The sequence below is a fragment of the Streptomyces sp. 3214.6 genome (assembly GCF_900129855.1).
GTDB lineage: Bacteria > Actinomycetota > Actinomycetes > Streptomycetales > Streptomycetaceae > Streptomyces > Streptomyces soliscabiei.
Map to the genome: position 1 here is coordinate 4,742,628 of NZ_LT670819.1, position 113,638 is coordinate 4,856,265.

A 113,638-nucleotide genomic window follows, 5' to 3' on the forward strand; every position below is an offset into this window, starting at 1 on the left:
TCGTCCCTCGCCGCTCGGCGGTGCGGCGGCCGAAGCGCAGCAGCAGCATCACCAGGGCCTGGGTGAGCAGGTTCTCCGTGAACCAGCCGGAGTGGAACACCGCCGCGTCGTCCCCCGGGCCCGGCCCGTGCAGGGCGAGCGCGAGAACGCCGAAGGTGGCCAGGTCGGCGACGGCGTTGAGTACGCCGAACCCGGTGATGAAGCGGAGCAGGTCGCGCGGGCACAGCACGGTCGGGTGGCGCAGCACCGACGGGTGGGGCCGGTCGTGCGCGAAGGCGAGCTGGGCCGCGTCGAAGCACAGGTTCTGGGTCAGCACCTGGGCCGGGAGCATCGGCAGGAACGGCAGCAGCAGGCCCGCGGAGAGCATGGCGATGACGTTGCCGAGGTTCGAGGAGAGCGTGATCCGCAGGTACGTGGCGATGTTCCCGCCGGCATGCCGGCCGGCGGCGATGGCGTGGGCGATCGCGGTGAGGTCCTTCGCGGCGAGCACCACGTCCGCGCCCTCGCGGGTGACGTCGGCGGCGCCTTGTGGGGCGATGCCCACGTCGGCGGTGCGCAGGGCGGGCAGGTCGTTGACGCCGTCGCCGAGGAAGCCCACGGTGTGCCCGGCGGACCTCAGGGCGTGGGTGATGCGGGCCTTGTGCTCCGGGGTGCAACGGGCGAAGACGGTCGTGCTTCGGGCGAGTTCGACGAGTCCCGCGTCGGTGAGGCCGTCGATGCGTTCGGCAGTGAGCACGGCCTCCTCGGCGAGGGGGATGCCGAGGTCGCGGCAGGCACGGGCGGCGGTGCGCGGGTGGTCGCCGGTGAGGATCCTGACGGTGACGCCCTGGTCGGTGAGGACTTTCAACGCGTCGGCGGCGGTGGGCGCGAGCGCGTCCCGCAGGGTGATCACGCCGCGGAAGGTGAGGCCGCGTTCGTCGGCCGGCGTGTAGGCACGGGCGCGTGCCGGGCGCTCCGCGGTGGCGACCGCCAGGACGCGCGGGCCGCCGTCGGCCTGGCGGGCGGCGAGAACACGCAGCCGTTCGCGCTCTTCCTCGGCGAGTACGCAGCGTTCGAGGACGGCCTCGACGTCTCCCTTGACGACCAAGGTGTGTGTGCCGAGGCGACCGGGCGTACGGACGACGGCGGTGGCCAGGCGGCGGCGCGGGTCGAAGGGGACGGCCGCGACCCCGTCGTACGCCATGAGCTCGCGCTCGTCGGCCGTGTCCAGGATCGCCTCGTCGAGGGCGTCGGGGGCCGGCAGTTCGGCGAGTTGCAGGGTCCACCAGGCGTTCACGGCTGCCCAGTGCAGGACGTCGGGGTCGTCCGAGCCGTCAGGGCCGAGTGCCCGGTCGACCACCGGCCGGTCCTGGGTGAGCGTGCCGGTCTTGTCCAGACACAGCACGTCCATGGCGCCGATGTCGTGCAGCGCGGGCAACCGTTTGACGATCACCTGGTGGGTACGTGCCAGCAGCGCGGCTCCGCGGGCCAGGCACGTGGTGACGAGGACCGGCAGCATCTCCGGCGTCAGCCCGACCGCCACCGCGACCGCGAACGGCAGCGTTTCCAGGCCCCGGCCACGCAGCGCCGCGTTGGCCATGAGGACGAGCGGCGGGGTGAGCAGCATGAACCGGATCAGGATCCAGGAGATGCCGTGGACGGAACGGTCGAAGGCGCTCGTCTCCCGACCGCCGGCACCGCGGTCGTGGGCGGTGGCGAACCAGGTGCGCGCGCCGGTCGCGGTGACGATCGCGGTGGCGCTGCCGGAGGCGACACTGCTGCCCTGGAAGCAGAGCTGCGGCTGCGAGGACATGCCGTCCCCTCCCCCGCGGGGAACGTCGTCAGCGCACTTCGCGACGGGGGCCGACTCCCCCGTCAGCGCGGCCTGGTGCACCGTCAGGGCGCTCGCACGCAGCAGCCGTACATCCGCCGGGACGATGTCGCCCGGGCCCAGGCGCACGACGTCACCGGGAACCAGCTCGTCCGCGGGGATCTCGCGGGCGGTCGGCACCGAATCCTCGTCCACGCGCCGCAGCACGGTGGCCGTGGTGGCGACCAGCTCGCGCAGCCCGGCCATGGACCTGTCCGCCCGGTGTTCCCCGGACGCGCGCAGCACGCAGCTCACCACGACCAGGAGGAGGATCACCGAGGCGGTGCCCCACGCGAAGACGGCCGCCGACACCAGCCCGAGGCACCCCAGCACCGCGGTGAACGGGTCCCGCAGACTGTGGGTGAACAGCCGGGGCCAGGAGGCTTCGCGACGGGCCGCAGGCGTGTTCTCGCCGAAGCGGGCCAGACGCTCCTCGGCCTGCGCCTCGGTCAGCCCGAGCGGACTGCCGCCGAGTCGGCTCAGCGCCTCCAGCACGGTGGGCACGCCAGGCGCCGGCGGAACCTCCTCCATGCCGGGCGCCGATACGGCCGTAGGACCAGGCGCCTCGACGTGCTGCCCCGAGGCGGCGGTGGTCTCAGCCACCGATCCGGCGCAACCGGCGTACCGGCGCGGAGCCTTGGTGCGAGCGCGCGGTCAGCTGCCCGACCATCACGCGCACCACGGTGACGATGTCGGGATCATCGACGTAGTAGACCTGCCGTCGGCCCTCGCGGCGGGAGCGCACGAGGCCGGCGAGTTTCAGCTTCGCCAGATGCTGGCTGACGGCGGGCAGGGCGCCGCCGACGCGGTCGGCGAGGTGGGTGACATCGCATTCGCCTTGGGACAGGGCCCACATCATGTGCAGCCGGGCCGACGAGGCGAGGAGACCGAACGCGGCGGCCGCCTCGGTGAGAACCTCGGCGGAGGGGTCCTCGAAGCCACCGTTCATCTCCGCCACAGCGCTCTCCCGTCCCGCCCACATCACCATCGACGCACATCCGCCGACCCAGTGTAGGTGTCGGCCTCGGCTCCCTACGCCGCCCGAAGATCCGCTCGAACTCCCGCCCCACGAGTTCGACCTCCGACCGACATGCGGGGCGTAGGGCCTGCCCGCTCAAAGGGGGGTAGCGGCGTAAAGGATGAAGAACATGGTCACCGCGGAGTTCGCGGACGACATCGCCGAGACGGCCGTTCCCGCGGCCGCGCCCCACGCCGCCAGACCCACGGTGGTGAACACCGGCGGCCAGCTGCGGACGGCGGGAGCCGGGCCGAGCAGGGCGGTCACCCGGCGCGGCACCGGGCCCGGCGCGGCAAGGCCCGCAAGCGTGGGCACCGGGGTACCCCGGGACACCAGGGCCGCCTTGCCGATCGCTCGCGCCACCGTCCGGCGACTGCCCACAGCCCGCGCCGCCTCCTCGTCCGCCCACCGTTCCGCCGCGTACGACACGGCCGTCCGCAGCGGCCACAGGAACGGGTTGGCCCGTGCGGCGAGTTGGACGGTGAGCAGGAACCGGTGATGCCGGGCGGCGAGATGCGCGCGCTCATGGGCGAACAGCGCCCGGCGTTCGGCCGGTTCGAGGCAGTCCAGCAGGGCCGTGGTCACCAGTACCCGGCCCCGGCGGCCGCCGGGCAGCGCGTACGCGTACGGCGCCTCGTCGGGCAGGACGACCACCTCGGTGCCCGGCAGCCCGGCCAGCGCCCTGTGCGCCGCACGGCGCACCCGGCCGTGCCGCCACAGCGCCCCGCCGCAGGCCGCAAGCACGAGAAACAGCGCGAGGATCGCGGCCTTGCCGGCAACCTCGTCGTACGGCACCGCCGCGCGCACCTCGGGGTCCGACCAGCCGTCAGGCAGCGGATTGCCGGGCAACTGCGCAGTACCGACCACCATCACCAGCCCCAGACACACCGTGCTGCACGCCGCCATCACGGCGGCGACCCCGGTCAGCAGCCGGGCCGCGGTGCGCGGATGCAGATTCTGCTCGGCCAGGCGCGCGATCGGCCACGCCGTCAACGGCAGGACCAATGGCAGAAAGACGAACACCCCCATGAGGTCTCAGTCTTCCCCTTCACTCCGGGAACGACCCAGCAGCTCGCGCAGGAGCCGCTCGTCGTCCGGGCCCAGGCCGGTGACGAAGCTGGCCAGCACCGCTTCCCGGTCGCTCTCCGCGTCCAGCACCTTGCGCATCCGGTGCGCCGCGAGACCGGCCTGGTCCGAGGCCGACGTCCAGGCGAAGGACCGCCCCGCCCGCTCCCGGGTCACCGCGCCCTTGGCCAGCAGCCGGGTCAGGATCGTGATCACCGTCGTATAGGCGAGGTCCCCGCCGAGGCGCTCCTGCACCCATCCCGCGGTCGCCGGCCCGTCCGCCGCGCGCAGGGCCGACAGGACCAGCGCCTCCAGCTCGCCCTGCCCCCGCCGCCGGGGCCGCTGCTGGTGATCCGTCACGCCCTGTCTCCCTTCCGCTGCCGACAGGTTCCCGACGGGCCATCGTATCGACGCCCTACGGCCGCCCACCGCGCCCTGGACCGCCGCTCCGGCATCACCGATGGGTGACTCTCGCGACCGGCCCGCGCCAACAGCCCATCCTTTTCTACAGTGTTGTAGATTTCCAGTCGAGCCCCTTTCGGGCCCTGACCTGACATATCGCGAAGGAGTACACAGTGGGAGTTTCCCTGTCCAAGGGCGGCAACGTCTCGCTCAGCAAGGAGGCGCCCGGCCTGACCGACGTCCTGGTCGGCCTCGGCTGGGACGTGCGCACCACCACCGGCACCGACTACGACCTCGACGCCTCCGCGCTGCTGCTCGACGCCTCCGGCAAGGTCCCGTCCGACCAGCACTTCGTCTTCTACAACAACCTCAAGAGCCCCGACGGTTCGGTCGAGCACACCGGCGACAACCTCACCGGTGAGGGCGAGGGCGACGACGAATCGGTGAAGGTGAACCTGGCCGCCGTACCCGCCGAGATCGACAAGATCGTGTTCCCGGTGTCGATCCACGACGCCGAGAACCGCGGCCAGAGCTTCGGCCAGGTCCGCAACGCGTTCATCCGGGTCGTCAACCAGGCGAACACCCAGGAACTCGCCCGCTACGACCTGTCCGAGGACGCCTCCACCGAGACCGCGATGGTCTTCGGCGAGCTCTACCGGCACGGCACCGAGTGGAAGTTCCGCGCGGTCGGCCAGGGTTACGCCTCCGGACTGGCCGGCATCGCCTCCGACTTCGGCGTCAACGTCTGACCCGGATGACCGCTCCGCCGGGTCCGCTGTTCGGGGGCGGACCCGGTCGGTCCCCGTCGTGCGGCGTGCGGTGCGGATACTGGCGCGCAGGGCACGGCAGATTCCGGACGAGACACCTCTTTGGGGATCCGGCCCCCGGGTGAGCTGAAGGCCGCCGCGGCGGGCGCGACGCCGATCGGCTCGCCCTCCCCGAGCTCCTCGGCGTCCGCGTCGCCGACGCCGAGCGCCGCGGAGACGTCCGCCTCCTCCGCGTCCCCGCAGCCCGGAGCCACCGAGGAGAAGGACGACGACGGCGGGCTGTCGGGCGGGGCCTGGGCCGGCATCGTCGCGGGCATCCTCGTCGTGGCCGCCGCCGTGGTCTTCCTCGTGCGCCGCAAGGGCGGCGCGCCGGCCGAGTAGTCCGGTCCGGCGTACGGCAGGGCCCGCACCGTCCCCGGGTGTGCGGGCCCTCGCGCGTTCGTCCTACGTCAGTCGTGCGGCGCCCTACGTCAGTCGTGCGGCGCCTTCCCGCTCACCCGGTGGTCGGCATGGCTGAGGGCCTCCAGCACCAGGCGCCGCAGGTGGCCGTCGCTGAGGCGGTAGAAGATGTACCGGCCCTCCCGACGGGTGTCGACCAGCCCGGCGAGCCGCAGCTTGCCGAGGTGTTGGCTGACGGCCGTGCGCGACGCCTCGCAGCGTTCGGTGAGGGAACCGACGTCCGACTCGCCCTGCGCGAGCAGCCACAGCAGATGCAGCCGGGTGGCATCCGACAGCATCGCGAACACACCGGTCGCCTCGGCGAGCCGTGCGCTGTCCGGGGCACGCAGATGCACATCGGCCGCAAGTGAGATCGGCTGGCTTTCGGGCATGGGGCCAGCCTAGGGCCTGTCCGGCGGACAGGCCCTAGAGGCATCCGGCACAGGGCTGGGCCGGCGTCCGGGTGTCGTCGACTTCCTTATCGCCACGGGGCCGAGGTCGACGGCCGGGTAGCAAATTCGTCGTCCCGGTGCGCCTCGGCGTCCGCGATCCTATGGTGACACCGAGGGTGGAAACGACCTGGGGGGTCATGCCTGATGGGTGTATTGAAGTCGGGGGCCAAGCGGCTCTTGGGACGTGCTGGATTCGACATCGTGCGCAGCACCAACAACCTGGGTGGGGTCGACGACTTCATCCCGTTCGAGGCAACGATGCGGGCTGCACAGGCGGCCGGCCTGTCGGTCGGCGACTACATCGACGAGGTCAAGAACGGGACGCCTGGCGCCACCCGGTCCACCATCGATGAACTGGGCGCACTCGGCGTCTTCGCCGCCAACCCGAACACGGTGCTGGAGATCGGCCCCGGGTCCGGACGGTATCTGGAGAAGACGCTGAAGGAGTGTTCGCCAGACCGCTACGAGATCTACGAGACGGCAGCGCCCTGGGCCGACTACCTGGTGGAAACATTCGGCGTGGTCGCCCGACCGACCGAAGGAAGCAGTCTCGCCCCGACACCCGACGGCAGCATCGACCTCGTCCAGGCCCATAAGGTCTTCAACACCGTTACCTTCCTCTGCGCCTCCCGCTATTTCTTCGAGATGGCCCGGGTCACGCGACCCGGTGGTCGGATCGTCTTCGACGTGATGACAGAGACCTGCCTGGACCCGGCCGCGGTACGCGCCTGGGCGACGCAGGGCGGCGCGGGCCACGACTCCTACCCGGCCGCCATGCCTCGCCAGACATGCGTGGACCTCTTCGCGACCCTCGGCTGCAACCTGGAGGCAAGTTTCCTGGCACCCATGGGCGTCGCCTCCACGGAGGTGCTCGTCTTCGAAAAGCGGGCTTGACCCTCAGAAGACTTCCGCTTGCCGATCGGCAGGGCTGTGCGGTCGAAACGAGGTCGCGTACACATCAACTCTGCATGGCGACGACCCGTGAGTCCGGCTCGTCGGTCCCCGGGGAGCCAGGGCCGCCGGCAGCCGACGGGGGCGGGCCGGTCAGGGACCGGGCGATGACCACCGAGCCGCCGCCGTGGAGCAGCACGCTGCCGAGCACCGTCACGGTCATGGCGTACAGGGCGGTGTCGGCGTACCGCCCGTCCGGCAGAGCGTTGAACGCGAGCAGGCCGAACACGATGGAGGTGGTGCCGCGTGGTCCGAGCGCGCCGACCATGAGCCTCTCTCGCCAGGTGAACTTCGAGCCGAGGAAGGCGAGCATGACCGGAAGGATGCGCACGACGGTGAGCGCGGCGACGCAGAGCACGACGGTGCGCCAGTCGACGCCGTCATCCAGGGCGAGGACCACGGCGTTGCCGAAGAAGAACCACATGCACATCGTCGCCATCGAGTTGGTGTCCTCGATGAGCTGGAAGTCCGAGGCGTGGGGAGCCGAAGCGCCCCGTCGGCGAACCGGCGCCTGCCTGACGTAGCGGAAGGCGATCCCGCACACGAACGAGGCCACGAAGCCGTTGCCGTCCATCGCCGTGGTCACGGTGTAGGCGAGCAGCGGTGTGACCAGTACGACGACCCGCCGGGACTGCTCCGTCATCCACTCAGCGCGGTCGGCCGTGTTGATCAGCCACGCCACCAGCGCCCCCCACCACGAAGCCGGCCACCAGGGCCTTCAGCGCGAACGGCACGGCCGTGCCGAGAGCCTGCATGGGTGTGCGGGTGACGGAGTCGGTGCCGACGAGGATCAGTGCGAACAGGAAGAGGGGCGAGACGATGCCGTCGTTGTAGCCGCCCTCCACGTTGAGCACGCTACGCACCCTCGCCGGGATACGCCGGTCGCGTACCAGCGTCTCGGCCGGGGCGAAGTCGGTCGGGACGACGATGCACGCGATGAGCAGCAGCAGCGCGACCGGCAGCCCGGGCAGCAGCCACATTCCCAGCAGCATCATCGTGATCAGGCTCAGCGGCAGGGCCACCAGCAGGGCCCGCGCCGCGGACCCGGGGTCGTTGCCGAACAGCCGCCCGCCCGGGCCCGAGGTTCATCGGACACGATTCGCCAGTTTGGTGGCGCCGTTGAGCAGGTACTCCAGCGGTCCGCGGCGGAAGAAGCGGGACCAGATCGCCGCGAACAGGGTGGCCCCGACGATGAAGCAGAGCAGCAGCGCGGCGGAGGCGGACTGCGGCGGGGTGGCCGCTTCGCCGGGCAGAGCGAGGATCACCAGAATGTGGCCCACGTAGAGAGTCAGGGACATGGTGCCGACGGCGATGACCGGCGCGGCCAGCCGGCGCAGCCACGGCAGTCGGTCCAGGGCCACCGTCAGGCACAGGAGCACGGTGATCGCGATCCCCAGGCTGCCGATGAGGTCGAACGTGGAACCGCTGTGCGGCTCGGCTGCCAGTAGCCCCCATGCGTCGGGGCCACCCAGCCCACCGCCGACCGGCGAGTCGAAGGATCCGGCTGCCATGCCTGGGTCCTTCATGGCACCGGGGTCCTTCATGGCGGACATCCCCGCCATGATCTTCTGAGCGCCGCCGGTCAGCCGCAGCGCCAGCCACGAGACGCCGTACCCGAACGCGATCATCGCGGGACCGACCACGGCCAGCCGCCGCCGCACCGCACCGGAGGACAGATCCAGCCGGCCCAACGCCATGCCGGTGACCACGAACGTCATCCAGGTGATCGCCGGGTAGAGGCCGAGAAGCAGGAGGTCCAGCACGCCCACGCCGCAGAGCCGCGCGATCGGGTCCCAGGAGTCGATGCTGTGCACGATCGACTCGGTGAGCAGCGCCCGGATCACGTACGCCAGCTGCGGCGTGACGACCGCGAGCGTGACCGCGATGATCGCGAGCGTCCTGGCCCGCAGCCGCAACAGGGGCAGGGCGAGCAGGAAGTACACCGCGTAGAAGTTGAGGATCCCGGCGCCCCCGAAGTTGGTCATCGCCAACGCGCTGCCCACCACCAGCAGGATCACGGCCCGGATCACGATCCGGGCCCTCGCCTGTCGGCCGGCCAGGCCGGTCTTCGGCTCGAAGCGGCCTGCGATCAGCGTCAACGAGAACCCGGCAAGGGTGGCGAACAGAGCCGACGCCCGGCCGCTCGCCAGCTCCAGGAACCAGTCGCCGACGCCGCCCCCGGGCCTGGGAGCGGGGCCGACGTGCACGGCGAACATTCCGAACACGGCCAGTGCACGGGCGAGGTCCACCCCGACCAGCCGCGCCAACGGCGCGGGGCGTTCCGTCGCCGTGGCGGACTCAGGTGAGGGTATGGGCCGCGCTGGTGTCTTCTCGGGGTTTTCGATCTCGGTCACCGGGACAACCCTGCCGAAGCACGGACGCCGCCAACCATCCGACAGGCTACGGGAGTTGCTCCGCCGGTCGGCCCCCACCACCCCGCCGATCGGCGGGGTTCGGTCAGGGCCAGGGAACCCATCGTTGACCTGCGGCCAGGGCCTGTCCACAGTCTGTGGAGGAAGGGGGCAGACGCCACCGGCGGACGTAACTCCGGGGAGGACACCTGCCGCGCCGATCTCCGGCTCGGACAAGAAATACCTCCCCGATCACGGCAACCTTTGTGTGCGTGGCGCCGACTGGCAGGTGTCCAGGCCCCGTGCAAGGGCCCACTGCACCAGAAAGACACGTCGTTGCCAGATCAGAACCGCTCTCATCGTCGCCGTCCGGCGACCCGCCGCGTGATCGCCGCCTCCGTGGTCCTCGCCGCCGCGGGCGCCGCCGTACCGCTGGTCGCCCTGGCCGCGCGCTCGCCGGAGGCCGCCGCACCGGCCACGGTCGCCGACGCGGCGGCCGGCAGCGGCCGTTACTTCGGCACGGCAGTGGCTGCGGGCAGGCTGGGCGACTCCACGTACTCCGCCCTTCTCGACCGGGAATTCAAGATGATCACCCCGGAGAACGAGATGAAGTGGGACGCCATCGAACGCTCCCGGGGTTCGTTCACCTTCGCCGCCGCCGACTCGATCGTCAGCCACGCCTCCGCGCACGGCCAGCGCATGCGCGGCCACACCCTGGTCTGGCACTCCCAACTGCCCGGCTGGGTCAAGTCCATCACCGACGCGGGCACCCTGCGCACGGTGATGAAGAACCACATCACCACCGAGATGACCCACTACAAGGGCAAGATCTACGCCTGGGACGTGGTCAACGAGGCGTTCGCCGACGGCGACAGCGGCCAGCACCGCAGCTCGGTGTTCCAGGACGTACTGGGCAACGGCTTCATCGAGGAGGCCTTCCGCACCGCCCGGGCCGCCGACCCCGCCGCCAAGCTCTGCTACAACGACTACAACATCGAGAACTGGTCCGACGCCAAGACCCAGGGCGTCTACCGCATGGTCAAGGACTTCAAGTCCCGCGGTGTGCCCATCGACTGCGTCGGCTTCCAGAGCCACTTCGGAACCAGCGGCCCGCCGGCCAGCTTCCAGACCACCCTGTCCAACTTCGCCGCGCTCGGCGTCGACGTCCAGCTCACCGAGCTCGACATCGCCCAGGCATCTGCCACCGCGTACACCAACGCCGTCAAGGCGTGCACCAACGTGGCGCGCTGCACGGGCATCACGGTGTGGGGCATCCGCGACAGCGACTCCTGGCGCACCGGTGAGAACCCGCTGCTGTTCGACGCAGGTGGCAACAAGAAGCCCGCCTACAACGCCGTGCTCACCGCCCTGGGCGGCAGCAGCGGCGGGGGCACGCCGAGCGGCGGCACGGCGAGCGGGGGCACGGCGAGCGGGAGCACGGCGAGCGGGAGCATCAGCTCCGGCACCGTCTACACGCTGTCCAACGCGGCCGCCGGACGCGTTCTCGACGAGCCCGCGGGCCAGAACCGCAACGGCACCCCGCTCCAGGTGTGGGACGCCAGCGGCGCCTCCAACCAGCAGTGGAAGGTCGTACGGAACAGCGACGGCTCCTACACGCTGACGAACGTCGCCAGCGGCCGGGTACTGGACGAGCCGGCCAACCAGAAGGCCAACGGGACGAGGATGACCGTCTGGGACGCCAACGGCGGCGCCCAACAGCACTGGAAGGCCCGCCGGAACAGCGACGGCACCTACACGCTCACCAACGTCGCCAGCGGCCGGGCGCTGGATCTCCCCGGCGGCCGGACCGCCAACGGCACTCCCGTCCAGATCTGGGACACCAACGGTGGCGCCAACCAGCGCTGGAACTTCAAGCCGGCCGCGGCGCCGAAGAGCGACACGACCGCGGCTCCGAAGAGCGACACGTGTGCGCTTCCGTCGACGTACCGGTGGACCTCGACGGACGCGCTGGCGCAGCCGGCGAACGGGTGGGCCTCGCTGAAGGACTTCACCACCGTGACGTACAACGGCAAGCACCTGGTCTACGCGACGAACTACTCGGGATCGGACTACGGTTCCATGGTGTTCAGCCCGTTCACGAACTGGTCGGACATGGCGTCGGCCCGCCAGACCGGCATGAGCCAAAAAGCGGTGGCGCCCACACTGTTCTACTTCGCGCCCAAGAAGATCTGGGTGCTGGCGTACCAGTGGGGTCCGTGGCCCTTCAGCTACCGCACGTCCAGCGACCCCACCAACCCCAACGGCTGGTCCGCGCCGCAGCCGCTGTTCACCGGAACCATCCCCCGCACCGAGTCCGGCACCGGCCCGATCGACCAGACCCTGATCGCGGACGACAAGAACATGTATCTGTTCTTCGCCGGCGACAACGGCAAGATCTACCGGGCGACCATGCCGATCGGGAACTTCCCGGGCAGCTTCGGCTCGTCGTACACGACGGTCATGAGCGACACGGAGAAGAACCTCTTCGAGGCGCCGCAGGTCTACAAGGTCAAGGGCCAGAACCAGTACCTCATGATCGTCGAGGCGCGGGGTGCGAACGAGCGGCGCTACTTCCGCTCCTTCACCGCCACCAGCCTGAACGGTTCCTGGACCCCGCAGGCCGCCACCGAGAGCAACCCCTTCGCGGGCAAGGCCAACAGCGGCGCCACCTGGACCAACGACATCAGCCACGGTGACCTGGTCCGCGACAACCCCGACCAGACCATGACCGTCGACCCCTGCCACCTGCAGTTCCTCTACCAGGGCAAGTCCCCCACCACACCGTCGACCACCCTCTACGACCGCCTGCCGTACCGACCGGGCGTCCTCACTCTGAAGCACTGACCTGCCCGGTCCACGATGATCGCGAGGAACCCCAGCCGTACGCCGGCTGGGGTTCCCGGCGACCTGTGCATCGAGCAGATTCAGCAGGTGGAACTGCTGGAGATCCTTATGCCGGTGACGCTGTAAGCGTTCGTGAACACGGTTTCGAAATTCGGCATCAGGCAGATCGAGTTCCCGTCCTGGAGCCGTAGATACGCAACATCGTCGTTCCGGGTGTTCACGACGTGGTAGTGCGGGCGGGACCTGACCGCTTGGTAAGAACTGGTGACGTCGCGGTACTTCGCGATCGGTGTGCCCGCGTTCCAGGCATGCTCGTCCACGTAGAAGCAGACATAGGGGTACGGACAGCCGTGGGTGGGGGCCTCCGCCTGGGCTGCCGATGCGCCGGTCACGGACATGGCTGCGACGACCGCGCTCGCACCCGCGATGCCTGCCGCCTTTCGGATGACGGACTTCATCAAACCTCCAAGAGTCGAGTAGATCGTCTGACACGGCAGCTGCAGATCGTGCACGCGCGGGTGGGACGCCGTGGTCGATGCGACACCAAGAGCATCGGCGGGCACCGGAGTCCGGCGCAACGACTGCCGGCGCTTTGGCGCGGGTGGAACCATCCCAGCCCATCTGACGTGCAGCTATGCGAGTGTCTGGGATGCGGGATCGCGGGCGGGCGGCGGGCGGCGGGCGGCGGGCGGCGGGCGGCGGGCCATCGGCTCACCAGGCAGGGCGGATGGGTCCCGGCGGCGCAAGGAGTGTCAGGTCGGCGACGAGTTCGCTGAAGCGCGCCTGGCCCAGTACTTCTCGCCACGGTGCGACGGCAGTCCGGGCCGCCTGGTCGGCGGCGCGCGTAGCGGCCCAGCCGGTCTCAGTCAGTGCCAGGAGGCGGGCGCGGGCATCGTGCGGGTGTGGATGCCGCTCCACGTACCCCTTTCGGACCAGCTCCTCGACCAGTTGGGCGGCGGCCTGCTTGGTCACCCCCAGATGCTCGGCCAGGTCGGCCGTGGTGGCGCCGCCTGCAGAGATGCGGACGAAGGCGAAGCCGTGTGCGGGTCGTAGGTCCTCGAATCCCTGCTGGGACACGCTGGTGTGGATTTCCTGCACCAGCTGTCCGGAGAGTGCCAGCACGAGTGCGGAGAAGGCCACGGCGTCGTCCATGGACTTGACTATAACTCGTCAAGCCGCTTGTCTATCTAGACAAGTAACTTGTCTAGGGGAAGGCTGAAGCATGCCGTTCATCCGCAGCGACGAGGCCGTCGTGCACGAGATTCACGGTGGCCGTTTCGTTTCCTACGTCCGTCCGGACACCGGCAGCCGGGACCTCGCCGCCTGGCGCGTCGAGATACCGGCCGCAATGGTGGGGCCGACGCACACGATCAGCGACGAGGAGACCTTCTACGTCCTCTCCGGGCGCCTCCGACTCACCATCGACGGTGAGAGCGCCGAACTCCGCGCAGGCGACGCGGCAGTGGCACCTGCGGGCTCCGAACTGGCGGTCGCCAACACCACCGACCAGCCCGCCCACATGTGGGTCACCACACGTGTCGGGCTCGTCGCCAAACTGGCTGACGGCAACACCATCACACCGCCCTGGGCTCACTAGTGTGCTGGTGACCGCGCAGGTTCGCAGGGTTCTTCAGGCCGCAGTGGCAGGCGCCTGACCAGCAGCACCGACGAGCCGTCAGCGGGCCGAGGGGCCTTTGCGCTTCCCGGCCCGGGACACCATCAGCCGACGCGGCTAGGTTGAGGGCGTGGACGCTGAATCGATCACCATCCGGCTCACGCGCGATCAAGCGTTCGTGCTGTCGGACTGGCTCTACCAAGTCATGTTCCGCTCCGACGACCTTGAGGGGATCGTGCAGGACCGAGCCGTCTGGTCACCGATCTACGCGATCTCAGGAACGCTGGACAAGTCGCTGAGCGAGATCTTCATGACCGACTACGGCCCTCGGCTCGAAGAGGCCAAGGAGCGCCTTCGCGCCAACCTCTACGGCGGAGCCGACGAGTCGACGGCACCCGACGAGGACGCGACCGCCGCACCATGAGCGCGCCGATAGGGCGGGCACAGCGGGGAACAGCGGGGAATCACGGCGAATGCCAAACCCGCCGACGAGTCGTGTCCGAGGGTACGGACGAAAAAAAGTTTTCGGCTCTGGGCAACCCCGTGGGGGGTCTGTGACCACAAGGAGTCGGATCCAGCCGTTCCGGAGCCTGGATCCGCCTCACCTCTGGTGAATGGCACTCAAGGAGAACACCTCCCCATGAACGACCCCACGAACGGCGGGCGCCGCGGGCGCCATCGCCGTCGCTGGACCGCCACCGCCGTGCTGCTCGGTGCGCCCCTCGCCGTCGTGCCGTATGTCCTGTTCACGCAGGAGAACTCGCAGGCCGCGACGGTCGACGGCAATGCCTACTACCGGCTGGTTTCCGTGCGCAGCGGCAAGGTGCTGGACGTCAACGGCTTCTCCACCGCCGACGGCACCCGTATCCAGCAGTGGACCGACCAGAACACCGCCAACCAGCAGTGGAAGCTGAAGTCCACCGGGGACGGCTACTACGAGCTGGTGAACCGCAACAGCGGCAAGGTGCTGGGCGTAGCGGGCAATTCCACCGCTCAGGGGGCCGCCGCCGAGCAGCAGACCGCCAGCTCCGCCACCTCCCAGGAGTGGAAGCTCAAGGAGGTGAGCGGTTCCGACGCCGTCACCTTCACCTCCCGCAGGAGCGGCCAGGTCCTGGACGTCCTCGGAGGCTCCAAGGCCGAGGGTGCCGCGATCATCCAGTATCCGAGCAGGGGCAGCAGCAACCAGCAGTGGAAGCTGGTGAAGACGGCCGAGACCCGGGCGTCCGGGACCGGCGGCACACAGGCCACGGCCGCGACCGGACCGTATGTGTGGAAGAACGCCCAGGTGGAGGGCGGCGGTTATGTCACCGGGCTGGTGTTCAACCAGCGGGAGAAGGGCCTGCTGTACGCGCGCACCGACATGGGCGGCGCCTACCGCTGGGACACCGCGGCCGAGCAGTGGATCCCGCTGACCGACTGGCTCGGCGAGAAGGACTGGAACCTGCTGGGCATCGACGCGCTGGCCACCGACCCCGTCGACCCGGGCCGGCTCTACCTCTCGACGGGCACCTACACCAACGAGTGGGCGGGCAACGGCGCGATCCTGCGTTCCACCGACCGGGGCCGCACCTTCCAGCGCACCGATCTGCCGTTCAAGGTGGGCGGCAACGAACCCGGCCGGGGGGCGGGCGAGCGGCTCGTGATCGACCCCGCGAACCACGCCACTCTGCTGCTGGGCACCCGCAAGAACGGCCTGTGGCGCAGCACCGACTACGGCGCGACATGGAGTCAGGTCTCCTCGTTCCCCGTCAAGGGCGGGGCGAGCAGCGGCGCGGGCATCTCCTTCGTGACGTACGGGCCGGCCGGCACCAACACGGTCTACGTCGGCGTCAACGACACGTCCACGCCCCTGTACCGCTCCACCGACGGCGGCAGCAGCTGGCAGGCTGTCGCCGGGCAGCCCACCGGCCAGATGCCGCAGCACGGTGTGGTCACCGCTGACGGGTCGCTGTACCTGTCCTACAGCAACAGCATCGGCCCCATGGACGCGACGACGGGCTCGGTGTGGAAGTACACCCCGGCCGGCGGCGCGTGGAAGAACATCTCTCCCCCGCAGGGCTCCTACGGGTTCTCCGGTCTGGCCGTCGACGCGCAGAAGCCGTCCACGGTGATGGTCACCACCCTGGACCGCTGGTGGCCCGAGGACGAGATCTACCGGACCACCGACGGCGGCACGACCTGGAAGGCGCTGGCCGACAAGTCGCAGCGGGACGCCTCCGGCGCTCCGTACGTCGGTACCCACACCGGGCACTGGATGACCGCGCTGGCCATCGATCCCTTCGACTCCGGGCACGTGCTGTACGGCACCGGCAACGGCATCTGGCGCAGCAAGGACGCGAACGCCTCCGACAGCGGTGGCACCAGCCACTGGACCTCCGGGGCCCGCGGGCTGGAGGAGACCTCGCTGGCGGACGCGATCGCCCCTCCGGGCGGCGCCACCGTCATCACCTCCATGGGCGACCAGGGCGGCTTCCGCCACGACTCCCTGACCGAGGTGCCCGCCGGACGGCTGAAGAACCCGCTGATGAGCAGCAGCACCGACATCGACTTCGCCCAGTCGGCCCCCTCAGTGATGGTCCGCGTCGGCACCGGCGGCGCGCAGGACGGCGCCTACTCCACCGACGGCGGCAGCACCTGGAACGGCTTCACTGCAGAGCCAGTGGGCAGCGCGAACAGCGGCCATGTCGCGCTCTCCGCGGACGGCTCCACCATCGTCTGGACCGAAGCCGGCCAGGCCCCCTACCGCTCGACCGACAAGGGAGCGAGCTGGTCGAAGGTCAGCGGCCTGGGCACCGACGCCGTCGTCGTCGCCGACCGCTCCTCGGCCAACACCTTCTACGCACTCACGGGCGGCACGCTCCACGCCAGCACCGACGGCGGCGCGACCTTCACCCCCCGCGCCACCAACCTCCCCTCCGGCCGGCTCACCGCCGTCCCCGGCATCAACGGGGACCTGTGGATCGCCGCCGGCGACAGGGGGCTGCTGCACTCCACCGACGGCGGCCGCACCTTCACCACCCTCACCACGGTGAAGTCCGCCTCCGCCCTCGGCTTCGGCAAGGCCGCACCCGGCGCCAACTACCAGGCCCTCTACCTGATCGGCACCGTCAAGGACGTCACCGGCGTCTTCCGCTCCACCGACAAGGGCGCCACCTGGCTCCGCGTCAACGACGACGCCCACCAGTGGGGCGCCATCGGCAGCCTCGGCATCATCACCGGCGACCCCGACACCTTCGGCCGCGTCTACATCGGCACCAACGGACGCGGCCTCCAGTACGGCGACCCGTCCTGACCCCGACGCCCGAGCGGGGCCGCAGGCACAACGGCCTGCGGCCCCGCTGCTGTACGGCCGCCGTCCAAAGGCGGTGGCCGGTTAGGCCACCTGGCGGGATGTGACTGTGCCGGTCAGCGGTCCACGGGGTCCTGCGTGCTTGCATCGCGCCAGGAGGCATACGACATGGATGACGAGCGACAGCAGGACCCCCGTCCCCGACTCACCGCGTCCCGGCGGCGTGTGCTGGCCGCGGCCGCCCTCGCGCCCACCCTCACCGGGGCGCCTGCCGAGGCCCGCGCCCTGTCCGCCGGGCCGAAGCCCCGCGCCCTGGTCGAACCGGTGATGACCAAGCTGGCGGACTGGGCGGACGTGGGCGGGGCTCTCGGCCGGCCCGGTGACATGAGGCGGTTCATGTACCACACGGCCTTTCCGCGCCTGGACCTCACGGTCTTCTCCCGGGGCATCCGGATCGACCCCGCGCTCGCCCTGGGCACACACGTGTCCTTCGTGCGGTACGCGGACCACAGCACGCTTCTGATGGGCGACGCGGTGGTCACCGAGGGCGAACTGCAGCGCTTCAGTGATGTGTTGCAGCAGCACGGGATCATGCAGACCGCCATCCACAAGCATCTGCTCGCCCACCAGCCGGCTGTCTGGTGGGTTCATCTGCACGCCCACGGCCACGATCCGGTCGCCGTCGCCCGCGGGCTGCGCGCCGCGTTCGACCGCACCGGCACCCCGCCCGCCGAACCCGCGACCTCCGCGCCGCCCGTCGATCTGGACACCGCCGCGATCGACGCCGCCATGGGCGTCAAGGGCACCGCCGACGGCGAGATCTACAAGTCCACCTATGTGCGCCGCGAGACCATCGCCGACGGCCCGGTGATCCTGCCGCCGGGACTGGGTGCCACCACCTCCGTCAACTTCCAGCCGCTCGGCGGCGGAAGAGCCGCCATCAGCGGCGACCTGGTCATGATCGCCAAGGAGGTCCAGCCGGTCCTCGTGGCCCTGCGGCGCGGTGGCGTCGAACTCGTCGAAGTGCACCACCACAACCTCACCGACGAACCGCGCCTGTTCTTCGTCCACTACTGGGCCGTCGGCGACGCCGTCAGGCTCGCCAGGGCCATTCGCCGGGCCGTGGACACCACCAACGTCGTACCGATGCCCGGAGGAGCCGCCTGATGACCGCGGACGACGAGACGGTCTTCTGCCCGTTCGACTTCAGCGAAGCACTGGAGTTCGACCCCGCGCTCGCGGACCTGATGCGGCGCGACGCTCCCGCACGGATCCGGCTTCCCTACGGTGACGGGGACGCCTGGCTGGTCACCGGCTTCGACGCGGTCAAGCGGGTGACCACCGACCACCGGCTCAGCCGGGCCGCCATCATGGGCCACGACTACCCGCGGCTGACGCCGGAGCCCATCGTGTCGGCCGAATCGATCAACGTGATGGACCCGCCGCACAGCAGCCGCGTCCGCCGGCTGGCCTCGCAGGCCTTCACCCAGCAGCAGGTCGACGGGATGCGGAGCCGGATCACCCGGCTCGCGGACGCCCTGCTGGACGAGATGGAACAGGAGGGCTCGCCGGCGAACCTGGTCCAGCACCTCTCCGACCCGCTTCCGCAGCACACCATCCTGGACCTCCTCGGCGTCGAACGCGCGGAATGGCCGCGGATGCAGGAGTCCGTGCGCCGGCTGCTCGTCGTCGGCGCGGACAGCAAGGAGGCCGCGGCGAGCGCCAAGGCCGACCTGACGGCGTACTTCGCCAAGCTCGTCGAGCAGCGCCGGAACTCACCCGGCGAGGACCTCATCAGCGCGATGGCCGCGGCGCGGGACGGCGACGACCAGCTCGACGACAGGGAACTGGCGGTCATGGCGCTGACGCTGACACTCAGCGGCCAGGACACGGCGACGTGCCAGATCAGCGACATCGCGTACCTGCTTCTGACACGTCCCGAGCTGATGGAGCACCTCAGGCGCCGGCCGGAGACCCTGACCGACGTCCTGCAGGAGATGCTCCGCCACATCCCGTTCCGCAAGGGGGTCGGTATCCCCCGGGTGGCGCTCGAGGACTTCGAGCTGGACGGCGTACGGATCCGGGCGGGCGACTTCGTCCACGTGTCGTACCTGACGGCGAACCGTGACCCGGAGCGCTTCGCGGACTCGCACGTCCTCGACCCCGAGCGGCCGTACCAGCCGCACATGACCTTCGGCTGGGGCGGACACCGGTGCATCGCGGTGCCTTTGGCCATGGCGGAGCTGGAAGTGGCGGTCGGTCGCCTCTTGGAGCGCTTCCCCGGGCTGCGGCTTGCGGTGCCGCCGGAGGAAGTGCGGTGGGACACGGAGACGATCCGGCGGTTTCCGCTGGAGTTGCCAGTGGCTTGGTAGGCGACGACGGCATCCCGTCCGCTACTGGCGGTGGCGGCGGGATGCCTGCCGGGGTGGCAGAGTCAAGGTGATCTGTCGGATGAGTTGCTGAAAGCAGGCCAGGGACGCGAGGGCGGGCAGGGCGGCTCCGGCGATACCGGTGAAGGTCCGGTCGGCCTGAGCTACACACAGCATGATGGCGACGGACGAAAACAGCACGACGATGAACCATGAGTGCAGGGCTCGGCGCCGATGCAGGGCAGTGCGGAGGATGGAGAGAGACGCCACCATCCAGGGGCCGTACACGAGAAGAGGCCACTGATGGATCATTCCGCTCTTCGTACCGGACGAAATGTTCTGCAGAGGCGCGTATGCCGCCATACCGCCGAATACGCTGACCATCGCCACGATGACGGCGACGAATGCGACGATCACGAAACTGCCGGTCTGTAGCCACTTGAGCCGGATTTTTCCGGCTCGAGTCTTCCGATGCCCGACAGCTGAGCGCCGGATGGGCGGAAGCTGGGCGGTGATCTGCGCCAGGTTCTCCATCGGGCCGGTGAACTGGGCGCCGGCCGGAGGCTCGCCGCGAGGCGGCGGCACTGCGGCCGGCTGTTCCGCCGGGGCCGCCTCCTGTAGGAGATAGGCGAGTTCCTCGACCGGGTCCCAGCCCGAGACGGCGGGTCCCAGGGGAGCCCCTGTGTCGAGGGGATCGACAGGACTGCCGTGCCAGTCGGCATCCGACCCGTACAGGGTGGCGTCGGGATGCCATTCACGAACAAAAGAGGGGTCCATATAGTCGTGATTCATGGAAACCCCCTCCCGTCACGCACAGTCCGCGTGACAGCCGGACTTTTCCTGGTCGTTCCAGCGCTGGTTGAGTTCCTTCTGAGCCGCCTCCAGGAGTGCGAGGAAATCGCGCAGCAGGGATTCGGTGACCTGGGGTTCGACCCGTGTTCGGTCCTCGCGCAAGGCGCCACACGACTCAAGCACAGAGTGTGACGGACCGGTCACGTAAGTGTATTTCCTCACTTCCACCTCCCCGGTCGCAGGCAGTTTGCTCTTCCCCGTGTCGCGCTGAGGCAAGCCATAGGGCCTAGCTTTCGTCATATCCCGCTAACGCTGCGCCCTCTCCTCCAGATGCGCGGCAAATGAGTGACACCGGTGTGGGGGAAATGTTGGGGAGAACGTTTATTAATTAATGCCATTGACGCCTCACCCCGCACGTTATGAGTCGAGTAGTTTTTCTTCTCAAATCCTCTTGAACGATGCACCAAGTCACCCTCCGGCGGCCTCCCGCGCCGGTTCCCCGTTCCGCCCGGCGTCCCGAGCGGGAGGCATTTCCCCAGGTCAGAGGCGGTTTTCGCGTTCCAGCGTCCCGAAAATCTCGATGGAATGGCGGATGGGACGGATCGTGGCACAGGCTCGGGCCATCCAAGCAGGGCGCCTCGCCGGACACGGTGCTCGTCCCTGCTGGAAGATCACTTTCCTTCCGTACAGAGAAAGCAGTCCAGCCATGCGTATCGCCACCCGTTTCGCCTCCCGTGCGGCCGCCTCTTCCATGGTCGTCGCCGCCGCCCTCGCGGTCGTCGGATTCCAGGCCGCCGGGCAGGCCGCCTCCGCCGCCACCACGAAGGCGTCCTCCGTCGTCACCTGCACCACGGCGAACACCGCGCTGACCGTCACCAAGGCGGCCCGTCCGATCAACCACCTGCTGCTCAAGGCCACCAACACCGGCGCCAAGCCCTGCTACGCCTACAGCGCCCCGTTCCTGCGGGCCGGCGCCGACGCGCAGGCTCCGCTGGCGTGGGCCGACGAGACCATCCCGCAGTCCGTGCTGGTGCTCGAGCCCGGTCAGTCCGCCTACGCCGGCATCACGACGTCCTCCCCCGACGGCGAAGGCGGCGCCGTCGAGAAGACGCTGGGCGTGGTCTTCGTCGACAGGAACGGCAACTCGATCAACAAGGAGAAGACCCTGAAGCTGCCGAACGGCGGCGTCTTCTTCAACAGCGTCGCCACCGTCACCTACTGGCAGGACAACGCGGCGGACGCCCTGTCCTGGTAGCAGCGGATCGCCGACGGACCTCGCCCCTCTGAGGGCTCACGGGCTCACGGGCTCAGAGGGGGAGGACTGCGGGGAACACGCCGTGGCCCACGTCGGGTTCGGTGAGGGCGAGCCAGCCGTGGCCGCGTACACGGGTGGCGGGGCCGACCTGGCCCGGGTCGATGGGCGGCATCGGCCTGCGGAGCGCCGGTGAGACCAGAACTCGTTCTGGCACAGCGCGAAGAAACAGGAAGCCACGGATTCTCCACCGGAAACCGTGCCGCGTAGCGGCACAGCCAACGGTAGAGAAGGCCAGAATCCTCGCCCTTCAGGGCGAGGAGCATGTCAATCACACCGGTTCGGGTTGGGGTTCCGGTTGCCGCGCGAGGGCGGTCCTCGGTTCCCACGCCGTCGTGGTCCGTACATAGGCATAGACCACCGAGGCCATCGCCAGCAGCAGAAGGGGACCGTAGACCCAGGGCCGGCCGGCCAGCTGCAACGGCAGATAGCGGTACGACAGCAGGAGCGCGGTGAAGACCGTCGTGCCGTACGCGACCAGCCGGATCCCCGAGCGTTCCCAGCCGCGGTCGTACGTGCGCAGCGCTGCCTCGATCGTGAGCGCGAACACCACACCGGCGAGGAGGTCCGCGCCGTAGTGGTAGCCGAATCCCAGCGTCGCGGTCAGCGTGGCGATCAGCCAGAACGCGCCGGCGAAGCGCAGCGCCCTCGGGCCCTTCCGGGAATGGACGAAGATCGTGACAGCCCATGCCGTGTGCAGGCTGGGCATGCAGTTGCGTGGGGTGACCCCGTCGAACGGCATGGAGTGCGGTGCGGTGAGCGGCGCCGCCGTGTCCGGCCACAGATCGGCCGCCGCCCACTGCACGGAGGAGTGCGATTCCGTCCACAGGCTGATCGCCGCCCAGTGCTGGGTGCCGTCGCCGAAGGCGAAGATCGGGCCGACCACCGGGAAGATCATGTAGAAGGCCGGTCCGAGGAGCCCGATCGCCAGGAAGGTGCGCACCAGGTGGTGGGTCGGGAAGCGGCGCTCGACCGCCACGTTGCGCAGTTGGTACAGCGCGACGACGACCGCGGCGACGGGAAGCTGGCCGTAGACGAAGTCGAGGATGTTGAAGCCGGTCGCGCCGGTGGCCGTGACGATCCGGCCCATCAGCCACGACGGGTTGCCGAGCGCGTGATCGGCGGCCGCCACGTACTGGTCGAGCACCATGGGGCGGGTCTTCGAGGTGATGAGCAGCCAGGTGTCCCCGGTCTTGCGGCCGGTCATCAGCAGCAGACCCAGCCCGGCGCCCTTCAGCAGCAGTGCCCGTTCACGGCCGGTGCGGCGCGTGACGGCGAAGACCGCACAGCCGAGAGTCACCCACAGTGCCCCGTTGCCGAAGGGGTGGCCCTCGGTCACCTTGATGTCGGCCGCCCACCGGACCACCACGAAGACCAGGTCGATGCCGATCGCGGCGCCGATCGCGATGAGGCGCTGCCGCCAGGTGAACACCACCAGCATCAACGCCATGCTGGCGTACAGCAGACCGCCCGACTTGGGCGGGAACACCACCTCGCGCACCTGACTGGTGATCGGCCCGCGCACGCCGTAGTGGCGCGCGACGATCTCCAGCGCGAGGAGGAATCCGAGGCCCACCACGCCCACCGCGGTCCCCAGTATCACCCGTGGCTCACGCCACGCGGAGACCATGATTCTGCTCTTTATTCGCGAAAACAACCGCGGTGATATAGATATCAATTAATTGACCATTTTGTGAGAATTCAGCTGACCAGATCGCTATCGCGTCAGATGGCATGGCTTTCTGGTGAGGGACGGGCGGGGGTGTTCGTCGCAAGGTCGAACATGCTATCGGCAGTCGAGCCGTGCCCGTAAGGACGGGAAACAACGATCATCGGTTCACTGCGCGCGACCGCGGGCGACCGTCAGCGGGGCGGGGCGGTAGGGGACATATGCCGCGCCGTCCAGGTCGAGGGCGGTGGCGGCGCGCTGGAGCGCGGCCGGGCTCGCGGCGTCGTCCCAGCGCCCTGTGGTGACCCGGTGTTCCAGGGCGTGCAGGGCGGCCACCGTCTCGGCGGTGGTGAAGGTGCAGTGGCCCTGTCGTTCGACGTACGCCTGGCGCAGCAGCGCCCCGTCGCCGGAGGCTCGCACGCGGGTGGCGAAGCGGTGCTCCTGTTCCACGGGAACCAGGTTGTCGGCGGTGGTGTGGATGTCGAGCAACGGCACGTCCAGGCCCTGGCCCGCGGAGGAATTCCGCCGGGCGGCGCTGACGGCGGCGGGGTCGGCGGTGATCGTGGCGCCCTCGGTCAGTGTGCGCAGGTCGCCGCGCAGGTCGAGGCCGGCCGCCCGGTAGAGGGCGCGAACCCGGGGTGCGTGCGCGGAACCGGCGAGCAGGTCGGCGTAGTCGACGCCCCGGTTCCAGGAGTTGTTGCCGCCGACGGACTGCTCGACGGCGTACCGGCCGCCCTCCACGAACGTCAGGATGCCCTGCGCGAACCACGCGTACTGCTGCTCCTGCTGACCCGCCCAGTCGGTCGCGGCGGGCCGGGCCTGGCCGGGCGCCCAGGCGGGCAGGTTGAGGAAGGCGGCGGCCAGGGCGATCCTGGCCCGGCCCTGCGGGCTGCTCTGGGCGGCGGTGACCGCCTTGGTGAGCAGGTCGGCGGTGGCGGAGGCCTCGGCGGCGGTGCCGAACCGCACCAGTTTCACGTCCTGGCCGGGCAGCAGCAGGCGGGCGATCGCGTACTCGGCGTCGAGCTGGTAGTTGTCGAGGTCGGTGGCGCCCGCGACCAGGCCGCACTGGCCGAGCGCGCCGTCGATGCGCCCGCCGCCGTCCCGGGCGATCTGCGCGTTGACGAGTCCGCCCATGGACTGGCCCATGGCCAGCGTGCGCCGCGGCTTGCCGATCTTCGCGGCGACGGCGTCGAGCGTGGCGAACTGGTCCCGCTCGGCGCTGTTCAGGGCCCACATCGAGCCGTTGGGGTCGTACGACGACCCGGCCATCGCATAGCCCTCGGCGAGCAGCGCGGTGCGTACGGCGTCGGTGGGGGCGTTCCTGGCGACGGTGGGGCCGAAGCCGTGGCTGAACAGCAGCAGGGTGCCGTTCCACTGCTCGGGGACGTCCGCGATCCAGGTGGCGCCGTCGGCGAGGGTGCCGGTGAGGTGGCCGTCGACCGAGGAGTCCGCGTGGGCGGCGACCTGCGCCGGGAGCGCGGTGAGCACGGCGGACGCCAGCGTGGTCAGGGCGGCCAGGGCGATGCGCAGACGGGGGCGGGTGCGGGTGCGGGGCGATCCGGGCGTGTGGGGGGTGCTGGGAGTGTGGGGGGTGCCGGGGCTGCGGAGGCGGATGCTGGCGGGCATGGGGGGCGCTCCTCGGGCGAGTGGGGGGCGGACTCGGCCCGCGGCTTGGCCGGAGCCGATGCTCAGTGCACTGAACGACGAAGACATCCAGGAACGTAGGGCTGAATTCTTGCGACCGTCAAGAGAATGCCCAACCTCAGCCCTCGGATGTTTCCTCCCCGGAGGACTTCCTCCGCTTTCCGCGCGCGTTCACGCGTGTGAGGCTCGAGGGAGAGCCGCTGTTCACGCCCCCTGGCCGCGGCCGCCAGAACCCTTCTCGCAGTGAAGGAACCACCATCATGCGCGGAGCAGTCATCCACGCCCCCCGCGACGTGCGCTTCGAGACCCTGGACGACCCGACGATCAGCCGCCCCACCGACGCGATCATCCGCACGGTCGCCACCTGTGTGTGCGGCTCGGACCTGTGGCCCTACCGCGGCGCGGAACCCATCGGCGACCCGCACCCGATGGGCCACGAATACGTCGGCATCGTCGAGGAGGTCGGCGGCGAGGTCGACAACGTCAAGCCGGGACAGTTCGTCGTCGGCTCCTTCGCCACCTCGGACAACACCTGCGCGAACTGCCGCAACGGCTGGCAGTCCAACTGCCTGCACCGCGAGTTCATGTCCACCTGCCAGGCCGACTACGTCCGCATCCCCAACGCCCACGGCACCCTCGTCGCCACCGAGGATCACCCCTCCGGCGAACTCGTCCCCGGCCTGCTCGCCGTCTCCGACGTGATGGGCACCGGCTGGTACGCCGCCCTCGCCGCCGAGGTCAAGCCCGGCTCGACGGCCGTCGTCGTCGGCGACGGAGCGGTCGGCCTGTGCGGAGTCATCGCCGCCAAGGAACTCGGCGCCGAGCGGATCATCGTCATGTCCCGGCACGAGCCCCGGCAGAAGCTGGCCCTGGAGTTCGGCGCCACCGACATCGTCACCGAGCGCGGCGACGACGGCATCGCCCGCGTCAAGGACCTCACCGGCGGCATCGGCGCGGACTCCGTGCTGGAGTGCGTCGGCACCGCCGAGTCCATGCGGCAGGCCCTGCACTCCACCCGGCCTGGCGGCAACGTCGGCTTCGTCGGCGTACCGCACGAGGTGGCGATCGACGGCCAGGAACTGTTCTTCTCGCACGTCGGCCTGCGCGGCGGGCCCGCGCCCGTCCGCCGCTACCTGCCCGACCTCATCGACCGCGTCCTGTCCGGCCGGATCGAGCCGGGCAAGGTCTTCGACCTCACCCTGCCCCTGGACCAGGTCGCCGAGGGCTACAAGGCGATGGACGAACGCCGCGCCATCAAGACCCTGCTCAAGCCCTGACACACCGAAGGCCCAGGTCGCGGACCTGGGCCCGGTCGCGGGCGTCGCTCCCGTCAGGCGGACGGGTTGACGATCACCTCGGCGGTGTCGTTCCTCGGGTTCGGGTCGAAGCCGACGGACGCGTCGGAGTGCGGGTGGACGGTGACACGGCCCGTCGCGTCGGGCACGACCCGGTCGATGCGCAGCCGGAACGGGAAGTCGACCTTCAGGCGGGGCTTCGCCCACGTCGGCAGGGTGCAGGCGTAGTGGCCGATGGACGGGTCGTCGCCGGACGTCCAGGCGGTGTGGCAGGTCGCGGGCACGGACGTGGCGGTGGTGCCCGGCGGCAGGTAGTAGTCGATCACGGCGACCGGGTCGCCGGAGGCGACGTTGCCGACCCAGGCCGGGCCGCGGTTGACGAAGCGGAAGCCGGCGCTGACGGTGTCACCGGCCGCGCCGCTCACCTTCGTGCCGTGCACGGCGAAGTCGGCGGTGTTGTCGGCGTTGATGTGCCAGGACCTGCCGTTGTCCGAGCTGTCGAGGTCGGTGGCGCCGCCGCCGGGCTCCACGTCGTAGTCGAACCGCTCGTACAGCGCGTGGCGGGTGACGGCGAGCCGCAGCGGCTGCGGCAGTTCGACGGTGGCGCCGGGCGCGACGTCGGTGTCGAAGGAGCAGGTCACGTACGTCATCGACGGGTACTGGGTGCCGTCGTCGTTCGGCCCGGTGTAGGTGCACTGCGGGTAGCGGGTGGCGACGTCGAGGCCGTACGTCGCCCACATCTGCACGCTGAAACCGTGGGCGGTCTCGTTGCCGGTGTTGGTGATGGAGGACGGCACGGTGAGGGTGGTGCCGGGCGCGACGCCGGTGAGGTCCTGCGGGACGCCGATGCCGAGGTCCGGGCCGGAGCCGACGGTGACGAAGGTCTCCGCGGAGCCCTGCGGGGCGGTGAGCGTGCCGTCGGGGCCGCCGGTGGCCTCGGCGGAGTACTCGATCGCGCCCTGCGCCCCCACGGCGGCGCCGGCGACAGCCCGCACCTTCAGCCGCACCTGCGCGCTGTAGCGGGTGGGCACGTCCCCGGTGTCGCACACGGCGACGGTGCCGGCGTCGTTCGGCGTGCAGTTGTCGGGCCAGGACACGTCGGCGACCCCGGCGAGTCCGGACACGTCGACGGTCAGCCGGCCGCCCGTCACGGTGAAGTTGCCGTTGTCGTGGTAGAGGCCGAGCGCCAGCGACCGGTACTGCGCCGCGCCGCCGTCCGGAGCGACGGTGACCGCCTGCTCGTACGGCGCCTGGATCCACAGCTGATCGGACTGCGGCTCGTCGTCGGCGACGGCGAGCCCACTCCCGAGACCGGCGACGACCAGCGCGCCCACGGCTCCGGCACACGCACCGCGACGCAGCACACGCCCGACGGAGACAGAACTCATGACATCCCCCAGAGATGACACAGAAGAAACCCCGGCGCGATGACGGGCACCGGGCGCGACTTGGACGGGGCGTCGGGCCGAAAGGTTGTAGCCGAGAGCCGCGCGAGGAGCGGTTCTTACCGACTTCTTGATCACTCGCACGCAGGCGGCAGTGCTGTGCGGGCGGCGCCGCCGTGCGGGCGGCAGCGCTCGGTGTGGTGCTGGCTAACCTTCAGGCATGACCACCGAGTTGGCGTTGCTGTCCCAAGTCGCCTGTCGTGGGCGGGAGATCACCGCGCCCCGGCTGCGCGGCCTGCTGGCGTTGCTCGCCGCCGACCTGAACGCCGGCTGCAGCACCGGCCTGCTGGTGGAGGGGCTGTGGCCGGACGAGCTGCCGGAGCGGCCGGGCAAGGCGGTGCAGGTCCTGGTGTCGCGGCTCAGGGCGCAGCTGGGCGCCGAGCTGATCGTGAGCACGCCGACGGGGTACCGGCTGGCGCTGGACGAGACCCAGGTCGACAGCTCCGCGCTGTTGTCGTACGAGGCGGCGAGCGCCGAGCGGGCGCGGGCCGGGGACCACGAGGGCGCCCTGGCGCAGGCCGAGGCGGGCCTGGCGCTGTGGGACGGGAGCGTGGGCGCCGGCGCGGGCGAGGACGTGCACGATCCGGTGGTGGCGCTGCGCGCCGGCCGCCGCCGGGCTCATCGTGCGCTGGCCCGCTCCCGGGCGCTCGCGCTCGCCCGGGTGGGGCGGCGGGCGGAGGCCGCGGCGCCGCTGGCCGAGCTGGTCCGGGAGCTGCCGCGGGACGAGGAGGTGCTGGCGGAGCTGCTGCGGTGCGAGGCCGCGACCACGGGGCGGCCCGCGGCACTGACCCGGTACGACGCCTACCGCCGAAGGCTGCGCGACGAGCTGGGGGCCGACCCGGGGCCCGGGCTCAGGTCCCTGTACCAGGAGTTGCTGCGCGCGGACGCGCCGCCCACCCGGCACGGGGTGCCGCACGAGCCGAACCCGCTGCTGGGGCGGGACGCCGACGTCGCCGCCGTGGGCGGGCTGCTGCGCGAGGCGCGGGTGGTCACGGTCGTCGGCCCCGGCGGGCTGGGCAAGACCCGGCTCTCGCACGCGGTGAGCCGGGCGGCCGTGCAGCCCGTGGTGCATTTCGTCACCCTGGCCGGTGTCGTCGCCGACGAGGACGTCGCCAACGAAGTGGCCTCGGCCGTCGGCGCCGGGGAGACCGGGCGGTTCGCCGGGGGCGGGGACGTGGCCGGCGGCATCGTCGCCGCGCTGGGCGCCGGGCCCGCGCTGCTGGTGCTGGACAACTGCGAGCAGGTGATCGCCGGCGCGGCGGATCTCGTACAGGCGCTGGTGTCGCGGTCGAAGGAGCTGCGGATCCTGGCCACCAGCCGGGCTCCGCTGGGGCTGACCTCGGAGTCGGTGTACGCCCTGCCGGAACTTTCGCCGGCGACGTCGGTGGAGCTGTTCGTGCAGCGGGCGCGGGCCGCCAGGCCCGGGGTGGACCTGCCGGCCGCCGAGGTGGCCGAGATCTGCCGCCACCTGGACGGGCTGCCGCTGGCCGTCGAACTCGCCGCGGCCCGGGTCCGGGTGCTCTCCGTGGCCGACATCTCGCGCCGGCTGCGGGACCGCTTCGCGCTGCTGCGCGGCGGCGCCCGCGACGCGCCCGAGCGGCACCGCACCCTGCGGGCCGTCGTCGAGTGGAGCTGGAATCTGCTGGAGGCCGACGGTCAGGCCGCGCTGCGGGCGTTGTCGGTGTTTCCCGGGGGCTTCACCGAGGACTCGGCGCAGTGCGTGCTCGGCGAGAACGCGGACGCGCTGACGCTGCTGGAACAGCTGGCGGGCCAGTCCCTGGTCAAGGTGGGCGAAAGCCCTTCCGCGGGTCCCTCCGCGGGGCCTTCCGCGGGGCCTTCCGGGGTGCGGTTCCACATGTTGGAGACGCTGCGGGAGTTCAGTGCCGCCCGGCGTGCCGAGGCCGGCGAGGAGGAGGCGGTGACCGGCCGGTTCCTCCTGTGGGCCCGGGACTTCGGGCGGGCGCACCACGACGTGCTGTTCGGCGGCGGCCCGCCGCGCCCGTGGACCGGCATCCGGGCCGAGCAGGACAACCTCGTCCTGGCCCTGCGGTACGCGCTGGCCCGCGCCGACGGCCCCACCACGGCGGCGGTCACCGCGACGCTGGGCTCGTTGTGGGCCACCGGCTCCAACTACGCCCGCCTCGCCGCCCTCGCCGACGACACCGGTGGACCGCTGTCCCATTTCCGTCCCGGTCCCGAGAACCCGGACGACCCCGAGAACCCGGACGACTCCGAGAACCCGGACGACTCCGAGTACCTGGCGGACGTCGAGGCGGCCCGTAGTGCGGCGGTGGTGTGCACGGCCAGCCTCTTCATGGGCCGCGGCCCCCACGCCGTACGCCATCTCGTCACGCTGCGCCGGCTGCCGCCCGCCCCGCCGGACACGCTCGCGCGGGCGCTGGCCGTCGTGCTGGGCGCCTTCCCCGAGATACATCCGCCGCAGTACACGCGGCTGCAGGAACTCTGCGACGCCGAGGCGCCCATGCTGGCGGGCATGGCGGCGGGCGTCGCCAGTTATGTGTGGGAGGCCGAGCACGAGACGGAACGGGCGCTGGCGTGCGCCCGCCGGATGCTCGACGCGATGGGGCCGCTCGGGAATCCGGCCATGCGGCTGCTCAGCCATGGGCGGATCAGCGAGCTGTGCCTGAAGTCCGCGCGGGGCGCGGAGGCGTACGACCATCTGCGGGCCGCGCTGGGCGCGCTCGACGAGGTCGGCGACTGGTCGGACGCGATCGGCGTGCGCTGGGGGCTGGTGCTCGCCTGTCTGCAGCGCGGGGACGTCGACGAGGCGGAGTACTGGCTGGGCCTCGCCGCCCTGGAACAGCAGCCGGAGGCCGCCGAGGCCTTCAGCTCCGAACTGCCGGCCCGCGCGGAGATCGCACTGGCCCGCGGCCTGACCGAGGTCGGGCTCGGGCTGTGGCGCCAGGCGGCGGAGCGGATCCGGCAGGGCAGCCTGCTGTACGCCGACGATCCGTTCGTGGATCCGTGGTCGCTGGAGATCCAGTCGGCCGCGCTGGCGGCGCACGCGCAGTGCGGCCGGCTGGAGCCGGTGGCCGAGCTGGCCGAACAGCTGCGGCAGCGGCTGCTGGGGATGCTGGGCGGCTCCTCCGAGGACGACTCCCCGGCGGAACTGCCCGTGTACGGAACGGTGTTGCTGGCGCTCGGCTTCACCGGGCTGGCCCTGGGCGACCCGGCGGCCGTACGGCTGCTGGCGCTGGCGGAGCGGATGCCCGCGATCCGGGAGTTCCCCACCCTGTCCACGACCAGGGCCCGGGAGGCTGCCGAAAAGGCCGACAGGGCGGCCTACGACGACGCGAGGTCGACGTACGCCACCCTGAGACGGGAGGAGCTGCGGGCGGCCGCACTGCGCGAGCTCAGTGCCGCGGCTCACGGTTGAACTTCGCCTTGGACCACAGGTAGCCCAGCACCGAAAGCCCCACGCACCATCCGACGGCCAGCACCGCGTTCCTGGCGCCGATCCCGCTGCCCAGCAGCAGTCCGCGCAGGGTCTCGATGAGGGGCGAGAACGGCTGGTACTCGGCGAACCAGCGGAACCAGCCGGGCATGGCGTCCACCGGCACGAACGCGCTGGACAGGAACGGCAGCATCACCAGCGGCGTGCCGATGTTGCTGGCCCCCTCGGCGTTGGGACTGATCAGACCGATACCGACCGCGATCCAGGTCATGGCGAGGCTGACCAGGGCCATCAGGGCGGCCGCCGCGATCCACTCCACCGCGGACGCGTCGGGCCGGAACCCGATGGCCAGTCCGATGCCCAGGACCAGCACCAGAGCCATCATCGTCTGGATGACGCTGCCGATCACATGCCCGATCAGCACGGAGGCCCGGGAGATCGCCATGGTGCGGAACCGGGCCATGATGCCCTCGGTCATGTCGGTGCACACGGCCACCGCGGTGCCGAGCGAGGTCATGGCCACCGTCAGCAGGAGGATGCCGGGGACGAGATAGGCGACGTAGTCGGCACGGTCGGCGTGACCGCCGTTGATGCCGGCGCTCATCACGTTGCCGAAGACGTAGACGAACAGCAGCAGCAGGATGACCGGGGTGAGCAGGAGGTTCAGGGTGAGGGAGGGGTAGCGGCGGGCGTGCAGGAGGTTGCGCCGCAGCATGGTCAGGTTGTCGCGAAGGGCGTACGACGGGGTGCTCATCGGGCGATCTCCTTTTCGGCGGTCTTGCCTGCGGTCTGCTTGGCGGTCTTCTCGCCGGTCTGCTTGGCGGTCGCCTCGGCGGGGTCGGTGGCGGTGGCCGTGCCGAGGGTGCCGGTCAGGGCGAAGAAGACGTCGTCCAGGTCGGGGGTGTGCACGGACAGCTCGTCGGCCTCGATGCCGGCGGAGTCGAGCCAGTCGAGGATGGCGCGCAGTTCGCGCTGGCTGCCGTCGCTGGGGATCTGCAGGGTGAGCGCCTCGTCGATGGGGGTCCCCCCGCGCAAGCGAAGCCGAGCGTGGGGGAGGGTCGTCTCGCGCAGCGCGGTCGCGGCGCGGCCGTACGCGTCCGGGTCGGAGAAGCGCAGCCGCACATGCCCGCCGGGGACGAGCCGCTTGAGCTCCTCGGCGCTGCCCTCGGCGACGATCCTGCCGCCGTTGAGCACCGCGATGCGGTCGGCAAGCTGGTCGGCCTCCTCCAGGTACTGGGTGGTGAGGAAGACGGTGACGCCGCCGGAGACCAGCTCGCGGATGATCTGCCACATGGTGTGCCGGGAGCGGGGGTCGAGGCCGGTGGTGGGCTCGTCGAGGAAGATGATCCGCGGGCTGCCGACCAGGGTCATCGCGATGTCGAGGCGGCGCTTCATGCCGCCGGAGTAGGTGGAGGCGGGCTTCTTCGCCGCCTCCACCAGGTCGAACCGCTCCAGCAGTTCGGCGGTCACCCGTCGCCCCTCGCTCCTGGAGAGGTGGTGCAGGTCGGCCATCAGGAGCATGTTCTCCTCGCCGGTGATCAGCCCGTCCACGGCGGAGAACTGGCCGGTGACGCCGATGGCGGCGCGCACGGCCTGGGCCTCGCCGGTGACGTCGTGGCCGGCGATCCGCGCCTGTCCGGCGTCGGCGGAGATCAGCGTCGAGAGGATGTTGACCACTGTGGTCTTGCCGGCGCCGTTCGGACCGAGGAGGGAGAAGATCGTGCCGGCGGGCACCTGGATGTCAATGCCGTCGAGGACGGTCTTGTCCCCGTAGGCCTTCCGCAGCCCGGTGGCCGCGATCGCGGGTTCGTTGTGCGTCGAAGTCATGCCGCAGAGCTTGCGGGCGGAGCGGTTCAGACCGGCTTCAGTCGGGTTTCAGTCCCCCGGGGACGGCTCGGAGCGCTGAAACCGGCCGCGGCCGCCTCCTCGCCCTGGGCGTCGTTACGTCTGCCGTCCCTGGGTACTCGTGGGGCGCTGCCGGCTCAGCAGCACGTTCCGGAGGAAGGCACAGGCGCCCACCATGACGGCCGACTCACTCGCCGCCGCACCACGGCTCCGCTGCTGGGTCCCCCGGGGCGTCTATCCTCCGCAGGCCGACACGCGGCTCCTGGAGCGTGCGTTGCGCCGCGAGAGGATCACGGGCGAGACGGACGTGCTGGATCTCGGCACCGGAAGCGGACTGCTCGCGGTGGAGGCGGCCCGGCTCGGCGGCCGGGTCACCGCGGTCGACATCTCCTGGCGGGCGATCGCCGCGGCCTGGCTGAACGCCCTGCTGAACAGACAGTCCCTGCGGGTGCGCCACGGCGACCTCGCGACGGCCGTGCCCGGCCGCCGTTTCGACCTGGTGACCGCCAACCCGCCCTATGTGCCCGCTCCGGGCGCCGCGGCGCCCCGGGGCCCCGCCAGGGCGTGGGACGCCGGCCGAGACGGCCGCCTGCTGATCGACCGCATCTGCGACACCGCGCCGACGGTGCTGCGTCCGACGGGGACGCTGCTGATCGTGCACTCGCACCTGTGCGGCATCGACGCCACGCTGGCCCGTCTGGAGAAGGCGGGGCTGCGCGCGGAGGTCGTCGACCGGGCCAGGCTGCCCTTCGGCCGGGTGCTGCGGTCACGGCTCGCCTGGCTGCGCGAGCAGGGGCTGACGGCCGACGGGACGACGGAGGAGCTGGTGGTGATCCGTGCCGCACACCCCTGAACGCCCCCGCCGCGTCCGTGTCCGCGTCCAGCGCGACGGGCCCCTGCTGATCGAGGGGCCGGTCGAGGTGGTGGACGAGCGAGGCGAGGTGACGGTGTCGGACCGCTTCGCCGTGGCGGTCTGCACCTGTCGCCGCAGCCGCATCTACCCCTGGTGCGACACCAGCCATCGGCGCCGCTGCCGGGCGGAAGAGGGCGACGCCGCATGACCGTCTCCCGGCCCTCGCTTCCGCCCTCGCCCTCGCCCTCTTCCTCTCCCCGTCCCCGCGATCAGCTCCGGCTCCGGCCGCCGCCGCTGCCCGAGCCGCGCGGCCCGCTCTCCGCCGCGGTGACGGCCCTGCTGCGGGGACCGGCCCCCGGCAGCCCGCCCTGCCCCCTGCCGTCGCCCGTAGACTGTCCCGTCTACGGCGACGACCTGCAGCTCGCCCTCTACGTCCTCTACGAGCTGCACTACCAGGGCTTCCAGGACGTCCCCGACAGCCTTGAGTGGGACAGCGCGCTGCTGGCCTGCCGCGCCGCGATCGAGGACCGTTTCCTGGCCGCACTGCGCAGGGACGTCCCCATGGACGACGGCACCGGCCACCCGGTGAGCGCCGTGCAGGCGCTCGACGAACTCCAGCTCGAACCGGTCGGCGACGCCCCCGGCAGCGTCTCCCACTTCCTGCGGGACGAGGGCAGCCTCGACCAGCTGCGTGAGTACGCGGCGCTGCGCTCGCTGTACCACCTCAAGGAAGCGGACCCGCACGCCTGGGTCCTCCCCCGGCTCCACGGGCGGGCCAAGGCGGCCATGGTCGCCGTGGAGTTCGACGAGTTCGGCGGGGGCCGCGCCGAGAGGATCCACGCGCGGTTGTTCGCCGACCTCATGGAGGACCTGCGGCTCGACGCGACGTACGGGCACTACGTCGACGTGACGCCGGCCCAGGCGCTCGCCACCGTCAACCTGATGTCCCTGTTCGGTCTGCACCGGGCGCTGCGCGCGGCGCTCGTCGGACACTTCGCCGCCGTGGAGGTGACCTCGTCGCCGGCCTCGCGCCGCCTCGCCGAGGCGCTGCGCCGGGTGGGCGCGGGCCCGGCGGCCGTGCGGTTCTACGCCGAGCACGTGGAGGCGGACGCCGTGCACGAACAGGTCGTCCGGCACGACGTCGTCGGCGGGCTGCTGGAGGACGAACCGCACCTGGACGCCGACGTGGTGTTCGGGATCCGCGCGACCGCCCATCTCGACGACCGCCTGGCGGACAGGCTGCTCGGCGCCTGGCGCGCGGGCGCCACGGCGCTGCGTTAGGCCGCCCCGGCCGCCGGGTACTCGGCAGCGCGTTCCCGGCACCGTCCAGCCGTCACCGCACCCCCACACGTCACCGCACACACGCTCCACCTGGGAGAGAAGATGCCCGAGTTCGGATACTTCCTGTCGTGCGAGGAGCACGGCCCGGCAGAGCTCGTCGAGCAGGCCCGGATGGCCGAGCAGGCGGGCTTCGACTCCCTCTGGATCTCGGACCATTACCACCCGTGGAACGACCGGCAGGGCCAGAGTCCGTTCGTGTGGACGGTGATCGGCGCCCTTTCGCAGGCTGTCTCGCTGCCCGTCGAGACGGCGGTGACCTGTCCCCTCGTACGCACCCATCCCGCCGTGATCGCCCAGGCGGCCGCCACCAGCGCGGTCCAGTTGGGCGGTCGTTTCCGGCTGGGGGTGGGCACCGGCGAGGCGCTCAACGAGCACATCCTGGGCACGCAGTGGCCCGAGGCGCCGGTGCGTCTGGAGATGCTGGAGGAGGCGCTCCAGATCATCCGGCAACTGTTCACCGGCGAGCAGACGAGCCACCGGGGCAAGCACTACACCGTGGAGAACGCCCGGCTGTACACCCTGCCCGACGAGCCGGTGCCGATCGACGTGTCCGCCTTCGGGCCGCAGGCCGCCGAGGTCGCGGCCCGCATCGGCGACGGGCTGATCACGATGATGCCGGACCCCGCCCTGGTCGAGCGTTTCCGTCGCAGTGGCGGCGGCACCAAGCCGGTGTACGGCGGGCTCAAGGTGTGCTGGGGCACGGACCGGCAGGAGGCGCTGCGCACCGCCCACCGGCTGTGGGCCAACGAGCAGCTGCCGGGAGAGCTCCCACAGCTCCTGCCGACCCCGCGCCATTTCGAACAGGCGTCCGAACTTGTCACCGAGGAGCAGGTGGCGGCCGCCGTGCCGTGCGGCGACGATCCGGACGCCCACGTCGAGGCCCTGACCGCGTTCGTCGACGCGGGCTTCGACACCGTGTACGTCAACCAGATCGGCAAGGACCAGCAGAGCTTCTTCGACTTCTACCGCACGAAGATCCTGCCGCGTCTGCGCGAATGACCACACCGACGCCGGATGGGCGGTGAGCCGTGGTGGAGCAGCCCGAGGACGCGACGGGGCTCGCTCTCGTCGTGATCGACATGATCAACACATACGAGCACGAGGACGCCGAGCTCCTCGTGCCGTCCGTCCGGCGGATCGTGCCCGTCCTGGCGGAGCTGATCGCCCGGGCCCGCGAGGCGGACGTGCCGGTGATCTACGCGAACGACAACTTCGGGCTGTGGCGCTCCCACCACGGTGAACTCGTGGCCGCCGCGCTGTCCCGGCCGCACGCCGACCTGATCGAGCCGATCCGCCCCGACGACGCGTCGCTGTTCGTGGTGAAGGCCCGCCATTCCGTCTTCCACGAGACGCCCCTGGCCTATCTCCTGTGGCGCCTGGGCGTCGAGGACGTGGTGCTGAGCGGCCAGGTCACCGAGCAGTGTGTCCTGTACTCCGCCCTGGACGCGCACATCCGCCACCTGGGGGTCACGATCCCCAGGGACGCCGTGGCCTCCATCCATCCCGGGCTGGGATCCGCCGCCCTGGAAATGATGGAGCGCAACATGGACGCCCGGATCACCACCGCGAAGGAGATCGACTTCTCGGAAAACGCACTCTTGCAGTCCTCCAGGCCGGGTACCCGGGAGCGGCAGTAGCGTCCGCGGGAAGGCGGTTTCCTCTGATGAGTCGCAACGGACTGGCCGCGGCACTGGCCGCGGAGGTGGACGCCGAGGTCAGGTTCGACGCGGGCAGCAGGGGCGCGTACGCCACCGACGGATCCAACTACCGGCAGGTGCCGATCGGCGTCGTGGTGCCGCGCTCGGTGGAGGCGGCGGCGCGGGCCGTGCAGGTGTGCGCCCGTTTCGACGCCCCGGTCCTGTCGCGGGGCGGCGGCACGAGCCTCGCGGGCCAGTCGACGAACACGGCGGTGGTCGTCGACTGGAGCAAGTACTGCGACAGACTGGTCGCCGTCGATCCCGACGCCCGGACCTGCGTGGTCGAGCCGGGCATCGTGCTGGACGCGCTCAACGGGCGGCTGTCGGACCACAGACTCCAGTTCGGGCCGAAGCCCTCGACGCACAGCCACTGCGCCCTGGGCGGCATGATCGGCAACAACTCGTGCGGCGCGTCCGCGCAGGCGTACGGCAAGACCGTCGACAACGTGCGCCGCCTGGAGGTGCTCACCTACGACGGCGCCCGCATGTGGGTCGGTCCGACGTCGAAGGCCGAACGGGCGCGGATCGCCGCCGAGGGCGGCCGCCGCGCCGAGCTGTACGCCGGGCTGGACGGCCTCGTCGCCGAGTACCTCCCCGACATCCGGCGCGGCTACCCGAAGATCCCCCGCCGGGTCTCCGGCTACAACCTCGACTCCCTGCTGCCCGAGAACGGCTTCGACGTGGCCAGGGCGCTGGTCGGCAGCGAGGGCACCCTGGTGACCGTCCTGCACGCCGAGCTCGACCTGGTGCCGGTGCCCGCGTACCAGTCGCTGCTGGTCCTCGGCTACGACGACATCTGCGCCGCCGCCGACGACGTCCCCCGACTGCTGGAGCACTGCGACCCCGGACAGCTGGAGGCCCTGGACGGGCGGATGGCCCAGCTGATGCGCGAGGAGGGCGCCTATCTGACCTCCCTCAACGCGCTGCCGGACGGCGACAGTTGGCTGATGCTGCAGTTCGGCGGCGACAGCCAGGACGCCGTCGACGAACAGGCGCACGCCCTGCTGCGCGCCCTCGACCGGACCGAGAAGGACACCGACGTCGCGTTCTCCGACGACCCCGAGCGTGAGCAGCGGATGCTCAAGGCCCGCGAGGCCGGGCTCGGGGTCACCGCCCGCCCGCCCGACGACCGGGAGACCTGGGAGGGCTGGGAGGACTCCGCCGTCCCGCCCGAACGGCTCGGCGACTATCTGCGGGACCTGAAGAAACTGTTCGGGGAGTTCGACTACGACCACCCGTCGCTGTACGGGCACTTCGGGCAGGGCTGCGTCCACACCCGCATCCCGTTCGGGCTGCGGACCGCCGACGGCGTGGCCCACTTCCGGCGCTTCGTGGAGCGGGCCGCCGACCTCGTCGCCTCCTACGGCGGCTCCCTGTCGGGCGAGCACGGCGACGGGCAGTCCCGGGGCGAGCTGCTCACCCGTATGTTCGGCGAGCGACTGGTGGGCGCGTTCGGCGAGCTGAAGGCGCTGTTCGACCCCGGGAACCGGATGAACCCGGGCAAGGTCGTCCACCCCAATCCGGTCGACGGGCAGCTGCGCCTCGGACCCTCCTGGCGACCGGCGACTCCCGCGACGCACTTCGACTTCCCCGAGGACGACCACTCCTTCAACCGGGCGGTGATGCGCTGCGTCGGCATCGGCAACTGCCGCGGCCACTCCGGCGGCGTCATGTGCCCCTCCTACCGGGCCACCAGGGAGGAGGAGCACTCCACCCGCGGCCGGGCCCGGCTGCTGTTCGAGATGCTCGACGGGCACGCCGACTCGGCCGTCACGAACGGCTGGCGCTCCACCGAGGTGCACGACGCGCTCGATCTGTGTCTGGCCTGCAAGGGCTGCAAGTCGGACTGTCCGACCGGCGTCGACATGGCCACCCTCAAGGCGGAGTTCCTCTCCCACCACTTCGAGGGCCGGATGCGCCCGGCCGCCCACTACTCCATGGGCTGGCTCCCCCTCTGGGCGCGCCTGTCCCGGTTCGCCCCGGGGCTGGTCAACAGCGCATTGCAGGCGCCCGGACTGGAGCGGGCGGGCAAACGGCTGGCCGGTGTGGACGAGGCCCGGCAGGCGCCCGTGTTCGCCCGTCGCTCGTTCCCGCAGTGGTGGCAGCGGCACGCCTACGCCGAGGAGCCCGACCCGGCGGACCCCCGCACGGTCGTGCTGTGGCCCGACACCTTCACCTCCTACTTCCACCCCTCGATCGCCGTCGCGGCCGTACGCGTCCTGGAGGACGCCGGCTTCCGCGTCGCCGTGCCCACCGAGCCGGTGTGCTGCGGCCTGACCTGGATCTCCACCGGCCAACTGCCCGTCGCGCGCAAGGTGCTGAGCCGCACCCTGCACGTCCTGCGGCCCTATCTGGAGGCGGGCACCCCCGTCATCGGCCTCGAACCGTCCTGCACCGCAGTCTTCCGCTCCGACGCCCCCGAGCTGATGCCCGCCGACCAGGACGTGCAGCGGCTGGCCGGGCAGGTCCGCACCTTCGCCGAACACCTCGTCCAGCACGCGCCCGCCGACTGGCACCCCCCTCAGCTGGCCCGCCACGCGACCGTGCAGACCCACTGCCACCAGCACGCGATCATGAAGTTCGACGCCGACCGCGAGCTGATGCGCCGCGCCCACCTGAACGCCGACGTCCTCGACGAGGGCTGCTGCGGCCTCGCCGGGAACTTCGGCTTCGAACGCGGCCACCACGAGATCTCCATGGCCGTCGCCGAGCAGGGCGTCCTGCCCGCCGTCCGCGCGGCGGCCCCCGACAGTCTGCTGCTCGCCGACGGCTTCAGCTGCCGTACCCAGATCGAACAGGGCGGCACCGGACGGCGGGCCCTGCACCTGGCCGAAGCGCTGGCCCTCGGCCTGGACGGCCCGCTCCCGGGCGAGCGTCCCGAACGCCTGGCCGTACGCCCCGACCCGCCCTCCCGCGCGGCCCGCTGGGCGACCACCGCGGGCGCCGCCGCCCTCACGTCGGCCGCCGCGACCGTGGCCGGCCGAGCCGCCCTGCGCTCCCTGCACCGCCCCTAGCGCCCGTCCCGCCCGTCGCGCCCGCGTGCCCCTGGCGAACGCCCCGACCGTCCCGACCGTCCCGACCGCCCAGAACGTCCCGACCGCAACCCGGAAAGGTCTTCGAACATGTCGCAGAAGGTCTCCGACCACATTCTCGAGCGCCTGCGCGAGTGGGGAGTGGAGTATGTCTTCGCCTACCCCGGCGACGGCATCAACGCCCTCCTCGCGGCCTGGGGCCGCGCCGACGACAACCCCCGGTTCATCCAGTCCCGCCACGAGGAGATGTCGGCCTTCGAAGCGGTCGGCTACGCCAAGTTCTCCGGCAAGGTCGGCGTCTGCGCCGCCACCTCCGGGCCCGGCGCCATCCACCTCCTCAACGGCCTGTACGACGCCAAGCTCGACCACGTGCCCGTCGTCGCGATCGTCGGGCAGACCAACCGCAGCGCCATGGGCGGCTCCTACCAGCAGGAAGTCGACCTGGTGAGCCTGTACAAGGACGTCGCCTCCGACTTCTGCGAGATGGTCACCGTCCCCGAGCAACTGCCCAACGTGCTGGACCGGGCGATGCGCACCGCGATGGCCCGCCGCTCGGTCACGGCCGTGATCATCCCCGCCGACGTGCAGGAACTCGACTACTCGCCGCCGGGACACGCCTTCAAAATGGTCCCCTCCAGCCTCGGCATGCCGCACTACGCGCCCGTGCCGGCCGACGAGGACCTCACGCGGGCCGCCGAGGTCCTCAACGCGGGCGAGAAGGTCGCCGTCCTGGTCGGGCAGGGCGCCCGCGGGGCCCGTCAGGAGGTCATGGCGGTCGCCGACCGGCTCGGCGCCGGCGTGGCCAAGGCACTGCTCGGCAAGGACGCCCTGGACGACGACCTGCCGTACGTCACCGGCTCCATCGGCCTGCTGGGCACCCGGCCGTCGTACGAGCTGATGACCGGCTGCGACACCCTCCTCGTCATCGGCTCGTCCTTCCCCTACACCCAGTTCCTGCCGGAGTTCGGGCAGGCGCGGGCCGTGCAGATCGACATCGACCCGCACATGGTCGGCCTGCGCTACCCCTTCGAGGTCAACCTCGTCGGCGACGCCCGCGAGACACTGACCCGCCTGCTGCCGCTCCTCGACGCGGGGAAGGGCGGGGCGAAGGCGGGGGCGAAGGACGAGAGCTGGCGCAAGAAGATCGAGAAGGACACCGCCCGCTGGTGGGAGGTCATGCAGCGGCGCGCCGCCGTCGACGCCGACCCGGTCAACCCCGAGTACGTCGTCCACGCGCTGAACGAACTGCTGCCGGAGAACGCGATGCTGTCCTCCGACTCCGGCTCCGCCGCCAACTGGTACGCCCGGCACCTGAAGCTGCGCGGCGCCATGCGCGGCTCGCTGTCCGGCACGCTCGCCACCATGGGGCCCGGGGTGCCGTACGCGATCGGCGCCAAGTTCGCGCACGGCGACCGCCCCGCGATCGCCCTCGTCGGCGACGGGGCGATGCAGATGAACGGCATGGCCGAGCTGATCACCATCGCCAAGTACTACCGGGAGTGGGAGGACCCGCGGCTCGTCGTGGCGGTGCTGAACAACCGGGACCTCAACCAGGTCACCTGGGAGATGCGCGCCATGGAGGGCGCCCCGCAGTTCCTGCCCTCCCAGTCGATCCCCGACATCGCCTACGCCGACGTCGCCCGCCTGTTCGGACTCGACGGCATCCGGGTCGAGAAGCCCGGCGACGTCGTCGGCGCGTGGGAGGCCGCGCTGGCCGCCGACCGGCCCTGCGTCCTGGACTTCGTGACCGACCCGGCCGTGCCGCCGATCCCGCCGCACGCCACCCTCGACCAGATCGAGGCCGCGGCGACCTCGATCCTCAAGGGCGACAGCGACCGCGCGGACATGGTCCGCCAGGGCTTCAAGGCCAAGGTGCAGGAGTTCCTGCCCGGCCACCGCCACCGCACGGACCGGCCCGGCGCACAGGACGACACATGAGCGACACCCCGGCCGTGGAACAGGTGGGCACCGCCGTCTTCACCGTTCCCACCGACGCCCCCGAGGCGGACGGCACCCTCGCCTGGGACAGCACGACCCTGGTCCTGGCGACCGTCGACTCGGCGGGCGTCACCGGCCTCGGCTACACCTACGCGCCCGCGGCGACGGCGCGCATCGTCGACGACCTGCTCGCCGGCGTCGTCACCGGCTCCCCCGCGCTCGACGTGCCGCGCATGAACGAGGCCATGCACCGCGCGGTCCGCAACGCCGGCCTGCCCGGCGTGGCCGCACAGGCCATCGCCGCCGTGGACATCGCGCTGTGGGACTGCAAGGCGCGTCTGCTCGGCCTGCCCCTCGTCCGCCTGCTGGGCGCGGCCCGCGACGAGGTGCCGGTCTACGGCAGCGGCGGCTTCACCACCTACGACGACGACCGGCAGGAACGGCAACTGCGCGGCTGGGCCGAGGAGGACGGCATCCCCCGCGTCAAGATCAAGATCGCGGAGTCGTGGGGAACCCGCGAGGACCGCGACCGGCGGCGCGTCGCCCGGGCCCGCGCCGTCATCGGCGACGACACCGAGCTCTACGTCGACGCCAACGGCGGCTACGGCGCCAAGCAGGCCGTACGGGTGGGCCGGGCGCTCGCCGACGAGGGCGTGACCTGGTTCGAGGAGCCCGTCTCCTCCGACCACCTGACCACCCTCGCCGCGATCCGCGCCCAGGTCCCCCAGGACGTGACGGCCGGCGAGTACGGCTACACCCTGCCCTACTTCGAGCACATGCTCGCCGCCGGAGCCGTGGACTGCCTCCAGGCAGACGCCACCCGCTGCGGCGGCCTCACCGTCTGGCTGCGCGCCGCCGCTCTCGCCCAGGCCCGCGGCCTCGAGATCTCCGGGCACTGCGCCCCGCACGCCCACGCGCACGCCGCCGCCGCGGTGCCCAACCTGCGCCACCTGGAGTGGTTCCACGACCACGTCCGCATCGAGCGCATCCTCTTCGACGGCACCCTCACCCCCGACGGCGGCGCCCTCACCCCCGGCACCGACGCCGCCCCCGGCCTCGGCCTCACCCTCGCCACCCAGCGAGCGGAGCCCTACCGGGCGGCCTGACACCAGCGAACACCGACCACGGAAAGCCCTGCCCACCGGAACACCGACAGCAGGAGGCAGCGACACTTGTGAAGTCCACGTCCTTCCCGCCGCACGCGCAGCATGACTACGCGCTGCTCGCCGACGGCGAGCGCGGCGCTCTCGTCGGGCCCGACGGAGCCGTGAACTGGCTGTGCGCCCCGACCTGGCACGACGACGCCGTCTTCGCCTCCCTGATCGGCGGCCGCGGCGGCTACGCCGTCACCCCGCGCGGCCGTTACGTCCCCGGCGGCTACTACGAGGAGGGCACGCTGATCTGGCGCAGCCGCTGGGTCACCACCGACGGCGTCGTCGAGTGCCGGGACGCCCTCGCCTTCCCCGGCGAGGCCAACCGGCTGATCCTGCTGCGGCGCCTCAGCGCCGTCGACGCACCGGCCCGCGTCCGCGTCGTCCTCGACCCGCACGGCGACTACGGCCGCGCCCCGACGTCGTCCCCGCACCGCGGTGAGGACGGCGTCTGGCACCTCACCTCGGGCCACCACCGGCTGCGCTGGCAGGGCGCCCGGGAAGCCACCGCCGACGCGGCGGGCCTGACCGCCGACCTGCTGCTCAGGCCCGGCGACACCCGTGACCTCGTCCTGGAGTGCTCCGTCTCCCCGCTGCCCCGTCACCTCCCCCGGGCCGAGGAGGCATGGGCCGCGACCGAGCGGGCCTGGCGTGCGGCGGTACCCCCGCTGAAGGACACCATCGCCGTCGGCGACGCCCGGCGCGCGTACGCCGTGCTGCGGGGGCTGACCAGCCACGGCGGCGGCATGGTCGCCTCGGCCACCACCAGCCTCCCCGAACGCGCGGAAGCCGGCCGCAACTACGACTACCGGTACGTGTGGATCCGCGACCAGAGCTACGCCGGCCAGGCGGCGGCCGCCGCCGGCGCGCCCGACCTGCTCGACGCGGCCGTCCGGTTCGTCAGCGCGCGGCTCGCCGCCGACGGGACGCGCCTGGCCCCCGCCTACACCGTGCACGGCAACGCGGTGCCGGGGCAGCGGGAGCTGGACCTGCCCGGCTATCCCGGCGGCTTCAGCCTGGTCGGCAACCATGTGTCGGACCAGTTCCAGCTGGACTGCTTCGGGGAGGCGCTGCTGCTGTTCGCCGCCGCCGAGCGCGCGGACCGGCTGGACGCCGACGCCTGGAAGGCCGCCGAACTGGCGGTACGCGCCATCGCCGAACGGTGGCGTGAACCGGACGCCGGGATCTGGGAGCTGGACGCCCGGCAGTGGACCCACAGCCGCCTCACCTGCGTCGCCGGGCTGCGCGCCCTGGCCGCCGCTGCGCCCCGCCATCCCCTCGCCGACACCTGCGTCCGGCTCGCCGGCACGCTGCTCGCCGCCGCGTCCGCCCACTGCGTGCACCCCGACGGCCACTGGCAGCGCGCCCCGGACGACCCGTCGGTCGACGCGGCCCTGCTGCTGCCCGCCGTCCGCGGCGCCGTGCCCGCCGACGATCCCCGCACCCGAGCCACCCTCGCCGCCTGCCGCGACCGGCTGGCCGAGGACCACTTCCTCTACCGCTTCCGCCATGACGAACGCCCCCTGGAAGAGGCCGAGGGAGCGTTCCTGCTGTGCGGGTTCGTCATGGCGCTGGCCGAACACCAGCAGGGCCGCGCGGTCGACGCCCACCGCTGGTTCGAACGTGGCCGCGGCGCCTGCGGGGCGTCCGGTCTGTACGCCGAGGAGTTCGACATCGCCCAGCGGCGACTGCGCGGCAACCTCCCGCAGGCCTTCGTCCACGCCCTGCTGCTGGAGACGGCCGCCGGCCTCACCCGGAGCTGACCCCCTCCGGCGTCAGCTCCGGGCGACGGCTCCGGTGTCATCCGGTGTCAGAGGACGGGGCCGGGGTCCCCGGGCCGGATACGTCCGCGCCAGGCGCCGGTCTCTCCGCCGCGCTGTTCGATGTAGTCCTTGAAGCGGTGCAGATCTCCCTTGACCCGGCGGTCGATCACGCCGAGCGCGTCCGCGCCCTTCTCGGCCATGCCGGTGGGCTCGACATCCATGGTGAGCTCCACGCGGGTGTGGGTGTCGTCCAGCCGCTCGAACCGGACCGATCCCCGTTGCCGGGTGTCGCCCTCGACGACCCGCCAGGTGATCCGGTCGTCCGGCAACTGGTCGACGATCTCGGTGTCGAACTCGCGTCGCACCCCGCCGATCCTGGTCGTCCAGTGGTTGTGCCGGTCGTCGAGCTGCCGCACCTCCTCGACGCCCTCCATGAACTTCGGGAACTCCTCGAACTGCGTCCACTGGTTGTAGGCGGTGTGGACGGGGACCTCGACGTCCACTGCTTCCTTCACCGTGCTCATGGTCTCCTCCTCACTGGCGGTCGTTCCGCACGACGCCGGGTACCCGCGTACGAAGGCATGAAGACCTGCATAGACCCGCATATCGGGTGTACCGCCCGACGTCCGCCCGACGTCCGGCCGACGTCCGGCCGACGTCCGGCCGACGGGCGATCGCCGTGGGCTACAGGTAGTCCTCCAGGCGGGCGACGGTGAAGCCCTGTTCCTGTATGTGGCGCAGCATGTTCGCCGTCATCTCGGTCATCGTCGTGCCCTTGAGTTCGGACGGGCCGCGGAAGTGGGCGAGGATGATGTCGCCGGGGTGGAGCTTCTTATCGCCGCGCTGGTACTGCATGTTCGTGATCTGCATGGACTCGCGCCACAGGACGATTTTCTCTATGCCGCAGGACGCCGCGGCGGCACGGGTGTCCTCGTTCCAGTTGCCGTAGGGCGGCCGGAACAGCCGGGGCGCGGTGCCGTACTCGGCCTTCAGTTTCTTCTGCTGGCCGCAGATCTCCGCCTTCTGCGCGGACGCGCTCAGGGTGCGCATGTTCGGGTGGGTCAGCGTGTGGTTCTGTATGGGGTCGCCGAGGCCCTGAAGCGGCTTGAAGTAGCCGTAGTCAGCGCGGATGGCGGCGTCCGTCAGGAACATCGTGAAGGGGATCTTCAGTTCCCGCATCATCGTCACGAACTTCGGGTCCTTCTCGGCCCCGTCGTCGAACGTGAGGAAGACGATCTTCTCCTTGGTGGGTATGTCGCTGATCACCGGCACCCCGCTGCCGGCGGCCGCCTGCACCACCGGCTTGGTCGCGGGCGGGGCGGGCGGCGCCGCCAGCGGCTTGATCCCCCACTTGCGGTAGGCCGCCGCGGTGCCGGACTGCGCGCCCGCGTCGCCGCGCGGGTGGGCGGACGGTGCGGCTGAGTGCGGGGTGGCGGAGGGCGAGGAGTCCTCGGCGGACGCCTTGGGCGTCGCGGCCGAGCAGCCCGCCGTGAGGACCGTCGCCGTGAGGAGGAGACAGGCCAGCGCCGCCCTCTTGATTCGCCTGTCCACCGCGTCCCACCCCATGTCCGTCCGTGATCCTCAGCCCGTTCCCCCTGCTTGACGGCGAACAGATGTCCGAGGTTCCACCCGGGACGAGGTGGCGAGGGCCGCGAGGGCCGCCGTCCGCGGGGCTTGGCTACGCTGGACAGCAGACGTCCGATACGTTATGAAATCGGGCGAAATTTCTAAGGAACCGAAGCATGCGTCTCCGTGGCAGCGTTCCGGGTCTGAGGGGCGGGCCCCTCAGCCGTGCCGCCGTGGCGGTGTCGGTCGCCGCCGGTGTGGCGCTGGCCGGCGCCTGCGGCGGGGGCGGGTCGGGCGGCGGCGACAGTCTCACCGTCGGCCTGCTGCTCCCGGGCGGCGGGGCCTCGCGCTTCGGGCAGTTCGACAAGCCCCTGATCGAGCAGCGACTGAAGGAGCTGTGCACGCACTGCCCGGCGGCTACCTTCGCGGCCACGCCCGACCCGGCGGTCCAGCGACAGCAGCTCGAATCGATGATCACCAGGGGCGTGGACGTCCTGATCATCGCCGCGGTCGACCCCCAGCTGCTGCGCCCGTCGGTCGAGGCCGCGCACCGGGCCGGCATTCCGGTGGTCGCCTACGACCGGCTCGCGCAGGGGCCGATCTCCGGTTACGTCACCTTCGACGGGGCGAAGGTCGGCAGGCTTCAGGGCGAGGCGCTGTTGAAGGGCATGGGCGCGAAGGCGCACGGCGGGCAGATCGTCATGATGAACGGCGCGACGACCGACCCCAACGCCGACTGGTTCAAGCGGGGGGCGCTCTCCGTCCTCAAGGGCAAGGTGAAGATCGGCAAGTCGTACGACACCGTCGGCTGGCGGCCGGAGAACGCCTTCGTCGACATGAAGAGCGCCGTCGCCGCACTGGGCGCGGGCAACATCGACGGCGTCCTGGCCGCCAACGACAGCCTCGCCGGCGCCGTCGTCTCCGCCCTCAACGCCACCGAGGTCAGGCCGCTGCCCCCGATCACCGGCCAGGACGCCGACCTCGTGGCCGTGCGGCGCCTCGTCCGCGGCGACCAGTACATGACCGTCTACAAGCCGTTCAAGCCCGCCGCCGACGCCGCCGCCGAGATGGCCGTCGCCCTGGGGCGCGGCAAGTCGGTCGCGTCCATCGCCACCGGCACCGTCGACAACGCCACCACCAAGGACATTCCGGCGGTCCTGCTCCCGTCGGTGCCGGTGACGGCCGGCACCGTCAAGGACACAGTGGTGAAGGACGGCATGTACACGATCGCGCAGATCTGCACCCCGCAGCTCAGGTCCGCCTGCGCCAAGGCCGGACTCATCTGATGAGCCCCACCCGAGGAGGTGGCCCCGTGCCGGGTCAGCCGCTGCTGACGTTGCGCGGCGTATCCAAGCGGTTCGCCGCCGTCCAGGCACTGGTGGACGTCGAGCTGGAGATCGCGGCCGGGGAGGTGGTCGCCCTGATGGGTGACAACGCCGCCGGCAAGTCCACCCTGGTCAAGGTGATCTCGGGGGTCGGTCCCGCCGACCGGGGCGTCATCGAGTGGCAGGGCAGCCCCGTCCAGATCACGCGCCCGCAGGACGCCCAGGTCCTGGGCATCGCGACCGTCTACCAGGACCTCGCGATGTGCGGCAACCTCGACGTCGTCGCGAACCTCTTCCTCGGCCGGGAGATCCACCGCCTCGGCGTCCTCGACGAGGTGGAGATGGAGCGCCGCACCCGCGAACTGCTGCACACCCTGTCCGTGCGCATTCCCGACGTGCGGGCGCCGCTCGCCACGCTGTCCGGCGGCCAGCGGCAGGTCGTCGCGATCACCCGGCTGTTCCTCGGCTCGCCCCGGCTGCTCCTGCTCGACGAGCCCACCGCCTCCCTCGGCCTCGAACAGACCGGTCAGCTCCTCGACCTCATCGAGGAACTGCGCGACCAGGGCATCGGGGTGCTCCTCATCAGCCACAACATGGGGGACATCAAGGCCGTCGCCGACCGCGTCGCCGTGCTGCGCCTCGGCCGCAACAACGGTCAGTTCGACGTGAACACCACCTCTCAGGAGCAGATCATCGCCTCCATCACCGGAGCGGCCGACAACGCCGCCTCCCACCGCCCGACACGCCCGGAGGAAGCATGGCCATGAGGGGGAGGCGGACGGGGGCGCGCGCCGGCGGACGCCGGTGGGACACCGACCGGCTCGGGGCGTACGCCGGTGCGGTGCGCCGCAGGCTGCCCGAAGGGGCGCTCGGCCCGGTCCCGGCCCTGCTCGCCCTCGCCGTGACCTGGATCGTCTTCCAGGGCCTCAACGACAACTTCCTCTCGCCGCGCAACCTGTCCGTCCTCAGCGTGGACATCGTCGGGACGGGCATGATCGCCGTCGGCATCGTCTTCGTGCTGCTGATCGGCGAGATCGACCTGTCGGTGGGCTCGCTCGCCGGCCTGGGCGGCGCCGTGTTCGCCTCGCTGAACGTGAACCTCGGGATGCCGGAATGGCTCGCCGTGATCATCGCGGTGATCTGCGGTACGGCCGCGGGCGCCGTGCACGGGTTCTCCTTCGCCAGGATCGGCGTGCCCGCGTTCGTCGTCACGCTGGCGGGCCTGCTGGCCTGGAACGGCCTGATGCTGATCCTGCTGGGGACGGAGACCTCCATCAACTTCAGCGAGACCGGCCTGGTAGCCACGCTGACCAGCCGGTACTTCGGCGCGCCCGCGGTCACCTACGGCCTGGCGGCGCTCGCCACGGCCGCCTACCTCCTCGCCTCCTACCGGGAGCGCAGACGTCGCGCCGCCGCCGGGATGCCGTACCGGCCGATGGGCGAGATCTGGGCGCGGACGGCCCTGCTGGCGGTCGCCGCGTTCACCGCGGTCCATGTGCTGGACCGGTTCGAGGGCCTGCCGCTGGCGCTGCTGATCTTCCTCGGCGTCCTCGTCGTCTCGGACCTCTTCCTGCGCCGCACCACCTACGGCCGACAGGTCCTCGCGCTGGGCGGCGGCGAGGAGGCGGCCAGGCGGGCCGGCGTCGATGTGACGCGCGTACGGATCTCGGTGTTCATGGTGTCCGGGACGCTGGCGGCGGTCGGCGGCCTGTTCGTCGCGTCGCGGCTCACCTCGGCGAGCCAGGTCCCGGGCTCCGGCATGCTGCTGATCAACTCCGTCGCCGCCGCCGTCATCGGCGGCACCAGCCTGTTCGGCGGCCGCGGCTCGACCTGGTCCGCGCTGCTGGGGGTGCTGATCATCCAGTCCATCGGCTCGGGCATGGCACTGCTGGGCGTGGACCCGCCGGTCCAGTTCATGATCACGGGCGGGGTGCTGTACACGGCGGTGGTCTTCGACGCCCTGGCCCGCCGCGCGGCGCAGACACGCGGGCCGGACTGAGGGGGCTCGGCTCCCCGGACCGAGGTGCTGCCCGGCACATGCGTCTCGACGCCGCCGACCGTGAGCACAGCCGTCACAGCCGTCACGGCCCTCGCAGCCGTCACGGCCCGCACAGTCGTCACGGCGTCCCGGAAGGCACGTCCTGTTCCGCCCAGATCGTCTTGCCCCTGGCAGTGGGCCGGGTTCCCCAGCGCTGGGTGAGCTGGGCGACCAGCAGCAGGCCCCGGCCGCCCTCGTCGTAGGTGCGGGCGCGGCGCATGTGGGGTGCGGTGCTGCTGGCGTCCGAGACCTCGCAGATGAGGCTTCTGTCGTGGATGAGACGGAGCTGGACGGGCGGCTCGGCGTGCCGGATGGCGTTGGTGACCAGCTCGCTGACGATCAGCTCGGTGACGAAGGCGGCGTCGTTCAGGCCCCAGGTGTCCAGTTGTCCGACAGCGTTCTTGCGGACCTCGGCGACGGCGGCGGGATCGGGGTCGACGTCCCAGACCGCGACCCGGGTGGAGTCCAGCGCCCGGGTCCGGGCGACGAGCAGGGCCACGTCGTCGGTGGGCCGCTGCGCGAGCGTGGCGCCGAGAACCGTGTCGCACAGGACGTCGAGGGAGGCCGCGGGGCGGGTGAGCGCCTGGCACAGCCGGGAGACGGCGTCGTCGACGTCCGTGTCCCGCGAGGCGATCAGGCCGTCGGTGTACAGGACGAGCAGGCTGTCCTCCGGCAGGTCGATCTCGGCCGCCTCGAAGGGGAGTCCGCCCAGGCCGAGCGGGGGCCCGCTCGGCAGGTCGAGCAGTTCGACGGTGCCGTCCGGGCTCACCACGACGGGCAGCGGGTGCCCGGCCCGGGCCAGCGTGCAGCGGCGCGAGACGGGGTCGTACACGGCGTACAGGCAGGTCGCGCCGACGCCGCCCGAGGAGAGCGGTATGCCGCTCCCGCCGCCCGCGGTCTCGGCCGCCCATTCGGAGCCATAGCCGTCGCCGGCCAGGCGGGCGACCAGATCGTCGAGGTGGGTGAGCAGTTCGTCGGGCGGCAGATCGATGTCGGCGAGGGTGCGGACGGCCGTACGCAGCCGTCCCATGGTCGCGGCGGCATGGATGCCATGGCCCACGACGTCGCCCACGACCAGCGCCACCCGCGCCCCGGACAGCGGGATCACGTCGAACCAGTCCCCGCCCACCCCGGCCCGGGCGCCGGCGGGCAGATAGCGGGAGGCGACCTCCACCGCGACCTGCTCGGGCAGCCGCTGCGGCAGCAGGCTGCGCTGCAGGGTGACGGCCGTGCCGCGCTCCCGCGTGTACCGCCGGGCGTTCTCGATGCAGACGGCCGCCCGGGCGGCCAGTTCCTCGGCCAGCACCAGGTCGTCCCGCTGGAACGCTTCGGGGTGCCGGTGGCGGACGAGGACGACGACGCCCAGGATGAATCCGCGCGCGGTCAGCGGCACGGTCATCACCGAGTGGAAGCCGAAGTCGTGGATCCGGGCGGCCCGCAGCGGATTCCGGGCGGCCCAGGCGACGACCTCGGGATCGGTCATCCGGTGCAGCAGGGACCGCCCCGAGCGCACGCTCTCGGCCGGCGGGGACCCCTCCGGGTACTCGTCCGTCCCGCCCGGGGCGACAGCCGCCTCGGGAACCCCCGGCAGCACGGACTGGTGGGCGACGCGGCGCAGCACGAGGGGGCCGCCCGCCCCGGTGTCCGCGTCCCCCGCCTCACCCGCGCCGTCACCGCCGTCACCGCCGGCACCGCCGTCGAGGGAGGCCAGCAGGTCGACGCTGACGAAGTCGGCCAGGTCGGGGACCGCGACGTCCGCCAGCTCCTGGGCCGTCCGTGTCACGTCGAGGGTGCTGCCGATGCGCCGGCCCGCCTCGGCGATCAGCTGGAGGCGCTTACGGGCCCAGAACTCCTCGGTGATGTCGTGCGCGGTGAGACAGACCCCTCGGGTCCGGCCGCCCGCGTCCCTCAACGGCGCCACGACGACCGACCAGGCGTGCTCCCGGAGCTCACCGGCGGTCCGCAGATAGTTCTCACGGTGCTGCGGCCGGCCGGTCGCCAGCGCCTGGATCATGTCCTGCTCGGCCAGCTCGCCCGCCTCCATGTCCACGATCTCCGGCACGCGCAGCCCGCGCATGTCCCCCTCCGTGAGGGCGGTGGACTGTTCCATCTCGGCGTTGGCGCGCCGCAGCCGTAGCCCGGTGTCGTACAGCGCCAGCGCACAGGACGGGGACTGGGTGAAGCTCCAGCTCACCAGGTCCTCGTCGGCCGACTCCGGTTCGCGCCCGGTCAGCGCGGAGACCACCAGCCACTCCCCGCCGCCGGACTCCGGGGACTGAGGCATCCTGTGGTGGGCCAGCACCCGGGCCCGTATGCGCCGCCCGTCCCGGTGCCTGAGGACGAGCTCCCCGTGCCACCTCGGCAGCTGAGCGAACGGCGGCAGCTCCGGTGCGGCGGGCGCCTCGGCGAGCAGGACGCCGGCCGGGCGGCCCAGAACGTCGCCCGCCCGGTATCCGAGCAGGGTTTCGGCACCGTCGTTCCACCCGGTGACGGCGCCGTGCTCGTCGACGGTGACGCGCGCAGTGAGCGCCTCGTCGACGACGTCCCGGCCAGGGCCCGTCTCCTGCATGACCGCTCATCTCGCTCTCGTCGAGCTCTCCACCTCACCGAGGCGCAGGTATGTGTGCATCTACCCACTTTCAACCTTATTCCGCCGGGTCGGCAGCCGGAGACCTGGGAGTGACACTCGCAACAGAGCCCGGCTGATCAGTTCTCGCGAACTGGCAAGAAGCACGAAATCGACGACGCCCGCGATGAATATTCCCGGAACGGGAGATCACACAGAATTATTTTTCCGGCCCGCCCGATCACGGCGTGCTACTGTCGACGCAGTTGCAGTTGTGGTTGCCTAGAGGTTTTCCGACGGGTGAGCACCGACCCGAAGGAGATTCATCATGGCTACCGGTACCGTGAAGTGGTTCAACGCGGAAAAGGGCTTCGGCTTCATCGAGCAGGACGGCGGCGGCCCCGACGTCTTCGCCCACTACTCGAACATCGCCGCCCAGGGCTTCCGCGAGCTCCAGGAAGGCCAGAAGGTGTCGTTCGACATCGCGCAGGGCCAGAAGGGCCCGACGGCCGAGAACATCGTCAACGCCTGATCATCGGCGCAGACGCGTACTTCGCAGCTGGGGCCCGCACCTTGGGGTGCGGGCCCCAGCTCGCTTCGTTTTCTCTCCGCTCTCATCACAGTCACCACTGTCGATACTCCGTTTCCGGCACGTTCTCGCGATTCTCTGCGCCGTTCTTCAGGCTGCGGAATTCCTTGTCACGCGCCCGCAACAAGGAAGGTTCTGCATGAATCGTGCACGAAATAACCGCACATACGACCGTTTCGCGAGTTCGACGGGCAGCCGTTACGGAGGCAGCGCCTCGCGCCGCCCCTCCGGTCACGGACGCCGCCCCGCCGCACTCCAGGGTGAATTCGCGCCGCCGAAAACCATCACCCCCGCACTGCCCGCCGTCGAGGCGTTCGCCGACCTCGGACTGCCCGCGCCGCTGCTGGCCGCGCTGGGCCACGAGGGCGTGAGCGTGCCGTTCCCCATCCAGGCGGCGACCCTGCCGAACTCCCTGGCCGGCCGTGACGTCCTCGGCCGTGGCCGCACCGGTTCGGGCAAGACCCTCGCCTTCGGCCTCGCCGTCCTGGCCCGCACCGAGGGACGGCGCGCCGAGCCTCGCCAGCCGCTCGCCCTCATCCTCGTTCCGACCCGCGAGCTCGCCCAGCAGGTCACCGACGCGCTCACCCCGTACGCCCGCTCCCTGCGGCTGCGACTGGCGACCGTCGTCGGCGGCATGTCGCTCGGCCGGCAGGCCGGCGCCCTGCGCAGCGGCGCCGAGGTCGTCGTCGCCACGCCCGGCCGTCTGAAGGACCTCATCGACCGCGGCGACTGCCGGCTGAGCGACGTCGCCATCACCGTCCTCGACGAGGCCGACCAGATGGCCGACATGGGCTTCATGCCCCAGGTCACCGAACTGCTCGACCAGGTGCGCACCGACGGCCAGCGGATGCTGTTCTCCGCGACCCTCGACCGCAACGTCGACCTGCTCGTCCGCCGCTACCTCAGCGACCCGGTCGTGCACTCCGTCGACCCGTCCGCGGGCGCGGTGACCACGATGGAGCACCACGTGCTCCACGTCCACGACACCGACAAGCACCGCGCGACCACCGAGATCGCGGCACGCGACGGCCGGGTGCTGATGTTCCTGGACACCAAGCACGCGGTGGACCGGCTGACCGAGCACCTGCTCAACAGCGGCGTGCGCGCCGCGGCCCTGCACGGCGGCAAGTCCCAGCCGCAGCGCACCCGGACCCTCGCCCAGTTCAAGACCGGCCATGTGACGGTGCTGGTGGCGACGAACGTCGCGGCCCGCGGCATCCACGTCGACAACCTCGACCTCGTCGTCAACGTCGACCCGCCCAGCGACCACAAGGACTACCTGCACCGCGGCGGCCGTACCGCCCGCGCCGGCGAGTCCGGCAGCGTGGTCACCCTGGTGACCCCCGGCCAGCGGCGCGGCATGAGCCGGCTGATGGCCACGGCCGGCATCTCCCCGCAGATCACCCCGATCCGTTCGGGCGAGGCGGAGCTGAGCCGTATCACCGGCGCCCAGGCCCCGTCCGGCGTCCCGGTCGTCATCACCGCACCGCCCGCCGAGAAGCGTCCGCGGCGCGCGGGGGCGTCCTACTCGTCCCGGGGCAGCCGTGGCCGCGGCGGCCAGGGCGGCCGGACCTCGGCGGAGGCGGGCACGGGCCGACGCAGGTCGGCGCCGCGCCAACGCCCCGCCGCCGACCCTGCGGCCTGACCCCGCCGGTCCCCTTCTCCGCTCGCCCCTTCCCCCGGCCCCCCGCTCCCCCGTCCCCTTCTCCTCCCTGGGAGGCATCATGCGCTGTGTCATCGCCCGTTACCCGTTCGACCTGACCAGGGACGGGGTGCTGGACTCGATGAAAGGCATCCCGCCCGAGCCGATCACCGGCGAGTCCGTGACCATCGGCCGCCGCCGCTACCCCGTGAAGCAGGTGGGCGAGGTCATCACCCGGCAGGACCGCCGCGACTTCACCGGCGGCGAGGTCGTCCGGGCCATGACCCGCCTTGGCTTCACCTGCCACGACCACCCCGAAGCGGTGCCGCAGTACGCTCTCACGCCGCTCCAGACCGCCTCGGAACTCCTCGGCAGCCCCGGCCCCCAGAGCGCGTGAGTTCCGGCCGGGCGTGAGTTCCGGCCGGGCGCGGACCCGGTAGGGGTCACGACTTCGCGGAGTCGTACTCCTCGCGGGCCCGCTGGATCGCCGTCATCCGCCGCTCCGCCCACAGTGCGACGCCGCGGACCTGGTCGGCCGCCTCACGGCCGAGGTCGGTGAGGGAGTAGTCCACGCGGGGCGGGATGACCGGCTTGGCGTCCCGGTGGACCAGCCCGTCGCGCTCAAGGGTCTGCAGGGTCTGCGTCAGCATCTTCTCGCTGACCCTGCCGATCTCCCGCCGCAGTTCGCCGAAGCGGTACGAGCGCTCCAGCAGCGCGATCAGGACCAGGGTGCCCCAGCGGCTGGTGACGTGTTCCATGACCAGACGCTGCGGGCACATCCCCTCGCCGACAGCGTCGGCGGCGCGCCCGCGGTCCGCCAGTGACGTCTCCCTCGCTCCCATGCCCATACGGTACGTCGAGGTCAGTGCAGCGGCTTCGGTCGGGCCAGGCCGGTGTCGTACGCGAGGATCGTGGCCTGGACGCGGTCACGGACGCCGAGCTTGGTCAGCAGGGCGTTGACGTGGGTCTTGACGGTGCCTGTGGCGACACCGAGGCGGTCGGCGATCTCGGCGTTGGCGAGTCCGGCGGCGACGAGCGAGAGGACCTCGCGCTCGCGCGGGGTCAGGGCGTCGAGGAGACCGGCGGTGGCGGCCGGTGGGGCGGGGGCGTCACCGGCGAACACGTCGATCAGACGGCGGGTGACCGCTGGGGCCAGCATCGCCTCGCCCGCGGCGACGACCCGGATGCCGGTGAGGAGTTCGGCGGGCAGGGCGTCTTTCAGGAGGAAGCCGGAGGCGCCGGCGCGCAAGGCCTCGTAGACGTACGAGTCGAGGTCGAAGGTGGTCAGCACCAGCACCCGGGGCGGTCGCTCGGACCGCGTCAGGAGTCCCGTCGCGGTGAGGCCGTCCATGTCGGGCATGCGGATGTCCATCAGGACGACGTCCGGGGCGAGCCGTCCCGCGAGCACCACCGCCGAGGCGCCGTCACCGGCCTCCCCGACGACCGTCAGATCCGGCTCGGCGTCGACGATGGCCGCGAACCCGGCACGGACGACAGGCTGGTCGTCGACGACGAGCACACGGACGGGAGCGTCGGCGCCTTCGGAGCCGCCGGAACCTTCGAGGTCTTCGAGGTCTTCGAGGTCTTCGACGGCTTCGGTGACTTCGGTGACTTCGGTGACTTCGGTGCCATGGGGACTGTGGGGGGAGTCGGGGCGCACGGTAAGCCACCCTAACGGCGGCCGACGGGCTGACCCTCCTGGCCTGCGCCGATCGCGTCCTCGCGGGGCTCCCCCGCCGGGGTGCCGTCGCGGAGGCTGCCCAGGAGCTCGCGCATCGCGGCCAGCGCCTCCCGGGCGGCCGGGGCCACCTCTTCGAGACGGCCCTCCTCGGCGACACGGACCACGTCGGCGGCCCGGTCCAGCACCGCGGAACGCAACCCGGCGGCGACGCGCTGCCGTTCGGCGTGCGCGGCGGCGACCGCGTCGTGGACGGCCTGCCCCAGCTCGGAGTCCTCGCGCCCGGTGACCGTCGTGCGCCGGGACCGTACGGCGAAGCCCGCCAGCCAGGCGGCGCCCAGCGGCGGCAGCAGGAGCAGCGCCAGGGCGAACACGCCGACGCCGATCGCCAGGGGTCCGGCGGGGCGGCCGTCGAGGACCCCGTCCCGTGCCGCAGCCGCCGCGGCCGCACCGCCCAGCGCCCCGGCGGCCGACGGCACCGAGATCCAACTCGCCCACGCCGTACCGCCGTTGGCGCCCACGGCGTACACCCCGGCCAGCAGTGCGCAGCCGCCCGCGACCAGGACCCAGACCGGATCCGCGGCACCGGGCAGCCACGGCCACCCCCAGACGCCCGCGCCCACCGCGGCCAGCGCCGCCCAGGGCATCCGCCGCCGCCACAGCAGCGGCAGCACCTGGACGAGCAGCAGCGCGCCCAGCAACAGCCGGGCCCCCACGTCGCGGGACTCGCCGAACAGCAGCGCCGCCGGGACGGCGAGCACCCCGAGCAACGCGGCATGCTCAGCGAACCGCCAGTCGACGCCCACGAGGCCGAAGACTCGCGTGCCCCCGGAGTGCGCCGGGTGGGCGGGAAGCTCGGCCCGTACCGACCAGCCGCCGGCCGGACCGGGCCGCGGCCCTGCCGTCATCGTGCCGCCGACGGCCGCGGCGCGCTCCTTCATCCCGGCCGTCCCCCGCCCGGACCCGAGCCCACGCCCGATGTCCGGACTCCCCGACGCCCTCGAACTCGCCGCAGAATGCGCTTCGTTGACGATGGTCAGGGTCAGCCGTCCGTCGTGCGGGTCCCGCACCTCGACGCGGACGGGCGCTCCCGGGGCGTACCGCAGCGCGTTGGTGAGCGCCTCCCGGGCGATGCCGAACACGGCGTCGGCCACCGCCTGCCCGACCTCGGCCCCGGCCTCGACGTCCACTTCGACCTCGACGGGCTGGCCCAGCCGCACGAAGCCGGCCGCCAGCTCCCCGAGCCGCTCCCCGAGCCGCTCCGCCGGCAGAACGTGACCGCCGTCGTCGTCCTCCTCGGCGGTGCGCAGGGTGTCGACCAGCCGATGCAGGGTGTCCAGGGTCTCGCGGCCCGTGCGGGCGGCGAACTCCAGGGCCTCGGCGGCGAGTTCGGGGCGACTGCCGGCGAGGTGTCCGGCCGCGTTCGCGGTGACGACGACCGAGGTGAGGTGGTGGGCGCTGACGTCGTGCAACTCCCGGGCGAGTCTGCGCCGTTCGGCCGTGGCCGCCTCCCGCCGCTCGGCCCGCGCCCGCTCGAGCCGGCCGGCCGCCTGCGCCCGCGAGGCCAGCCATCGGGCACGCCCCCGGCCGAGTCCGGCGCCGACCAGGCAGACGGCGGCGGTCAGGACCTGGTCGGCTCGGTGCGCGAGCCCCACCCCGTCCGCCGCGAGGCTCACCAGGACCTCGAACCCGACCAGGACGGCGACGGCCCGTAGCGTCACCGGCAGGGTGGTGCGGGCCGCGACCGAGTACACGGCGACGGCCTCGCCCACGAGGGCGTACACCACGACCGCGTCCGCGGGCACGACGAGCCGGCCGAGTTCGGCCACGACGACGACCCCGGCGAGCGCGATCAGCGGCGCCCGCCGCCGCAGGGCCAGCGCGCCGGTGACGGCCGTCCCCGCCGCCACGGCCACCGTCACGTCGGCGACGACGACCTGATGGCCGTCCCACTCCACCGCGCCGGGCCAGACGAGCAGTTGCCCGGCCATGACGGCCAGCGGCAGCAGCCAGTTCCGTACGCTCTCCACGAGGACAGGAGCATAGGCGGGCGCCCGGAACCGCACGTCGTCCGCCGGACGCACCCCGCGCCTACCCGTCTCTACCTTCCGATAGAGCGGACGGCGCCGGGACTCGTACCGCCGCCCGACGCGCCCGCCGTCCGCCGCGGCGAGGCTGGTGGCATGCAGCTGACCTACCTCGTCGTCCCGCTCCTCGCCCTCGCGATCGCCGCCCGGTTCGTCTGGAGCGGCGAGCGTCCCGCGCCCCCGGTCTGGCTGGCCGTCGCCCTGTGCCTCGCCTCCTACCCGCTCGGCATCCTGGCCGCGACCGCCCTCGGGCTGGACGTCAACTCCTCCTCCGGCCGCGGGGTCCGCCTGAGCGTGGCCGTGGAAGCCGCCTTCCTGGCGGGCCCGGTGGCAACCGCGGCACGGAAGGCGGCCCGGTCACTGGCCCCGAAGCGACGGAGCCGTGAGCGGGCCTGAGGTCGGTCGACCGGCCGGGTCATGGACCCGCGTCCGCGTCCTGATCCGCCGTCACGCGGCGCAGCAGGTTCAGCAGCGTCGTGCGGTCGGTCTCGTCCAGGGGCGCGAAGCAGGCGGCGAGGACCTCGTCGGCGATCCGGTGGCCGGCCGCCAGAACCTGTTCGCCGGACGGGGTGAGGTGGTGCTCGATGCGCCGGCCGCCGCCGGGGCGGCGCTCGATCAGGCCCAGCGCCGTCATGCGCCCGGCGAGCGTGCCGAAGGCCTGCTCGCTCTGGAAGGTGGCCGCCGCCAGCGCGCGGCCCGTGGCCCCGGGTGACTCGCTGATCGCCCGGAGGGCGTCCCACTGGGCGAGCGTGGCGCCGACGGTGGCGAGCCGGCTGTCCAGGGCGCGGTGCTGTCGATACTGCGCCTGCTTGACGGCGCGTCCCAGGAGCTGCAGTTCATCGGGCATGAGCGCAGTCTAATGCACGACTAAGCTAGCTTATATAAACATCCTTAGTTATGCTCGGCGCATGCCTACCGACACCTCTGCCGACCTCACCTTCGCCACGGCCGGCACCGGCCGCCCCGTCCTCGTCCTGCACGGCGGCGGCGGACCGGCCACGGTCGCCGGCCTCGCCGCCCATCTGGCGCGGACCGCCCACACCCTCACCCCCACCCACCCCGGCTGGAACGGCACCCACCGCCCCGACTGGCTGACCGGCGTCGACGACCTCGCCCTGGCCTACCTCCGCCATCTGCACGCCCTCGGCCTGCGCGACGTCCTCGTGGTCGGCTCCTCGTTCGGCGGCTGGACGGCCGCGGAGATGGCCGTGCGCGACACGGCGGGCATCATCACCGACCTCGTCCTGATCGACGCCGTCGGCGTGCACGTGCCCGACGAGCCGATCCGGGACTTCTTCACCCTGGACGCCCGCGGTGTCGCCGAACACGTCTGGCACGACCCGGAGCGCCACTACCAGGACCCGGCCCTCCTCACACCCGCCCAACTCGCCGCCATGCGGGCCAACATGGCCACCCTGCGAATTCTCGCGGGCGAGCCCAACATGCACGACCCGAAACTGCTGCGCCGCCTGCGTCATGTCACCGTCCCCACCCTGCTGCTGTGGGGCGCCAGCGACCGCATCGTCACACCGGCGTACGGCGCGGCCTACGCCGATGCGTTCGCCGACGGCCGGCTCCAGGTCGTCCCCGAAGCCGGCCACCTCCCGCACATCGAACAGCCGGAAGCCACCTTCGCCCTGCTCGACGCCCACCTCCGCACCACAGGCACCCCGCTCCACAACGGCCCCACACAAATGACATGAGCCATTCACATCCGGTCCATATCCGACGGCCCACAGCGACAGGAATCAGCCATTGAATCTCCCCGCGTGGCTCAATCACCGAGCCACGTAGGGGAGAAACGTTTCCTTTGGGGGCGCAGCGGTGTCCGTACTGGAGGCTTCCGGCGAACCGGAGCCCGAAAGACCCGTTCCTCGGAGGCTGTACGCGGCTCCCGGGCTCGGTGACCGCATCTTCCGGTATCAGCTGACGGCCACCGGAGTCGTCGTCCTCTGCGTCATGGCGGCCGTCGGACTGTTCCTGCTGCTGAGGGCCGGTCAGGCGCTGCACGCCAGAGGGTGGAGGTTCCTCACCACCGCCGCATGGCAGCCGGACGTCCACAACTTCGGCATCGCGGCCGTACTCACCGGCACCCTGCTGATCGCCGCCGTCGCGGTGACCCTCTCCGTGCCGCTGGCCGTCGCCACCGCGCTGTTCATCTCCGACGTGGCCCCCCGCGGGCTGCGCCGCACCCTGGTCACGATGGTCGACCTGATGGCGGCCGTCCCGTCCGTGGTCTACGGACTCTGGGGCCTGTTCTTCCTCCAGCAGCATGTGATCGGACTGTCGCGCTGGCTGTCCACCTGGTTCGGCTGGATCCCGCTGTTCACGGTCGACGGCACCGCACCCGGTGAGCCACTCGCCTCCGACAGCGTCTACACCGCGTCCACCTTCGTCGCCGGGATCGTCGTCGCGCTGATGGTCGCGCCGATCCAGTGCTCGGTGATGCGGGAGGTGTTCGCGCAGGCCCCGGCCGGCGAACGGGAGGGCGCGTACGCGCTGGGCGCGACCCGGTGGGGGATGATCCGCACGGTCGTCCTGCCCTACGGCAAGGGCGGGATCATCGGCGGGACGATGCTCGGGCTCGGGCGGGCACTCGGCGAGACGATCGCCGTCTACCTGATCATCTCGCCGGTGTTCACCATCCAGCCGCACCTGCTGCAGACCGGCTCGAACTCGGTGTCCTCCCTGATCGCCCTGCACTACGGCGATGCCTCCGACTTCGGCATGTCGGCGCTGATGGCGGCCGGCCTGGCGCTGTTCCTGCTCACCCTGGCGGTCAACTTCACCGCCTCCACCGTCGTGGCCCGTTCACGGTCCGGCGCGCAGAGCGAGGCATGAGATGACGGTCGTAGACGTGCTCGGGCCCGCCCCGCAGGCGGCCGACGCCCCGCTCCCGCTCCCCGACGTGCCGCGCCGTGTCGGCGGCCTCACCCGCAACGGTGTGCTGCGTCTCGGCGGGGCCGCCGCCTCCGGACTGTGCGTCGCGGTGCTGCTGTTCGGGCAGATCGCGCCGTTCTCCGGCGCGCTGGGCTTCGCCGTCACCGCGTACGCCGCCTTCCTCGCGGTCTACGCGGTGCTGACCGGTCTGGAGGAGGACCGCCAGGCGGTACGCGACCGGGTGATGACGGTCGTCCTGTGGACCGCGGCCGGACTGCTGTTCACCGGGCTCGTCATGGTCGTCGGCTTCACGGCCTGGCGGGGTCGGGAGGCGCTGCCGCACGGGAACTTCTTCACCCAGGACATGCAGGCGGCGGGCCCGCTGGACCCGTTGAGCAACGGCGGCATCGCCCACGCGATGCTCGGCACACTGATCATGATCGCCATCGCGCTCACGATCACCGTGCCGCTGGGCCTGGCCTGCGCGGTGTATCTGAACCAGCTCCCCGGCCGCTTCTCCCGCTTCGTGCGGACCATCGTCGAGGCGATGACCGCGCTGCCGTCGGTCGTGGCGGGGCTCATGGTGTACGCCACCTGGATCCTCGGCCTCGGCATGCAGAAGTCGGGGCTGGCGGCCGGCCTCGCGATCAGCGTGATGATGCTGCCGATCGTGATCCGGGCGGCGGACGTCGTCCTGCGCCTGGTACCCGGCACGCTGACGGAGGCCGCGGAGGCGCTGGGCGCGCCGCGCTGGCGGACGGTGTGGCACGTGGTCCTGCCGACGGCCCGCTCGGGCCTCGCGACCGCCGTCATCCTCGGCACGGCACGCGGCATCGGCGAGACATCACCGGTACTGCTGACGGCGGGCTTCACGGCGGCGCTGAACGCCGACCCGACGAGCGGCCCGATGGTCTCGCTCCCCCTGGCGGTCTTCAACTTCGTCAAGTCGCCCGAACCCACGATGATCGCCCGCGGCTTCGGCGCGGCGGCGGTCCTGATGGCCCTGGTCCTGGTCCTCTTCGCGATCGCCCGGGTCATCGGCGGCAGAGGCCCGGGCCACGAGAGCAAGCGGCAGGCCCGCAAGGCAGCCCGAGCGTCCCGACGGGACGCCACGAGATACGCCAAGACCAAGCACCTCAGGGGCGCGGGACGCATCGATATGCGGCTCCGCCGCGTGGGCGCGACCAGCCCCAACGCACCCGCACCCGCACCCGCACCCGCACCCGACAACGGCCCCACCAACGGAGACCGTCACTGATGTCCAGCCTTGTCATCAACGCCCTGCGACGGCTGGGCATCCTGGCCGCACTGCTCACCACCCTCACAGTCGTCGGCGTCCCGCAGAACGCGTTCGCGGATTCCTACACCCCCATCGCCGGCGCCGGCTCCACCTGGGCCGAGAACGCCGTCGACGAATGGCGCCGGGCGGTCAACCAGTACGGGATGCGGATCTCGTACGCCGGCCAGGGATCGTCCGACGGGCGGCGGCAGTTCCTCAGCGGAACCGTCGACTTCGCGGTGTCCGACATCCCCTTCCAGACGCATCCGACCGACGGCAGCGCCGCCGAGCGGCCGGCCGCCGGGTCGTACGCCTACATGCCGATCGTGGCCGGCGGCACCGTGTTCATGTACCACCTGACGGTCAACGGCAGGCGGGTCACCAACCTGCGCCTCTCCGGAGACGTCGTCACCAAGATCTTCACCGGGGTGGTGAAGACCTGGGACGACCCCGTCATCAAGGCCGACAACCCGGGGCTCCAGCTCCCGCACCGCACGATCGTGCCGGTCGTCCGCTCCGACGGGTCGGGCTCCACCGCCCAGTTCACGATGTGGATGGCCGCCCAGCACGCACCGCTGTGGCAGGCGTACTGCGGGCGCGTGGGCCGCTCGGGGGCGTGCGGGCAGACCTCGTACTACCCGACGGTCACCGGCATGATCGCCCAGTCCGGCGACCTGGGCGTGGCCGGTTACGTCGCGCAGAACTACGGCGAGGGCTCGATCGGCTACGTCAACTACTCCTACGCCATCAACGCGCACTATCCGGTCGCCAAGGTCCTCAACCACGCCGGCTACTACACCGAGCCCACCCCGAAGAACGTGGCGGTCTCCCTGCTCAAGGCGAAGATCAACACCGACAAGAGCTCGGCGGACTACCTCACCCAGCAGCTGTCGGGCGTCTACAACGACAGCGACCCGCGCAACTACCCGCTGTCCAGCTACTCGTACATGATCCTGCCGCTGACGGTGCAGGGCACGTTCACCGAGGCCAAGGGCAAGACGCTCGGCGCGTTCTCCTACTACTTCATGTGCCAGGGGCAGCAGCGGGCGCCCGACCTCGGCTACTCGCCGCTGCCGATCAACCTGGTGCGGGCGGGCTTCGAACAGATCCGCCGCATCCCGGGCGTGCGGGCGCAGAACATCAACATCAACACCTGCAACAACCCGACCTTCACCTCCGACGGCCGCAACAAGCTCGCCGAGACCGCCCCCTACCCGAAGGCCTGCGACAAGAAGGGCGCCGCGCCCTGCACGAGCGGCAGCGGCGGCGCCAAGTCGACGTCGTCCGACGGAAGTCCGGGCGGCGGCACAGCCGCCGGCGGCGGGTCCGGCACGGCCGGCGGGACCGGGGCGGCCGCCACCACCCCCGCCGTCGACCCCGACACCGGTCAGACCCTGGCCCCGGCCGCCGGTACGGCCGGTGGCGGCCCGGGCGGCCCCGCGGCCGCCGCCGACGGCACGATCGCCCTCGCCCAGCCGGTCGCCGTCGCCGGGCACTCCGGCTGGACCGGCACCCAGACGCTGATGGTGCTGGCCGCGTTCCTGGTCCTCGCGCTGATCCTGCTGCCGTCGGTCGTGTCCCGGCTGATCGGCCGCTCCTCGGACGGAGGCGGGCGATGAACCGCGTACGACGTCTGCTGCTCCGGCTGGTCTGCGGGTCGGCCGCGGGAGCCCTCGCCGGTCTCGCGCTCGCCCAGGCCGCGCCGCCCGCGGCCGCCGCCCCCACCGGGTCCGCGGTGACCGTGTCCGGGCGCGGCGAGTTCAAGGACATGAAGTTCACGGTCGACCAGACCACGCACCTCACCAGCCAGGCCGTCACCGTCTCCTGGACCGGCGGCACCCCGACCACCTTCGCCGGCACGCTGTTCGACACCGACTTCGTGCAGATCATGCAGTGCTGGGGCGACGACGACGGCACGGTCCCGGCCGATCCCGGCCCGCCGCGCACCCAGTGCCAGTACGGCGCCTCCCCGACCACCGACCGGGGCAGCTGGCCCGGCAACGACTTCGACGACACCCGCAAGGTCTTCTACAGCGCCGATCCCACCAACTACGGCCAGGACGACCGCTACGGCGCGACCAACCCCAACGCGCCCGGCGAGGTCCCCTTCAAGCCGGTCAGCGGCGCCACCGTCACCTCCAACACCCAGAACAACCCCTACTTCAACCGCAACACCACCAACGAGGTCGACTTCGCCCGCACCGGCGCCGACGGCACCGGCCAGGAGTTCTTCGAGGTGCAGACCGCCAACGAGGCCCCGCACCTGGGCTGCGGCACCCCCGTCAGGACGAACGGCCGGACAGCGCCGCGCAGTTGCTGGCTGGTGATCGTCCCGCAGGGCCACCTCGACCTCGACGGCAAGCCGTACGCCGACCACAGCCAGGTCAACGCGGGCTCCCCGGTCTCCGCCACCAACTGGAAGAACCGCGTCGCGATCCCGCTGCGCTTCAACCCGGTCGGCGCCAACTGCGCGCTCGGCGCGAAGGAACGCCCCACCACGGGCAGCGAGCTGGTCGCCAGCGCGATGACCAGCTGGCAGACGGCACTGTGCCCGGCCGGCCGGGTCTACGGCTACACCGAGCTCGGCGAACCCGACACCCGCGCCCGGCTGTCCGGCGACGGCGCCTCCGGGCTGGCCTTCACCACCCGGGCGCTGGGCGCCGACGAAGGCACCACGGCGCCCCCCGGTACGACGGCCTACGCGCCCGTGGCGCTCTCCGGAGCCGTCATCGGCTTCACCGTCGAACGCAGACCCAAGGCCGGCGCACCGGACGCGGTGACGAGACTCGCCGGCACGAAGGTCGAGTCGATCGACCTGAACCAGCGCCTGGTGGCCAAGCTGCTCACCGAGTCGTACGCCAACTCCACCTGGGGTTCCGTGCTCGGCGGAAAGGCCGCCAAGGGCTACGGGTGGGTGCGCAACAACCCGGCGGGGCTGGCGAGCGACCCCGAGTTCATCGCCCTCAACCCGGAGTTCGCCGATCTGTCGGTCGCCGAGACCCCGGCCACCGACACCGACCTGATCACCGCCCTCGGGCACAGCGACACCGCCCGCGCGCTGTGGCGGTGGATCCTGTCCGACAAGGACGCCCGGCAGTTCCTCGCCGGCGCCTCCGACGACTGGGGCATGCGGGTCAACCCGTACTACGCCACGAACGCGGACGTGAACGCGACCGGCACCGCCTTCGACCCGTCCCGCACGGACGACTACCCGAAGAGCGACCCCTGGTGCACGATCCCGCCCGGCACCGGCGCCACCGCCCGGCAATGCATGATCGACTTCCATCCGTACGTGGACGACATGCAGTCCGGCGCGCTGCACACCCGCCGCGCCGACGGCCTGTGGAAATCGACCTGGGACGCGCTGGCCAGCCCGCCCGCCTTCAAGAGCCCCGGCCCGCAGACCGTCGGCTCCCGGTTCGTCATCACCGTCACCGACGCGGCCTCGGCCGCCCGCTACGGCCTCCAGACCGCCCGCCTGCGCAACGCGGCCGGCACGTTCGTCGCGCCGGACACCGCTTCCCTGACGGCCGCCGCGGCGACCGCCGCCGGCAAGGGCGTCGCCGAGATCAGCCCCGCCGAGGCGAAGGCGAAGGGCGCCTATCCGCTCGCCCAGCTGGTCTACGCGGCCGTCCGCCCCGCCGGCCTGGACGCGGCCGCCCGCAAGGACTACGCGGCCCTGCTCGAGTACGCGGCCGGCGCCGGCCAGACCGGCGGCGCCGACCCGGGCCGCCTGCCCGCCGGTTACGCCCCGCTGCCGCAGCGGCTGCGCACCGCCACGACCACCGCCGCGCACGCCCTGGCGAGCTACCGGGGCGGCGCCCCCGGCGGCGGATCGGCCACGGGCGGTACCTCCGGCGGTTCGACCGGCGCGAACACCTCGGCCGGGGGCCCGGCCGGCACCGGCACCGCGGGCGCGGCGGCCGGGGGCGAGGGCGCCAGTGCCGCACCGGTCGCCCCGGCGTCGTACGGCGGAGGCGACGCCGTACGGACCACCGCGGCGGGCACGACCCCGGCGGACCCCGCGAACGCCCTGCGGTACGCCGTCCCCGTGGGCGCCGCGCTCGGCGCCGTGGCCGGGGTGGGCGCGCCCCTCGCGGGCGGCAGCCGGCCACGGCTGCCCCTGCGGGTGCCGCTCCCGGGCGGCCGCACGGTCACCCTCGTACCGCGGTTCACCCTGCCCGCGCGGCTGCGGAAACCGCTGCGGCCCTGAGCACCGCCCTGAGCACCGCCCCCCTCGGGCGGCACTCCCCACAAGCGGCCGCCCGCTCCGCGGATCAGTCGGGGCGGACGGCCCGTACCACCCTGCCAGACCGCTTCTCCTCGTACCTTCCCAAGCTCTCAGGAGACTTCCGATGCGCAGAACGCGCTCCACGGCCGTGCTCGTCGCCGCCGCAGTGGTGGCCGGCGGCGTGGCTCTCGCGAGCCCCGCCCACGCCGACCCCACCCCCGCCGGGACCTTCCGCAAGCTGGTCGGCGTGGGTTCCGACACCACCCAGGACGTGCTCAACGCCCTGGCCGGCGACACCGTCAACGCCAAGAGCTACGCCGCCACGGCCGTGAAGTCGGCGTCCGGCGCGGGCATCGCCTCCTACGACGCGATCGAGCCCGGCACCGGCTCCATCTCCTCCAGCATCACCACCCGTTCCGGCGGCCCGGCCTTCCTTCGCCCGAACGGCTCCGGCAAGGGCCGGCTCGCCCTGAGCGAGTCGCTGACCGGCGACAAGTTCCCCGACGGCAACGGTGTCGCCATCAAGGGCCAGGTCGACTTCGCCCGCTCCTCCAGCGGCCCGTCCACCTCCGGCACCGCGCTCACCTACATCCCGTTCGCCCGGGACGCGCTCGGGGTGGCCGTGCGGGGCTCGGGCCTGGACAGCCTGACGGTGGCCCAGCTGCACGACATCTACTCCACCGCCAACCCGACGGTGAACGGCGTGGCCGTGCACCCGAGGATCCCGCAGACCGACTCCGGCACCCGCAAGTTCTTCCTCGCCGCGATCGGGCTCGACAACAGCACGATCAACAAGGACATCCCGGTCGTCCAGGAGAACCAGGGCAACGCGGCCCTCACCGAGGACGGCGACCTCGTGCCGTTCTCCGTGGGCAGCTGGATCGCCCAGAACAACGGCGTCGCCCCCGACTACAGCAAGAAGGCGGCCGGCGACGGCGGCCACCTGGCGGCCGTGCGGCTGCCCGGCGACGTCAACGGCGCCACCAGCCCGGTCACCACGGTCGACGGCGCCCTCGCGCCGGTCCCGCACTACTACGAGAACTCCACGTTCGGCCGCGACGTCTACAACGTCGTCCCGACCCGGGCGGTCGACCCGGCGAGCATCTTCTTCGACAAGGACCTGTACGACGTCTTCGTCACCAGCGGCAGCCACACCGCCGCCCTGGCCTCCGACGAGGCCGAGCAGGTCATCGCCGGCTTCGGCTTCCTGAACGAGTCCTACAACGGCTCGGTCAACCTGGCCAGGCACGCCAGGCAGGGCGGCCTCGAGGAGTCGGGCGTCGACCTCTCCCGGCCGGCCGCGCCCGCCCTGAAGGCAGCCGTCGGCGACGCGAGTCTGAAGCTGTCCTGGACCGCCCCGGCCGCGACCGCCCTCCCCCTCACCGACTACCAGGTCACGCTGACCGGTGCGGACGGCGCCGTCGTCGCGACCAAGGACGTCCCGGCGACGACCACCTCGTACTCCTTCTCCGATCTGGCCGTCGGCGCCTACACCGCCACCGTCACCGGCAACAACCTCAACGGCGCCGGCGCCCCGGCCACCTGGACCGGCGCGGTCGGATACCTCAGCACCACCAGGGCGACGGCCGCGGCGACCCCGTACGGGAAGACCCCGAAGGTCGCCGTCACCGTCACCGGCTCGCACGCGGTGCTCCCCGCCGGCAAGGTGACCGTGAAGGAGGGCGCCACCCTGCTGGGCACCGGCACCCTGGACGCCGCCGGCAAGGTCACCCTCGGCCTGTCGAACCACCTCAAGGTCGCCACGCACACCCTGACGGTTCTCTACGGCGGCAGCGCCAAGCTGAACGCCTCCTCGACCACGGCCGTCCTGAAGATCACCAAGGCCACGCCGTCCGTCGCGACCACCGCGCCCGCGTCCGTGAGCCACACGGCCCGCGCCAAGGTCACCGTCAAGGTCGCCGCGCCCGGCACCACGCCCACCGGCATCGTGCGGATCTACGACGGCACCCGGCTGATCGCCACCGGCACCCTGAGCGCCGGCAAGGTGACCGTCACCCTGCCGAAGCTGGCCAAGGGCCGCCACACCCTGCACGCCTCCTACCTGGGCTCCACGACGGTGAGCGCCAGGAACGGCGCGAACTTCACGATCAAGTCCACCTGATCGCGTCCAGCTGATCCCGGCGGCCGGGGAGACACCGAGTGCGGGTCTCCCCGGCCGCCGGCCCCGACCCACATCTGTGAAGGAGGCGGGCCGCCGTGACGGTCGCCGTATCCCTGACGCTCCCCCGCGTCCGCAGCGTCACCGCCGTCCGCCACCTCGCACGCGGCGGCCTGCTCGCCCTCGCCGCCCTGCTGCTCGGCATCACCGCGCAGCTGCTGCTGGTCAGCGGCGCGCAGGAACACTCCGCGCAACACGCGGCGTTCGACGAGCTGCGCGGCCAACTCGCCCTCGGCACCGCCCCGGTGGCCCAGACCGACCAACAGGGCCGGCTGCTCGCGCCGGGCACGCCCGTCGCGCTCGTCGCTGTCCCCAGGCTGGGGATGAGCCAGGTGGTTCTCGAAGGCACGGACTCGACCGTCCTCACCGACGGCCCCGGCCACCGCCGGGACACCCCGCTGCCCGGCCAGGCCGGCACCAGCGTGCTGATGGGCCGCGCCGCCGCCTACGGCGGTCCCTTCGGCCGACTCTCCTCCCTCACGGAGGGCGACCGGTTCACCGTCACCACCGGCCAGGGCAGGGCCACGTACCAGGTCCTCGACCTGCGACGGGCCGGTGACCCGGCGCCCGCACCGCCGGCCGCCGGCCGGGGCCGGCTGGTCCTGGTCACCGCGACCGGCCCGCGTTTCATGCCGGCCGGCGTCCTGCGCGTGGACGCCGACCTGGTCTCCGCGCCCTTCCAGACCCCGGCCGCGGTCATCCGCTCCGGCACACTCCCCGGCTCCGAGGAGCCCCTGGCCCGCCCCGCAGGAGTCCCGTGGCCGCTGGTGATGTGGCTGCAGGCGCTCCTCCTCGCGTCCGTGGCCGCCGTCTGGGCCTGGCACCGGTGGGGCCGTCACCAGACCTGGATCGTGTTCGCCCCGGTCGTCGCCGTCCTGGGCCTCCAGGTCGCCACCCGCACCACCGAACTCCTGCCCAACCTGCTGTGACCTGCCGTGCCCGTTTCCCGTGAGGTGTTTGACGTGACCGAAGTAGCCGAGCCGCTGACCGACACGGTCGTCCTGCCGCCCGTGACCTCCGCCGCCGCCCCCGCCGCCCTCGAAGCCCGGGCCGTCTCCGCCTGGTTCGGCGCCCACCAGGTGCTCAGCCGGGTCTCGCTGAGGATGCCCGCGGGTGAGGTCACCGCCCTCATCGGCCCCTCGGGCTGCGGCAAGTCGACGTTCCTGCGCACCCTGAACCGAATGCACGAGCTGATCCCGGCCGCCCGCTTCGGCGGCGAGGTGCTCTTCGACGGCGAGGACATCTACGACCCGGCGTGGCGGCTGACGGACGCCCGCCGCCGTATCGGCATGGTCTTCCAGAAGCCGAACCCGTTCCCCGCCATGTCGATCTACGACAACGTCGTCGCGGGACTGCGCCTGACGGGAGCGCGCGCGAACCGGCACGAGAAGGACGCCCTGGTGGAGGAGTCCCTGTCCCGGGCCGGCCTGTGGAAGGAGGTCAAGGACCGCCTCCGCCGGCCGGGCGGCGCCCTGTCCGGCGGCCAGCAGCAGCGCCTGTGCATCGCGCGGGCGCTGGCCGTCCGCCCCCGGGTGCTGCTGATGGACGAACCCTGCTCGGCTCTCGACCCCACCTCGACGCGCCGCGTCGAGGAGACCGTCCAGGAACTGGCCGGGCAGGTGACGGTCGTGATCGTCACCCACAACATGCAGCAGGCCGCCCGCGTCTCCCAGCAGTGCGCCTTCTTCCTCGCCGAACAGGGCGCCCCCGGAGGCATCGTCGAGGCGGGCCCCACGGCCGACGTCTTCGGCGCCCCGCGCGACCCGCGGACCGCGGACTACGTGGCAGGCCGCTTCGGCTGACGGCCCGCCACCGGCGGCGTCAGCCGGACTGCGCCGGCGTCTGCCTGACGCCGTCCACGACGGCCCGGTTCACGACGGCGCTGGTGAAGACGACCGTGCCGGGCTTGATCAGCCCGTCGTCCCCGCTCGCTCCCTTCACCTGGACCGAGCGCTCGCCGAGGAAGACATGCGTCTTCTTGTCGAAGATCCACTCCTCGCGCTGTCCGCTGGTCTCGTCCAGCCGCGCCACGGCCACCCCGGGCCGCCCGACGGCGTCCACGGCGTCGTTCACGACGACGACCCCGGGGATCTTCGCGGCCGTCCTGAACAGCGCCGCGTAGAGGCCCGCCGGCGGATAGCTCTCGCCGAGCAGGTCGCCGATGGTCGTGAACGCCTCCTGGTCGGGGGAGTTGCCCATCCCCTCGGTCTCCTTGTAGATCTTCGCGAGGAGTTCGTCGGGGTCGGTGGTCAGCTTGCTCAGGTAGTCGTACGACGGAGCGTTCAGGCCCGCCCGCCGGGTGTTGCCCTGCTCGTCGGGGAGGCTCAGGGTCTCGCCCTCGGGGCTGTCGTTGACGGCCGGGTCGATCAGCCAGCCCTTGGTGCCGTCCGCGGACTCCCACACCTGACGCGTGTGCAGCGCGTGACTGGCCAGGGTGCTCTTGTCGTCGACCGTCCTCACGAAGCTCTCGGCGGTCCTGGACTCGATATAGACGTACTGGCCGGGCTTCAGGGTCGGGCGGGGCGCCTCGGCCGCCGCCAGCGAGATCTGGTCGAGCAACTGGGGCACGCCCTTGGTCGTCGCGACGCCGACGGCGGTGGTCAGGGCCGGTCCGGTGGCGACGCCACCGTCCCTGACCCCGTCGCCACCGGAGTCCACCACACCGGCGACGACGGACGCCGCCACGGCGACAACCAGGGCGGGCAGCGCGATCGCCGGCCGCGGCAACCGCAACCGCAAGCGCGACCCACGGGTCTCCGCCGGGGCGGTGGGCTGCGCCGGGGCGGTGGGCTGCGTCTGAATCTCATGGATCTGGGCCATCATGCGCTCCTTGTGGAACTGGTGACGGCCCGTCGGCAGGTCACGCGCCATCCGGGCGAAGAGTTGTGCGCCCTCTTCTTCCCACTCGGCTTGACTCTGCCGGGGCGTGTTCGCGTTCATCGGTTTCCTCCCTGCGCGGGCCGGACCACGTATGCGTGATCGCCTCTTGTCTGTCGACCGGAGCGTCCGCCTTCCCGATCCCCGCCGACTTTCTCGAACGCCGGACCGGCGCCGGTGCGGGCGACCGGCGCCCCGACCGGTTCGTCCCCGGCCAGCGCGCGCAGCTTCTTCCGCGCCCGGGAGAGCCGGGAGGCGACGGTGCCGACCGGAATGCCGAGGGCCTCGGCCGCCGCCTCGTAGTCCAACCCCTCCCCCAGACACAGCGCGACGACCTCGCGCTCCGGTCTGCGCAGGGTGGCGAGGGCGGTGAGGGCCTTGGCGAGCCGCCGCCGGTCGTCGACCCGGTCGGCCACCTCGTCGGCGTGGTCGGGCACCGCCAGCTCGGCCGCCGCGGCGGCGCCGGCCGCGGCCCGGTACCGGCGGTTGCTCCGGTACTGGTTGCGCGCGGTGTTGGTGGCGATGCCCAGCAGCCAGGGCCGCAGCGAGCCGCCCTCGGGCTCGACCTTGTCGCGCAGCCGCCACGCCTCCATGAAGGTCGCGGCCATCACGTCCTCGGCCGTCGACCAGTTCGCGGTCAGCCGGAAGGCATGGTTGTAGACGGCACGGGAGTAGGCGTCGAACAACTCCCCGAACGCACTCGACTCCCCGGCCCGCACTCGGGCACGCATATGAGTACTCACGTCCCTGAGCTGTCCACCACCTCACCCCGCCTTCCCGTGACGTGCGTCACACGACGGTTGCGGTTCGGTATAAATCCCGGGCACCGCGGGCGTCCTCCCGACACGGACGTTCTTCCTGACCTCAGGCCAAGAGGGACGCACACAGCCCCACTAGCATCGGCCGCATGCCTTTACGTCGGAGCCATGACAAAGAATGCGGCCACGACCTCGCCGGCTCGCCTCCCGGGCGTGACCCGCGAGCCGACGCCTATCCGATGCCGTCCGTCCCCTACGGGTGGTACGCCGTGCTCCGTAGTCGCGAGTTGCGGCCCGGGCGGGTCGTCAGCCTGCACTACTTCGGGCGGGCGCTCATCGCCTTCCGCGGGGCCGACGGGCGGGCGGCCGTGCGGGACGCGCACTGTCCGCACTACGGCGCGCATCTGGGCGTCGGCGGGAAGGTCGTGGACGGGACGGTGGAGTGTCCGTTCCACGGGTGGCGGTTCGGGGCCGACGGGCGGTGCGTGCACGCGCCCTTCGCGGTCCGGACGCCCAAGGTGGGCCTGGGCGGCTTCCCGGTCCGCGAGCACAGCGGACTGGTCTTCGTCTACGCCGGCCCCGACGAGACCGCCGGCGAGAGCTCCGAGGAGCGCCGCGGCGAGCCCTCCTGGGAGGTCCCCGACATCCCGGAGACCACGTCCAGGGAGTTCGCCGCCCCCGTCGACGACACCTGCCGGGCCCGCATCCACGTCCAGGAGATGCGGGAGAACATCGTCGACGAGTCCCACTTCCACCACATCCACGGCCAGAGCGAACCCCCCGTCCAGGACTGGAAGGTCGACGGTCCGTTCGCAGAGGTCCGCGGCCGGATCCGGCGGCGCGTGCTCGGGTGGGACATCGACAACACCTTCGACGCCTTCATGTACGGCCCGGGCGTCATGGTGGTCCGCACCCACGGCCCGGCGCTCTCCGTGACCGCCGTCGCCCTCTCCACCCCCGTCGACGACCGGACCAGCGAGCTGCGGATGCTGTACTACCTCCGCAAACCGGCACGGGCCCCCTTCCTCACACCCGCGCTCAAGCTCGTCTTCCGCGCGGAGGCCCTCGGCGAGGTGCGCGAGGAGGTCAGGATCTGGGACCACAAGATCCACCAGCCGCGGCCCGTCCTGCTCCCGCACGAGAAGGGCATCAGAGAACTCCGGCGCTGGTACACGCAGTTCTATCCGCCGAGCCATCCCCCGCATTGACGAGGAGGGCCCGGGTCGTCTGCGGAATCCGCCCTGCCCGACCCGGGCCCCCTCACGTGCGTCCCCCGTCCCCTGCCCCCCGTCCCTTACAACGTCACCTGCCTGCCCCCCAACGTCACCACGAGCTTCCCGTTCGAGGCGAAGGACCAGCCCAGGGCGCCCGAGTACGAGGCGCAGCGGGAGCCGTTGGCGCCGGTCCAGAACTGGTTGGTGCTGTCGGCGTCACCGACGGTCTTGTCGTTGGAGCCGCTCACGCCGAACCGGCACGAGGTGTTGCTGCGGAACACCGACGTCCCGGCGTCCCAGGAGTAGTTGCGCTGCGTGTTGTCGATGCTCAGGTTGTTGGAGACGGCCATGGAGCCCGGGTTGCTGTTGTACGTGAACCCGTGCTTGCCGTTGTGGAAAGCGATGCTGCGTCGCACGACGTGGTTGACGGCGATGTCGTCGCCGCCGAGCTTGTAGCCGTTGCGGTCGCCGTTGGAGTTCACGGTGCCGTCGCTGAGTGTGCCGTTGTTGTAGGACAGCGAGTCCTCGATGGTCACCGGGCCGATCGCACCGGTGTCCGTCTTGGTGTAGAGGTCCCAGCCGTCGTCGATGTTGTTGTGCGAGACGGCGTAGCGGAAGACGTTCCCGGTGCCGGTGGTGAGCTTCGCGGCGAAGCCGTCGGCGTCCTCGCCGTCGGAGTCGGCGTTGTCGTGCGACTCGGCGGAGAGGATGAGGTTGTCGGACGGCCACTGGGCGGCGGGGGTGCTGGAGGCGATCCGGCCGAGCTGGAGCCCGGTGTCACGGTTGAAGCGGGTGATCGTCCGCTCGACGACGTTGTGGCTGCCGCCGACGTAGATCCCGTTGTCACCGGCGCGTTCGACGACGAGGCCGTAGACATGCCAGTACGAGCCGAAGAGCTGTAGCCCGCGGTTGGACGAACTCTCGGTCTGCGCCGAGAAGTTGAGCACCGGCGTCTCGCCCGGGTAGGCGGACAGCGTCGTCAGGGCGCTCGCCGTGCCGCTGCTGGTCGCCGGGATGGTGACCGTCGACGAGTAGGCGTACGTCCCGCCGCGCAGGTAGATCGTTCCGCCCGCGCCGACGCGGCTGATCGCCGAGGTGAGGGTGGTCGGCGCGGACTGGGTGCCGGCCGCGCCGTCGGTGCCGGCCGGCGAGACGTAGAGCGCGCCGCCGGCCGGGGGCGTGGTGCTGTCGGCCGTCGTCGCCTCGGCGTAGTCGACGTTGGGCAGGCCGTCCGCGGTGGTGGGGTTGAGGCGGATGGTGTTGCTGCCCGCGTTGAGGGGCACCGTGAGCGTCTTGGTGACCCACGTCGTCCAGGCGCCGGTGGCCTCGAAGGACGGCGTCTGCACCGTCGTGCCGTTGACGACGAGCGAGGCGGGGCGGGCGGCGGTGGCACCGTTGGCGAAGCGGACGTTCAGCGTCGCCGGGCCGGCGGTGGCCGCGTTCACGGTGAACTGGGCGTATCCGCCGGTCGAGTTGGTGCCGTTGCAGAATCCGCTGCCGGAGTAGCCGGTCCAGTCGGAGTCGATGGTGCCGGTGCAGACCGCCGGGGAGGCCTCGGCCTCGTAGCGGGTGGTGGTGGCCGCCTGCGCGGGCGCGGTGCCGGCGAGCGCGACGAGCGTGCCTGCCACCAGGCTGACGCAGGCCATGACGGATCTCAGCTGCATGGGTTCATCTCCAGGAACGGGACGAGTGCGGGTCGGCCGAACTGGAAAGCGCTTTCTCCCGGAAGTTAGGGGCCTGGCTTGAGCACGTCAATAGACGCGTACTTGTTTTCTGTTCACATAGATGGACAGGATTACGCGGACCGCCGCCCTGCGTGCATGCGCATGCGTCATCCCCTCACCTGCGCATGCGCCATCTCCTCAAGGGATCCGTGCAGGAGCATCACACAGGCTGCACACAGTCCTTCGAACGACTCGTTAACGTGTCCGGCCATCGGATCCCTGCGTACCGACGGATCCCCGCGTAGGAAGAACACAGATGGACTACTGCTCCACGTGTCGTCGGCATCTCAACGGCGCCCTGGTGTGCCCGGGATGCGGCGCCTACGCCCCGGACATCGCGCCCCAGATCATCGCCGCGCCCTCCCCCGCACCCGCCCCACTGAACTCACTCTCCTCGCCGGGCTCACTCGACTCACCCGACTCACCCGATCTGGAGAGCGTGACGCCGCCCGCGCCGCAGGGACGCGCGGCGCGCCGACGGCAGCTGGCCCGCTGGAAGAAGAACCAGCGCCGGGCCGTGGTCGCGACGGCCGTCGCCCTCGTCGGAGGCGGGCTGACCGTCGCCTCGCTGGACCGCGGGACCGGCGACCAGACCCAGGCGGCCACCGCACCGGAGCTCCCGACCACGTCGAACGACGAGCAGCCGACGTCGGACCACACCCGCCCGACGGTGACCCGCTCCCACGCCCACCGGTCGACCCCGTCATCCACTCTCCCGTCACAGCCCCAGTCCCGGGCGAACACCCACCCGGGCTCCCTGGCCTCCACCCCCACACCCCCCACGAACTCCACGAACTCCACGAACTCCACGAGGACGTCCTCGGTCCCCCACCAGCGAACCGGCACCTCGTCCTACAACGGAACGGTCAGCACCACGACCGCGTCCACCGACACGGCAGGCACGACGAACACGACCGGTACGGCGGGCGCGACGGGCACGACCGCGCAGCAGTCACCGGCGCCCGCCACGACCGGCGGCACGGAGTCGTCGACGTCGACGGGATCGACGTCCACCGGATCGACATCCACCGGATCGACGAACCCCGCCCCCGCCGCGACCTCACCGTCGAACATCTGCGTGCTGGGCCTGATCTGCCTCTGATCCGGCATTCCCGTGTTCAACGGAACTTATCGAGGCGGCTGTTAGTTTCTACGGTGCTGTAGATGACCCGAACCGACCTCTGGAGTTCTCATGGCCCTGTGGGACCGCATCAAGGAGTCCGCGTCGACGATGCAGACCCAGCTCGTGGCGAAGAAGAACGACCTCAAGAGCGGCGCCTTCCGCGACGCGAGCATGGCCATGTGCGCCCTGGTCGCCGCCGCCGACGGCACCATCGACCCCGCCGAGCGGCAGCGGGTGGCTCAACTCATCGCCACCAACGAGGTGTTGCAGAACTTCGACGCCATGGACCTGCAGCGGCGCTTCGACGAGAACCTCAACAAGCTGACGACCGACTTCGCCTTCGGCAAGGTCAGCGTGCTGCAGGAGATCGCCAAGGCGAAGAAGAAGCCTGCCGAGGCCCGCGCCGTCATCCAGATCGGCATCGTCATCGGCGGCGCCGACGGCGACTTCGACAAGACCGAACAGGCCATCGTCCGCGAAGCCTGCTTCACCCTCGAACTCCCGCCGCACGAGTTCGACCTCTGACCGGTGACCGGTGACCTCTGACCGGCCGGGGTGGCGGTGCGTGAGGGCTCGGCCGTTCTCACGCACCGCGATCGTCCTCAGGTGGCGGTGTCCGTCAGCCCCGTCGCCCGGCCGGCCTCGTCCCAGCGGACCTCCAGGACGCGGGTCACGGCGTCGCGGTTGACCGGGCCGAACACGTGCGGGAACAGGGTGCTCTCGGCGACTCCGGGCGGCGGCGCGGGAGCGGCCGCCTCCCACTCGCACCTCGCGGTGAGCCGCTCCTCGTCGAGGACCAGCGCCAGCAGCGGCCGGGGGCCGTCGCGGTAGAACGCGTTGACGACGGTGAGCGTGGTCTCCTCGTCGGGCGAGCAGTGCACGAAGCCGTCCTCGGCGAGGGAGGCGGGCGCGTAGGGCCGGTCGGCGCCGGCGTTCCACTCGTCGAGCGGTACGACGTGATAAATCATGATCCGGTTATACAACAGACGTTCGGCGCCCACTCGTGCTCGTCGCCGCCGTCCCTCCCGGGGAGCTTGCCCTCCGGACAGCGGACCCGGCTCCGGGGAAGTGGCGGAGCGCTTCGCGGGCCTTTCGCTCCGACGTGTGCTACCGTGATAAAAGTGGCAGTTTCGGTTACCAGAGGCTTGTGAGTGCTCTTCGACCTTCCGTCGACGAGCACTCTTTTTGTTTCCGGGGCTTATCTCTGATCCTGCGACGCCGGTTCCGCAAGGTGCGGACACCGGGCACTGCCCCAAGGGAGATTCAATATGGCATCTGGCACCGTGAAGTGGTTCAACGCGGAAAAGGGCTTCGGCTTCATCGAGCAGGAGGGTGGCGGCCCCGACGTCTTCGCCCACTACTCGAACATCGCCACCCAGGGCTTCCGCGAGCTTCAGGAAGGCCAGAAGGTTACCTTCGACGTCACGCAGGGCCAGAAGGGCCCGCAGGCCGAGAACATCGTTCCCGCCTGACGCTGACGCGACCTACGCGTATCACGTGGCCGGGGCTCGCACTCTTGTAGTGCGAGCCCCGGCTCATGGCGTTCTACCGCGCATTTGAGTTCCACCGCGCATTTGTTTGTATTTTTTTCGGCTCATTCTTGTGAATCCTCATGTCGGGAGGAATTCCTCGATACGTGCCGCATCGAGGAAGGTTCCGAATGAACCGCAACAGCTCCGTCCGCTCCCGCCGGGGCGGCGCCGCTCCCTCCCGTTCGGCCAAGCCCGCCGGCCGCAACGGACGTACGAGTAGTCGTCCCGCCGCGTCCGGCGGTGAGTTCGCTGTGCCCGTGACCCTCACACCGGGGCTGCCGCCGGTCGAGGCGTTCACGGAACTGGACATGCCCGAGCGGCTGTTGACCGCTCTCGGCGCCGAAGGCGTCACCACGCCGTTCCCGATCCAGGCGGCGACGCTGCCGAACTCGCTGGCCGGCCGGGACGTCCTGGGCCGCGGCCGGACGGGTTCCGGCAAGACCCTCGCGTTCGGCCTCGCCATGCTCGCCCGCATCGACGGGCAGCGGGCCGAGCCCCGGCAGCCGCTGGCCCTGGTCCTTGTCCCCACCCGGGAACTGGCCCAGCAGGTCACCGACGCCCTCACCCCCTACGCCCGTGCGCTGCGGCTGCGGCTCGCCACGGTGGTCGGCGGTCTGTCCATCGGCCGGCAGGCGAGTGCGCTGCGCGGCGGCGCCGAGGTGGTCGTGGCCACGCCCGGCCGGCTCAAGGACCTCATCGACCGGGCCGACTGCCGGCTGGACCGGGTCGCCATCACCGTCCTCGACGAGGCCGACCAGATGGCCGACATGGGCTTCATGCCGCAGGTGACGCAGCTGCTCGACCAGGTGCGTCCGGACGGCCAGCGGATGCTGTTCTCGGCGACGTTGGACCGTAACGTCGACCGGCTGGTGCGGAACTACCTGCACGATCCGGTCGTCCACTCCGTCGACCCGTCCGCGGGCGCGGTGACGACGATGGAGCACCACGTGCTGCACGTCGAGGACGAGGACAAGCACGCCACGACGACGGAGATCGCCGCCCGCGACGGACGCGTGATCATGTTCCTGGACACCAAGCACGCGGCGGACCGGCTGGCCAAGAAGCTGCTGGCGGTCGGGGTGCGCGCGGCCTCGCTGCACGGCGGCAAGTCGCAGAACCAGCGCACGCGCACGCTCGCCCAGTTCAAGGACGGGCATGTCACGGTGCTGGTGGCGACCAATGTCGCGGCCCGTGGCATCCATGTCGACAACCTCGACCTCGTCGTCAACGTCGACCCGCCGGGCGACCACAAGGACTACCTGCACCGCGGCGGCCGTACCGCCCGCGCCGGCGAGTCCGGCACCGTCGTCACGCTGGTCCTGCCCCACCAGCGGCGGGAGGTGACGCGACTGATGGCCGACGCCGGCATCACCCCGCAGACCACCCGGGTCCGCTCGGGTGGGACCGAGCTGAGCCGTATCACCGGCGCGCAGGCGCCCTCGGGCGTGCCCGTCGTCCTCACCCCGCCGCCCACCGCGGAGAAGCGCCCCGAGCGCACGGCTTCCGCCTCGCGCGCCCGCCGCGGCCGTCCCGCCGCCCAGGGTGGACGTGCCGCCGCCCAGGGAGGTCGACCCGCGTCCCAGGGCGGGCGTCCGGCCTCCCAGGGTCGTCGCCGCGCCCCCGCCAAGGGCAACGGGAACGGCGGCGGAAACAGCGCCGGAAACGGGACCGGAAACGGAAACCGTCCCGGCGCGAACGGCCGCTGAGACCCGCTGCCGCTGAGGCCCGCACAGGCGTGGCCCGCGCCGGGGTGGCTCACCCGCTGGTGTCCTCCGCCGGCGTGTGGGCCACCAGCGCGTTGGCGTGGCCGTGTCCCAGACCGTGCTCGGCCTGCAGCCGGGAGACGAGCGCCATGTGGCCCGAGGGCCCCGGCTGCGTTTCCGCCGGGATGGGTTGTCAGACCACGGCGAGGCGGTCCACCAGCAGCTCCACCCTCGGCTCGATGTCCTCCGGAGGCAGCCGTCCCGCCCGGGTCAAGGTCGCCAGCCCGTGCAGGGACGCCCAGAACAGCTCGGTGAACAGTCCCGGGTCGACGCCGTCCCCGGCGACCTCGCCCAGGCTCTCCAGCAGCGCGGCGAAGGCATCCTTCAGCGACTCCGGGGTGTCCTCCCGCGCGAACGGCAGGCCGCCGTCGAGCTGGAACAAGGCGTCGTAGACCGCCGGGTTGCGTGCGGCGAAGTCGAGATAGGCGCGGGCGAGGGCGGTGACCCGCCCGCGCGGGCTGTTCGCGCCGGCGGTCGCGGCCCGCACCGCCGCTGCCAGCTCGGCGGCGCCCTCGATGGCGACGGCGCCGATGATCTCCCGTTTGCCGCGGAAGTGGCTGTAGAGGACGGGCTGGCTGTATTCGATGCGCTCGGCGAGCCGGCGGGTGGTGACCGCGCCCCAGCCCTGCTGCTCTGCGAGTTCGCGGGCCGTCGCCACGATGAGGCGCTCGCGCTCCGCCCATTCGCGCTGCTTGCGTTCCTGTACCGACATGATTCGATCCTAGCACCGCTAGACAATCGAGCGGCAGCAGTACTAGCGTTGCCTCATCAGCTAGCAACACTAGATGCGAAAGAGGTCGTCATGCTCAGCGCACTTGAGGTCGTCACCACCGTGGTCGTCGGCGTGATGGTGGGGGTGGAGTTCTCCGTCGCCTTCGTCATGAACCCGATCTTCAACGCACTCCCGGAGGACAGTAACCAGCTGGCCCAATCCCACGGGGGCCGGATGCTCGGCGCCGTGATGCCGTTCTGGTACATCGGCTCAGTCGTCCTCGTCGCGGTCTGGGCTGTCGCCGGATGGCACGACCACGGCACCGGCCTGGTCGTCACCGCCGGCGCGCTGCTGATCCTCAGCGTGGTCATGTCGCTTCTGCTGCTCGTCCCGATCAACAACCGGAACAAGGCGTGGACCCCTGGCAACCGGCCCGCCGACTGGAAGGAGCAGCTGAACCGCTGGGCCCGCTGGCACTACGTCCGCGTCGCGGTCATCATCGCCGCCTTCGCCCTGCTGGTCGCCGCCCTCACCTGAGCCGCAGGCTCACCCGCCGAATGGCTCGCCAGGAGAAGGACCATGTCGCCGCGCCAGTCACCCGTCGCCCGTCACCCGTCACCCGCTGCTCGCCGCGTACACGGCGTACGGCAGCAGGATCGCGGGGAGGGTCAGCAGCCGTGGGCGGAGCGAGCGGCCCGTCTTCAGGGGGCGGAGGCCGTCGAAGAGGACGAGCAGCAGAGCGACGAACGCGGCGAGGACGATGAGGGCGGTCAGCACGAACCCGCTGTTCTCGATCTGGTCGTATGTGCAGTTGTCCAGGTCGCGACGGCCGAGGTCGCCGTAGCCGCAGTGGCCGTGGGCGAGGTACCAGCGAGCGCACAGCACGACGACGGCCGTGGGGAGGCCGATCAGCAGGTGCACCAGAAACGGGGGCAGACAGCTCCGCAGAGCGGAGAGGGCGGAGCGCATCCGCTCACCCCACCAGGTGCCGGACCCCCCGGCTGTGACGGAAGCCACTGTTCCGGTCACAGGCATGTCACAGGGCCTCACTCGGCTTCACAGGGCTCAGTGGGCCGGGAAGAGTGCCCGCACCACCCAGCCGTGATCGTCCGTCATCGGGCCGGTGTGCAGCTCGCCGCCGAGGGCCGTGACCGGACGGAAGCGGCTGTGGTCGTCGGTGCGTTGCTGGAACGCGCCGTCGTTCCGCGTTCTCGACAAGCTCGGTTTCCAGCGCGACCACGTGACGACGGACGACCGTGGCGAACTGGTGTGGCTCACTCGCTCCCTGCCGTAGGTGCTCCGCCGAAGCCGATCTCGTTGCCGTCCGGGTCGCGGTAGGTGATCTTGCGGACGCCGTTGGCGTAGGTCTCGCGGCGGGTGGGGGTCAGGCCGCGGGCCGTGACGGCCGCGATGCGGGCGTCGAGGTCGTCGACGAAGAGGGTGTGCAGGGCGTGGCCGGCGTGGTGGCCGGTGCGCTGCTCGATGTAGAGGTACCGGTGCTCCGCCAGCTCCCAGACGGCTTCCTTGTCGTTCGGGAAGAACACCGGCGGGTTGCCGAACAGCCGCTCGTACCAGGCGAGGGCCGCTGGGAAGTCGTTGACGGGGATGCCCGCGAAGAGGTCGACTGTCATGCCTCCTCATCGTAGGTCCGAGGGTTCCGCTACCTCGTCCGGTCCGAAGTCCGTCCTTCAGCGCGTCGTCAGTCCTTCAGCGTGCCGCGCAGTTCTCCCCTCCTTCGAATTCCGAGTTTTTTGTAGGTGCTCGTCAGATGGGTCTCGACCGTGCGGCGGGCCACGTGCAGGAGTACGGCTATCTCCGTGTTCGTGCGGCCCTCCGCCGCGAGTTCCGCGATGCGGCGCTCACTGCCGGTGAGCGCCGCGGCGCCGGTGTGCGCGGGGGCGGTGCGTCGCGCGCCCGCGGTGCGCAGCGCGTCGTCGGCGTACCGCAGCAGCCGTGCGCTGCCGAGGCGTTCGGCTCGCTCGGCGCCCTCGCGGAGGTGGTCGCGGCCCCGCGTGCGTTCGCCGGCGGCGATCAGCTGATGCCCCTGGGCGAGCAGGGAGGCGACCAGTTCCGCTTCGGCCGGTGAGTCACGCAGGACCGCCACCGCCTCCTCGCCCAGTTCCAGGCCCCGCCGGCCACGGGTCGCACGGCCCAGGACGCGCAACGCCCGTCCCACCGTGCGCGGGGTGTCCCACACCCGGGCCAGCCGGAGTTCCTCCGTGGCCAGGGCCAGCGCGTCCTGCGGGTTGCCGAGCGCCAGCCGGCACTCCGCGGCTGCCGTCCGCCACGGTGTGACGACCGGGCTGAGGACGGTGCGGGCGGACTGCCGGCGGCCGCACTCCAGGAAGTCGTGGAGAGCGCCCGCGACATCTCCCTCGGTGTACCGCAGCACGCCCCGCGCGTACAGGAAACGGTTCAGCTCCCAGGAGTCGGGAGTGGCACGCAGGTCGAAGGCATCCACGAGACGGCGGGCGTCCTGCGTACGACCCGACTCCACCAGGGCCAGCACCGTGTGCGCGTCGGCGTTGGCGGGGCCGCCGCCGGTGTGCCGGCGGACGGGAGCCGCGGGATGCGCGGCGAGCAGCGCGCCGTAGGTGCCCCGCGCCGCCGCGATGTCCCAGCTGGTGTCCAGCAGGGCCTGTTCCATGGGGTGCAGCAGGGACGGGTGCTGGCCGGCCAGACCCCGTTCCACCAGGCGTTCCGCCTCGTCGAGCTCGTCGGCCCACTGGGCGACCGCCGCGGCCGTGCCCAGCAGGAACGGCTCGGCGAGGGGGTCGGCGGGCTCCGTCAGGAGCGTGCGCAGGCGTCGCATCGCCTCCCGCGCCGGGATCTCCCCGGCCGTCGCCGCGTACCGCACGAGGAGCGCCCGCCCGGAGGCGCCGACGAGCTCCGGGGAGCGTTCGGCGGTGCCGGCGAGCCAGCGGTAGGACTCCGCGCGGACCGTCTGGTCCTGGTCGGACAGGAGCGTGGACGCCGTCTGAAGCGTCCGGGCCAGGTCGGCGTGGCCGGCCGCCAGCCGGGACTCAAGACGCCGCAACGCCTCCACGGCCGTACGGACCTCCCCGCGGCCCGCGAGCGCGGTGCCCAGGGCGATCGCCGCACGGACCTGGTCGCGGGGGTCGGCGGGCAGGTCCAGCGCCTCCGTCAGCCGCGGGATGCCCGCCGGGGCGTCGGCGGAGACGTACTCCAGCGAGCCGAGTTCGGTGAGCAGGCGCTGACGGAGGTCGTCGGGCAGTGGTTCTTGCAGGGCTCGGCGCAGATAGCGGACGGCGTCGTCGGGGCGGCCCTCGCGGGCGGCGACCGTACCGGCCTCGCGCAGCACGCGCAGCGCCCACGGCAGACCGGCCGGCGCGCTGCCCAGCAACTGTCGGGCCACGGCGTCGACATGGTCGCCCCGGCGCAGCATCGCCTGGGCGACCGCCCGGTGCGCGTCCTGACGGCGGGCGGCGGACCAGCCGCCGAGGACGGCGTCCCGCAGGAGGGGGTGCGCGTAGCGGGGGCGGCCGGCCGCGTCCGGGCGCAGCACTCCGAGCCGCGTCATCGCCGTCAGCCAACCGGACACCCGGGCGTGGTCGGCGCCGGAGGCGTCGGCGAGGAGGGCGGAGAACGCCGCCAGGGACTCCGTCTTCCGCGACGCCTCCGCCTGTTCCAGGGCTGCCAGCGTGCGGGCCGTCTCCGCCGTCGTCGGGCCCGCGTTGTCCAGCCACCAGGAGACGGCCGCCGGGTACGAGCCCGGGTACAGCGCGGCGCACGTCAGCGGGACGGCCGCCGGGGGCGGGGCGCCGTCGAGGTCGTCGAGGAGGGCGTGCAGGAACAGCGGATTGCCGGCGCCGGCGCGCGCACAGTCCGCGATCCACCGGTCGGAGGCGGCCGGGAAGGCGGCGCGGACCAGGCCGGCCGAGGCCTCGTCGGTGAGGGGGGCCAGGGTGTGGGTGCGGAGGAGGGACGGGGACAGGGCGTGGGTGAGGCCGGCGGGCTGGGAGTCGATGTCGTACTGGCTGCGCTCGGTGACCACCAGCAGTACCGGTAATCGGTCGATGCGGCGGGCCGCCTCCACGAACCAGCGGCGCGAGGCCTCGTCGGCGAGGTGGACGTCGTCGACGGCCACCATGAGCGGCGCCTCGTCGGCGTACGAACGCAGCAGCCGCCAGAGCCGGGCCGCGCTGGCCCGGTCGTCGATGCCGGGCGCGACATCGGCGAACTCCGGTACGGGGCCGAGAAGATGCAGGACGGAGGAGAACGGCAGCGCGGTGTCCTCGGGGGAGCAGCGGGCGCGCAGGACGCGCAGGCCGAGGTGGGTCGCGTGCGTGGCGGCGGCCTCCAGGAGCGCGGAGCGGCCGGTGCCGGTGGCCCCGCGCAGCAGGACGAGACGGCCGCCGCCGGCGCGGGCGTTCTTCGCCTCCGCCACGAGCAGTGCGTGCGCGTCGTCGCGTTCCCGCAAGGGTCCGGTCATCGCTGCCTCCTGCTGTCGGGGACGTCGTCAAAAACGTCGTCAGAAACGTGCTCGGCGAAGTGTTCGGAAACGTCGGGCGTGTACGTGTAGAGGCGGATCGGTGGGGTAAAGGTCCACGCGATCGTTGTGGCGAGGCTCACGACGGGTCGGACGGCGGCGAGGGAACCGCTTCTGACCTGCGCAGATGCTGTCGAACCGTGGTCGTGGACGGCTTGCTCTCGTGGTCCGCCTCGTGGTGCTCCACGATTGCGCGCGCAGCGGGAGGCGCAGAAGTCTGGGCCCGACCCACCCGTCACCGGTCCCCGCCGGACGACGGGCCCGTGAACTTGGGGGATACGGTTGCTCAGCTCACCCCGGACACCAGAGACCGGCGCCGCCAGCGCTGCCCGGCGGCGGGTTCCCGTGGCCGTCCAGGCGCCGGATCCGCTCTCCCGCGAGGGCGCCGTCAGCCAGTTGCGTGTCCGCCCCGAGGTCGAGGTCCGCGAAGAGCTCCCGGCCGCCGCCGGCACGGTGGTGCTGCTGATCGAGGACACCCTCGACGAGGCGGCGCTGGCCCGGCTGCGGCGGATCGTGCGCAGCGAGGGGGCGCGGGCGGTGCTCGTCGTGGGCACGATCCGCGAGACCGAGCTGCTGGACGTCATCGAGTGCGGGGTCGGGGCCATCGTCTGGCGTCGTGAGGCCACCGCGCACCGGCTGGTGCAGGCGGTGCTGGCCGCCCACCGGGGCGACGGCGACCTGCCCGCCGACCTGCTGGGCAGACTCATCAGCCAGGTGGGCACGATGCACCGCGGTGCGGCGGGCCGGCCCGGCGCCCCCTCCCTGGGGCTCGCGCCACGGGAGGTGGACGTCCTGCGGCTGGTCGCCGAGGGCCTGGACACCGGAGAGATCGCCAGCAAGCTGTCCTACTCCGAACGAACCGTCAAGAACGTCATGCACGGACTCACGACGCGGCTGCATCTGCGCAACCGGGCGCACGCAGTGGCATATGCCCTGCGGGAAGGCTACATCTGACCGAACGGGCAATCGAAGGCGGACACGCGGGCAGCGTGCCGTGCCCGCCCGCCGACCCCGCAGCGCCTGCGGAAACAGGCCCGGAAAGGGCACGATCGGCAAAGGGCTGCCGCTGACAGGTCGCCGCTGTACGGCAATTGAGGAGCACGACGGTGATCCACGAGGTGGACGAAGTCCTCAAAGGCCTGCTCGAGGGCGGCGCGCTCGCGGGCTCCGGCATCGACGTCTCCTTCGAGGCCCCGACCCGCGACTGGGCCGCACGACGCAACGCCCCTGTGATCAATACCTACTTGTACGACATTCGCGAGGACGTGTCGCGGCGGCAGCGCGGCCAGATGGCGGTGCGCGACGAGCGGGACATCGTCGTGAAACGCCGTCAGCCGCCGCGCTGGTTCCGGCTGTCGTATCTGATCACCGCGTGGACGCGCACCCCGCAGGACGAACACCGGTTGCTGTCCGCAGTGTTGGCGACCCTGCTCCCGCGCGAACTGCTCACCGCCGACGAACTTCCCGGCTCCCTGGGCGCGTTGGGGCTGGCGGTGCCGGTGACGGTGGCCAGCGTCCAGAGCGAGTCCCGTTCCCTCGCCGAGATCTGGTCCGCGCTGGGCGGCGAGCTCAAGCCGTCCCTGGACCTGGTGGTGACGGCGCCCTTCCCCGCGTACCCCGAGTACGACGCCGGTCCGCCGGTCACCGAGGGCGCGGCGGTCCGCCTGCGCGGCATGGACGGCGACCCTCCGGAGTCCGGCGAACGCGCCCACCGCCCCCACCAGGTGGCAGCGGCCCGCGCCGCCCGCGAGGCCGCGACCCGGCGCCCGGGCCAGCGGTGAGCGAGCCGACCGCGAACGGGGCGTACGCCGGGGAACAGCAGGACGTGGTCGCCGCCCCGGTCCCGGAGGGCGCGGACGGGGGGCTGCTCTCCCGCCTCTTCGCGCTGCGGGAGCGGGTTGCCGTTCTGGTCGACCGGCGTGCCGCCGGCGATCCCACTGCCGCCGATCCGCTCCGTGGGCTGTACCTCTCCGAGGAGGCCGTGCGTCAGCTGCTCGCCGGCGGGACGGCCGTCCCGGGCGACGACCTCACCGCCGCCGTCCCGCCCGGCGCCGCCCTCGCCCCCGCCGACCCTCTCACCGCCCTCGCCGTCCGGCTCCGCCTCACCGACCTCGACGCCGCGATCCTCCTCATCGCGCTCGCGCCCGATCTGGACCGTGTCTTCGAGCCGCTGTACGGCTACCTCAACGACGACGTGAGCAGACGGCGCGCCACGGTCGGCCTCGCCCTCGAACTGTGCGGGGCGCCCGCGCACCGGGCCACCGCCCGTGCCCGCTTCCATTCCTCGGCGCCCCTGCGCGCGTACGGGCTGCTGGACGTCGAGGAACCCGAACGGCCTTTCCTGTCGCGCTCGTTGCGCGTCCCGGACCGGGTGCTCGCCCACCTCCTCGGCGACGACACCCCGGACGCCGCCCTGCACGGCAGCCTGCACCCGCTTCCCCCGCCGCTGCCCCTGTCCGACGGCGACGAGGACTTCGTCCGCCGGCTGACGCACCGACTGCGGGAGGGCGGCCCGCTCACCGCCTACCTGCGCGAACACCGCGAGGGCGACGGCCTCGCCGCGATCGCCTCGGCCCTGCACGCCGCAGCCGTCGACGCCGTCCGCTTCAGCGGGTCCGACGACCGTCTCCCCGGCCTTCTGCGTGAGGCGCGCCTCGGCGGCCGGGCGGTCGTCCTGTCGGGCCTGCCGGACCACCCGGCCGCGCTGATCGGCGCGTTGGCCGACGCCTCGGACGTCACCGTCCTCCTCACGGACCCGCGCCCCTACGACCCGCACTGGTCCACCCACGACCCCCTCGTCCTGGAGGCCCCCCGCCGCCGAGCAGGCGGGACGGCCGCGTGGGCGGCGGCACTCGCCGAAGGAGACCAGGGCCAAGGAAACCAGGGCGAAGGGGAACGGAGCGAAGGGGAACGGGGCGAAGGGGAAGGGGGCGAAGGGGAACGGGGTTTCGACCTCGCCGCCACCGTCGCCCCTTACCGCCTTGGCGGCGAGCGGGTGGCGCGGGCCGCGCGCGCCGCCGCCGCCCTGGCCGCCTTCGAGGACCGGCCGCTCACCGCCGACCATGTTCGCCTGGCCGCCCGCCAGCAGTCGGCCTCCGGCCTGGAACGACATGCGCGACGGATCCGGCCCGACGTCGGCTGGGAAGACCTGGTCCTGCCCGAGCGGCCGCTGACCCAACTGCACGAACTCGCCCTGCGCGCCCGGCACCGCGACCGTGTCCTCGGCGACTGGCGGCTCAGCGCGGGGGGCGGGCGCGGGCGAGGGGTACTCGGCCTGTTCGCCGGCGAGTCCGGCACCGGCAAGACCCTCTCCGCCGAGGTCGTCGCCGCCGAACTCGGGCTCGATCTCTACGTCGTCCAGCTGTCCTCCGTCGTCGACAAGTACGTCGGCGAGACGGAGAAGAACCTGGAGCGCATCTTCACCGAGGCCGACCGCACCGACGCCGTGCTGCTCTTCGACGAGGCGGACGCCGTCTTCGGGAAGCGGTCGGAGGTGAAGGACGCGCACGACAAGTACGCCAACATGGAGAGCGCCTACCTGCTCCAGCGACTGGAGTCGTTCGACGGCATCGCGCTGCTCACCACCAACCTGCGCGCCAACATCGACGAGGCGTTCACCAGGCGGCTCGACCTGGTGGTCGACTTCCCGTTCCCCGACGCCGGTCAGCGCCTCGCGCTGTGGCGGCACGGGCTGGTCCACGTCCCCTGCGCCGACGACATCGACCCCGAGCCACTGGCCAAGGACTTCGAACTCGCCGGCGGGTCGATCCGCAGCGCGGTCGTCACCGCCGCCTACCTCGCCGCCGCCCGGGACGAGCCCGTCGGCGACGGCGACCTCCTGGAGGGCGCCCGCCGCGAGTACCGCAAGGCGGGCCGTCTGGTCCCGGGCGAAGCCAACTGGTGACTGCCGTATGACTGGTGACTACCGTATGACTGGTAACTGCCTTATACGGAAAGGGAGTCGGCCTGGGTCAGGCCGTCGCCCTCACTGGGCGCGCCACTTCTGGTTCGGGGTTCCCGAGCACGTCCACAGCTGAAGCTTCGTACCGTTGCCGGTGCCGTTGTCCTTGGCGTCCACGCACTTGTTGGCCTGCGGGTTGACCAGGTCGAGGTCCTTGCTCAGGATGAACTGCTGGGCGGGGTTGCCACTGCAGTTGGCCAGCTGGATGACCGCGCCGTCGTCCCGCGAGCCCCAGGCGACGTCCATGCACAGGCCGAGCGAGCGTACGGTGCCGTCCTTGCCGAAGATCCACTTCTGGTTGGCCGAGCCGGCGCAGTCCCACAGCTGGAGCGGGGTGCCGTCCTTGCCCTTGCTGTTCTGTGCGTCGGTGACGTCGATGCACCGGTTCGAGGCCTGGCCGATGATGATGGCGCCGGGCACCGGTGTCGTCTTGCCGGAGCCGCCCGAACCGCCGGTGTCCTTCTTGCCGCCGCTGCCCGACCCCGAGGAGTCGCCGGAGCCGCCGGCCCCGGAGCCGCTGTCGTCCTTCTTCGGCGGGGCGGCCGGCGGCTGCTGCTCGGGCAACGGATCGGCGGAGGCGTCCACCTTGGGCGCGGACGGCGCGGAGACGGACGGGCTGGGCAGCGCGGTCGCTCCGGCCTCCGCGAGCTTCTCCCTGGTGTTGGTGCCGACCTGCGGCTTGTACGCCAGCCAGATCATCACGAACGCGATCGCCAGAGCCACACTCAGACTGAGAGCCGTCGCCAGCCAACGCGGCAGGAAACCACGCTGCACGAACGTCCCGTCCACCGACAACGGCACCGCACCCGACCGCTGCACACTCAACGCATACGGCCGCTGCTCCTTCGACCCGAACCAGATGACCTGACGCGGACGAAGCGTCGTATCCACGAACGCCGCCCGCCCCGGCTCGATCTGCACACTCCCCGGACTGAACTCATACCCCAAGTGATCGCCCGTATCGGCACCCGCCACCGACGCCGTCACCCGCGTATTACCGAGATTGTCGATCGCCAACCGCGGACGCCCCCGGAACCGCCCCTTCACCGTCGGCGGCACCAACTCCGCCCGCACCTCCGTGAACGGCGTGACCGTCAGATTCCCCTCCGGAACAGTCACCGCCTCCGGATGCTCCGTCGGCGTAATACGCACCGCATACGGATTCGGCCCCGCCTTCGCATCCGAGGTGCGCGGCGGGGCGAAGGTCAACTCCACCGTCCCCGTCGTCCCCGGGAACAGACGCAACGTCTGCGGCTCCACCGACGTCCACGGCGCCACCTGCCCAACGGGCTCAAAACGGTACTCGTCGACCACATCACCGGTGTTGCGCACACGCAGCCGCACGGTCGTACTGCCGCCGGGGTCCACGGTCGCCGCGGCCGGTTCCAGAGAGGTCCACAGAGTCACCTGGCGACGCTACGACGCGGGGCGAGGGCCCGTCAGGAAGCCGCAGGGCACGACCGCTGCCCGAAAGGGACGGCAGGTCGTGCCCCCGCACACGGTTTCAGAGCGTCTCCGAGCGCCTCCGAGCTGCTTCCGATCGGCTCAGACCGTGAAGCGGACCGCCTCCAGCTGGAGCTTCTGCTCCATGGGGCTGCCGCCGTAGATCCAGTCTCCGTCCTTGGTGCAGCCGTTGCCCAGCCAGCCCCGGTCCTTGATGTGCGGGTTCTGGCAGACGGAGCCCTCGAACGTCTTGATCGTGTAGCCCTCCATCGCCGCGACCGCCGGCTTGCTGGAGCCCATGTACATGTTGACGCCGTCGGAGGCCTTCGACCACTTGTCCCCGGTCAGCCAGCCCCCGACCACATGGGCGGCGTTGCCCGTGACACCGCCGGTCCTCGCCGTGGCGATGTTGAGGGCCTTGATGGGCAGGTTCTTGCCGGTCGTACCGGCGATCGCGCCGTCGCATACCGGGGCCTGCCAGCCCTGGTCCGCCACATAGGCGCGGTAGCAGATGTGCCGCCCGTCGCTGCGCGCCGCGAGCTTGTTCACGGCGTCGGCCGCCGTCTCCTGCTTGGGCTTCGCGGGAGCCTTCGACTCGCCGCCCCCGCCCCCGCCCCCATCCCCGCCCCCGCCGTTGGCCGGGGCCGGGCTGGTGGCGGGCGCCTCGACCACGGCGGGGGCGGTAGGGGTGGGTACCAGGGCCGGGGCGCTGGGCGCCGCCGAGGGGCTGGGCGCCAGGGTGCTGACGCCGGCCGCGAGCTTCTCCCTGGTGTTGGTGCCGACCTGCGGCTTGTACGCCAGCCAGATCATCACGAACGCGATCGCCAGAGCCACACTCAGACTGAGAGCCGTCGCCAGCCAACGCGGCAGGAAACCACGCTGCACGAACGTCCCGTCCACCGACAACGGCACCGCACCCGACCGCTGCACACTCAACGCATACGGCCGCTGCTCCTTCGACCCGAACCAGATGACCTGACGCGGACGAAGCGTCGTATCCACGAACGCCGCCCGCCCCGGCTCGATCTGCACACTCCCCGGACTGAACTCATACCCCAAGTGATCGCCCGTATCGGCACCCGCCACCGACGCCGTCACCCGCGTATTACCGAGATTGTCGATCGCCAACCGCGGACGCCCCCGGAACCGCCCCTTCACCGTCGGCGGCACCAACTCCGCCCGCACCTCCGTGAACGGCGTGACCGTCAGATTCCCCTCCGGAACAGTCACCGCCTCCGGATGCTCCGTCGGCGTAATACGCACCGCATACGGATTCGGCCCCGCCTTCGCATCCGAGGTGCGCGGCGGCGCGAAGGTCAACTCCACCGTCCCCGTCGTCCCCGGGAACAGACGCAACGTCTGCGGCTCCACCGACGTCCACGGCGCCACCTGCCCAACGGGCTCAAAACGGTACTCGTCGACCACATCACCGGTGTTACGCACACGCAGCCGCACGGTCGCCCGGCTGCCGGGGTCGACGGTGACGGAGGAGGGTTCGAGGGAAGTCCACAGGCTCACGCACCGACGCTACGGGGAGGGCGGCGGGCGGGGTCAGAGGCCGGGGGGCAGGGTGCGTGCCCCGCAGGACCGGCCGGGCTGCCCTCCTGGTCGACAGCAGACCGACGCGAACAGGCGGACCGTGACGCAGCTGTCAGGCCGTGGCCCGGACGATCAGCGTGCCGATGTGCCCAGGCTCCGGGGACTCCACCACAACGGCACTTCGCGCCCGCACGCTGCACCATGCGCGGCGACAGGTCCACGCCGGTCGCCTTGACGCCCTGCTGAGCGAGGTGGGCGAGGGCGCGGCCGGTGCCGCAGCCGATCTCCAGAACGGACTCCGGGGTGCCGAGGAGTTCGGGGCCGGGGCCGTGGCCGGAGTACTGCGTCCAGCAGAACGACAACTCGGCGTCGTCCTTGAACGCGGACTCGGCGTAGGCGTCCCACAGTTCGGTCTCGGCGGCGATGTCATGCGGTACGGGCACAGCTGTTCCTCTTGTTGTCGGGTGCGGGGAGCCCCCGCCCTCGGGGAGCTGTGAGGACGGGGGCGACTGTAGCGGGGGTCAGTGGCTGTCGGGGACCTTGTCGTCGCACGGCGAGCAGTCCGCGCCGTCGATGGCCCACAGCTCTTCGTCGATCGCCCAGCCCTGGCTCTTCAGGAAGTCGCCGGTGCGCAGGCACAGGCCGTCGCCGGGCGGTGATCGACCGCAATGGGCTCGGACAGCGAAGCCGCGCTGCACGCCTGCTACGCCGCGCGGGAGCCTCCCGCCGCGAACTGAGATACACGTCATCGTGAACTCCGGTTCGTGGCGGGAGGAACGGTCTGCGGTCCCCAACGCGTACGCGCTTCCATTCGCCTGTTCGCCGTCAGGTCGAGGTCGTCGCCGAGGGGCTTCCGTGATGGGAGGTGGTTACGGTCGTGGCTCGCCACGCCCCTCGGGCACGGGCTGCCCGTGGCCGCCTTCGTACTCTTCGTCGTCCCCGGTGTCCGCTACGGGCAAGCGCCCGCCGCGGGACTCGGCGACGCGCAGGGCGTCGGTCAGGCACTCGGCAAGCCGGATGCCGGCGTAGCGGACTTCGGCGTACGGCGACCTGGGGTCGTCCAGCACCTGGCGCGCGAGGCCGAGCACGTCGGTGCCGGTGGCGAGCTGGACGGCCTCCAGGTCGTCGGCGAGACGGGAGAGGCGGCTGCCCTTGTCGTCGGTCACCAGGTAACAGGGTTTGCCCTCGGGGGTCGGCCAGGGCAGGAGTCGGGGGGTGGTCACGCCGTTCAGGTATTCCATCAGGCGGCCACTCCCTGCGCGCCGACGATGTGTTGGTCCAGGTCGATCCCGAAGTCGGCGGCGAGCACGAGGGCGAGCCGACGGCGCTGTTGGAGGGCGGCCTCCCGGGTGACGAGGCCGTACGGGGAGCGGTGGAGGGGGAGGTGCGGGGGCAGGGGGGTGGAGTCGTGGCGTACTGCGGTGAAGTGCAGGCAGAGGTGGGGATGGCGGTGGGTGCGGCGCCGTTTGCCTGTGCCGGGCGCGAAGAGAAGGCGCACCCAATGGAGGGTGCGGCGGATAAGGTCGTGCACGTCGACGCTCCTTGTAAGCGTTGGCCATGCCCCGGGAGGTCTAGCCACCTCGCCGGGGTCTTGTCGTTTTCGACCATACCGGGAACTGCGTCCCCCTGCACCCTTCTGAGTACTACTGCGTCCCACCGCGCTAAGACGCGTTCCAACCCTGCGTTACGCGCTGGGCTGCGGCACGGTGGAACGATGAGTGAGCTTCCGCGCTACGAGTACGTGAAACTCGCCGATGCCATCGCGGCAGACATCGGCTCCGGCAAATTGCCGCAGGGGGCCGCGCTGCCCGGCGAGCGAGCCATGACGGAACTACACGGCGTGAGCATCGGCACGGTGCGCCGCGCCATCGTTGAACTGCGGAAACGAGGGCTTGTCGCAACCCTGCCCGCGAAGGGGACGTACGTCATCGGCATGCCGGAGCCACTCAGCGACACACCCCCGGAGGGCGGACCGGACGACTGAGAAGAGCCACGCGGTGTGTCGCGCGGCCTCTTCGCTGACGAGCCCGTACCGCCTCTGGAGCGTTTCAGGGAGCCGCCCACCCCCGGGTACGGCCCGGCACGTTGCCCTCAAGGACACCAACCGTGCCCCCAGACGTGCACCGAGGGCCGTTTCGACGGACGCGCTTCGCGCGTGACGGTGAAAGACGTCCTGACGCGTACCCCGAGGAGAGCACAGCATGCCGTCCTACCTGTCGCCCGGCGTATACGTCGAGGAGGTGGCCAGCGGCTCCCGCCCGATCGAGGGGGTGGGCACCTCGGTGGCGGCCTTCGTCGGGCTCGCCCCGACCGGCCCGCTCAACGAGCCGACCCTGGTGACCAACTGGACCCAGTACGTGGCGGCGTTCGGTGACTTCACCGACGGCTACTACCTGGCGCACTCCGTCTACGGGTTCTTCAACAACGGCGGTTCCGCCGCCTACGTCGTCCGCGTCGGCGGTTCCGCGGCGGGCGCGGGCGGCGACGCCAAGTCCCCGGCGGCCGTGACCGGTTCCGCCGCCCCCGCCGCGCTGCCGGCCGGCGAGCCCCGGCAGCTCGGCACGTTCGCCGTGACGGCCGTGGCGCCCGGCAACCTGAGCGTCGAGGTCGCGGACGCGGAGGGCGAGGGCCCCGCCGAGCGCTTCAAGCTGATCGTCAAGGATGGCGACAAGGCCGTCGAGACGTTCGACGTGTCGGCGAAGAAGGGCAACCGCTCCTACGTCGTCACGCAGGTCAAGGAGCGCTCCAAGCTCATCACCGTGACCGAGGCCGCGCCGGCGGCGCAGCTGGCCCGCCCGGACAACCAGACGGTCGCGCTGCCGGCGGCCCCGGCGTCCGCCGCGCCCGCCGTGCCCTCGGAGGAAGCGGCCACGGTCGGCCCGGCCCAGTACCTGGGCGACAGCTCCGACCGCACCGGCTTCGGCGGCCTGGAGGCCGTCGACGAGGTGTCCATGGTCGCGGTGCCCGACCTGATGGCCGCCTACCAGCGCGGCGCGATCGACCTGGAGCAGGTCAAGGCCGTCCAGCTCGGCCTGATCGCGCACTGCGAGCTGATGGGCGACCGCGTGGCGATCATCGACCCGCCGCCGGGCCTGAACGCCCGTCAGATCCGGGTCTGGCGCCAGGAGACGGCCGGCTACGACTCCAAGTACGCGGCCCTGTACTACCCGTGGATCAAGTCCTTCGACCCGGCGTCCGGCCAGGCCCGGCTGATCCCGCCGAGCGGTCACGTGGCCGGCGTGTGGGCCCGCAACGACTCCGAGCGGGGCGTCCACAAGGCTCCCGCCAACGAGGTCGTGCGCGGCGCGGTGGACCTGGAGATCCAGATCACGCGCGGCGAGCAGGACCTCCTCAACCCGATCGGCGTGAACTGCATCCGGGCGTTCCCGGGCCGGGGCATCCGCATCTGGGGCGCCCGCACCCTGTCCTCCGACCCGGCCTGGCGCTACCTGAACGTCCGCCGGTACTTCAACTACCTGGAGGAGTCGATCCTGATCGGCACCCAGTGGGTGGTGTTCGAGCCGAACGACCACGCACTGTGGGCCCGGATCCGGCGCAACGTCTCCGCGTTCCTCGTGAACGAGTGGCGTTCGGGCGCCCTGTTCGGCGCCCGCCCGGAGGAGGCGTACTACGTCAAGTGCGACGAGGAGTCCAACCCGCCGGAGTCGGTCGACCTCGGTCGGGTGGTCTGCGAGATCGGCATCGCGCCGGTCAAACCGGCCGAGTTCGTGATCTTCCGGCTGGCCCAGTTCCAGAGCGGAAGCGGCGAGCTGGAGGAGTAGGCGCACGGCGCCCTTCCGCTTCCGCAGACCGCAGTCAACCCCCTTAGAAGGAACCGAAGATGAGTCTCCAGCCGGGTGACGCCCTTACTTCACACAATTTCGGCCTGCAGATCGACGGCGTGATGGTCGAGTACCTCGCCGAGGTCAGCGGCCTCAGCCTCGAACAGGACGTCATCGAGTACCAGCAGGTCTCCGCGCAGGGCAAGCCCGTCACCAAGAAGCTGCCCGGCGTGAAGAAGGCGGGCACCTGCACGGTCGTGCGCGGCATGACCCAGTCCGCGGCGTTCAACCAGTGGATCACCGAGTCGATCAACGGCGTCATGGGCACCGCCCGCAAGAACGCCACGATCATGGTGATGGACTACCAGAACAACCCGGTCAAGCGGTACAACATGCGCAACGCCTGGTGCAGCAAGATCGACACCAGTTCGGTGAAGGCCGGCGAGGCCTCCGCGCTGACCGAGACCGTGACGATCACGTTCGAAGAACTGGTCATCGAGTAATGCGGCGTACGGCTGTACGGGGGCCGGTGGCGGGAGCGGACGCGGGAGCGCAGACGGTCGTCGGGGCGCAGCCTCAGGAGGCCGCCGCCCTGCTCCCGCCGGCGGCGCCCACGCCCGCGCCGATGCCGGCCCCGGTGCAGCAGCAGCGACTGCAGACGGAGTTCCCCTTCGAGCTGCCGCGCGGCTACGTCGACGAGGCGGGCACCGTCCACCGCGACGGCGTGATGCGCCTCGCGACGGCGCGGGACGAACTCGTCCCGCTGCGGGACATCCGCGTCCAGGAGAACCCCGCCTACCTGTCGGTGGTCCTGCTCGGCCGGGTCATCACCCGCCTCGGCACACTCCCGCTCGTCCACGACGGGGTGGTGGAGAACATGTTCGCCTCCGACCTGGCGTTCCTTCAGGACTTCTACCGCCAGGTCAACGCCGAGGGGCACACCCGCGCCTCGGTGCAGTGCCCCCACTGCTCGGAGCCCTTCGAGGTGGAACTCGGCGGGAGCCGCCTGGGGGAATCGTGACGTACGCGACCGACCGGCTGCACGAGGAGATCGCGTACGTCGCCTACCACTTCCACTGGAGCCAGGACGACATCCTGGACCTGGAACACCACGACCGGCGCCGTTACGCCGACCAGATCGCGTCCCTGGTGACCAGGGGCCGGGCGGAGGGCTGAGGCATGGGGTTCCTGGACCGGTTGCGGGGCGGACGTGGGGATCGCCGGGATCGTGAGGGTCGCGGGGACGGCTCGGGTACGCCGTCGGCTGCGGCGGGCGGCCCGGTCGACACGACGCCGACGCCGGCATCGACGTCAGTGCCGGCACCGCGTGTCGTGACAGCCGCCTGGCCGTCGCTTCCGCCCATCCAGCGGACGGCGGGCGGGGGTACGTCGGGTGTCGCCGACGCCGGCTTCGGCGGTCGACTGGCCACCTGGCAGAACCCCTCCTTCACCGCCACCCGCTCCCCCGCGGTACTGGACGCGCGGCCGGGCGGCCTGATGAGCAGCCTGGCGACGGCGACACCGGTCGAGCAACCCGAGCGGGTGGCTGCGCCGCCCCGGCCGACGCCACTACAGCGCACAGCGCCGCCAACCGGGGCACCGGTGCCGTCCGGCCGGCCGGCTCCCGCGTACCCGACCGCGGCAAGGGTTCCGACGACTCCGACGGCGGCGAGGGTTCCGAACACTCCGACTGCGGCGAGGGTTCCAAACACTCCGACGGCTCCGGCAGGTCCGGCGGCTCCGACGGCTCCGGCAGGTCCGGCGGCTCCGGCGGCTGCGGTTCCCCCGGGAATGCCGGCGGTGCCCGTGGTGTCGGCACGACCGACGGCGCCGGTCGCTCCTACTCCCGCTGCCGCCTTCCCGGCGCGGGGCATCCGGGTGTCCCCGGCAGGCCCGGCGACGACATCGGCCCCGGCGCCGTTGACCAGGTCCTCGTCGGCACCGGTGCAGCGCCGTACGCTGCCTGCCCGGCCGACGCCCGCAGCCGCGTCGACGCCTCCCGGCACCGGTTCTGCGCAGGCCTCCGGCCGGGGCACGGACACCGACGGCGCGGGCCCGACGACCGGCAAGGAACCCGCGCCGGGCCCGCGACCGGCCCCCTCGGCCGCCGTCGCGGGGCCGACAGCGGCAAAGACAGCCCCGCCCCCTACGGCCCCGACCGCACCGGCCGGCGGACAGCCGGTGGCGCTGCAGGGGGCGGCGACGCCCCAGCACGAGGTTCCCGCCCCGACCACTCACCAACCGGTCGGACTCCAGCGGGCGGTAACCCGTCACGAGGCCGCCACGCCGACCACCTCCCGCACAGCGGAAGGCAGCCCGACCTCCCCTACAGCAGGGGCCGACCCGATCCCTCCGGCTCCTCGGCAGCCGGTCGGACTCCAGCGAGCGATACCCCCGCACGAGGCGTCCACCCCGACCACCTCCCGCACGGCAGAGGCCGACCCGACCTCCCCCTCCGCTCAGCAACCGGTCCGACTCCAGCGGGCGATACCCCGCCACGACGCCCCCACCCCGGTCAACTCCCGTACAAGGGAGGGGAGTCCGACCTCTACCTCCGCTCAGCAGCCAGTCCGACTCCAGCGGGCAGCACCCCGTCGCGCAGAGGCGGTGCCCGGCAACTCCCGCCCGGCGGCGCCCAGTCCGGACCCGGCCCGAGTACGGCCTGCGGTGCCGGGCTCGGGTGACGTCGGCCCCTCGGCGGCGGCCGGTACCACGCCCGCCACACCGGCCGGATCCGTCCGGCCGTCCCCGGCGACCACGGCGACCACGGCGTCCCCGGCGTCCCCGGCGTCTCCGGGGGCGTCGAGGGCGGCGACGGTTCCGCCCGTAGGCCCTGCCGGATCCCCTGCAGCGAGTGCCGGGCACAGCGTGCAGCGCGCTGTCACTGGGCGTACGGCTTCGTCGCGCCCGAGCGACACCCCGTCACCGACGCCGGTCGCGCCCACCTCAGCGCACCCGCCCACCGCGGCCACACCCCACCCCGCGAGCAGACGCCTCACCCCCGCCGACACCCACACCGGGTCGTCGGCCACCCGCGGTTCCGGCCCCACCCCGGCCCCGGGCAACAGCGGCCGGACGTCCTCCCCCGTCGTCCAACGCACGGCGCCGACACCGACCTCGACCACGGGCCCGGGCCCGGGCCCGGGCCCGGGCCCGGGCCCGGGCCCCAGCTCAGCCCCCGCCTCCGCCCCCCGTTCGACCTCGGCCTCGGCCCCGGGCTCGACCTCCAGCTCGGCCCCGAACGACGCCGGCCGTATGTCGTCCCCCGCCGTGCAACGGACGGCACCGGCAGGCGGCTCGACCTCGGACCTGGCCGCCGCCTCGGGCCCCCGCTCGGGTTCAGCCCCAAGTGAGGGTGGCCGCATTTCGCCCCCCGCCGGGCGGCCCGCTGCGACGCCACGCGTCTCGAACACCCCGCCCGCTCCCGCCGGCCCCACCCGCCCCGTGGCCGCAAGCGGTTCGGCGCCGACGCACACCGGCCCGGCAATACCCGTGCGCCCGGCCACCGACTCTCCTGCTCCCCGTACCGGTCCAGCGTCCCCGTCCTCCTCCGTCACGCCCACCCCCCGACGTCGCGCAGGACTCGGCGCCCCCACGAACCTCCCCCCTGACCGACCGCGCCCGACGACACCCCCCAACGCCACGGCGTCGGCACCCCGTACGACCACTCCCGCGTCCAGCACTCCGAGTTCACGGACGGAGCCGTTCCCCCCGCTCCAGCGCTCCACCCCCCTCGGCGCCCCCATACAGCGCGCCGCAGCACCGACGCCTCCCGCGCCGCCCTCCCGCCCCGCGCCCGCGCGCCCCGTGCTGGGCAGTCCCCTCTCCACCCGCCCCGCCGACGCCAAGCCGCTCGCCGCACCGAGCGCCGCCGCCCCCGTCGCCCCCGTCGCCCCCGCCGCGCCCGTCGCCCCCGTCGCGCCCGTCGCGCCCGCCGCGCTAAAGGCCGATGCCCCCCGTACGACGACGGCCCCGACCGCCACGCCCCCCGTCGTACAACGCACCGCGGCAACACCCATGGCCTCCCCACTCCCGCGGCCCGCCTCCGCCGCCTCCGCCGCCCCCGCCGCCCCCGTCGCCCCAGCCCCGCTGCCGGCGCCCACCGCACTGCCGCTGCCGCTGCCGCTGCCCGCCCCGGCGACGCCGACCACCAGCAGTTCCCCCACCAGCCCCGTCACCCGCGCGGTCCGCCCCACGACGACAACCGGCACATCCCCGGTATCCCCCTCTCCCTCCCCCTCCGTCGTACAGCGCCGCACGGCCACCGCACCCGTACCACTGCGCCGCCCCACACCCGGCGCACCCGCAGGCCGCCCCGTGGCCCGCCCGTACCCCACACCCGCAACCGCAACCGCAGCAGCCGCTCCCGCGCTCCCCCTCTCGAACGCCGCGCCGCTCCTCCCGGGAGCCCATCTCCCCGCCACATCACTCCCGCCCGTTCAGTCCGCCACCCCCGCGCGCCCCACCGGCCAGGCTCGGCCCCAGACCCAGACCCAGCCTCTGCCCCAACCCCCCACGATCCAGCGGCGTACCGCCGTCGCCCCCACCCTCCCGGTTGCCGCCGCCGCGGCACCCACCCCCCCGAAGGCTCCCTCTCCCCCTCCCCCTGCCCCTCCTGGCGGTGACCCGAACTCCGCGTGCCCCAAGTGCGGCGAGCCGCACCGGCCGTTCGACCCCCGCGCCCTCACCGACTTCCAGCTCGACGAGCTGACGCACCGTCTGACCGGTCGCATCACCCGACTCCTGCGCACCGAACTCCGACTCGACCGCGAACGAATCGGCAGACTCCGCGACCCCCGCCGCTGACCCGGGGGCCACCCGAATCACCGCGCCCCCGCCCCTCCAACCCCGTCCCTCTCCACTCTCCCCTCTCCCAGAAAGGCCAGGCGGCTCCGATGCCCTCCGATCTCGACCCGGGCTCCACGATCTTCTTCACCCTGACCATCGACGGCGAGAGCCTCGGTTACTTCAACGGGTGCGAGGGGCTCTCGTCCCAGGTGGAGATCGAGCACCGCCAGGAGGGCGGGAACAACGGCTTCGTCTGGGCGCTGCCCTCCCGCGTCACGTTCTCCAACATCCGGCTGACCCGCCCCCTCACCCCGGACACCGCCAAGGTCGCCAAGTGGATCTCCTCGGTGACCACCGGGGTGACCCGGCCGACCGCTCAGATCGCGGCGCTGCGGGCGGACGGCTCGGAGGTCGCCCGGTGGGGCCTGATCGACGTGCTGCCGGTCAGCTGGCAGGGGCCGTCGCTCAGCCCGGACAACCCGGGCGTGGCCACGGAGGTCCTGGAGATCACCCACCACGGCTTCACGGACTAGGCCGGAACGGGCCGGAACGAAACAGAACTTAACGGGACGGAAGAGGCACACCACATGGCCAAGGGAAGCAAAGGCGGCGCCGGCAAGAGCCTGGTCCGTGCCACTCTCGCGATCCACGAGCCGCCGGTCGGCACCAGCACCACCCCCGGCGGACTGATCAAGTCCTTCGGGTTCGACTTCAACCCGGCGCAGCTCCAGCTCGGCCGCCGCGCCCAGTGGAAGGTCACGCCGACCGCGGCCGTCCGCGACGGCTCCGTACCGGAGTTCATGGGTCCGGAACCGCGCCAGATGACCGTGGAGATCTTTCTCGACTCCTCCGACCAGCCCGGCAGCAACACCGTCCTGAAGAAGGTCGAGTCGCTGCTGGAGTGCTGCGAGGTGACCACCAAGAGCATCGCGGCCAAGCAGCCGTCGCCGCCGTGGGTGGTGTTCCAGTGGGGTTCGTTCTCGACGGCCCGCTTCACTGCCTACGTCAGCAGCATCGACGTCACGTACTCGCTGTTCGGCACGACCGGCGTGCCGATCCGCGCCACGGCACAGGTGCATCTGCACGAGATCCCCAGCAAGACGAAGGGCCAGAACCCGACCTCGGGCGCGCTGACCGCGCAACGCGTGCACCGGGTCGTCGCCGGGGACTCGCTCCAGTCGCTGGCCTGGCGCGAGTACGGGGACGCGTCCGCGTGGCGGTCGATCGCCGAGGTCAACGGCATCGACGACCCCTCCCGTCTGCCGACCGGCATCGAGCTCGTCATGCCGGCCGCAGAGGAGGTGCGCTCCTAGTGGTCCAGTCCGCGTTCTCCAGCGTCATCCAGGTCACGCTGGGCGGCCGTCCCCTCCCCGTCGACTTCGCGCCGCTGCTCGTCGAGGGCTGGGTGGACCAGGGGCTCGGTGTGCCGGCCGCGTTCCGGCTGACGTTCCGCGACCCCTACCGTCAGGTCCTGGGCAAACTGGGCGTCAAGTTCGGCACGCCCGTCGTCCTCGCGCCGATCGCCGACGGCAAGGGCGCCTCGGACCCGCTCCTCACCGGCGAGGTGTGCGGTCTGGAGGCCGACTACGACGGCACCGGCACCTTCACCGTCATCCGCGGCTACGACTTCGGCCACCGTCTGATGCGCCAGCGCCGGGTCGCCGCGTACCGCAACCAGAGCGCCTCCGACATCGCCCGCAAGCTGGCCGCGCAGGACGGCGTCCCCGTCGGGAAGATCCAGTCGACGAAGACGGTCTACGAGTTCATCAGCCAGGCCAACGTCACCGACTGGGACTTCCTCGCCCGGCTCGCCGACGAGAACGAGATGGTCATGTCGGTCGACGCGAAGGGCAAGTTCCAGTTCCTCAAGCCCGACCCGGCGTCCGGCGCGCCGCCCACCTCCACGCCCGGCGACAAGAGCCCCTTCGTCCTGGAGGCGGGCACCGACATCCTGCGCCTGCGCGCCGCCGTCACCGCCGCCGAGCAGGTCGGCACGGTCGAGGCGCGCGGCTGGGACGTGACGACGAAGAAGAAGCTCACGGCCACCGCGCCCGCGAAGACCAACCCCGGCATCAGCATCGGCACGACGCCCGGCGAGGCCGCCGCCAAGTTCAAGCCGGCCAAGCTGGTCGACGCGCAGACGCCGTACGACCGGCAGTCGGAGGTGAAGTTCGCCGCCGAGGCCCTCGCCGACGACGTCACCGGCTCGTTCGCCGAGCTGGAGGTCATCGCGCGCGGCACCCCGAAGCTGCGCCCCGGCCTGCCGGTCACCCTCGCCGACGTCGGCGACCCCTTCGAGGGCAAGTACACGGCCACGTCCGTACGGCACGTCTTCGGCGACGGCAAGCACTACGAGGCCTGGGTCACCGTCAGCGGACGGCAGTGGCGGTCCCTGTACGGGCTGTCCTCCGGCGGTGGGAACGCGGCCAACGGCCTGAACCTCCCCGGCACCACCAACGCCCTGGTCACGGACGTCCAGGACCCCCTCAAGCAGGGCCGGGTGAAGCTCCAGTTCCCCTGGCTCGACGACGCCTACATCAGCGACTGGACGCGGGTCGTGCAGTGGGGCGGCAAGGACGGCGGGTCGATCTTCCCGCTCGACGTCGGTGACGAGGTGCTGGTCGCCTTCGACCGGGGCGCCCTCGACCACCCGTACGTCATCGGCGGCCTCTACAACGGCAAGGACAAGCCGACCCCCGTGAAGGACGTGCCGCTGCACGACGGCGCCCGCCGCCGTGCCGCCCGGCACACCCTGTCCGACCGGGACGGCAACCGCGTCGACCTGCTCAGCCAGAAGACCGGCGGCCGTAAGCAGGGGGTGCGGGTGACGTCCGGCGACGACCGGCTCGTCATCAACCTGGACCGGACGAAGACCGAGATCACCGTCGACAGCAAGGGCACCGTCAGCATCACCGGCAGCCGGTCGGTGTCCATCGAGGCCGGCACCGACCTCACGCTCAGCGCGCGCCGCAACCTCACCATCAAGAGCGGCGGGCTGCTCGACATCCGCGGCACCGGCATGGTCAACGTCAAGTCGCTGACCAGCGTGGTGAACGTGGACGCGCTGGGCGCGCTGAGCCTCAAGGCGGGCGGCGCCGTGACCGTCAGCGCCGGCGGCACGATCCAGGTCAACGCCACCGCCAACGTGGGCATCCGGGCCGCCACCCTCCTGCTGCAGGGCGTCGTCATGGTCAACAACAAGCCGTATCCGATCCCGTGAGGACGGCCGAGCGGTACCGGAAGAGGAGAAGGCAGGTGGCCGTCTGATGGCCGAGCAATTCGTCGGATCGGGCTGGGCGTTCCCGCTCCGCATCGGCCCCACCGGGGGCATCGCCCTGGTCAGCGGGGAGCGCGAGATCGAGGAGGCGATCCGGCTCATCCTCGCCACCGCCCCGGGCGAGCGCCCCATGCGCCCGGAGTACGGCTGCGCCATCCACGACCTGGTGTTCGCCCCGGTCAACGAGGCGACGGCCGGCCGTATCCAGCACGAGGTGTACGTCAGCCTGGACCGCTGGGAACCGCGCATCGAGGTCACCGACGTCGAGGTCACCGCGGGCGCCGAGCAGGGCGTGCTCTTCATCGACGTCCGCTACGCGATCCGCGGCACCAACAACCCGCGCAGTCTCGTCTTCCCCTTCTACGTCATTCCGTCCCACGACGAGCCGGACCTGCCCGGCTCCGGTACGGCTTCCGAAAGCGACCGCTGATGGCCCTGCCCTCCCCCAACCTGGACGACCGCCGCTTCCAGCAGTTCGTCGACGACGCCAAGCGCTACATCCAGCAGCGTGCGCCGGAGTGGACCGACCACAACGTCTCCGACCCGGGCGTGACGCTCGTCGAGACGGTCGCCCACATGGCGGACCAGATCGTCTACCGCCTCAACCGCGTCCCCGAGAAGAACCACCTCGCCTTCCTCGACCTGGTCGGCATCCGCCTCTTCCCGCCGTCCGCCGCCCGCACAGAGGTCACCTTCTGGCTGTCGGCGCCCCAGGAGGAGCCGGTGCTCCTGCCGGTCGGCACGGAGGTGGCGACGGTCCGCACGGAGAGCGAGGACGCCGTCGTCTTCGCGACGGAACGCGAACTCACCGTCGTACCCTGCCAGTTGCGCCATCTCGTGGTGCAGCACCGGGACGAGCCGGTCACCGACCGGACCACCGACCTCACCGAGGGCAAGGACCTGCTCTGCTTCGCCGAGGCGCCGCAGCCCGGCGACTGCATGCTGTTCGGGCTGAGCGCCGCCGTCCCGCACTGCGCGGTGGTCCTGGAACTCGACAGCCGCGTCGACGGCGTCGGCGTCGATCCCCGTCAGCCCCCGCTCGTCTGGGAGGCCTGGACGGAGGACGGCTGGCAGGAGTGCGAGGTCGACCGCGACGGCACGGGCGGCCTCAACCGGCCCGGCGAGGTGGTCCTGCACATCCCCGGCGGCCATGTCCTGTCCCGCTCCGGCGGCCAGGAGGCCGGCTGGCTGCGCTGCCGCGTCACCGAGCCCCTCCCCGGCCAGCCCTTCTACACCACCTCGCCGACCGTGCGCTCCGCCGAGGTCTTCACGATCGGCGGCACCGCCCCCACCGTCCACGCGGAGACCGTCCACGACGAGGCCCTCGGCGAGTCGACGGGCCTGCCGGGCCAGCGCCTGACTCTCGCCCACTCCCCGGTCGTGGGCGACGACCCGCCGCTTCTGCTCCAGACCGCGGAACACGAGGGCTGGACCGACTGGCAGGTGGTCCCCCACTTCGCCGCGTCCGGCCCGTACGACCGCCATGTCACCCTCGACGCGGCGACCGGCGAGATCGCCTTCGGCCCGTCCGTCCGCGAACCCGACGGCCGGCTGCGCCAGTACGGCGCCGTCGCCCCCAAGGGCTCGGTCATCCGCGCCCGCCGCTACCGCACGGGCGGCGGCCGGTCCGGCAACGTCGCCCGCGGCGCGGTCCAGGTCCTGCGTACGTCCGTCCCGTACGTCTCGGAGGTCGTCAACCGCGAGGCCGCGCGCGGCGGGGTGGACGGCGAGACCGTCGAGGAGGCGAAGCTGCGCGCCCCGATCACCCTGCGCGCCCAGGAGCGGGCGGTGACCCTGCGCGACTACGAGGAACTCGCCCGCCGGGCGGCCCCGGAGACCGCCCGCATCACCTGCCTGGAGGGCGAGCCCGACGAGCACGGCTCCTACGCCGTACGGGTGTTGGTGGTCCCGCAGGCCGTACCGGACCCCGGTGGCCGCCTCCGCTTCGAGCAACTCGTGCCCGGCGACTCCCTGTTGGACCGCATCACCCGCCACCTCGACGAACGCCGCCTGATCGGGACGCGGTTGGCGGTCGGACCGCCGTACTACCAGGGCGTGACGGTGGTGGCGACGGTGCACGCCTTCCGTGGCGTCGACACCGACCGCGTCCGCCGCCAGGCCCACGACGCCCTCTACCGCCACCTCGACCCGCTGACCGGCGGCGCGGACGGCAAGGGCTGGCCGTTCGGCCGTCCGGTCCAGTCGGGCGAGGTCTTCGCGGTCCTCCAGCGCGTCCCCGGAGTGGAGCTGGTCGACCAGGTCACCCTCCACCCCGCCGACCCCCTGACGGGCAAGCGCGGCGAGGCCACCGACCGCCTCGACCTGGCCGCCCCGGCCCTCGTCTTCTCCTACGACCACCGGGTCCGCGTGATCGGGGACGGCTCGTGAGGGGCTCGGTCGACGGGCTGGGCTCGTCCGTCCCGATCGGCGCGATGCTGCCGGCCGTCTTCGCGGACGACGACCTGGCGCAACGCTTCGTCGCGGGCCTGGACGAGGTCATGGCGCCCATCCTCAACGCCCTGGACTGCCTGCCCGCCTACTTCGACCCGGCCCTCGCCCCGATCGACTTCACCCGCTGGCTGACGGGCTGGGTCGGCGCGGAGACCGACGGCACGGAACCGGAGCCGAGGCTGCGGGCAGCGGTCGCGGCGGCCGCGTATCTGCACCGCGTGCGCGGCACACGCCGAGGCCTGTCGGAGGCCATCCGGCTGGCCTTCGGCGTGGAACCGGAGATCGACGAGAGCGGCGGATCGGGCTGGAGCGCCCGCCCCCTCGGCCCGTTCCCGGGCGACCACCGCCCCCATCTCCACGTCACGCTCCGCCTGCCCGACCCCTCCCCGGCGGACGAGCACCGCCTGGACACCCTGGTGGCCGCCGCCCGCCCCGCCCACATGCCGTACACGGTCAAGGTGACCGCCGCTGAAAGGACCCCGGAGAGATGACCACCCAGAACTGCCCCGAGTGCGGCACGCGCGCCGAGCCCGGCCAGTCCTTCTGCGACGCCTGCGGCGCCGTACTGAGCTGGACAGACCGAGCGACGGCACGGGCGGGCGCGGCGGCTGGGTCGGGAGCGGCGGCCGACTCGGGCTCGGGCTCGGTAGCCGGTGCGAGTGCCGGTACGAGTACGGGTGCGGGTACGGGTACGGGTCCGAGGGCAGGCGCGGGTACGGGTCCGAGGGCAGGCGCGGGATCGGGCGGCACCGGCTCGGCCCACGGGTCAGCACCCGAGGAGGCCCCGCAGCCACCGTCGGGTACGCCCGGGCCGGAGGCCACCGTGGGTACCGCCGCCGACGCCGGTGCCGGTGCCGGTTCCGGTGCCGTATCCCATGCGACCCCCGCCACCAACGACCACGACTCGGACGACGAGGACACCACGGAAACTCCCCTCCCGGCCATCCCGCCGGAGGACGGCACCGCCGCCCCATCGACCCCCGCACCAACCCCGCCTCCGAATTCGAATCCGAATCCGAATCCCGGCGAAACCGCGCCGACCACCCCTACTCCCACTCCCACTCCCACACCCACTCCCGCCCCCGCGCTGGGGGACACGATGGCCGCGCGGGCCCGTTCGCTCCTCGTCCCCGTAGCCGACGCGGAGCCCCGCCCCGCCGCGCCCCCGTCCGTCGCGCCGGTCCTGCCGGGCCGGCCGGTCGCGGACCGGCCGCAGGTCCGCGCGCCCGGACCGGTCCAGGGCGAGCAGCACGGCGTCGCGTGCCCCTGGTGCGCCACGCCCAACAACCCCGACCGGCATTTCTGCGTCCGCTGCGCGATGCCCATGACCCTCGAGGACCGCTCCTCGATCCGCCTGCCCTGGTGGCGTCGCCTGTTCAACCGCAACGGCGAGACGCCCTGGGCCGGCGACCGCCCGCGCCTGCGCCGTACGTTCGACCGCATCGTCAGCTGGCTGGTGGCCGCGGTCGTGCTCACGCTGGTGATCATCGCCGGGGTGAACACCCCGGACGCGATCCAGGCCACCCGCGACCACTTCGCCAAGCGTGCGCCGGTCACCCCGGACTCGTTCGCGGCGTCGCGCTCCTACCCGGGGCACAAGCCGGAACTGGCCTTCGACAAGCTCAACAACACCTGGTGGGGTCCCGGGGTCTCGCAGTCGGGCGAGGGCGAGTGGATCGAGGCAAGCTTCGACCAGCCGACGCGACTTCTGGACCTGATCATCACCTCGGGCACGTCGATCCGGCCCGACCAGCTCGACGACTCCGCCCTCCCCCACCGCGTCAAGGCGACGATCACCTTGAAGGACGGCAGGACCACGACCCGGGAGCTCACCCTGGACCAGAGCGCGGGCGGGCAGCGGCGCGCGTTCCGCGTCGGCGAGGTCACCAAGGTCCGCTTTACGATCGAGTCGTCGTACTCGGTGTCCGGGACCAAGCAGGTGTCGATAGCCGAGATCGAGTTCTTCGGCCCGTCGAGCGCGAACGCGTCCTGAGCATGGCCTGACGGCCGAAGAGAAGGGCCGCGACTGACGGGAGCACCCCTCCACACGTCAGCCGCGGCCCTTCCTCCTGCTCTCCCGAGGTTGGTGCTTGCGTAAGCCAGTGCGGAGGCGCAAACGAACGAGTCCCACCCCGCCTGACACGGGATGGGACTCGTTCTCGATGGAGCGCCGGGCAGGCCTTGCACCTGCATTTCCCCGCAGGAAGCGGGGCGTCTTTCCTTGGACCACCAACGCAGAGGTCGTTCACCGTTTTTTCTTTCCGGTGACCGGCTCAAGATCAAGCTTACCCCATTCGGCGGGTGCGTTTGACCATGTACATCGCCCGGCCTCGATCGTCAGGCGACGTCGTCGATCTTCAAGTCCTGCCCGACGACGAGGGTGACGACCCCTGCGGCGGCCGAACCGTCCGCCGTGGGCGTCACGTTGGGCAGCCTGGAGGCGATGACGGCGGCCTTGCCGTCGAGGCCCGCCGGGTACGTCAGGGTCGACTTGGCCACCGTCTGAGGCGCGTTGCCCGTGCCGGTGACGGTGTAGCCGGCTTCCTTCAGCTTCTCCGCGACGGCGGCGGCGCGCCCCGAGACGCCCGTGCCGTTGAGGACCTGGACGCGCACGCTGGAGGCGTACACCACGTTCTTCTTCGCCGCCTCCAACTGCGGCTTGGTGACCTCCTTGTCCTTGGCCAGGGAGGTGAACAGGTCGGCCGCCTGCGGGTACTGCCACACGACGTTGGCCTTGTCGGCCGGGTTGTCGGCGACGCGCCCGTAGTTGGGCACGGTGAGGAAGCTGAGGCGGTCGCTCGGGATGCCCTTGAGCTCGTCGGCGAGTCCGTACAGCGGCTGGATGCCGGCGATGTCGGGGTCGGTCGTCAGGGACTTGGTGATCGCCTGCAGGAAGCCGTACATCGCGTTCGGGCTCGTGAGCTTCGACTTGGCCTTCTTCGCCAGGGCGTCCATGAATTCCTGCTGGCGTCCGATGCGTCCGATGTCGGAGTTGTCGCCGACACCGTAACGGGCGCGGACGTAGCCGAGCGCCTTCTCGCCCTTGACGGTCTGACAGCCGGCCTCCATGTCCAGGCGGGCCTTCTCGGAGTGGATGGCCTGCTTCGGGCAGACCTCGATGCCCTCCAGCGCGTCGACCATGCCCTTGAAGCCGGAGAAGTCGACCGTCATGAAGTGGTCCATGCGCAGACCTGTGTTGGACTCGACGGTCTTGATGGTGCAGGCGGCGGCCTCGGCGACCTTGCCGTTGCTGCCGCCGATCGCGAACGCCTCGTTGATCTTGAAATGGTGCGGCGAGGACGAACTGCCGTCGCCCTTCTCGCAGCCGGGTATCTCCACCCACGAGTCACGCGGGAAGGACACGACCGAGGCCCACTTACGGTCGGCCGGTATGTGCAGCACCATCAGCGTGTCCGACTGCATGGTGGTCAGATCCTTGCCGTACTTGGCGTTCGCGCCGTCACGGCTGTCGGAACCGACGATCATGATGTTCTTGGAGCCGGGACTCAGGTTGACCGGCCGGTTGCCGCCCAACTTGTCGTCCACATCAGCCGAGTTGATGTTGTTGTTGAGGTCGTTGTAGATCCACGCGCCGACCCCGCCGATGCCGAGGACGACGACGGCCGTCACCCCGGCCCCCCACGCGAGGATCCGCCCGCGCCGGGTCAGCCGGGTCCCGCCGGACCTGCCCGGTCCGGCCCCCCTGCCCCTGCCCGCGGGACCGTTCCCCCGGATGTTCCCCCGGCCGGACGCCTCCATGGGAGTACGTCCACGCCTCCTCGTTCCGCTCACCGGCGCTCGCCCTCCGCCTCGGCCGTTGTCACCCCGTACACCGTGCTCGGATCGTCGGCGTTGGTCACCGCCGAACGTCGGAACCCTACACGCGAGTAGGAATACGTCCGAAAAGCACAGACGACTCAGGAGACGAACGAAGCCACACAAGGGTTGCCCCGGCAAGGCACACGAGCTGCGCCCCCGCGCGCCCCCAAACCGCTCTCTCACGCCCGCCGTTCACCCCGCGCCGAAGCGCAGGTCAGGCAGGCGGGACGGCCAGGATCGAAGGAACACAGACCCCCATCCTTCGTCGAAAGGTTCGGCCGTGTCCGCCCCCACCCCCCTCGACCACTCGGTCTCCGGCTACTCCGTCAGCCACGCCTACTGGCTCGCGCAGGCCGCCCGCGCCGCCTACAAGTCCCCGAAGGAGGCCGAGGGCCTGGCCCGCGAGTGGGGGTTCGACCGCTTCCGGCACTTCTCCTCCCCGCACACCATGCCGTTCCCCATCGACGACACCCAGGCGTACGTCGCCGGCAGCGACCGCATGGTCCTGGTGGCGTTCCGCGGCACCGAGCCGACGAACCTGCGCGACTGGCTGAGCGACACCAACGCCCCTCCCGTGCCCGGACCGGCGAAGAAGGGGTTCGTGCACTACGGCTTCCACCGGGCGCTGGACGTCGTCCACCCGCAGGTCCGTGACACGGTCGGCGAGTTCAAGGACGACGGGCAGACGGTGTGGTTCACCGGCCACAGCCTCGGCGGGGCGCTCGCCATGCTGTCGGGGGCGCGCATGCACTTCGAGGCCCCGAACCTCGTCCCGCACGGCGTCTACACCTACGGCCAGCCCCGCACCTGCGACGCAACCCTGGCCAAGGCCTACGACCAGGCGCTGAAGGGGCGTACGTTCCGCTTCGTCAACAACAACGACATCGTCCCGCAGGTGCCGCCGTCGCCCGCGTTCCACCACGTCGAGGCGGTCCGCTACATCGACGCGGACGGCAAGCTGCACGACCGTATGCCCGCGCTGGGGCTGCTCGCCGACCGGGTCAAGGGGGCCACGGCCGACCCCTTCGCCCCCGCCTCGGACGGCATGCGCGACCACTTCATGGACACGTACGTCGCGCTGCTGGAGAAGAACCTCAGCTGACGTGGCCGATGGGCAGGGCGCCGGTCAAGGAGCCGGACGGATCGGCTCCGGGCACGTGTGACCGTTGTCCGGCAGGCCCAGTGCGTGCAGCGTCGGCTCGCCGGCCTCCGGGACGACGAAGGTGAAGGCAGCGGACGTCGACGGGATCCGCAGGGTGCGTTGGTCGCGGAAGGTGAGACCCACATCCAGCTCCCAGGGGCAGGCCGCGCGGTCCAGGGCGGCCACGATCTCCGCATGGGTCGGCTCGCCGGGGAACGTGCCCGTGTGGCCGGGCAGGTCGACCGTGTCGGTCCAGGTCCGGACGGACATCATCCGCACCTCGCGGCACCGGCAGACGAACACCTCCAGGTCGCCGTAACCGAAGAGGCGGGGCCAGCGGGGGCCGCGGCGGCGCATCGGGAGCACGTCGCGCGGCTCGCCCAGGGCCGCCGTGATGCCGTCCCAGGAGGCGTCGACGTGCACCGGGCCCAGGCGGGCGGTCAGGGCGACGGAGGCGAGGAGGTCGGGGAGGTCGGGGAGGTCGGGGCGCGTCATCGGCGGAGCGTCGCAGCAGGTCAGGCGGTTGTCCACCCGATTCCGCCGACGCCCCCGCGGATACCTCACCGCGGGGGCGTCAGGGACGGTCGGAGAGCTGAACGATCGGACGGTTACGGTGCGTCGATCAGGTCCACCGGCGGGACCTTCACCGTGCGGGCGCCCTGGGTGCCGCCCAGGACGACCTTGCGCAGGGAGACGTTGTTCTTGGTGTTGGTCTCCTGCAGGCGGTTCGCCGGGTTGGCGATGACCTGGATGTAGTAGGTGCCGTTGGGCAGGTCGGTGATGTCGAAGGACTGGCCGGGACGGTACTGGGTGTACGTGTCACCGGAGCCGACGTCGAGAACCTCGCGCACGGAGATGGAGTTCTGCTGGCCGCAGGCGGTCGACAGATCGGTGTTGTACGGGTGCCAGTTGGCGTTCTTCACCGTGTAGTCGATCGCGTCCGTGTTGGCGAGGCAGAACGCCTCCTTGCCGCTCTTGACGATCTCGTGCTGGTCGGCGGCGAGCAGCCGGTAGCTGGCGAAGTCCGTGAAGTGCCAGTGCTCGTGACCGATGCGCGGGTCCCACTCCATGGTGCCGGCGGGCGCGTAGCCGACCTGCTTGCCCTTGGCGTCGTAGAAGTACTGGTAGGAGTCCATCAGTTCGGCGCCGGGCTTGCGGAAGCCGTCCACGACGAGGGGCGCCGGGCCGGCGTTCCAGACGTTGGCGCTGAAGGCGAGGTAGTCCTTGCCGGGGGCGTCGCCGTCCTCGCCGTCGGTGACTGCGATGTCCCAGGCGGGCAGCGAACGCAGGTCGGGCTTGGGCACGTTGGCGGGAGCGCCCGCCCGTCCGGTGGGCCGCTGGGCGGCGGCCTTCAGCGCCGGCGCGATCCGGGAGCCGTCGGTGTGACCGGCGCCGTCGCCCAGGTGGGTGAGACCGCGGGCCTCCAGGGCGTGCGAGAGCGCGGAGGGCGTGGGGGCGTCGGCGCCACGGGGGCCGTAGTGATGACCGGCGGCCATGCCCGGCATACCCTCCATGCCCTCCATGCCGGCCATGTCGTGGCCGCCGTGGGAGGACATCGAGGAACGCAGGCCGACGCCTCCGCCGTCACTCTCCTTACGTACCGTCACCTTGATGGTGGGCTGGTCGTTCGGGATGCCGAAGAGGTCCCGGTACTTCTTCGCGACGGACACCGTGGCCGTGTACTCGCCGACGGGCAGGTCCACCGGCGCGTCGTAGTCGACGGTGCTGGAGTTGGACGCCCAGCCCTTCTCGACGCCCCAGACGGAGCCGAGCGTGAAGGGGTTGGTGGAGCAGCTCTCCGGATAGTGCGAGGTGGCCGGGGCGTCCGGACGCAGCCGCCCGGAGGCGTTGTTGGGACAGAAGCTGCCCTGCGTCTTGCGCACCTCCACCCCGGCCGCGTTCTTGATGGAGACCTCCAGGAAGCCGGGCAGCCCGCTGAAGTCCTTGACGGTGCCCGCGGGCAGCGTCTTCGTCGTCGTCTTCGTCCCGTTGCGCAGGATCTGCTGGGCGACGACGGGGTCCTTGTACGACTTACGGGTCACCTTCAGCTCCAGCGGAGCGTTGTCGACGGTGACGTAGGTGCCGAGGTCGAGGTAGACCCCGGCACCACCCTCCCCCTCGTACCGGTCGAGGGTCACGGCCTTCGACGCGGCTATCAGCTTGAGCTTCGGCGTGCCGGGCGGGCTCGCCGTCGCCGCCCCGGCTCCGGGAGCGGCCCCGGCGACGGCGACGACGGTGAGCGCGGCCCCCGCGGCGAACGCCGCACGCTGCACGCCCTTGCGATGGTGCTGTCTGGTCATCGGTTCCTCGTCTGCGAGTGCCCTGGTCAGGGACATCGGACTGGACAGCCCACAGAACCGACCGCGGTTGCACGGACGCACCCCACACGTCCCGGCCGAAACCGTGAGCACCCTGTGAGAGAGGTAAAAGCCGTATGTGGGTTGCCTGTTGAGGAAGAAAAGAAGCGAGGGCGCGTCAGTGGTTGCGCAGATCGCGGATGAGCAGATCGCGGAGGAGCAGGTCGGCCGCCGCCAGCTTCCGCGCGCTGTCGGCCAGCGCGTC

104 protein-coding genes and 2 pseudogenes (2 of these 106 only partly in view) are annotated in these 113,638 nt (G+C 71.7%); 60 read left to right on the forward strand and 46 right to left on the reverse strand.

Features of this window, described 5'->3' with window-relative positions:
- From mgtA to B5557_RS21350, 4 genes are all read right to left on the reverse strand, one after another.
- Positions 1 to 2,452, reverse strand: partial view of a magnesium-translocating P-type ATPase gene (gene mgtA / locus B5557_RS21335; RefSeq protein WP_443031264.1) — the 5' portion only. The gene continues 206 nt to the left of window position 1, outside the view; 2,452 of the gene's 2,658 nt are visible here — the first part of the coding sequence; the start codon lies at positions 2,450 to 2,452; its stop codon lies off the left edge, out of view.
- Positions 2,445 to 2,807, reverse strand: a complete 363-nt coding sequence (locus B5557_RS21340; RefSeq protein WP_079660976.1) for an ArsR/SmtB family transcription factor — start codon at positions 2,805 to 2,807, stop codon at positions 2,445 to 2,447. The genes mgtA and B5557_RS21340 overlap by 8 nt, the downstream gene beginning before the upstream one ends.
- 156 nt (positions 2,808 to 2,963) lie before the next feature.
- Entirely contained in the window at positions 2,964 to 3,896 is a 933-nt protein-coding gene (locus B5557_RS21345) for a M56 family metallopeptidase (RefSeq protein ID WP_079660977.1), read from the reverse strand.
- Between the two features lie 6 nt (positions 3,897 to 3,902).
- A complete protein-coding gene (locus B5557_RS21350) occupies positions 3,903 to 4,292 on the reverse strand; it encodes a BlaI/MecI/CopY family transcriptional regulator (RefSeq protein WP_079660978.1) in 390 nt (129 codons plus the stop codon).
- A gap of 215 nt (positions 4,293 to 4,507) precedes the next feature.
- Between B5557_RS21350 and B5557_RS21355 the strand changes: the two genes are divergently transcribed.
- A complete protein-coding gene (locus B5557_RS21355) occupies positions 4,508 to 5,083 on the forward strand; it encodes a TerD family protein (protein ID WP_079660979.1) in 576 nt (191 codons plus the stop codon).
- A gap of 120 nt (positions 5,084 to 5,203) precedes the next feature.
- Positions 5,204 to 5,482 carry a hypothetical protein gene (locus B5557_RS21360; RefSeq protein WP_197697255.1) on the forward strand — a complete coding sequence of 93 codons (279 nt, stop codon included), beginning with the start codon at positions 5,204 to 5,206 and terminating at the stop codon, positions 5,480 to 5,482.
- Positions 5,483 to 5,571: 89 nt separating this feature from the next.
- Here B5557_RS21360 and B5557_RS21365 read toward each other — a convergent pair whose 3' ends face one another.
- Complete coding sequence (locus tag B5557_RS21365) at positions 5,572 to 5,931, reverse strand: ArsR/SmtB family transcription factor (protein ID WP_079660980.1); 360 nt, start codon at positions 5,929 to 5,931, stop codon at positions 5,572 to 5,574.
- 204 nt (positions 5,932 to 6,135) lie between these two features.
- Between B5557_RS21365 and B5557_RS21370 the strand changes: the two genes are divergently transcribed.
- Positions 6,136 to 6,885, forward strand: coding sequence for a methyltransferase domain-containing protein (locus B5557_RS21370; RefSeq protein WP_079660981.1), 750 nt, complete (start codon positions 6,136 to 6,138; stop codon positions 6,883 to 6,885).
- A gap of 64 nt (positions 6,886 to 6,949) precedes the next feature.
- Here the strand turns inward: B5557_RS21370 and B5557_RS21375 are convergent, their stop codons facing one another.
- The 3 genes from B5557_RS21375 to B5557_RS21380 form a co-directional block, all read right to left on the reverse strand.
- The gene (locus B5557_RS21375; protein WP_231975988.1) at positions 6,950 to 7,585 is read right to left on the reverse strand and encodes a cation:proton antiporter domain-containing protein; all 636 of its coding nucleotides are present in this window, start codon (positions 7,583 to 7,585) and stop codon (positions 6,950 to 6,952) included.
- 4 nt (positions 7,586 to 7,589) lie between these two features.
- Positions 7,590 to 7,964 (reverse strand): cation:proton antiporter domain-containing protein, encoded by a 375-nt coding sequence (locus B5557_RS44505; protein ID WP_269460177.1) that lies wholly within the window; start codon positions 7,962 to 7,964, stop codon positions 7,590 to 7,592.
- Between the two features lie 63 nt (positions 7,965 to 8,027).
- Positions 8,028 to 9,296, reverse strand: coding sequence for a DUF418 domain-containing protein (locus tag B5557_RS21380; protein ID WP_079660982.1), 1,269 nt, complete (start codon positions 9,294 to 9,296; stop codon positions 8,028 to 8,030).
- A gap of 381 nt (positions 9,297 to 9,677) precedes the next feature.
- Here B5557_RS21380 and B5557_RS21385 point away from each other — a divergent pair, with 381 nt between their 5' ends.
- Positions 9,678 to 12,137 (forward strand): non-reducing end alpha-L-arabinofuranosidase family hydrolase, encoded by a 2,460-nt coding sequence (locus B5557_RS21385; RefSeq protein WP_079660983.1) that lies wholly within the window; start codon positions 9,678 to 9,680, stop codon positions 12,135 to 12,137.
- An 80-nt stretch (positions 12,138 to 12,217) separates the two neighbouring features.
- Here the strand turns inward: B5557_RS21385 and B5557_RS21390 are convergent, their stop codons facing one another.
- Together B5557_RS21390 and B5557_RS21395 are read right to left on the reverse strand one after the other, a co-directional pair.
- Positions 12,218 to 12,649 (reverse strand): hypothetical protein, encoded by a 432-nt coding sequence (locus B5557_RS21390; protein WP_231975989.1) that lies wholly within the window; start codon positions 12,647 to 12,649, stop codon positions 12,218 to 12,220.
- 199 nt (positions 12,650 to 12,848) lie between these two features.
- Complete coding sequence (locus tag B5557_RS21395) at positions 12,849 to 13,289, reverse strand: MarR family winged helix-turn-helix transcriptional regulator (RefSeq protein WP_079660985.1); 441 nt, start codon at positions 13,287 to 13,289, stop codon at positions 12,849 to 12,851.
- A gap of 70 nt (positions 13,290 to 13,359) precedes the next feature.
- On the opposite strand from B5557_RS21395, the gene B5557_RS21400 reads away from it, so the two are divergent.
- The 5 genes from B5557_RS21400 to B5557_RS21420 all read left to right on the forward strand — a co-directional run bounded on the left by B5557_RS21400 (position 13,360) and on the right by B5557_RS21420 (position 19,413).
- Entirely contained in the window at positions 13,360 to 13,734 is a 375-nt protein-coding gene (locus B5557_RS21400) for a cupin domain-containing protein (protein WP_079660986.1), read from the forward strand.
- A 148-nt stretch (positions 13,735 to 13,882) separates the two neighbouring features.
- Positions 13,883 to 14,176 (forward strand): hypothetical protein, encoded by a 294-nt coding sequence (locus tag B5557_RS21405; RefSeq protein WP_079660987.1) that lies wholly within the window; start codon positions 13,883 to 13,885, stop codon positions 14,174 to 14,176.
- Positions 14,177 to 14,392: 216 nt separating this feature from the next.
- Entirely contained in the window at positions 14,393 to 17,044 is a 2,652-nt protein-coding gene (locus B5557_RS21410) for an RICIN domain-containing protein (protein ID WP_079660988.1), read from the forward strand.
- 165 nt (positions 17,045 to 17,209) lie between these two features.
- Entirely contained in the window at positions 17,210 to 18,208 is a 999-nt protein-coding gene (locus B5557_RS21415; protein WP_079660989.1) for a DUF1259 domain-containing protein, read from the forward strand.
- On the forward strand, positions 18,208 to 19,413 hold the full coding sequence (locus B5557_RS21420; RefSeq protein WP_079660990.1) for a cytochrome P450: 1,206 nt from the start codon (positions 18,208 to 18,210) through the stop codon (positions 19,411 to 19,413). Before B5557_RS21415 ends, B5557_RS21420 begins: the two co-directional genes overlap by 1 nt.
- Before the next feature lie 21 nt (positions 19,414 to 19,434).
- On the opposite strand, the gene B5557_RS21425 is transcribed toward B5557_RS21420, so the two are convergent.
- Both B5557_RS21425 and B5557_RS43785 read right to left on the reverse strand, forming a co-directional pair.
- Entirely contained in the window at positions 19,435 to 20,202 is a 768-nt protein-coding gene (locus B5557_RS21425; RefSeq protein ID WP_173877711.1) for a DUF2637 domain-containing protein, read from the reverse strand.
- Between the two features lie 15 nt (positions 20,203 to 20,217).
- Positions 20,218 to 20,364 (reverse strand): hypothetical protein, encoded by a 147-nt coding sequence (locus B5557_RS43785; RefSeq protein ID WP_159424411.1) that lies wholly within the window; start codon positions 20,362 to 20,364, stop codon positions 20,218 to 20,220.
- Between the two features lie 544 nt (positions 20,365 to 20,908).
- On the opposite strand from B5557_RS43785, the gene B5557_RS21430 reads away from it, so the two are divergent.
- Positions 20,909 to 21,457 (forward strand): DUF4232 domain-containing protein, encoded by a 549-nt coding sequence (locus B5557_RS21430; protein ID WP_079660991.1) that lies wholly within the window; start codon positions 20,909 to 20,911, stop codon positions 21,455 to 21,457.
- A gap of 52 nt (positions 21,458 to 21,509) precedes the next feature.
- Here B5557_RS21430 and B5557_RS43790 read toward each other — a convergent pair whose 3' ends face one another.
- From B5557_RS43790 to B5557_RS21440, 3 genes are all read right to left on the reverse strand, one after another.
- Positions 21,510 to 21,671, reverse strand: coding sequence for a hypothetical protein (locus B5557_RS43790; protein WP_159424412.1), 162 nt, complete (start codon positions 21,669 to 21,671; stop codon positions 21,510 to 21,512).
- Between the two features lie 114 nt (positions 21,672 to 21,785).
- Positions 21,786 to 23,144: a phosphatase PAP2 family protein gene (locus B5557_RS21435; RefSeq protein WP_079660992.1), complete on the reverse strand. Its 1,359-nt coding sequence runs from the start codon at positions 23,142 to 23,144 to the stop codon at positions 21,786 to 21,788.
- A gap of 207 nt (positions 23,145 to 23,351) precedes the next feature.
- Positions 23,352 to 24,809, reverse strand: coding sequence for an alpha/beta hydrolase (locus B5557_RS21440; protein WP_231975990.1), 1,458 nt, complete (start codon positions 24,807 to 24,809; stop codon positions 23,352 to 23,354).
- A gap of 278 nt (positions 24,810 to 25,087) precedes the next feature.
- Here B5557_RS21440 and B5557_RS21445 point away from each other — a divergent pair, with 278 nt between their 5' ends.
- The gene (locus B5557_RS21445) at positions 25,088 to 26,104 is read left to right on the forward strand and encodes a zinc-dependent alcohol dehydrogenase family protein (RefSeq protein ID WP_079660993.1); all 1,017 of its coding nucleotides are present in this window, start codon (positions 25,088 to 25,090) and stop codon (positions 26,102 to 26,104) included.
- A 53-nt stretch (positions 26,105 to 26,157) separates the two neighbouring features.
- On the opposite strand, the gene B5557_RS21450 is transcribed toward B5557_RS21445, so the two are convergent.
- Entirely contained in the window at positions 26,158 to 27,510 is a 1,353-nt protein-coding gene (locus B5557_RS21450; protein WP_173877712.1) for a hypothetical protein, read from the reverse strand.
- Positions 27,511 to 27,727: 217 nt separating this feature from the next.
- Here B5557_RS21450 and B5557_RS21455 point away from each other — a divergent pair, with 217 nt between their 5' ends.
- Positions 27,728 to 30,964 carry an ATP-binding protein gene (locus B5557_RS21455; RefSeq protein ID WP_079660995.1) on the forward strand — a complete coding sequence of 1,079 codons (3,237 nt, stop codon included), beginning with the start codon at positions 27,728 to 27,730 and terminating at the stop codon, positions 30,962 to 30,964.
- Here the strand turns inward: B5557_RS21455 and B5557_RS21460 are convergent.
- Both B5557_RS21460 and B5557_RS21465 read right to left on the reverse strand, forming a co-directional pair.
- Positions 30,942 to 31,736 (reverse strand): ABC transporter permease, encoded by a 795-nt coding sequence (locus B5557_RS21460; RefSeq protein ID WP_079660996.1) that lies wholly within the window; start codon positions 31,734 to 31,736, stop codon positions 30,942 to 30,944. The two genes, B5557_RS21455 and B5557_RS21460, sit on opposite strands and share 23 nt — an antisense overlap.
- Entirely contained in the window at positions 31,733 to 32,809 is a 1,077-nt protein-coding gene (locus tag B5557_RS21465) for an ATP-binding cassette domain-containing protein (protein ID WP_079660997.1), read from the reverse strand. Before B5557_RS21465 ends, B5557_RS21460 begins: the two co-directional genes overlap by 4 nt.
- Before the next feature lie 193 nt (positions 32,810 to 33,002).
- Between B5557_RS21465 and B5557_RS21470 the strand changes: the two genes are divergently transcribed.
- From B5557_RS21470 to B5557_RS21510, 9 genes are all read left to right on the forward strand, one after another.
- Positions 33,003 to 33,680, forward strand: coding sequence for a HemK2/MTQ2 family protein methyltransferase (locus B5557_RS21470; protein ID WP_079660998.1), 678 nt, complete (start codon positions 33,003 to 33,005; stop codon positions 33,678 to 33,680).
- A complete protein-coding gene (locus B5557_RS21475; protein ID WP_079660999.1) occupies positions 33,664 to 33,888 on the forward strand; it encodes a CDGSH iron-sulfur domain-containing protein in 225 nt (74 codons plus the stop codon). Before B5557_RS21470 ends, B5557_RS21475 begins: the two co-directional genes overlap by 17 nt.
- Entirely contained in the window at positions 33,885 to 34,961 is a 1,077-nt protein-coding gene (locus B5557_RS21480; protein WP_079661000.1) for an iron-containing redox enzyme family protein, read from the forward strand. The genes B5557_RS21475 and B5557_RS21480 overlap by 4 nt, the downstream gene beginning before the upstream one ends.
- 102 nt (positions 34,962 to 35,063) lie before the next feature.
- On the forward strand, positions 35,064 to 36,020 hold the full coding sequence (locus B5557_RS21485; protein ID WP_079661001.1) for an LLM class F420-dependent oxidoreductase: 957 nt from the start codon (positions 35,064 to 35,066) through the stop codon (positions 36,018 to 36,020).
- Between the two features lie 32 nt (positions 36,021 to 36,052).
- The gene (locus tag B5557_RS21490; protein ID WP_079664915.1) at positions 36,053 to 36,658 is read left to right on the forward strand and encodes a cysteine hydrolase family protein; all 606 of its coding nucleotides are present in this window, start codon (positions 36,053 to 36,055) and stop codon (positions 36,656 to 36,658) included.
- 26 nt (positions 36,659 to 36,684) lie between these two features.
- Positions 36,685 to 39,732 (forward strand): FAD-binding and (Fe-S)-binding domain-containing protein, encoded by a 3,048-nt coding sequence (locus B5557_RS21495; protein ID WP_079661002.1) that lies wholly within the window; start codon positions 36,685 to 36,687, stop codon positions 39,730 to 39,732.
- Between the two features lie 108 nt (positions 39,733 to 39,840).
- Entirely contained in the window at positions 39,841 to 41,688 is a 1,848-nt protein-coding gene (locus B5557_RS21500) for a thiamine pyrophosphate-requiring protein (RefSeq protein WP_079661003.1), read from the forward strand.
- The gene (locus B5557_RS21505; RefSeq protein WP_079661004.1) at positions 41,685 to 42,794 is read left to right on the forward strand and encodes an enolase C-terminal domain-like protein; all 1,110 of its coding nucleotides are present in this window, start codon (positions 41,685 to 41,687) and stop codon (positions 42,792 to 42,794) included. Before B5557_RS21500 ends, B5557_RS21505 begins: the two co-directional genes overlap by 4 nt.
- A 68-nt stretch (positions 42,795 to 42,862) precedes the next feature.
- The gene (locus tag B5557_RS21510) at positions 42,863 to 44,602 is read left to right on the forward strand and encodes a glycoside hydrolase family 15 protein (RefSeq protein WP_079661005.1); all 1,740 of its coding nucleotides are present in this window, start codon (positions 42,863 to 42,865) and stop codon (positions 44,600 to 44,602) included.
- Positions 44,603 to 44,649: 47 nt separating this feature from the next.
- Here the strand turns inward: B5557_RS21510 and B5557_RS21515 are convergent, their stop codons facing one another.
- Both B5557_RS21515 and B5557_RS21520 read right to left on the reverse strand, forming a co-directional pair.
- Positions 44,650 to 45,126, reverse strand: a complete 477-nt coding sequence (locus B5557_RS21515) for an SRPBCC family protein (protein WP_079661006.1) — start codon at positions 45,124 to 45,126, stop codon at positions 44,650 to 44,652.
- 160 nt (positions 45,127 to 45,286) lie between these two features.
- Entirely contained in the window at positions 45,287 to 46,153 is an 867-nt protein-coding gene (locus B5557_RS21520; RefSeq protein ID WP_231975991.1) for a polysaccharide deacetylase family protein, read from the reverse strand.
- A 191-nt stretch (positions 46,154 to 46,344) separates the two neighbouring features.
- Here B5557_RS21520 and B5557_RS21525 point away from each other — a divergent pair, with 191 nt between their 5' ends.
- The 3 genes from B5557_RS21525 to B5557_RS21535 are packed head-to-tail and all read left to right on the forward strand — an operon-like array spanning position 46,345 to position 49,492.
- The gene (locus B5557_RS21525) at positions 46,345 to 47,454 is read left to right on the forward strand and encodes a sugar ABC transporter substrate-binding protein (protein ID WP_079661008.1); all 1,110 of its coding nucleotides are present in this window, start codon (positions 46,345 to 46,347) and stop codon (positions 47,452 to 47,454) included.
- Between the two features lie 26 nt (positions 47,455 to 47,480).
- Positions 47,481 to 48,260, forward strand: a complete 780-nt coding sequence (locus B5557_RS21530) for an ATP-binding cassette domain-containing protein (RefSeq protein ID WP_231975992.1) — start codon at positions 47,481 to 47,483, stop codon at positions 48,258 to 48,260.
- On the forward strand, positions 48,257 to 49,492 hold the full coding sequence (locus B5557_RS21535) for a sugar ABC transporter permease (RefSeq protein WP_231975993.1): 1,236 nt from the start codon (positions 48,257 to 48,259) through the stop codon (positions 49,490 to 49,492). Before B5557_RS21530 ends, B5557_RS21535 begins: the two co-directional genes overlap by 4 nt.
- A gap of 118 nt (positions 49,493 to 49,610) precedes the next feature.
- Here the strand turns inward: B5557_RS21535 and B5557_RS21540 are convergent, their stop codons facing one another.
- Entirely contained in the window at positions 49,611 to 52,100 is a 2,490-nt protein-coding gene (locus tag B5557_RS21540; protein WP_079661010.1) for a SpoIIE family protein phosphatase, read from the reverse strand.
- Positions 52,101 to 52,425: 325 nt separating this feature from the next.
- On the opposite strand from B5557_RS21540, the gene B5557_RS21545 reads away from it, so the two are divergent.
- The 3 genes from B5557_RS21545 (at position 52,426) to B5557_RS21555 (ending at position 54,725) form a co-directional block, all read left to right on the forward strand.
- Positions 52,426 to 52,629, forward strand: coding sequence for a cold-shock protein (locus B5557_RS21545; protein WP_079661011.1), 204 nt, complete (start codon positions 52,426 to 52,428; stop codon positions 52,627 to 52,629).
- A 196-nt stretch (positions 52,630 to 52,825) separates the two neighbouring features.
- Positions 52,826 to 54,331, forward strand: a complete 1,506-nt coding sequence (locus tag B5557_RS21550; RefSeq protein ID WP_079661012.1) for a DEAD/DEAH box helicase — start codon at positions 52,826 to 52,828, stop codon at positions 54,329 to 54,331.
- Positions 54,332 to 54,410: 79 nt separating this feature from the next.
- Entirely contained in the window at positions 54,411 to 54,725 is a 315-nt protein-coding gene (locus tag B5557_RS21555) for an SCO5918 family protein (protein WP_079661013.1), read from the forward strand.
- Between the two features lie 46 nt (positions 54,726 to 54,771).
- Here B5557_RS21555 and B5557_RS21560 read toward each other — a convergent pair whose 3' ends face one another.
- From B5557_RS21560 to B5557_RS21570, 3 genes are all read right to left on the reverse strand, one after another.
- Positions 54,772 to 55,170: a winged helix-turn-helix transcriptional regulator gene (locus tag B5557_RS21560; RefSeq protein ID WP_079664917.1), complete on the reverse strand. Its 399-nt coding sequence runs from the start codon at positions 55,168 to 55,170 to the stop codon at positions 54,772 to 54,774.
- Between the two features lie 20 nt (positions 55,171 to 55,190).
- Positions 55,191 to 55,847 carry a response regulator gene (locus tag B5557_RS21565; RefSeq protein ID WP_079664918.1) on the reverse strand — a complete coding sequence of 219 codons (657 nt, stop codon included), beginning with the start codon at positions 55,845 to 55,847 and terminating at the stop codon, positions 55,191 to 55,193.
- A 152-nt stretch (positions 55,848 to 55,999) separates the two neighbouring features.
- Positions 56,000 to 58,036, reverse strand: coding sequence for a sensor histidine kinase (locus B5557_RS21570; RefSeq protein WP_079664919.1), 2,037 nt, complete (start codon positions 58,034 to 58,036; stop codon positions 56,000 to 56,002).
- Positions 58,037 to 58,189: 153 nt separating this feature from the next.
- Here B5557_RS21570 and B5557_RS21575 point away from each other — a divergent pair, with 153 nt between their 5' ends.
- Positions 58,190 to 58,489 (forward strand): hypothetical protein, encoded by a 300-nt coding sequence (locus tag B5557_RS21575; protein WP_079661014.1) that lies wholly within the window; start codon positions 58,190 to 58,192, stop codon positions 58,487 to 58,489.
- A gap of 19 nt (positions 58,490 to 58,508) precedes the next feature.
- Here the strand turns inward: B5557_RS21575 and B5557_RS21580 are convergent, their stop codons facing one another.
- A complete protein-coding gene (locus B5557_RS21580; RefSeq protein ID WP_079661015.1) occupies positions 58,509 to 58,940 on the reverse strand; it encodes a MarR family winged helix-turn-helix transcriptional regulator in 432 nt (143 codons plus the stop codon).
- Positions 58,941 to 59,001: 61 nt separating this feature from the next.
- Between B5557_RS21580 and B5557_RS21585 the strand changes: the two genes are divergently transcribed.
- From B5557_RS21585 to pstB, 8 genes are all read left to right on the forward strand, one after another.
- Entirely contained in the window at positions 59,002 to 59,796 is a 795-nt protein-coding gene (locus B5557_RS21585) for an alpha/beta fold hydrolase (protein ID WP_079661016.1), read from the forward strand.
- A 121-nt stretch (positions 59,797 to 59,917) separates the two neighbouring features.
- Positions 59,918 to 60,934: a phosphate ABC transporter permease subunit PstC gene (gene pstC / locus B5557_RS21590; protein ID WP_079661017.1), complete on the forward strand. Its 1,017-nt coding sequence runs from the start codon at positions 59,918 to 59,920 to the stop codon at positions 60,932 to 60,934.
- A gap of 1 nt (position 60,935) precedes the next feature.
- Positions 60,936 to 62,231 carry a phosphate ABC transporter permease PstA gene (gene pstA / locus B5557_RS21595; protein WP_079661018.1) on the forward strand — a complete coding sequence of 432 codons (1,296 nt, stop codon included), beginning with the start codon at positions 60,936 to 60,938 and terminating at the stop codon, positions 62,229 to 62,231.
- A complete protein-coding gene (locus B5557_RS21600; RefSeq protein WP_099936369.1) occupies positions 62,231 to 63,871 on the forward strand; it encodes a substrate-binding domain-containing protein in 1,641 nt (546 codons plus the stop codon). Before pstA ends, B5557_RS21600 begins: the two co-directional genes overlap by 1 nt.
- Positions 63,868 to 66,465 carry a hypothetical protein gene (locus tag B5557_RS21605; protein ID WP_079661019.1) on the forward strand — a complete coding sequence of 866 codons (2,598 nt, stop codon included), beginning with the start codon at positions 63,868 to 63,870 and terminating at the stop codon, positions 66,463 to 66,465. Before B5557_RS21600 ends, B5557_RS21605 begins: the two co-directional genes overlap by 4 nt.
- A gap of 142 nt (positions 66,466 to 66,607) precedes the next feature.
- Positions 66,608 to 68,605 (forward strand): Ig-like domain repeat protein, encoded by a 1,998-nt coding sequence (locus tag B5557_RS21610; protein ID WP_079661020.1) that lies wholly within the window; start codon positions 66,608 to 66,610, stop codon positions 68,603 to 68,605.
- A 95-nt stretch (positions 68,606 to 68,700) separates the two neighbouring features.
- Positions 68,701 to 69,591 carry a sortase gene (locus B5557_RS21615; protein ID WP_079661021.1) on the forward strand — a complete coding sequence of 297 codons (891 nt, stop codon included), beginning with the start codon at positions 68,701 to 68,703 and terminating at the stop codon, positions 69,589 to 69,591.
- Between the two features lie 81 nt (positions 69,592 to 69,672).
- Positions 69,673 to 70,464 (forward strand): phosphate ABC transporter ATP-binding protein PstB, encoded by a 792-nt coding sequence (pstB, locus tag B5557_RS21620; RefSeq protein WP_197697327.1) that lies wholly within the window; start codon positions 69,673 to 69,675, stop codon positions 70,462 to 70,464.
- 19 nt (positions 70,465 to 70,483) lie between these two features.
- Here the strand turns inward: pstB and B5557_RS21625 are convergent, their stop codons facing one another.
- Both B5557_RS21625 and B5557_RS21630 read right to left on the reverse strand, forming a co-directional pair.
- The gene (locus tag B5557_RS21625; RefSeq protein WP_079661022.1) at positions 70,484 to 71,602 is read right to left on the reverse strand and encodes a CU044_5270 family protein; all 1,119 of its coding nucleotides are present in this window, start codon (positions 71,600 to 71,602) and stop codon (positions 70,484 to 70,486) included.
- Entirely contained in the window at positions 71,599 to 72,270 is a 672-nt protein-coding gene (locus tag B5557_RS21630) for an RNA polymerase sigma factor (protein WP_079661023.1), read from the reverse strand. The genes B5557_RS21625 and B5557_RS21630 overlap by 4 nt, the downstream gene beginning before the upstream one ends.
- A gap of 296 nt (positions 72,271 to 72,566) precedes the next feature.
- Between B5557_RS21630 and B5557_RS21635 the strand changes: the two genes are divergently transcribed.
- Complete coding sequence (locus B5557_RS21635) at positions 72,567 to 73,505, forward strand: Rieske 2Fe-2S domain-containing protein (RefSeq protein ID WP_231975994.1); 939 nt, start codon at positions 72,567 to 72,569, stop codon at positions 73,503 to 73,505.
- 86 nt (positions 73,506 to 73,591) lie between these two features.
- Here the strand turns inward: B5557_RS21635 and B5557_RS21640 are convergent, their stop codons facing one another.
- A complete protein-coding gene (locus B5557_RS21640) occupies positions 73,592 to 75,175 on the reverse strand; it encodes a carbohydrate-binding protein (protein ID WP_079661025.1) in 1,584 nt (527 codons plus the stop codon).
- 316 nt (positions 75,176 to 75,491) lie between these two features.
- Between B5557_RS21640 and B5557_RS43795 the strand changes: the two genes are divergently transcribed.
- Both B5557_RS43795 and B5557_RS21650 read left to right on the forward strand, forming a co-directional pair.
- Positions 75,492 to 76,337, forward strand: coding sequence for an SCO2400 family protein (locus tag B5557_RS43795; protein WP_079661026.1), 846 nt, complete (start codon positions 75,492 to 75,494; stop codon positions 76,335 to 76,337).
- A gap of 90 nt (positions 76,338 to 76,427) precedes the next feature.
- Complete coding sequence (locus tag B5557_RS21650) at positions 76,428 to 76,883, forward strand: tellurite resistance TerB family protein (protein WP_079661027.1); 456 nt, start codon at positions 76,428 to 76,430, stop codon at positions 76,881 to 76,883.
- Positions 76,884 to 76,960: 77 nt separating this feature from the next.
- Here the strand turns inward: B5557_RS21650 and B5557_RS21655 are convergent, their stop codons facing one another.
- Positions 76,961 to 77,326 carry a DUF952 domain-containing protein gene (locus B5557_RS21655; protein ID WP_079664922.1) on the reverse strand — a complete coding sequence of 122 codons (366 nt, stop codon included), beginning with the start codon at positions 77,324 to 77,326 and terminating at the stop codon, positions 76,961 to 76,963.
- A gap of 300 nt (positions 77,327 to 77,626) precedes the next feature.
- Between B5557_RS21655 and B5557_RS21660 the strand changes: the two genes are divergently transcribed.
- Together B5557_RS21660 and B5557_RS21665 are read left to right on the forward strand one after the other, a co-directional pair.
- Positions 77,627 to 77,830: a cold-shock protein gene (locus tag B5557_RS21660; protein WP_031482971.1), complete on the forward strand. Its 204-nt coding sequence runs from the start codon at positions 77,627 to 77,629 to the stop codon at positions 77,828 to 77,830.
- A 188-nt stretch (positions 77,831 to 78,018) separates the two neighbouring features.
- Entirely contained in the window at positions 78,019 to 79,596 is a 1,578-nt protein-coding gene (locus B5557_RS21665) for a DEAD/DEAH box helicase (protein WP_079661028.1), read from the forward strand.
- A gap of 49 nt (positions 79,597 to 79,645) precedes the next feature.
- On the opposite strand, the gene B5557_RS21670 is transcribed toward B5557_RS21665, so the two are convergent.
- Together B5557_RS21670 and B5557_RS21675 are read right to left on the reverse strand one after the other, a co-directional pair.
- The gene (locus tag B5557_RS21670; RefSeq protein ID WP_269460225.1) at positions 79,646 to 79,780 is read right to left on the reverse strand and encodes a DUF4287 domain-containing protein; all 135 of its coding nucleotides are present in this window, start codon (positions 79,778 to 79,780) and stop codon (positions 79,646 to 79,648) included.
- A gap of 6 nt (positions 79,781 to 79,786) precedes the next feature.
- Positions 79,787 to 80,365 (reverse strand): TetR/AcrR family transcriptional regulator, encoded by a 579-nt coding sequence (locus B5557_RS21675; protein ID WP_079661030.1) that lies wholly within the window; start codon positions 80,363 to 80,365, stop codon positions 79,787 to 79,789.
- Positions 80,366 to 80,455: 90 nt separating this feature from the next.
- Between B5557_RS21675 and B5557_RS21680 the strand changes: the two genes are divergently transcribed.
- A complete protein-coding gene (locus tag B5557_RS21680; RefSeq protein WP_079661031.1) occupies positions 80,456 to 80,902 on the forward strand; it encodes a DUF1772 domain-containing protein in 447 nt (148 codons plus the stop codon).
- 78 nt (positions 80,903 to 80,980) lie between these two features.
- Here the strand turns inward: B5557_RS21680 and B5557_RS21685 are convergent, their stop codons facing one another.
- Together B5557_RS21685 and B5557_RS44105 are read right to left on the reverse strand one after the other, a co-directional pair.
- Complete coding sequence (locus B5557_RS21685) at positions 80,981 to 81,334, reverse strand: hypothetical protein (RefSeq protein ID WP_079661032.1); 354 nt, start codon at positions 81,332 to 81,334, stop codon at positions 80,981 to 80,983.
- A gap of 96 nt (positions 81,335 to 81,430) precedes the next feature.
- Positions 81,431 to 81,583: a hypothetical protein gene (locus B5557_RS44105; RefSeq protein ID WP_162499664.1), complete on the reverse strand. Its 153-nt coding sequence runs from the start codon at positions 81,581 to 81,583 to the stop codon at positions 81,431 to 81,433.
- Between B5557_RS44105 and B5557_RS45275 the strand changes: the two are divergent.
- Positions 81,510 to 81,659, forward strand: a pseudogene (locus B5557_RS45275) (GNAT family N-acetyltransferase); the annotation flags it as partial. The gene B5557_RS44105 and the pseudogene B5557_RS45275 overlap by 74 nt on opposite strands.
- Here B5557_RS45275 and B5557_RS21695 read toward each other — a convergent pair.
- The gene (locus B5557_RS21695; protein ID WP_079661033.1) at positions 81,640 to 81,996 is read right to left on the reverse strand and encodes a VOC family protein; all 357 of its coding nucleotides are present in this window, start codon (positions 81,994 to 81,996) and stop codon (positions 81,640 to 81,642) included. The pseudogene B5557_RS45275 and the gene B5557_RS21695 sit on opposite strands and share 20 nt — an antisense overlap.
- 68 nt (positions 81,997 to 82,064) lie before the next feature.
- Positions 82,065 to 84,818: an ATP-binding protein gene (locus tag B5557_RS21700; RefSeq protein WP_079661034.1), complete on the reverse strand. Its 2,754-nt coding sequence runs from the start codon at positions 84,816 to 84,818 to the stop codon at positions 82,065 to 82,067.
- Between the two features lie 339 nt (positions 84,819 to 85,157).
- Here B5557_RS21700 and B5557_RS21705 point away from each other — a divergent pair, with 339 nt between their 5' ends.
- From B5557_RS21705 to B5557_RS21715, 3 genes are all read left to right on the forward strand, one after another.
- The gene (locus B5557_RS21705; protein ID WP_079661035.1) at positions 85,158 to 85,829 is read left to right on the forward strand and encodes a helix-turn-helix transcriptional regulator; all 672 of its coding nucleotides are present in this window, start codon (positions 85,158 to 85,160) and stop codon (positions 85,827 to 85,829) included.
- Between the two features lie 152 nt (positions 85,830 to 85,981).
- Positions 85,982 to 86,656: a DUF4255 domain-containing protein gene (locus B5557_RS21710; RefSeq protein WP_079661036.1), complete on the forward strand. Its 675-nt coding sequence runs from the start codon at positions 85,982 to 85,984 to the stop codon at positions 86,654 to 86,656.
- 44 nt (positions 86,657 to 86,700) lie between these two features.
- Complete coding sequence (locus tag B5557_RS21715; RefSeq protein ID WP_231976462.1) at positions 86,701 to 88,779, forward strand: ATP-binding protein; 2,079 nt, start codon at positions 86,701 to 86,703, stop codon at positions 88,777 to 88,779.
- A gap of 81 nt (positions 88,780 to 88,860) precedes the next feature.
- Here B5557_RS21715 and B5557_RS21720 read toward each other — a convergent pair whose 3' ends face one another.
- From B5557_RS21720 to B5557_RS21740, 6 genes and pseudogenes are all read right to left on the reverse strand, one after another.
- Positions 88,861 to 90,243 (reverse strand): ricin-type beta-trefoil lectin domain protein, encoded by a 1,383-nt coding sequence (locus tag B5557_RS21720; protein WP_079661038.1) that lies wholly within the window; start codon positions 90,241 to 90,243, stop codon positions 88,861 to 88,863.
- A gap of 138 nt (positions 90,244 to 90,381) precedes the next feature.
- Positions 90,382 to 91,797 (reverse strand): hydrolase, encoded by a 1,416-nt coding sequence (locus B5557_RS21725; protein WP_079661039.1) that lies wholly within the window; start codon positions 91,795 to 91,797, stop codon positions 90,382 to 90,384.
- 182 nt (positions 91,798 to 91,979) lie between these two features.
- Positions 91,980 to 92,261 (reverse strand): annotated as a pseudogene (locus B5557_RS46295) (class I SAM-dependent methyltransferase); the annotation flags it as partial.
- Between the two features lie 78 nt (positions 92,262 to 92,339).
- Positions 92,340 to 92,516 (reverse strand): hypothetical protein, encoded by a 177-nt coding sequence (locus B5557_RS43800; RefSeq protein ID WP_159424413.1) that lies wholly within the window; start codon positions 92,514 to 92,516, stop codon positions 92,340 to 92,342.
- Between the two features lie 171 nt (positions 92,517 to 92,687).
- Entirely contained in the window at positions 92,688 to 93,059 is a 372-nt protein-coding gene (locus tag B5557_RS21735) for a hypothetical protein (protein WP_079661040.1), read from the reverse strand.
- The gene (locus tag B5557_RS21740; RefSeq protein WP_079661041.1) at positions 93,059 to 93,349 is read right to left on the reverse strand and encodes a hypothetical protein; all 291 of its coding nucleotides are present in this window, start codon (positions 93,347 to 93,349) and stop codon (positions 93,059 to 93,061) included. The genes B5557_RS21735 and B5557_RS21740 overlap by 1 nt, the downstream gene beginning before the upstream one ends.
- A 183-nt stretch (positions 93,350 to 93,532) precedes the next feature.
- Between B5557_RS21740 and B5557_RS21745 the strand changes: the two genes are divergently transcribed.
- The 5 genes from B5557_RS21745 to B5557_RS44265 all read left to right on the forward strand — a co-directional run bounded on the left by B5557_RS21745 (position 93,533) and on the right by B5557_RS44265 (position 96,776).
- Positions 93,533 to 93,802 carry a winged helix-turn-helix domain-containing protein gene (locus tag B5557_RS21745; protein ID WP_079661042.1) on the forward strand — a complete coding sequence of 90 codons (270 nt, stop codon included), beginning with the start codon at positions 93,533 to 93,535 and terminating at the stop codon, positions 93,800 to 93,802.
- 217 nt (positions 93,803 to 94,019) lie between these two features.
- Positions 94,020 to 95,600, forward strand: coding sequence for a phage tail sheath subtilisin-like domain-containing protein (locus tag B5557_RS21750; protein WP_079661043.1), 1,581 nt, complete (start codon positions 94,020 to 94,022; stop codon positions 95,598 to 95,600).
- A 59-nt stretch (positions 95,601 to 95,659) separates the two neighbouring features.
- Positions 95,660 to 96,103: a phage tail protein gene (locus tag B5557_RS21755; protein WP_020132887.1), complete on the forward strand. Its 444-nt coding sequence runs from the start codon at positions 95,660 to 95,662 to the stop codon at positions 96,101 to 96,103.
- On the forward strand, positions 96,103 to 96,621 hold the full coding sequence (locus B5557_RS21760; protein WP_079661044.1) for a hypothetical protein: 519 nt from the start codon (positions 96,103 to 96,105) through the stop codon (positions 96,619 to 96,621). The genes B5557_RS21755 and B5557_RS21760 overlap by 1 nt, the downstream gene beginning before the upstream one ends.
- Entirely contained in the window at positions 96,618 to 96,776 is a 159-nt protein-coding gene (locus B5557_RS44265) for a DUF6760 family protein (RefSeq protein ID WP_099936383.1), read from the forward strand. The genes B5557_RS21760 and B5557_RS44265 overlap by 4 nt, the downstream gene beginning before the upstream one ends.
- 1,382 nt (positions 96,777 to 98,158) lie before the next feature.
- Here B5557_RS44265 and B5557_RS43805 read toward each other — a convergent pair.
- Positions 98,159 to 98,701 carry a hypothetical protein gene (locus tag B5557_RS43805; RefSeq protein ID WP_159424414.1) on the reverse strand — a complete coding sequence of 181 codons (543 nt, stop codon included), beginning with the start codon at positions 98,699 to 98,701 and terminating at the stop codon, positions 98,159 to 98,161.
- Positions 98,702 to 99,407: 706 nt separating this feature from the next.
- Here B5557_RS43805 and B5557_RS45745 point away from each other — a divergent pair.
- The 8 genes from B5557_RS45745 to B5557_RS21805 all read left to right on the forward strand — a co-directional run bounded on the left by B5557_RS45745 (position 99,408) and on the right by B5557_RS21805 (position 108,109).
- Positions 99,408 to 100,406: a hypothetical protein gene (locus B5557_RS45745; RefSeq protein ID WP_159424415.1), complete on the forward strand. Its 999-nt coding sequence runs from the start codon at positions 99,408 to 99,410 to the stop codon at positions 100,404 to 100,406.
- Between the two features lie 89 nt (positions 100,407 to 100,495).
- Positions 100,496 to 100,921: a phage tail protein gene (locus B5557_RS21775; protein ID WP_079661046.1), complete on the forward strand. Its 426-nt coding sequence runs from the start codon at positions 100,496 to 100,498 to the stop codon at positions 100,919 to 100,921.
- Positions 100,922 to 100,975: 54 nt separating this feature from the next.
- Positions 100,976 to 101,701, forward strand: coding sequence for a CIS tube protein (locus B5557_RS21780; protein ID WP_079661047.1), 726 nt, complete (start codon positions 100,976 to 100,978; stop codon positions 101,699 to 101,701).
- On the forward strand, positions 101,701 to 103,608 hold the full coding sequence (locus B5557_RS21785; protein WP_079661048.1) for a VgrG-related protein: 1,908 nt from the start codon (positions 101,701 to 101,703) through the stop codon (positions 103,606 to 103,608). Before B5557_RS21780 ends, B5557_RS21785 begins: the two co-directional genes overlap by 1 nt.
- Before the next feature lie 46 nt (positions 103,609 to 103,654).
- Entirely contained in the window at positions 103,655 to 104,095 is a 441-nt protein-coding gene (locus B5557_RS21790; protein WP_079661049.1) for a GPW/gp25 family protein, read from the forward strand.
- A complete protein-coding gene (locus tag B5557_RS21795; protein WP_079661050.1) occupies positions 104,095 to 106,053 on the forward strand; it encodes a putative baseplate assembly protein in 1,959 nt (652 codons plus the stop codon). The genes B5557_RS21790 and B5557_RS21795 overlap by 1 nt, the downstream gene beginning before the upstream one ends.
- Positions 106,050 to 106,607: a phage tail protein gene (locus tag B5557_RS21800; RefSeq protein WP_079661051.1), complete on the forward strand. Its 558-nt coding sequence runs from the start codon at positions 106,050 to 106,052 to the stop codon at positions 106,605 to 106,607. The genes B5557_RS21795 and B5557_RS21800 overlap by 4 nt, the downstream gene beginning before the upstream one ends.
- Positions 106,604 to 108,109, forward strand: coding sequence for a zinc ribbon domain-containing protein (locus B5557_RS21805; RefSeq protein WP_079661052.1), 1,506 nt, complete (start codon positions 106,604 to 106,606; stop codon positions 108,107 to 108,109). The genes B5557_RS21800 and B5557_RS21805 overlap by 4 nt, the downstream gene beginning before the upstream one ends.
- Before the next feature lie 344 nt (positions 108,110 to 108,453).
- Here B5557_RS21805 and B5557_RS21810 read toward each other — a convergent pair whose 3' ends face one another.
- Positions 108,454 to 109,875, reverse strand: coding sequence for an LCP family protein (locus B5557_RS21810; RefSeq protein ID WP_079661053.1), 1,422 nt, complete (start codon positions 109,873 to 109,875; stop codon positions 108,454 to 108,456).
- 340 nt (positions 109,876 to 110,215) lie between these two features.
- On the opposite strand from B5557_RS21810, the gene B5557_RS21815 reads away from it, so the two are divergent.
- Positions 110,216 to 111,037, forward strand: a complete 822-nt coding sequence (locus B5557_RS21815) for a lipase family protein (protein WP_079661054.1) — start codon at positions 110,216 to 110,218, stop codon at positions 111,035 to 111,037.
- 24 nt (positions 111,038 to 111,061) lie between these two features.
- Here the strand turns inward: B5557_RS21815 and B5557_RS21820 are convergent, their stop codons facing one another.
- The 3 genes from B5557_RS21820 to B5557_RS21830 all read right to left on the reverse strand — a co-directional run.
- Positions 111,062 to 111,571: a hypothetical protein gene (locus B5557_RS21820; RefSeq protein WP_143688208.1), complete on the reverse strand. Its 510-nt coding sequence runs from the start codon at positions 111,569 to 111,571 to the stop codon at positions 111,062 to 111,064.
- Between the two features lie 113 nt (positions 111,572 to 111,684).
- Complete coding sequence (locus tag B5557_RS21825; RefSeq protein WP_079661056.1) at positions 111,685 to 113,376, reverse strand: lysyl oxidase family protein; 1,692 nt, start codon at positions 113,374 to 113,376, stop codon at positions 111,685 to 111,687.
- 175 nt (positions 113,377 to 113,551) lie between these two features.
- A protein-coding gene (locus B5557_RS21830; protein ID WP_079661057.1) for a hypothetical protein crosses the window boundary here: on the reverse strand, positions 113,552 to 113,638 show its 3' portion. 174 nt of this gene lie beyond the right edge of the window; the window shows 87 of its 261 coding nt (coding positions 175-261); its start codon lies off the right edge, out of view; the stop codon is at positions 113,552 to 113,554.

Excerpts from the sequence above, each read along its gene's own strand:
- B5557_RS21680 (WP_079661031.1), top strand. The coding sequence starts at position 80,456 with ATGCTCAGCGCACTTGAGGTCGTCACCACCGTGGTCGTCGGCGTGATG.
- B5557_RS21395 (WP_079660985.1), bottom strand. The coding sequence starts at position 13,289 with ATGGACGACGCCGTGGCCTTCTCCGCACTCGTGCTGGCACTCTCCGGA.
- B5557_RS21605 (WP_079661019.1), top strand. The coding sequence starts at position 63,868 with ATGAACCGCGTACGACGTCTGCTGCTCCGGCTGGTCTGCGGGTCGGCC.
- pstA (WP_079661018.1), top strand. The coding sequence starts at position 60,936 with ATGACGGTCGTAGACGTGCTCGGGCCCGCCCCGCAGGCGGCCGACGCC.
- B5557_RS21460 (WP_079660996.1), bottom strand. The coding sequence starts at position 31,736 with ATGAGCACCCCGTCGTACGCCCTTCGCGACAACCTGACCATGCTGCGG.
- B5557_RS21365 (WP_079660980.1), bottom strand. The coding sequence starts at position 5,931 with ATGCCCGAAAGCCAGCCGATCTCACTTGCGGCCGATGTGCATCTGCGT.
- B5557_RS21695 (WP_079661033.1), bottom strand. The coding sequence starts at position 81,996 with ATGACAGTCGACCTCTTCGCGGGCATCCCCGTCAACGACTTCCCAGCG.
- B5557_RS21455 (WP_079660995.1), top strand. The coding sequence starts at position 27,728 with ATGACCACCGAGTTGGCGTTGCTGTCCCAAGTCGCCTGTCGTGGGCGG.
- B5557_RS43795 (WP_079661026.1), top strand. The coding sequence starts at position 75,492 with ATGGACTACTGCTCCACGTGTCGTCGGCATCTCAACGGCGCCCTGGTG.
- B5557_RS21440 (WP_231975990.1), bottom strand. The coding sequence starts at position 24,809 with ATGCCCGCCAGCATCCGCCTCCGCAGCCCCGGCACCCCCCACACTCCC.
- B5557_RS21345 (WP_079660977.1), bottom strand. The coding sequence starts at position 3,896 with ATGGGGGTGTTCGTCTTTCTGCCATTGGTCCTGCCGTTGACGGCGTGG.
- B5557_RS21735 (WP_079661040.1), bottom strand. The coding sequence starts at position 93,059 with ATGGAATACCTGAACGGCGTGACCACCCCCCGACTCCTGCCCTGGCCG.
- B5557_RS21495 (WP_079661002.1), top strand. The coding sequence starts at position 36,685 with ATGAGTCGCAACGGACTGGCCGCGGCACTGGCCGCGGAGGTGGACGCC.
- B5557_RS21685 (WP_079661032.1), bottom strand. The coding sequence starts at position 81,334 with ATGCGCTCCGCCCTCTCCGCTCTGCGGAGCTGTCTGCCCCCGTTTCTG.
- B5557_RS21625 (WP_079661022.1), bottom strand. The coding sequence starts at position 71,602 with ATGAACGCGAACACGCCCCGGCAGAGTCAAGCCGAGTGGGAAGAAGAG.
- B5557_RS21660 (WP_031482971.1), top strand. The coding sequence starts at position 77,627 with ATGGCATCTGGCACCGTGAAGTGGTTCAACGCGGAAAAGGGCTTCGGC.
- B5557_RS21540 (WP_079661010.1), bottom strand. The coding sequence starts at position 52,100 with ATGCAGGAGACGGGCCCTGGCCGGGACGTCGTCGACGAGGCGCTCACT.
- B5557_RS21465 (WP_079660997.1), bottom strand. The coding sequence starts at position 32,809 with ATGACTTCGACGCACAACGAACCCGCGATCGCGGCCACCGGGCTGCGG.
- B5557_RS21450 (WP_173877712.1), bottom strand. The coding sequence starts at position 27,510 with ATGAGTTCTGTCTCCGTCGGGCGTGTGCTGCGTCGCGGTGCGTGTGCC.
- B5557_RS21545 (WP_079661011.1), top strand. The coding sequence starts at position 52,426 with ATGGCTACCGGTACCGTGAAGTGGTTCAACGCGGAAAAGGGCTTCGGC.
- B5557_RS21825 (WP_079661056.1), bottom strand. The coding sequence starts at position 113,376 with ATGACCAGACAGCACCATCGCAAGGGCGTGCAGCGTGCGGCGTTCGCC.
- B5557_RS21400 (WP_079660986.1), top strand. The coding sequence starts at position 13,360 with ATGCCGTTCATCCGCAGCGACGAGGCCGTCGTGCACGAGATTCACGGT.
- B5557_RS21500 (WP_079661003.1), top strand. The coding sequence starts at position 39,841 with ATGTCGCAGAAGGTCTCCGACCACATTCTCGAGCGCCTGCGCGAGTGG.
- B5557_RS21375 (WP_231975988.1), bottom strand. The coding sequence starts at position 7,585 with ATGACGGAGCAGTCCCGGCGGGTCGTCGTACTGGTCACACCGCTGCTC.
- B5557_RS21755 (WP_020132887.1), top strand. The coding sequence starts at position 95,660 with ATGAGTCTCCAGCCGGGTGACGCCCTTACTTCACACAATTTCGGCCTG.
- B5557_RS21580 (WP_079661015.1), bottom strand. The coding sequence starts at position 58,940 with ATGCCCGATGAACTGCAGCTCCTGGGACGCGCCGTCAAGCAGGCGCAG.
- B5557_RS21515 (WP_079661006.1), bottom strand. The coding sequence starts at position 45,126 with ATGAGCACGGTGAAGGAAGCAGTGGACGTCGAGGTCCCCGTCCACACC.
- B5557_RS21760 (WP_079661044.1), top strand. The coding sequence starts at position 96,103 with ATGCGGCGTACGGCTGTACGGGGGCCGGTGGCGGGAGCGGACGCGGGA.
- B5557_RS21745 (WP_079661042.1), top strand. The coding sequence starts at position 93,533 with ATGAGTGAGCTTCCGCGCTACGAGTACGTGAAACTCGCCGATGCCATC.
- B5557_RS21555 (WP_079661013.1), top strand. The coding sequence starts at position 54,411 with ATGCGCTGTGTCATCGCCCGTTACCCGTTCGACCTGACCAGGGACGGG.
- B5557_RS21795 (WP_079661050.1), top strand. The coding sequence starts at position 104,095 with ATGGCCCTGCCCTCCCCCAACCTGGACGACCGCCGCTTCCAGCAGTTC.
- B5557_RS21640 (WP_079661025.1), bottom strand. The coding sequence starts at position 75,175 with ATGCAGCTGAGATCCGTCATGGCCTGCGTCAGCCTGGTGGCAGGCACG.
- B5557_RS21410 (WP_079660988.1), top strand. The coding sequence starts at position 14,393 with ATGAACGACCCCACGAACGGCGGGCGCCGCGGGCGCCATCGCCGTCGC.
- B5557_RS21600 (WP_099936369.1), top strand. The coding sequence starts at position 62,231 with ATGTCCAGCCTTGTCATCAACGCCCTGCGACGGCTGGGCATCCTGGCC.
- B5557_RS21790 (WP_079661049.1), top strand. The coding sequence starts at position 103,655 with ATGGCCGAGCAATTCGTCGGATCGGGCTGGGCGTTCCCGCTCCGCATC.
- B5557_RS21585 (WP_079661016.1), top strand. The coding sequence starts at position 59,002 with ATGCCTACCGACACCTCTGCCGACCTCACCTTCGCCACGGCCGGCACC.
- B5557_RS21665 (WP_079661028.1), top strand. The coding sequence starts at position 78,019 with ATGAACCGCAACAGCTCCGTCCGCTCCCGCCGGGGCGGCGCCGCTCCC.
- B5557_RS21430 (WP_079660991.1), top strand. The coding sequence starts at position 20,909 with ATGCGTATCGCCACCCGTTTCGCCTCCCGTGCGGCCGCCTCTTCCATG.
- B5557_RS21420 (WP_079660990.1), top strand. The coding sequence starts at position 18,208 with ATGACCGCGGACGACGAGACGGTCTTCTGCCCGTTCGACTTCAGCGAA.
- B5557_RS21485 (WP_079661001.1), top strand. The coding sequence starts at position 35,064 with ATGCCCGAGTTCGGATACTTCCTGTCGTGCGAGGAGCACGGCCCGGCA.
- B5557_RS21630 (WP_079661023.1), bottom strand. The coding sequence starts at position 72,270 with ATGCGTGCCCGAGTGCGGGCCGGGGAGTCGAGTGCGTTCGGGGAGTTG.
- B5557_RS21805 (WP_079661052.1), top strand. The coding sequence starts at position 106,604 with ATGACCACCCAGAACTGCCCCGAGTGCGGCACGCGCGCCGAGCCCGGC.
- B5557_RS21425 (WP_173877711.1), bottom strand. The coding sequence starts at position 20,202 with ATGAATCACGACTATATGGACCCCTCTTTTGTTCGTGAATGGCATCCC.
- B5557_RS21780 (WP_079661047.1), top strand. The coding sequence starts at position 100,976 with ATGGCCAAGGGAAGCAAAGGCGGCGCCGGCAAGAGCCTGGTCCGTGCC.
- B5557_RS21505 (WP_079661004.1), top strand. The coding sequence starts at position 41,685 with ATGAGCGACACCCCGGCCGTGGAACAGGTGGGCACCGCCGTCTTCACC.
- B5557_RS21820 (WP_143688208.1), bottom strand. The coding sequence starts at position 111,571 with ATGACGCGCCCCGACCTCCCCGACCTCCCCGACCTCCTCGCCTCCGTC.
- B5557_RS21700 (WP_079661034.1), bottom strand. The coding sequence starts at position 84,818 with ATGACCGGACCCTTGCGGGAACGCGACGACGCGCACGCACTGCTCGTG.
- B5557_RS21750 (WP_079661043.1), top strand. The coding sequence starts at position 94,020 with ATGCCGTCCTACCTGTCGCCCGGCGTATACGTCGAGGAGGTGGCCAGC.
- B5557_RS21810 (WP_079661053.1), bottom strand. The coding sequence starts at position 109,875 with ATGGAGGCGTCCGGCCGGGGGAACATCCGGGGGAACGGTCCCGCGGGC.
- B5557_RS21675 (WP_079661030.1), bottom strand. The coding sequence starts at position 80,365 with ATGTCGGTACAGGAACGCAAGCAGCGCGAATGGGCGGAGCGCGAGCGC.
- B5557_RS21610 (WP_079661020.1), top strand. The coding sequence starts at position 66,608 with ATGCGCAGAACGCGCTCCACGGCCGTGCTCGTCGCCGCCGCAGTGGTG.
- B5557_RS21575 (WP_079661014.1), top strand. The coding sequence starts at position 58,190 with ATGCAGCTGACCTACCTCGTCGTCCCGCTCCTCGCCCTCGCGATCGCC.
- B5557_RS21415 (WP_079660989.1), top strand. The coding sequence starts at position 17,210 with ATGGATGACGAGCGACAGCAGGACCCCCGTCCCCGACTCACCGCGTCC.
- B5557_RS21535 (WP_231975993.1), top strand. The coding sequence starts at position 48,257 with ATGAGGGGGAGGCGGACGGGGGCGCGCGCCGGCGGACGCCGGTGGGAC.
- B5557_RS21655 (WP_079664922.1), bottom strand. The coding sequence starts at position 77,326 with ATGATTTATCACGTCGTACCGCTCGACGAGTGGAACGCCGGCGCCGAC.
- B5557_RS21650 (WP_079661027.1), top strand. The coding sequence starts at position 76,428 with ATGGCCCTGTGGGACCGCATCAAGGAGTCCGCGTCGACGATGCAGACC.
- B5557_RS21525 (WP_079661008.1), top strand. The coding sequence starts at position 46,345 with ATGCGTCTCCGTGGCAGCGTTCCGGGTCTGAGGGGCGGGCCCCTCAGC.
- B5557_RS21560 (WP_079664917.1), bottom strand. The coding sequence starts at position 55,170 with ATGGGAGCGAGGGAGACGTCACTGGCGGACCGCGGGCGCGCCGCCGAC.
- B5557_RS21470 (WP_079660998.1), top strand. The coding sequence starts at position 33,003 with ATGACGGCCGACTCACTCGCCGCCGCACCACGGCTCCGCTGCTGGGTC.
- B5557_RS21445 (WP_079660993.1), top strand. The coding sequence starts at position 25,088 with ATGCGCGGAGCAGTCATCCACGCCCCCCGCGACGTGCGCTTCGAGACC.
- B5557_RS21370 (WP_079660981.1), top strand. The coding sequence starts at position 6,136 with ATGGGTGTATTGAAGTCGGGGGCCAAGCGGCTCTTGGGACGTGCTGGA.
- B5557_RS21550 (WP_079661012.1), top strand. The coding sequence starts at position 52,826 with ATGAATCGTGCACGAAATAACCGCACATACGACCGTTTCGCGAGTTCG.
- B5557_RS21480 (WP_079661000.1), top strand. The coding sequence starts at position 33,885 with ATGACCGTCTCCCGGCCCTCGCTTCCGCCCTCGCCCTCGCCCTCTTCC.
- B5557_RS21775 (WP_079661046.1), top strand. The coding sequence starts at position 100,496 with ATGCCCTCCGATCTCGACCCGGGCTCCACGATCTTCTTCACCCTGACC.
- B5557_RS21435 (WP_079660992.1), bottom strand. The coding sequence starts at position 23,144 with ATGGTCTCCGCGTGGCGTGAGCCACGGGTGATACTGGGGACCGCGGTG.